Origin of the sequence: Janthinobacterium sp. SUN176, assembly GCF_030587335.1 — a bacterium.
GTDB lineage: Bacteria > Pseudomonadota > Gammaproteobacteria > Burkholderiales > Burkholderiaceae_D > Janthinobacterium > Janthinobacterium kumbetense.
Genome location: NZ_JAPWIA010000004.1, coordinates 1 through 113,050 on the forward strand (window position 1 = coordinate 1; position 113,050 = coordinate 113,050).

Genomic DNA, 113,050 nt, shown 5'->3' on the forward strand with positions numbered 1-113,050 from the left:
CGCTGTTGACGGTGCGTTCCTGATGCCAGTAGAAGACGTGTTCTCGATCTCGGGTCGCGGTACCGTTGTGACCGGTCGTATCGAGCGCGGCATTGTTAAAGTCGGCGAAGAGATCGAAATCGTTGGTATCACCGATACCGTCAAAACGACTTGCACCGGCGTGGAAATGTTCCGCAAACTGCTGGACCAAGGTCAAGCAGGCGACAACGTTGGTCTGCTGCTGCGCGGCACCAAGCGTGAAGACGTGCAACGTGGTCAAGTTCTGGCAAAACCAGGCTCGATCAAGCCGCATGCTCACTTCACCGGCGAGATCTATGTTCTGTCGAAAGACGAAGGCGGCCGTCATACGCCATTCTTCAACAACTATCGTCCACAGTTCTACTTCCGCACGACGGACGTAACCGGTTCGATCGAGTTGCCAGCAGACAAAGAAATGGTCATGCCAGGCGATAACGTGTCGATCACCGTCAAGCTGATCAACCCGATCGCGATGGAAGAAGGTCTGCGCTTCGCTATCCGCGAAGGCGGCCGTACCGTCGGCGCTGGTGTTGTTGCAAAAATCATCGCTTAATTATTAAGCGATAGAAAAGAAGACGCGTCGTCGCCCGGCGCCCTTCTTTTTATTCAACTGCCGGGGTTGGCAAGCATTTTGGTGCTATCATGTCGACCCTGACGGTTGTAGCGTCAGAAATTCCCGTATGACCTCATTGCCGTGCAGACCGCGCGGTTCGTTCTTTTAAGGAAATATCATGTCGGCACCAAACCAAAAAATCCGTATCCGCCTGAAGGCTTTCGATTACAAGCTGATCGACCAGTCCGCTCTGGAAATCGTTGAAACCGCGAAGCGCACCGGCGCTGTCGTCAAAGGCCCAGTACCACTGCCTACCCGTATTCAACGTTTCGATGTGCTGCGTTCCCCGCACGTCAACAAAACTTCGCGCGATCAGTTCGAGATCCGTACGCACCAACGCCTGATGGACATCGTTGACCCAACGGACAAAACCGTTGACGCGCTGATGAAGCTGGACCTGCCAGCTGGTGTTGATGTCGAAATCAAACTGCAATAAGAGTTTTCAGGGCAGCTGACAACACCGTAGCATCAGGTATTGACAGCTGTTCCAGGCCGGCGGGGTGTCCCGCTGCCTGATGATGGGGCCGGGCCTGCTCACGATCGTGAGTGCGCCCGGCCCCATTGCCATTGGCCGGCCTAACGCTGGCGCCACCTGCCTGTGTGTGCAAAATCGCTTTACAGTGCTGCAGCCCGTCGATAAAGTTGCTGCATGCTCAATGCCCTCGATACCCACCTGTTAAATGCGACTCCACGCCAGCGCCTGCGCGGCTGGCCGCGCTTCCTGACCGAATTTCTGTATTTCGGCATCAAGGAGGCGAGGTCGTGCCTGTTCGTGGGGCTGTTTTTTGCTGCCGTGTTCCTGGTGCCGCGCGCCGGCCTGTTCGGCCTGCCGCGCTATGACGTGCTGCTGCTGTTGGCGCTGGCGATCCAGGCCGCAATGGTCTGGAGCGGACTGGAAACGTGGGATGAGCTGAAAGCCATTTGCCTGTTCCATGCGGTGGGCTTTGCGCTGGAAGTATTCAAGGTATCGGGGACGATCCAGTCGTGGAGCTATCCCGACTTTGCCTATACCAAAGTGTTCGGCGTTCCCCTGTTTTCGGGATTCATGTATGCGGCGGTCGGCAGCTACATCATCCAGACCTGGCGCCTGCTCGACATGCGGATTCGCCACCATCCGCCATACTGGATGGCGGTGCTGATCGCTGTGCTGATCTACGCCAACTTCTTTACTCACCATTACATCGGCGACTATCGCTGGTACCTGGCCGCCTGCGCGCTGGGCTTGTATGCGCGCACCACCGTGGTGTTCCGTCCGCTCGACCGCGACCGCAGCATGCCCTTGCTGCTCGGTTTCGTGCTGGTCGGCTTCTTTATCTGGCTGGCTGAAAACATCAGCACTTTCTGGGGCGTGTGGCGCTATCCGAACCAGCTTGGCGCCTGGTCGGTGGTGCATGTCAGCAAATGGAGCTCCTGGTCGCTGCTGGTGGTGATGACGTTCACCATCGTGGCCCACCTCAAGCACATCAAGGCCAGCATCCACGTCGCCCAGCCCTAGGCCGGGCCCGGGAGTTGCTCATTGCAGGCTGGCCGCCACCGCGTCGAAGCGCGCGCCCAATGCGGCCTGCGGACCGCCTTGCAACTGCCTGGCGTACTGGCGCAGCACTTCCGCGGAATACGTGCGCGACGCGGACGACAGCTTCGGCAGCAACGGCAGCACGCGTTCCAGATAGCCTGTGCCTTCCTGCCACTTGCCTTGCGCGGCCAGGGCCGACGCCAGTTCCACCATGCGGCGGCCGACGCGCGCATCGCTGCGTGGCTGCGCCGCTTCTTCCGTGGCCAGGGCTTGCCGGTACAGTTGCTCCGCTTCGGCATTCTTGCCCTGCAAGCGCTTGATGCGGCCCAGGTTGTATTGGCGCTGCGAGAGGATGTCCGCGCTGGCCCCGGCCTGCTCGGCGCTGCGCAGCGCCTGTACGCAAGCCAGTTCCGCTTCGCCAAACTGGCCCTTGAGCTCGGCCGCGTTGCAGGCGTCTTGTTGTGCGTTGGAGGTGGTGATCGTCGCTGGCGCCGCGCAGGCGGCCAGCAGGCTGACGGCACATAGCAGGCTGATGGTATGGTTCTTCATAGTCTCCTCGGACGGGTGTCAAACACGGTGTATCAGTGGAGTCTTGCTGCGATAAATATACTATAAGTTTTTTGGGGAGGGTGGCTTTTTGCCGGCGCGCGGCAAGGCGCGCGATTGACGCCGCTTGCGTGCTTCAGGGATACTCCGGGTCTGTCCACTACTGCGTGCCGCCGCCATGTCCAAGACTGTCCTGATCGTGGAAGATGAACAGGCGATTGCCGACAGCATCGCCTATGCCTTGCGCACGGACGGCTTTGCGCCGCGCCATGTGATGTTGGGCGAGCAAGCCCTGGCCGCGCTGCGTCCAACGCCCGGCGAAGCCGCGCAGATGCCCGTTCTGGTGGTGCTCGACGTGGGCTTGCCCGACATGAGCGGGTTGGAAGTGTGCCGCCGGCTGCGCCAGTTTTCCGAGGTGCCGGTGATCTTCCTGACGGCCCGCAGCGATGAGATCGACCGTATCGTCGGCCTGGAAATCGGCGCCGACGATTACGTCACGAAACCGTTTTCGCCACGCGAACTGGTGGCGCGCATCCGCGTCATCCTGCGCCGCGCAGGTGCCGCGCAAGCTCCCCGCGAGACTGGCATGACGATAGTCGCGCCTGTCGCCGCGCCGGCGCGCTTCGAATTGCGCGCGCTGGAGGCGAAGGTGCTCTTTCACGGCCAGCCGCTGGACCTGACCCGCTATGAATACCTGTTGCTGAAAACCCTGCTTGCGCATCCCGGTCACGTGCTGTCGCGCGCGCAGCTGATGGAGCGCGTGTGGAGCGGGGCGCCGGACACGCTCGAGCGTACCGTCGACGCGCACGTCAAATCGCTGCGCGCCAAGCTGCGCGCCATCGATGCGCAAGTCGACCCCATCCACACCCACCGTGGCCTCGGCTACAGCCTGGCCGGCGCATGAAGATCGGCCTGCGCATCCTGCTCGGCTACTTCCTGATCGTCGGGCTGGCCGCATGGTTCCTGCTGAACGTCTTCATGGAGCAGGTCAAGCCCGGTGTGCGCTCGACCCTGGAAGACACCCTGGTCGATACTTCGCAGCTGCTGGCCAGCCTGGTGGCACCCGACGTAAAGGCGGGCAGGCTGGCGCAGTCGCCCGTGGCAGAACGCATGCAGGATTACGCGCGCCATGGCGTGGACGTCAATATCAACGGTGTGCGCAAGCGCACGCTCGATTACCGCATCACCATCACGGACCGGCATGGCATCGTGCTGTTCGATTCCAGCGGGCGCGACGTGGGCCGCGACTATTCGCGCTGGAATGACGTGTACCTCACCTTGCAGGGCAAGTATGGTGCGCGCAGCACGCGCAGCCGGCCAGACGACGAGATGTCGACGGTCATGCACGTGGCCGCGCCGATTCGCGACGGCAATGAGGTGATCGGCGTGCTGACGGTGGCCAAGCCGAATGCCAGCGTGCAGGCGTTTGTCGAGCGCAGCCAGCGCAAGATATTGCAGCGCGGCGCCGTGCTGTTGCTGCTGTCGCTGCTGATCGGCCTGGCATTCGCCTGGTGGCTGCACCATGCGCTGGGCAAGTTGATGCATTACATCGGCGACGTGGAAGCGGGGCGCAAGGTGGCGCTGCCGGCGTTGGGCCAGAACGAGATCGGCACCCTGGGGCGGGCGCTGGAGGCGATGCGCACACGCCTGGAGGGCAAGGAGTATGTGGAGCAGTTGATGCACACGCTGGCGCATGAATTGAAAAGCCCGATCGCCGCCATCCAGGCCTCTGCCGAGCTGCTGCAGGAAGACATGCCGCCGGCCGAGCGCCGCCAGTTTCTCGCCAGCATCCTGGAGCAGAATGCGCGCCAGCGGCAACTGATCGACAAGCTGCTGGCCCTGGTGCGCGTGGAAAAGCAGCAGCGCCTGGATAACCCTGAGCGCATCGCGCTGGCGCCCCTGCTGGCGCAAGTGGCGCAGGATGCGGCCGCCACCCTGGCGGCGCGCGGCGTGCGTCTGCAGCTGCAGCACGACGAGGCGAGCGTGGCGGGCGACCCCCTGTTGCTGCGCCAGGCGCTGGGCAACCTGCTCGATAACGCGGCCGGCTTCGCCCCGCCCGGCAGCTGCATCGACCTGACGGCGCGGCGCCAGGGCAGCCAGGTGGAAATTGCCGTGCGTGACCGCGGCGCGGGCATCCCCGCATATGCGCTCGAACGCGTCTTCGAGCGCTTCTACTCCTTGCCGCGCCCGAGCGCCGGTAAAAGCACGGGCCTGGGCCTGCCTTTCGTGCGCGAGGTCGCTTCCCTGCATGGCGGCACGGTCGAGGTGCTCAATCATGCGGAAGGCGGTGCCTGCGCGTGCCTGTGTCTGCCGCTGGCTTAGCGCACTATATTTACAGGCTTCACACAGACTGCATCGTCAGCGCATACAGCTTTCCTACACTGGCCGCCTTACTTCAAGGATGCGCCATGCAAAAAACTCTCTTAGTCAAAGCGATGATCGTGTTCGGCCTGATGTTGCTGATCGGCCTGCCTTTGCTGATGATTCAGGAAACGATCAAGGAGCGGATGGAATTCCGCCAGGAAGCCGTCAACAGCATCGCCGCCGATTCGGTGCGCGAACAAACCATCATCGGCCCCATCCTCGTGATTCCCTACACGGAGCAGTACGAAGAGCGCGTGGAAGTGGCCAAGGGTGATGACAAGGAAGCGAAAGCGCCTGCGCGCACGGAGTTGCTGCGCCGCTTGGTGCAGCGTCGCCTGCTCGTGTACCCGAACGATCTGCAGATCAACGGCAACATCGAGACGGACCGCCGTTACCGCGGCATCCACCAGGTGCTGGTCTACAGCGGCCAGCATGCCTTCAAGGGCGACTTCACGGTGCCGGCCAGCAGCCAGTTGCCGCGCAAGTCGCCGGACTCGCGCGTGACCCTGGGTCAGCCTTTCGTCGCCCTTTCCATCGAGGACGTGCGCGGCATCCGCAATATTCCGAAAATCGACTGGGGCGGACAAAAGATCGAGTTCGAGCAGGGTACCGACCTGTTTGCCTTCCGCAGCGGCCTGCATGCGCCGCTGGGCGCCATGCCCCTGGCGGCGCCGCAACAGGTGCGCTTCAGCTTTGACCTGGGCCTCGATGGCATCGAACGCCAGCATTTCGTGCCGGTGGCCAAGAACAGCCAGATCCAGATCAAGTCGAACTGGCCCCATCCGCAGTTTGGCGGGCGCTTCCTGCCGTCGCCGAAGAATCGCCAGATCGATGCCCAGGGTTTCAGTGTGGCGTGGAATATCTCGTCGCTGGCCACCAATGCGCAAACGCAACTGAGCACGATCGAAGGGGAATTCAAGGTGCCCGACAGCGCCCCGCTGGGCCAGATTGACCGCTTCAGCGTGGGCTTCATCGAGCCGGTGAACGTGTATTCGCAGTCGGACCGGGCCACGAAATATGGCTTGCTGTTCGTGGCGCTGACCTTTGCCGCCTTCTTCATCTTTGAAATCCTGAAAAGCCTGCCGATCCACCCGGTGCAATATTTGCTGGTGGGCCTGTCGCTGGTGATCTTCTTCCTGCTGCTGGTGGGCCTGGCCGAGCATATCGCCTTCCTGGCCGCCTATCTGATCGCCAGCGCCGCGTGCATCGCGCTGACCAGCTTCTATCTGGTGCACGTGCTGCACAACGCCTGGCGCGGGATCGGCTTCGGCGTGGCGCTGACCGTGCTGTATGGCGCCCTGTATGGCTTGCTGAGCTCGGAAAACAATGCGCTGGTGATGGGCAGCATCCTGCTGTTCGCCGTGCTGGCCGCCATCATGGTGGCGACGCGCAAGGTGGACTGGTATCAGGTAGGCAGGGGAGGGCAGCAATCGTCAGAGCCTGCTCCAGTGATGCATGAAAAAGATTGCTGATTTGGAAAATAATTGGTTTTAAGTTGGTATTGTTTACGGTAGTCTTTGGTATTGCTTTCCGGGCAGCACGGTATTGTGTGTTGCGGGAGTAATAGCGGGCGGCAGGAAGGATGGCTTGCCGCCACCGGGCAGTTCCTTTCATTCCAACATAACAACCTGGAGACAGCACCATGATCAAGAAACTGGCTTTTTTCCTCTTCGCCTGTGGCCTGAGTGCCGGTTACGCGTATGCCGCGGCGAGTGAGGATGTCTGGCAATGCCGTTCGCGCTGCGACAGCAGCTATGTCGGCTGCACCGGTTCATTGGGCGGTAGCCCGATTTGCCGTGACCTGCTCCAACATTGCCTGGAGCGCTGCAACGGCTAGACCAGCGACTCGCATGACGCATGGGCGCGGACGGGGTACAAGCCTGGCCCGCGCCCTTCTTTTTGTGGCGTCAGGGCGCATGGATGCTCATTTTGACGAGGCGCTGCGACAATTGCGGGAGGTGTTCGACAACTCCTGCAGGGGCGTCGCGCAACACTTTGACATACCTCGTGTTAACTTGTTGCGTCAAGGGTTTTTGTGCTATATACTAGCCGGCTTCGGTATGGATTCGTCTTTTTTGAGTCCTACGTTACTTTGTAGTTAAACAAGCCCCGCCCAATCGCAGGTGGGAATGGAGAAAAAATGAGCCTAGGCCTTCTCGGTCGCAAGGTTGGTATGATGCGCATTTTCACGGATGAAGGGGATTCGATTCCTGTCACCGTGTTGGACGTATCGAACAACCGTGTTGCGCAAATCAAAACCCCTGAAACAGATGGTTACTCCGCTGTTCAGGTCGCATTCGGTCAACGTCGCGCTTCCCGCGTGACCAAAGCTGTTGCTGGTCATCACGCTAAAGCTGGTGTTGAAGCCGGTACTCTGTTGAAAGAGTTCCGCGTTGACGCTGCTAAAGCCGCTGAACTGAAAGCTGGCGATGTTGTCGCTGCTTCCCTGTTCGAAGTCGGTCAAAAGATCGACGTGCAAGGCGTTACCATCGGTAAAGGCTATGCAGGCGTTATCAAACGTTACCACTTCGCTTCTGGCCGTGCAACGCACGGTAACTCGCGTTCGCATAACGTTCCAGGTTCCATCGGTATGGCACAAGATCCAGGTCGCGTTTTCCCTGGTAAGCGCATGACCGGTCATCTGGGTGACGTTAACCGTACGATCCAGAACCTCGTGATCGCCCGTATCGATGCCGACCGTCAGCTGTTGCTGGTCAAAGGCGCGATTCCAGGTGCGAAAAATGGCCAGGTAGTTGTCTCGCCAGCCATCAAAACCAAAGCCAAGAAGGGAGCTTAAACGATGGAACTCAAGCTTCTGAATGCGCAAGGTCAAGCCGCCTCGAACGTTGCTGCAGCCGATACGATTTTCGGCCGTGACTACAATGAAGCGCTGATCCACCAAGTCGTCATCGCTTATCAAGCGAATGCACGTAGTGGTAACCGCAAGCAAAAAGACCGTGAAGAAGTTCACCACACGACGAAAAAGCCATGGCGCCAAAAAGGTACCGGCCGCGCGCGTGCTGGTATGTCGTCGTCGCCACTGTGGCGCGGCGGTGGTCGGATTTTCCCGAACTCGCCTGACGAAAACTTCACCCACAAAGTGAACAAAAAAATGTATCGCGCAGGTATCTGCTCGATCCTGTCGCAGCTGGCTCGCGAAGAGCGCCTGATCGTCATCGACGATCTGACGATCGACGCGCCAAAAACCAAGCTGCTGTCGCAAAAATTGAACGGCCTGGGCTTTGATTCGGTTCTGATCATCACCGACGTTCTGAACGAAAACCTGGAACTGGCATCGCGCAACCTGCCTAACGTACTCGTCGTTGAGCCACGTCACGCAGACCCGATGTCCCTGGTGTTCTACAAGAAGATCCTGGTCACCAAAGCTGCATTGGCCAAGATTGAGGAGATGCTGGCATGAGCGCGATTTTGAAACATAGCGAAGAACGCTTGATGAAGGTGCTGTTGGCGCCCGTGATTTCCGAAAAGGCCACCATGGTCGCGGAAAAGAACGAGCAAATTGTATTCCGCGTACTGCCGGATGCAACCAAGCCTGAAATCAAGGCAGCGGTCGAACTGCTGTTCAAGGTTGAAGTTCTGTCCGTGCAAACTGCAAACCGCGAAGGTAAGCAAAAGCGCACCGGCAAGTTCAACGGTCGTCGTAACCATACCAAGCGTGCTTTCGTGTGCCTGAAGCCTGGCCAGGAAATCAACTTCTCCGAGGAGGCTGCATAATGGCACTCGTTAAGATGAAACCAACCTCGCCAGGCCGTCGCGGCATGGTAAAGGTGGTGAATGCCGACCTGTACAAAGGTCGTCCGTTCGCTGCCCTGGTTGAAAAGAAATCCAAGACCGCTGGTCGTAACAACAACGGTCACATCACCACCCGTCATATCGGTGGTGGTCATAAGCAACACTATCGCTTGATCGACTTCAAGCGCACCAAAGATGGTATTCCAGCGAAAGTGGAACGTATCGAATACGATCCAAACCGCACCGCGAATATCGCTCTGTTGTGCTACGCCGACGGCGAACGTCACTACATCATCGCAACCAAAGGCATGGCCGTTGGCGACAGCGTGATGAACGGTTCGGAAGCACCGATCAAATCGGGTAACTGCTTGCCAATCCGTAACATCCCAGTCGGTACCGTGATGCATTGCGTCGAAATGCTGCCAGGTAAAGGTGCCCAAATGGCACGTACCGCCGGCGCTGGCGTTGTGCTGATGGCACGTGAAGGTACCTACGCTCAAGTGCGTCTGCGCTCGGGTGAGGTACGTCGCGTGCACATCGAGTGCCGTGCAACGGTTGGTGAAGTCGGCAATGCCGAGCACAGCCTGCGTAAAATCGGTAAAGCTGGTGCGATGCGCTGGCGCGGTGTTCGTCCTACCGTTCGCGGTGTGGTCATGAACCCGGTCGATCACCCGCACGGTGGTGGTGAAGGTAAAACAGCAGCTGGTCGTCATCCAGTTTCGCCTTGGGGCCAACAGACTAAGGGTAAGAAGACACGCAGCAACAAGCGTACTACTTCCATGATCGTCTCGCGCCGCGGCAAGAAATAAGGGGTAGCACATGACACGTTCATTGAAAAAAGGGCCGTTCTGTGACGCCCACCTGGTGAAAAAAGTTGAAGCCGCGCAAGCAGCCAAAGACAAAAAGCCAATCAAAACCTGGTCGCGTCGTTCGACAATCATGCCTGACTTCATCGGCCTGACGATCGCGGTGCATAACGGCAAGCTGCACGTGCCGGTTTATGTTTCCGAAAACATGGTTGGTCACAAGCTCGGCGAATTCGCACTGACCCGTACGTTCAAGGGCCATGCAGCTGACAAAAAGGCTAAGAAATAATGGAAACTAAAGCTATCCTCAAAGGTGTGCGCCTGTCGGACCAAAAGGGCCGCCTGGTTGCTGACCTGATCCGTGGCAAGAAAGTTGACGCTGCACTCAACATCTTGCAATTCAGCCCGAAAAAAGGTGCTGCGATCATCAAACGCGTTCTGGAATCCGCTATTGCGAATGCCGAGCACAATGATGGCGCGGACATCGACGAATTGTTCGTGAAAACGATCTACGTCGAAAAGGGCCCCGTCCTGAAGCGCTTCACCGCGCGTGCAAAAGGCCGTGGCGACCGTATTTCGAAACAATCCTGTCACGTTTACGTGACTGTCGGTAACTAAGGAGCCACGATGGGTCAGAAAATTCATCCAACCGGTTTCCGTCTGGCGGTCACCCGTAACTGGGCTTCGCGCTGGTATGCAGGCAACGGTAATTTCGCTGCCATGCTGAACGAAGACTTGAAAGCACGTGCTTACCTGAAAAAGAAACTGAAGAACGCTTCCGTTGGCCGCATCGTTATCGAGCGCCCAGCCAAGAACGCGCGCTTCACGATCTACAGCTCGCGTCCAGGCGTGGTCATTGGTAAAAAAGGCGAAGACATCGAAGTACTGAAGTCCGCGCTGACCAAGATCATGGGCGTACCTGTTCACGTGAACATCGAAGAAATTCGCAAGCCAGAAATCGACTCGCAACTGATCGCCGACTCGATCGCTCAGCAGCTGGAAAAACGGATCATGTTCCGCCGCGCCATGAAGCGTGCAATGCAAAATGCAATGCGCCTGGGTGCTCTCGGTATCAAGATCATGTCGTCCGGCCGTCTGAACGGTATCGAAATCGCACGTAAAGAGTGGTACCGCGAAGGCCGCGTGCCTCTGCATACCCTGCGCGCCGATATCGACTACGGTACCAGCGAAGCGTCGACCACCTACGGCATCATCGGTGTCAAGGTGTGGGTATACAAAGGTGACCGCGCGCCTAACGGCGATGCACCAGTCATCGATACCCCAGCTGACGAGAAGAAAAGCCGCGGCCCACGCCGTGACGATGGCAAGCCAGCTGGCCGTCCACGTCCAGCCGGTGCCGGTGCGAAACCATCCACAGCACCAGGTGCACGTGTGCGTACCGCCGCTAAACCGGCCGCCGCAGCAGCACCAGCTGAGAAAGCAGGAGAATAATCATGCTGCAACCAGCACGCAGAAAGTATCGTAAAGAGCAGAAAGGCCGTAATACCGGTATTTCGCACAGCCGCGGCACCGCCGTGTCGTTTGGCGAATTCGGTCTGAAGGCAGTTGCGCGCGGTCGTATCACTGCGCGTCAAATTGAAGCGGCGCGTCGTGCAATGACGCGTCACATCAAGCGCGGTGGCCGTATCTGGATCCGTATTTTCCCGGACAAACCGATTTCGAACAAACCGGCTGAAGTCCGTATGGGTAACGGTAAAGGTAATCCTGAGTACTACGTCGCTGAAATTCAGCCAGGCAAAGTACTGTATGAAATGGATGGCGTTGATGAAGCGCTGGCACGGGAAGCATTCCGTCTTGCCGCCGCTAAACTGCCACTGGCGACGACGTTTGTCATCCGCCAAGTCGGCCAATAATTGGAGTTGTATATGAAAGCATCTGAACTCCGCGGCAAGGACCAGCCAGCTCTGCAAAAAGAGCTGAATGACCTGTTGAAGGCACAGTTCGGCCTGCGCATGCAAATCGCTACGCAGCAGCTGAGCAACACTTCGCAGCTCAAGAAGGTACGCCGCGATATCGCGCGTGTGAAGACGGTAATGAATCTGAAGGAAGCCAAATGAACGAACCAGTGAAACAGTCGCTCAAGCGCACGCTGATCGGTAAAGTGGTTTCGGACAAGATGGACAAGACCGTTACCGTTCTGATCGAGCGCCACGTAAAACATCCTTTGTATGGCAAGATCATCATGCGTTCGAACAAGTATCACGCGCATGACGAGACCAACCAAGTCAAGGCCGGTGACACGGTCGAGATCCAGGAAGGTCGCCCGATCTCCAAAACGAAGGCATGGACGGTGACACGTGTGGTTCAAGCCGCACCAACCGTTTAAATAAAAACCACCGTTTCGGCGGTGGCTTTTAATTAGTACTTGCAGGCCCGCAAATTGTATGTAATACTTGCGGGCTTCGTTCATGTAACGCCGCAAAGTGTCTGGCCACAGACAGTAGCATTCGCGGTCAGTTGATGTATGAAGGTCATGCACCCAAACAGTGAAGCCCAGCAGGGCGGCTCTGGCGGGACCAAGACTGACCGTGGGTCTACATTGTGTGGATTCTTCGGCTTAAGTTGGGAAAGAGAATACTATGATTCAAACTGAAAGCCGGCTCGAAGTGGCTGACAATACCGGTGCCAAAGAAGTAATGTGCATCAAGGTATTGGGCGGCTCCAAGCGCCGTTATGCTGGCATTGGCGATGTGATCAAGGTAACCGTTAAGGTTGCTGCGCCACGTGGCCGTGTCAAAAAAGGTGAAATTTATAACGCCGTGGTTGTGCGCACCGCTAAAGGTGTTCGCCGCCAAGACGGTTCCCTGGTGAAGTTCGACGGCAACGCCGCCGTTCTGTTGAACGCCAAGCTGGAACCGATCGGTACCCGTATTTTTGGACCTGTCACGCGCGAACTGCGCACTGAGAAGTTCATGAAAATCGTGTCCCTGGCACCGGAAGTCCTGTAAGGAGTCGTAATGGATAAGATTCGTAAAAACGACGAAGTCATCGTTCTGACCGGGAAAGACAAGGGCAAACGTGGTGTGGTACAGCAGCGTATCGATGCTGAACATATCGTGGTTGACGGCATTAACATCGCTAAAAAAGCGACTAAGCCAAACCCGATGACTGGCGTAACTGGTGGTATCGTCGATAAGACCATGCCAATTCACGTGTCCAACGTTGCATTGTTTAATGCAGCGACTGGCAAGGCAGATCGCGTGGGTTTCAAAGAAGTGGACGGCAAGAAAGTTCGCATCTTTAAATCCTCCGGCGAAGTAGTGAAGGCTTAAGAAATCATGGCACGTCTCCAAGAATTCTATAAAGAAAAAGTCGTTGCCGACCTGACCAGCAAGTTTGGTTACAAGTCGGTAATGGAAGTTCCACGCCTGACCAAGATCACCCTGAACATGGGTGTTGGTGAGGCTATCGCGGATAAAAAAGTTCTCGAGCACGCAGTTGCTGACTTGACCAAGATCGCCGGCCAGAAGCCAGTGACCACCAAGTCCCGCAAAGCGATCGCAGGCTTCAAAATCCGTGAAGGTTACCCGATCGGTACGATGGTCACCCTGCGCGGCGCTCGGATGTACGAGTTCCTGGATCGCTTCATTACCGTGGCTCTGCCGCGCGTACGCGATTTCCGTGGTGTGAACGGCCGTGCATTTGATGGTCGTGGCAACTACAACATCGGTGTCAAGGAACAGATCATTTTCCCTGAAATCGAATACGACAAGATTGACGCGTTGCGCGGTATGAATATCAGCATCACGACAACCGCTAAGACCGATGACGAAGCCAAAGCTTTGCTCGCCGCCTTTAAATTCCCTTTCAGGAACTGATCATGGCCAAACTGTCACTGATTAATCGTGAGATCAAGCGTGCTGACCTGGTGGCGAAATTCGCCCCTAAGCGCGAAGCTCTCAAGGCCATCGTCGATGACCAATCGAAATCGGAAGAAGAGCGCTACGAAGCTCGCCTGAAATTGCAGGCGCTGCCACGTAACTCGAACCCGACGCGTCAACGTAACCGTTGCGCCATCACTGGTCGTCCGCGCGGCACATTCCGTAAATTCGGTCTGGGTCGTATCAAGCTCCGTGAATTCGCCATGCGTGGTGAAATTCCGGGTATGACAAAAGCAAGCTGGTAATAGGAGAATATGCAATGAGTATGAGCGATCCTATCGCCGATATGCTGACCCGCATTCGCAATGCACAAGGCGTGCAAAAGACGACCGTGGCCATGCCATCGTCGAAAGTCAAAATTGCGATTGCCAGCGTCCTGAAGGACGAGGGTTACATTGAAGATTTCGCTGTTGCCGAAGCTGGTGGCAAAGCGGAACTGAAAATCGGTTTGAAGTATTATGTTGGCCGTCCCGTCATTGAGCGCTTGGAGCGCGTGTCCCGTCCGGGTCTGCGCGTCTACAAGGGTAAAGACGAGATCCCTGTTGTGATGAATGGCTTGGGTGTGGCGATCGTGTCGACTCCGCAAGGCGTCATGACTGACCGCAAAGCACGCGCTACCGGTGTCGGCGGCGAAGTTATTTGCTACGTGGCTTAAGGAGTTACACATGTCTCGAGTAGCTAAAATGCCTATCGTAGTGCCAGCTGGCGCCGAAGTCGCCATCTCCGCACAAGCGATCACCGTAAAAGGCCCGCTGGGCGTACTTTCCCAGGCCCTCACCGGCCAGGTCAAAGTGGAAAACAATGCAGGAACCCTGAGTTTCGACGTGGCGAACGACAGCCGCGAAGCCAATGCCATGTCCGGCACGCTGCGCGCACTGGTCAACAACATGGTTGTTGGCGTCACCAAGGGTTTCGAGAAAAAGCTGAACCTGGTAGGCGTGGGTTACAAGGCGCAAGCTCAAGGCGACAAGCTGAATCTGTCCCTGGGTTTCTCGCACCCTGTAGTGCATGACATGCCAGCTGGCGTTACCTGCGCAACACCAACCCCGACCGAGATCCTGATTAAAGGTATCGACCGTCAACAGGTTGGCCAGGTAGCCGCTGAAGTTCGTGCTTACCGCGCTCCTGAGCCTTATAAAGGCAAGGGCGTTCGCTATGCGGACGAAGTGGTTAAGCTTAAAGAAACCAAGAAGAAGTAATTAGGGGCTGACGATGGATAAGAAAGAATCACGGCTTCGCCGCGGACGCCAAACCCGCATCAAGATTGCGGAATTGAAAGTAAATCGCTTGTCGGTGCATCGCACCAACCTGCACATTTACGCCAACCTGATCAGCCCGGACGCTAAAGTCCTGGTTTCGGCCTCGACGGCTGAAGCGGAAGTTCGCGCTGAACTGGCAGGCCAATCCGGCAAAGGCGGCAATGCCGCTGCTGCAGCCTTGATCGGCAAGCGCGTCGCTGAAAAAGCGTTGAAAGCAGGGATTACCGAAGTTGCGTTTGACCGCTCCGGTTTCCGTTACCACGGCCGTGTGAAAGCGTTGGCAGAAGCCGCACGCGAAGCCGGTCTGAAGTTCTAAGGATCAATCATGGCAAAAATGCAAGCAAAAATGCAAAGCGACAAGCCGGATGATGGCATGCGCGAAAAAATGATCGCGATCAACCGCGTGACCAAAGTGGTCAAGGGTGGTCGTATCATGGGTTTCGCCGCGCTGACCGTAGTTGGTGATGGCGATGGCCGCGTCGGCATGGGCAAGGGCAAATCGAAAGAAGTGCCAGTTGGCGTGCAGAAGGCAATGGAAGAAGCCCGTCGCAACCTGATCAAAGTACCGCTCAAAAACGGTACCTTACATCACACGGTTGTTGGTCGTCACGGCGCCTCCAAGGTCCTGATGAACCCAGCTAAGCCTGGTACTGGCGTTATCGCTGGTGGCGCAATGCGCGCTATCTTCGAAGTGATGGGCGTGACGGACGTGGTGGCGAAATCCACCGGTTCGAACAACCCATACAACCTGGTACGCGCTACGCTGGACGGCCTGTCGAAAATGAGCACTGCTTCCGATATCGCTGCCAAACGCGGCAAGTCGGTCGAAGACATTCTGGCTTAAGGTGGACAAAATGACAAACACAGTCAAAGTGCAATTGGTCAAGGGCTTGATCGGTACGCGCGAATCGCATCGCGCTACCGTGCGCGGTCTGGGTCTGCGTCGTGTAAATTCGGTTTCCGAATTGCAAGACACCCCATCCGTACGCGGCATGATCAATAAAGTATCGTATCTCGTTAAAGTTGTCGGGTAAGCCTTCGGGCTTACACGAACGGAGCAAATCATGGAATTGAATACTATTGCACCAGCCGAAGGCGCTAAGCACTACAAGCGTCGCGTCGGTCGCGGTATCGGCTCCGGCCTGGGTAAAACCTCGGGTCGTGGTCACAAAGGTCAGAAATCGCGTTCGGGCGGCTTTCATAAAGTCGGTTTCGAAGGCGGTCAGATGCCTCTGCAACGCCGTCTGCCTAAGCGCGGTTTCAAATCGATGCACGCAACCTTCAAAGCTGAAGTGCGCCTGTCCGATCTGAACAACCTGGCTGTTGGCGATGTCGACATTCTGGTCTTGAAGCAAGCTGGCGTTCTGGGCGTGTTGGCCCGTGACGTGCGCGTGATCTTGTCCGGCGAAATCACCAAAGCGGTGAATTTGAAGGGCTTGAAAGTGTCCGCTGGCGCGAAAGCAGCCATCGAAGCAGCCGGCGGCTCGGTAGCCTGAGTTGACCGCTAACAGCTTGATCGGAGCGAAAATTGGCGACTAATCCACAACTTGCTAAAAGTGCAGCGGCCGGTTTCCCTTGGGGACGGCTCTGGTTTTTGCTTGGCGCATTGGTGGTTTATCGTATCGGTGCTCACGTCCCGGTTCCCGGGATTGACCCGACACAATTAGCCTCGCTGTTCAAGGAGCACGAAGGCGGCGTCCTGGGCATGTTCAACATGTTCTCGGGCGGTGCCTTGTCTCGTTTTACAGTGTTTGCGCTGGGTATCATGCCTTATATCTCGGCCTCGATCATCATGCAATTGCTGTCGATCGTGTCACCGCAGATGGAAGCGTTGAAAAAAGAAGGCGAAGCAGGTCGTCGCAAGATCACCCAGTACACCCGGTATTTCACGGTTGCCCTGGCACTGTTCCAAGCGTTAGGCATTGCAGTCGCACTGGAGTCGCAAGCTGGTCTGGTGTTGGAACCTGGTCTTGCATTCCGCTTCGTGACGGTCGTCACTTTGTTGACCGGAACAATGTTTTTGATGTGGTTGGGTGAGCAAATTACCGAGCGTGGCTTGGGGAATGGCATCTCGATCATCATTTTTGCCGGGATTGCAGCAGGTCTGCCGTCGGCGTTGGGTGGCTTGTTCACTCAGGTGTCGAATGGTTCGATCGGCAGCTTCAGCGCGATTTTCATCGTGATCCTGGTAGCACTGGTAACGTACTTCGTCGTATTCGTCGAACGTGGTCAGCGCAAAATATTGGTCAATTACGCGAAGCGCCAGGTAGGCAACAAGATTTATGGCGGTCAAACCAGCCATTTGCCGTTGAAGCTGAACATGGCCGGCGTGATCCCGCCGATCTTTGCTTCTTCGATCATCTTGTTCCCGGCCACTATCGTGGACTGGTTTTCAAAGGGCGCCGACAATGCTAACCCTGCGGTGCGGTTCTTGAAAGATTTGGCAGCATCGATGGGGCCTGGTGAGCCTATCCATGCGCTGTTGTACGCAGTGGCGATCGTGTTTTTCTGTTTCTTCTATACAGCGCTGGTCTTTAACAGCAAGGAAACAGCGGATAACTTGAAGAAAAGCGGTGCGTTCATTCCCGGGATCCGTCCAGGCGAACAGACAGCCCGTTACATCGACAAGATCCTGACACGCTTGACACTTGCCGGCGCAGTCTACATCACCCTGGTGTGTTTATTGCCGGAATTTATGCAAGCCCAGTGGAAAGTACCATTCTATTTCGGCGGTACTTCTTTATTGATTATTGTAGTTGTCACCATGGATTTCATGGCGCAAGTACAGAACTACGTGATGTCGCAGCAATATGATTCACTGCTGCGCAAAGCAAATTTCAAGGGCGGAATTCCGACGCGTTAAGCGCGGTAAACATACCGAATGGCAAAAGACGACGTCATACAGATGCAGGGCGAGATTCTTGAGAATCTCCCAAATGCAACATTTCGAGTGAAGCTGGAGAACGGACACGTGGTGCTCGGGCATATTTCAGGTAAAATGCGGATGAACTATATTCGCATTCTCCCTGGAGACAAGGTGACGGTGGAGTTAACGCCGTACGACCTGAGCCGAGCCCGCATTGTGTTCCGTACCAAGTAACACACTGAATCAAACCAAAGAAGCGAAAGAAAGAGCCCAAAAATGAAAGTTCTCGCATCAGTCAAGCGGATCTGCCGCAACTGCAAGATCATCAAGCGCAAAGGCGTAGTCCGCGTTATCTGCGTGGAACCACGTCACAAGCAGCGTCAAGGTTAATCGAGGAATAACAAATGGCACGTATTGCAGGGGTTAATATCCCAAATCATCAGCATACCGTTATCGGCCTGACGGCCATCTACGGTGTGGGCCGTCCACGCGCAGAGAAAATCTGTGCATCGACCGGTGTAGCAACCAACAAAAAGATCAAAGATCTGGATGACAGCGAACTGGAAAAGCTGCGCGATGAAGTAGGTAAATTCATCGTCGAAGGCGATCTGCGTCGTGAACTGTCCATGAACATCAAGCGTTTGATGGATCTGGGTTGCTACCGCGGCATGCGTCATCGTAAGGGTCTGCCTTGCCGTGGCCAGCGTACGCGTACGAACGCACGTACCCGCAAGGGACCGCGTAAAGCCGCTCAATCGCTGAAAAAATAATCCGCTAGGGAATAATTATGGCTAAGTCGCAAAATAACGCCGCATCAGCACGCGTGCGTAAAAAAGTTAAAAAGAACGTCGCTGAAGGCATCGCGCATGTCCACGCTTCGTTCAATAACACCATCATTACCATCACCGATCGTCAAGGCAATGCCTTGTCGTGGGCTACCTCCGGCGGTGCAGGCTTCAAGGGTTCGCGTAAATCGACCCCATTCGCAGCGCAGGTCGCCGCGGAAGCCGCTGGTAAAGTGGCTGTTGAGTGTGGTGTGAAGAACCTGGAAGTACGTATCAAGGGCCCAGGTCCTGGTCGTGAGTCCGCCGTTCGCGCGCTGAACAACCTGGGCATCAAGATCACCGAGATCCAGGACGTGACGCCGGTACCGCACAACGGTTGCCGTCCACCGAAACGTCGTCGTATCTAAGATAGTGTTGCAGAGGGCGCTTCGGCGCCAGCTGCTTTGCTGTCTGTTGTAACTCAGTACAGTTGTGTGAAAACGCTGGAGCAGGGAGCCGGAAACGGTTATACTGCCCGGCTGTTCTTGCCTGTCAAATCCTGTTTGACGGGTTTTTCGTTTTCAGCCACCGTCTGATTGAAACCAAATCAGACTAGCGCCTAACCGCATCAGTGTGTTTGATCATGCATGTGGCTGGGGCGTTATCATTTAAAAAAAGGAAGTATCGTGGCACGTTATATCGGACCTAAAGCAAAACTTTCCCGCCGTGAAGGTACAGACCTGTTCCTGAAGAGCGCACGTCGCTCGCTGGACAGCAAGTGCAAACTGGACGTCAAGCCAGGCCAGCACGGTGTCAAATCCGGCGCCCGCACCTCGGACTACGGTAACCAACTGCGCGAAAAGCAAAAAGTCAAGCGCATGTACGGCGTGCTGGAACGTCAATTCCGCCGCTACTTCGCTGAAGCAGACCGTCGTAAAGGCAACACCGGCGAAACGCTGTTGAAGTTGCTGGAAACGCGTCTGGACAACGTTTGCTACCGCATGGGCTTTGGCTCGACCCGCGCTGAAGCGCGTCAATTGGTCAGCCACAAAGCGTTCACCGTGAACGGTATCGTTGTGAACATCGCTTCGTACGCAGTCAAAGTTGGCGACATCGTTGCTGTTCGTGAAAAATCGAAAAAGCAAGTGCGTATCGTTGAAGCACTGTCGCTGGCTGAACAAGTTGGTATGCCTAGCTGGGTTTCGGTTGATGCCAAGAAAATGGAAGGCACCTTCAAGTCCCTGCCAGAGCGTAACGAAATCGCTAACGACGTCAACGAATCGCTGATCGTCGAGCTGTACTCGCGTTAATAGTAGTTAGCAAGACTCCCGCCCACTCACTTTCTTGAGTGGGCGTTTTACTAATGCCATCAGCCTTATCGGTGTAATGAGCCGAGGGTATTGAAAAGGACATTTCATGCAAAACAGTTTGTTGAAGCCACGTATTATCGATGTTGAAGCTCTCGGTGCAGGTCACGCCAAGGTCGTGATGGAACCGTTCGAGCGCGGCTATGGCCACACATTGGGTAACGCGTTGCGCCGCGTTCTGCTGTCGTCGATGGTAGGCTACGCGCCGACCGAAGTGACGATCGCTGGCGTCGTCCACGAATATTCCTCCCTCGATGGCGTGCAAGAAGACGTCGTCGATCTGTTGCTGAACTTGAAGGGTGTGGTTTTCAAAGTCCACAACCGCGATTCGGTAACCCTGACCCTGAAAAAAGAAGGCGAAGGCGCCATCCTGGCCTCCGACATCGACCTGCCGCATGACGTCGAACTGATCAACCCTGACCACGTGATCGCCCACCTGACCGCTGGTGGCAAGCTGGACATGCAGATCAAGGTTGAAAAAGGCCGCGGCTACGTTCCTGGTAACGTGCGTCGCCTGTCGGAAGACACGAACAAGACCATCGGCCGCATCATCCTGGATGCGTCGTTCTCGCCAGTGCGCCGTGTATCGTACTTCGTTGAATCGGCCCGCGTTGAACAGCGTACCGACCTGGATAAGCTGATCATCAACATCGAAACCAACGGCGTGATCTCGCCGGAAGAAGCGATCCGCCAGTCGGCCCGCGTCCTGGTGGACCAGTTGAATGTGTTCGCTGCCCTGGAAGGCACGGAAGCCGCCGCCGAAGCGCCATCGCGCGCTCCGCTGGTCGATCCTATCCTGTTGCGTCCAGTCGACGACCTGGAGTTGACCGTGCGTTCGGCGAACTGCCTGAAAGCGGAAAACATCTACTACATCGGCGACCTGATCCAACGTTCGGAAAACGAACTGCTGAAAACGCCAAACCTGGGCCGCAAGTCCCTGAATGAAATCAAGGAAGTGCTGGCATCGCGCGGCTTGACCTTGGGCATGAAGCTGGAAAACTGGCCGCCTGCCGGCCTGGAAAAGTAATACGTAGTTGTAGCAAACTGCCTGGGACAGGTGTCCCAGGCTTTTATTTTGTAGCACCAAACCGGCCCGCGATGAAGCTTCCGCCTCATTGATCGAAGAGCTGGAATTTAAACACTCACCGAAAGGATTTATCATGCGTCACGGTCACGGCCTCCGTAAACTGAATCGTACCTCGTCCCACCGTCTGGCAATGCTGCGCAACATGACAGTATCGCTGCTGCGTCACGAAGCGATCAAAACCACCCTGCCAAAAGCAAAAGAACTGCGCCGCGTTGTCGAGCCAATTCTGACCCTGGGCAAAACCGACTCCCTGGCAAACAAGCGTCTGGCCTTCAACCGCCTGCGCGACCGTGAAATGGTCGTCAAACTGTTCGCTGAACTGGGCCCACGTTTCGCCAACCGTAACGGTGGTTATGTGCGTATCCTGAAAATGGGTTTCCGCGTCGGCGATAACGCTCCTATGGCGTTCGTTGAACTGATGGATCGTCCAGATACGACCGAAGCAGTTGAAGTTGCTGGCGAGTAATCCCAGTAATTGCATCTGAGAAAGCCAGGCCTAGCCTGGCTTTTTTGTTTTCTGCTGCAGCTATCCTTGCTGCGGTGTACTATTCTTCTTTCGCGCCGGCCCGGCACAAGCGCTGCCCGCTCCGCGCGACTCTTGTCGAATGGCACAGCTGATGCCGCAGAAAAAGGTTGTTCATGTCCCGTTTCCCTTCCAGCGCCACCGCGCGCGCCGCTCCCCTACATCAACTGCTGATCTGGCTTGCCACCTGTCTGCTGCTGGCCATGGCCGTCTTTGGCGCCAATCAGGCCCGTGCCGACGATGAATTCCTCGATCCCGAGCTGGCGTTTAAATTTTCCGCGCGCATGCAGGACCCGTCCACCATTGCCGTCACCTATGTGATTGCCGATGGCTACTATATGTACCACGAGCGCTTCAAGTTCGAAGCCGTGGGCGCCAAGCTGGGTACGCCAGTTTATCCGAAGGGCAAGGTCAAGTTCGACGACACTTTCCAGAAGAACGTGGAAACCTTCCGCCAGACCCTCACCATCACCATTCCCGTGGAAGCGGCCGGCGCGTTCACCCTGAAGGCGACGGGCCAGGGCTGCTCGGACAAGGGCCTGTGCTATGCGCCGCAGGATGCCACGGCCCAGCTGGTAGGCGGTGGCGGCGGCCAGAGCATGGCGCCGGGCGGCTTGCCGTCGAAGTTCGCCTTGCCGGCCGCGCCGGCAGTCGACACGGCCGCCGTCAACGGCCCGCAGGCGCAGGCGTCGCCCGGCGTGTCCGTCATGAGCATTCCCCAGGCCAATATCACCAGCACGCCCGAGCCGGTAGCGGCAGCGCCCGTGGCGGCCAGCCCTGCGCCCGCGCAAAGCGAGATGGGCAAGATCGAAGCGGCCCTGAAGGGCGGCAAGCTGCTCGTCATCGTGCCCCTGTTCATGCTGCTGGGCCTGGGCCTGGCATTTACGCCGTGCGTGTTGCCGATGGTGCCGATTTTGTCGTCGATCATCATCGGCGATGGCGCCAAGGTCAGTCGTTCGCGCGGCTTGCTGCTGTCGCTGACGTACGCGTTGGGCATGGCCATCGTCTACACGGCGCTGGGCGTGGCGGCCGGCCTGGCAGGCGAAGGCCTGGCGGCCCAGCTGCAAAATCCGTGGGTGCTGGGCTTCTTTGCCCTGCTGATGGCAGGCCTGGCGCTGTCGATGTTCGGCTTGTATGAGCTGCAAGTGCCGGCTTTCCTGCAAGGCAAGCTGACGTCCGTGTCGAACCAGCAATCGTCGGGCCGCCTGGCGGGCGTGTTCGTCATGGGCGCCATTTCCGCCCTGATCGTGGGGCCCTGCGTGGCCGCGCCGCTGGCCGGCGCCTTGCTGTACATCAGCCAGACGCGCGACGTCGTCATCGGCGGCAGCGCCTTGTTTGCCATGGCGGTGGGCATGAGCGTACCTCTGCTGTTGGTTGGCGTGTCGGCCGGTACCCTGCTGCCCCGTGCAGGCGCCTGGATGGACGCTGTCAAGCGCTTCTTTGGCGTACTGCAGCTGGGCGTGGCCTGGTGGCTGGTCTCGCCCGTGCTGCCGGGCGCCGTGCAGATGATGGGCTGGACGGTGCTGTTTGTCGGCTACGGCATGTATTTGCTGGTGGGCAAGAGCGGCGCGAAGAACGCCTGGATCGCCAAGGCCTTCGGCCTCGTGTTTGCCGTGCTGGGCGCGATGCAACTGGTGGGTGTGGCCAGCGGTGGCCGCGATCCGCTGGCGCCGCTGGCCCACCTCGGCGGCGGGCAAGTGCATGCGCAACCGTTTATGCGCGTAAAGACCGTGGCGCAGCTCGATGCGGCGCTGGCCCAGCTCAATGGCAAGCCGGCCCTGCTGGACTTTTATGCGGACTGGTGCGTGTCCTGCATCGAAATGGAAAAGCTGACCTTCGTCGATCCCGTCGTGCGCGAGAAGATGGGGCAAGCCGTGCTGCTGCAAGTGGACGTGACGGCCAATGATGCGGACGACAAGGCCATGCTGAAACGTTTTCAGCTGTTCGGCCCGCCTGGCATCATCATGTTCAACCCGCAAGGGCAGGAAATCGCCCAATCGCGCGTGATCGGTTTCCAGAACGCCGCCACCTTCCTGACCTCGTTGCGCAAGCTCGACGGGCAGTAAGCGGTCACTTGTCTCGCCAATAAGAAAAAGCCTGCATTGCAGGCTTTTTCTGTGTTTACACCCGCTACAACTTAGCCGGCTTTGGGATGCTGCTGCATGTCGTCGTGAGCGCCACGGTGCCCACCGCGGTGGCCGCCGTGCTTGCCGCCAGGCACGCTGTCGTCAAACACTTTCTTTTGCTCCGGGGTCAGCACGGCATAAAAGGTTTTCAGCGAGGCCAGGCGGCTTTCCTGGTTCGCGATGCGCTCCTTCGACATGGCGATCCATTGCTCCATGCGTTCCGGCGCCGACAGCTTGGTCATCGCTTCGCGCTTGGCTTTCCAGTCGCCCATCGGTTTTTTCGGCGCATTGGCGGCCGTGAAAGTGGCCCAGGCCGGTTCCTGCGCGGCCGTCAGCTTCAGTTTGTCGTGCAGGCGGGCCTGGTACTTGGCCATGCGCTCGGCCGGGTTGCCGCCGCGGTGCTGGCCATCGTGTTGCATCTTGGTACTGGCGGCAGGCGCGCTGGCGGCCGCTTCCTGGGCGTGGACGGTCAGCGATGCCGCACCCATGCCGAGTACGCTCATGGCGATGATCAAATTCTTGCGCAAGGTTGTCATTGAGGCGTTCATCTGGATTCCTTTGTAAAAGTGAGGGATGTACATGTTGCTGCACATGAATCCATGTTGGACGCGCCATGTTTCCCCGAAGTGTCCGCTGCCAGACAGTTTGTATCTATATGTTTCTTCGGGTCTCCTATATACAAGACGATACAAATGCGCTGTGCAAGGCTGGGGGAAGTGGGGATAATTCGTACCATGGAACCCACTTCTACAATTCTCATCGTCGACGATGACCGCGATATCCGCAGCTTGCTGGCGGACTACCTGGAAACGAACGCCTACCGCACCCTGGGCGCGGCAGATGGCACGGCCATGTGGAAAATCCTCGACGAAACGCGGCCCGACTTGATCGTGCTCGACTTGAACTTGCCCGGCGACGATGGCCTGACCCTGTGCCGCAAGCTGCGCGCCCAATCGACGGTGCCGGTGATCATGTTGACGGCGCGCAATGAACCGCTGGACCGCATCCTGGGCCTGGAAATGGGCGCCGACGATTACTTGCCGAAACCGTTCGAACCGCGTGAATTGCTGGCGCGCATACGCAGCGTGTTGCGCCGCAGCCATGCCATGCCGTCGAACGTGCCATCGGACAAGGCGCAGCAAATCCGCTTTTCCGGCTGGACCCTGGACTTGACGGCGCGCCACCTGCTCAATCCCAGCGGCCTCGTGATCATGCTGTCGGGCGCGGAGTTCCGCTTGCTGCGCGTGTTCCTGGAACACCCGAACCGCGTGCTCAACCGCGACCAGCTGCTGAACCTGACGCAGGGCCGCGACGCCGACCCGTTCGACCGCTCGATCGATATCCAGATCAGCCGCCTGCGGCAAAAGCTCGGTGAAGATGCCCGCTTGCCGCAAATCATCAAGACCGTGCGCAACGGCGGCTACGTGCTGGCCGGCCAGGTCAATGTGGAGCCGCACGCGTGAAGGCCTTCCTCGGGTCGATGACGGGCCGCGTCTTCATGTTCTTGCTGATCGGCATCGTCGCGTCGGCCGCGCTGACGCAGTGGCTGGCCGTGGGCGAACGTCAGCGCGCCATCGAGCAATACCGCGACTACCACGCCGTCGAGCGGGCCGAGCAGCTGGTGATGGCGGCCGACGTGGTGCCGCTGGCCTCGCGCGCCGCCTACCTGAAAGTGGCCAACAAAGGCAGCGTGCGCCTGGAACTGCGTCCCGAAACGGAACATACGCCCGGCGCGCCGACGGAGTTTTCCACCGCCCTGCAAGCCAAGCTGGGCGAAGGTTTCAAGGTCAGCGCGCTGGCCGAACGCCCGGCCGCCTGCGTCAAACCGCGCCAGACGCCGGGCATGTTTGCCGCCAAGCCATGGGGCGGCACGTGCGAAAACCTCGACGTGCGCATGCAGGATGGCCACGTGCTGCGCCTGATGGTCTTGCCGCCGCGCCAGCAGCCGCCGTTCAATGAACACAACGACTGGATGACCTTGCTGCCTTTCCTGATCAGCATCGCCATCCTCGCCTACCTGGTCACGCGCATGACCATGCGCCCGCTCAAGCAGCTGGCGCAGGCGGCGAAAGACCTGGGCAACGACATCAACCATCCGCCGCTGACCCTGTCGGGCGCCAGCGAGATCCGCCAGGCCAGCGCCGCCTTCAATGCCATGCAGGCGCGCATCCGCCAGCATATTTCCCAGCGGACACAGATGCTGGCTGCCATCACGCACGACTTGCAGACGCCGCTGACGCGCTTGCGTTTGCGCCTGGAAAAAGTGGCCGATACGGAATTGTATGACCGCCTGGTGGGCGATTTGTCGGCCATGCAGAGCATGGTCAAGGAAGGGCTGGACCTGGCCCGCTCGATGGATAGCACGGAAGCGATGCAGGCGCTCGACCTCGATTCCCTGTTGGATAGCGTCTGTTCCGACGCGGCTGATGCCGGCCAGAAAGTCACCCTGAATGGGCAGGCAGGCATGGCCTTGATGGCGCGCCCGATCGCCATGCGGCGCTGCCTGGTGAACTTGATCGACAATGCCGTCAAATATGGCTTGTACGCGCAGGTTGCCGTCGAGCGCATCCCGGGTGCCGCGCGCATCCGCATCCGCGACGGGGGGCCAGGCATTGCGCCAGATCAATTGGCTAAAGTGTTCGAACCGTTTTACCGCATCGAGACTTCGCGTTCGCGCGAATCGGGCGGCACGGGCCTGGGCCTGACCATCGCGCGCAATATCGCCGAACAGCATGGCGCCACGGTTTCACTGCTCAATCATGTCGACGGTGGACTGGAAGTCACCCTCATCGTGCCTGAGTATTACGCAGGAAAGTGAGCATTTCCGTGCGACAATATTGTGCTTTATGCCCCCTGGCAACTACCTTCAACCAGCAGCCCTGCGCTGCGACAGCGTGACAGAACAATGAAAAAGACTAGTCTGGCAATCCTCGTGGGTGCGGCCCTGTGTATCGGCGGCGGCATCTGGTATTTCAATCATCAGCCCGGCGCGGCGAGCGGTGGGCAGGATGGTAAAGGGGGCAAGGGCGGACAGGCGCCGACGACGGTGAGCGTGGTCGTTCCGGTGCGCCAGGACGTGCCGATGGTGCTGCAAGCCAATGGCAGCGTGATGCCGATCAGCAGCGTTGACTTGCACCCGCAGACGACCAGCACGATTACCAAGGTGCATATCCGCGAAGGCCAGTTCGTCAAGCAGGGCGAGCTGATGTTCACTCTCGATGCGCGCAGCGAACACGCGAATGTCGACAAGGCGCAGGCGCAGGTCTTGCGCGACCGCGCCTCGGTGCAGGACTTCGAGCGCCAGCTCAAGCGCAGCCAGGATTTGCTGAGCAAGAACTTTATTGCCCAGGGCGCCGTCGATACCCTGCAAAGCCAGCTCGACGCGGCACGCGCCTTGCTGGCTGCCGACCAGGCCGCCTTGCGCGCCGCCCAGGTCGATTCCAGCTACACCGTCCTGCGCGCGCCGCAGGCGGGCAGGGTAGGGGCCATCAATGTCTATGCGGGCAGCCTGGTGCAGCCGACCACGTCGCTCACCAGCATCACCCAGCTCGACCCGATCGACGTGTCGTTCACCTTGCCGGAAAGCAGCTTGTCCGGCTTGCTGGCGGCGCAAAAGGCGGGCGAGGTGCCCGTCACGGCGCTGTTGTCCGATGCGGGCGGCAAGCAGCTCGACGGCAAATTGAACTTTATCGACAATGCCGTCGATTCCGCCACCGGCGTGATCCGGATCAAGGCCCGTTTCAATAATGGCGGCACCGATTTGTGGCCAGGCCAGTACGTGAATACGCAGCTGACCGTGCGCACCCTCAAGGATGCGCTGGTGATCCCGCAAAACGCCATCATCACGAGTACTTCCGGCACCTTTGTGTACTCGATGGAGGCGGACAGTACGGCCAAGATGCGCAAGATTACCCGCGTGTACGCGTTCGGGCCGAGCGCCGTCGTCACGGGCCTGGCAGGCGATGAAAAAGTCATCGTCGATGGCAAGCAGAACTTGCGTCCAGGCAGCAAGGTGCGCCTGGCGGAAAAACACAAGGCCGCCGATGGCGCCGCCGCACCGCAGGGCAAGCCAGCATGAACCTGTCCGAACTGAGCATCCGCCGCCCCGTCATGGTGGTGCTGCTGTCCCTCTCCATCATCCTGGCCGGCGTGCTGGCCTACCTGCAAATTCCCGTGGCGGCCTTGCCGAGCTACAACACGCCCGTCATCAACGTCAGTGCCGACCTGGCCGGTGCCAGCCCGGAAACCATGGCCTCGTCGGTGGCCTTGCCACTGGAAAAACAATTTTCCACCATTTCCGGCCTTAGCCTGATCACGTCCACGAGCACGCTGGGCAATACCTCGCTGACCCTGGAATTTGACGCCAGCATCAATGTCAACGAGGCGGCCGTCGACGTGCAAGCCGCGCTGCTGCGGGCGCAGCGCCAGTTGCCGACGGAAATGACGGATTTACCATCCTACCGCAAGGTCAATCCGGCCGATGCGCCGGTGCTGTTCATCCAGATGACGTCGCCATCGCTGAACTTGTCGGATCTCAATGATTATGCGGAAAACCTGATCGCCCCGAGCCTGTCGACCCTGCCTGGCGTGGCCCAGGTGATCGTGAATGGCCAGAAGCGCTTTGCCGTGCGCGTGCGCGCCCGTGCCGACCTGATGAATGCGCGCAACCTGACGATGGACGAGCTGGCCACCGCCTTGCGCACGTCGAACACGAATTCCCCGCTGGGCATCCTTGACGGCCCGAGCCAGACCCTGACCATCCAGGGCAATCCGCAAATGATGAAAGCGGCTGATTTTGCCGAATTGATCGTCGCCAGCCGCAATGGCCAGCCCGTGCGCCTGAAAGACGTGGCCGAGGTGGAAGACAGCTTTCAATCGATCAAGGCCGTCGGCAGTTTCAACGGCGAGCGCTCGATCAGCCTGATGGTGCAGCGCCAACCGGATGCCAACACGGTGCAAGTGGTCGATGGCGTGCGCCGTTTGTTGCCTGGGTTCAAGGAACAATTGCCGCAATCGATACAGATCAGCCTGGTTAACGACCGTTCGCTGTCGATACGCGAAGCCATCCACGACGTCAATTTGACCTTGGCCCTGACGGTGGTGCTGGTGGTGCTGGTGATTTTCCTGTTTCTGCACCGCGCGGCCGCCACCTTCATTCCTGCCGTCACCATGCCGATTTCCCTGCTGGGCGCCCTGGCTCTGCTGTACTGGCTCGGCTATAGCCTCGACAACGTCTCGCTGCTGGGCATTACCCTGGCCGTCGGCTTGGTCGTCGACGATGCCATCGTGGTGCTGGAAAACATCGTGCGGCATATCGAGATGGGCAAGAAACCGATACGCGCGGCCCTGGAAGGGGCGAAAGAGATGGGCTTTACCATCATCTCGATTTCCGTCTCGCTGGTGGCCGTGTTCATCCCCATCTTCTTCATGCCGGGCGTGATCGGCTTGCTGTTCCATGAGTTCGCCGTTGTCGTCTCGCTGGCCGTGCTGGTGTCCGCCATCGTCTCGCTGACCCTGGTGCCGATGCTGGCCAGCCGCTTCCTGCCGGCCGATTCGCGCGAGCACAATGACAGCGACCCCAGCCATGGCGAAAAAACCTTCATCGGCCGCCATTTCGAAGCGGGTTTCACGAAATTGCGCAATGGTTATGTGCACCTGCTCGACAAGGCCCTGGCGCACCGCAATGTGGTGCTGTTCGTTGCCGTGTGTACCTTTGCGCTGACGGTGCTGTTGTACGCCACGATACCGAAAGGTTTCTTCCCGGAAGAAGATCTGGGCCAGATCCAGGTCAATACGGAAGCGTCGGAAGACATTTCCTCGGCGGCACTGCAGGATTTGCAAGCCCGCGTGGCGGCCGTGCTCAAGGCGGACCCCAGCGTGCAGGATGTGACCTCGTTCGTCGGCGGCGGCAATACGGGACGCATGTTCATGGTCTTGAAACCGCGCAACGAGAGGCCGAAAATGCCCGTGGTGCTGGAAAACCTGCGCCGCGCGACGAGCACCGTGCCCGGCATGGCCGTGTATTTCCGCCCCGTGCAAAACTTGCAGTTGGGCGGACGCCAGAGCAAGAGCCGCTACCAGTACACCTTGCAAAGCGTCAGTCCCGACGCCTTGAATGATTGGGCGGAAAAGTTTATTGCTGGCATGCGCACGGATCCGGCCTTCCGCGACGTTACCAGCGATTCCCAGATCAAGGGCTTGCAGGCGTCGCTCAGGATCGACCGCGACAAGGCCAATTTGCTGGGCGTGCAAATGTCCGACATCCGCACGGCCCTGTACAGCGCCTTTGGCGAGCGGCAAGTGTCGACCATCTACTCGTCGGCAGCCAGCTATTACGTGATCCTGGAGGCGGCCACGGCAGACCGCCAGTACGACGATGCGCTCACGCGCGTGTCCGTGCGCAGCAAGACGGGCGAACTGGTGAAACTGTCGAGTATTGCCTACGTGGAACGCACGATCGGGCCCACGTCCGTGAATCACCAGGGGCAGTTGCAGGCTGTTACCATCGCCTTCAATCTGGCGCCGGATGTGCCGCTGGGCATCGCCACGGGCAAGATCGACGCGATGGCCAAGGACATGAGCTTGCCGGCCTCCATCATCACGCGCTACGGCGGCGACGCGGCCGTGTTCCAGAGCTCGCAGTCCAGCCAGATCATCCTCATCATTGCCGCGCTGGCCGTGATCTACGTGCTGCTCGGTGTGTTGTATGAAAGCTATATCCACCCGCTGACCATCCTGGCCGGCTTGCCATCGGCAGCCGTGGGGGCGCTGCTGACCCTGCGCCTGTTCGGCATGGACCTGACCATGATCGCCATCATCGGCATTTTGATGCTGATCGGCATCGTCAAGAAAAACGCCATCATGATGATCGACTTCGCCCTGCATGCGCAGCGCAACGACGGGCTGGCGCCGGCGGAGGCCATCCGCCAGGCCTGCATCCTGCGTTTCCGCCCCATCATGATGACGTCGGCGGCGGCCTTGATGGGCGCCTTACCGATCGCCCTGGGCCTGGGCGCCGGCGCCGAGCTGCGCCAGCCGCTGGGCCTGGCGGTGGTCGGCGGCTTGCTCTTTTCACAAGTGATTACCCTGTTCATCACCCCCGTGATCTATCTGTTCCTGGACAAGTACAGCGGCACGGGACCGTTGACGGACGAGCAATTGGTGGCGCTCGACAACAAGGCCTGATCCGCCATACGGCCAGCACCGGCGCCCCGTTCCTGAGTGAATGCGGCGCCGGTTTTGTATGGGCCGTGATACATACGGTAACAACCGTCAAGGGACGGCTAGGGTACGCTGATACCGCTGCAAGGAAAGTCGCTATCCTGTACGCTTCGGGTTGGAAATGCCGAGGAAGTGTTCCCAAAAGCAAGGGACTCTGGCACTATGGCTGCCCTGTAAGATTACTTTTGTCGCTACACAGAAAGCACGATTCATTTTGCATGACACGACCCATTTGATGGCTGCCGATTCCGATGTTTGCCCCACCTGCGGGCAAGTCATCCAGCCACCACCGGCCTACGGGTCCAAGACCAGCACCATGCGCAAGGTGGCGCTCGGCGTGTCCGTCTTGCTGCACGTGCTGCTGGCGGCGTATGTCCTGTTGCGTAGCGACAAGATCGAAAAAATCCCGCCGCCGAAGAAGGAAAGCGCGATGGTCTACATTGCGCCGCTGAAAGACAAGCCGCAACCGAAGCCGCAACCGAAACCCACGCCGAAACCGAAGGACACGAAAGTGGCCAAGGTCAAACCACCACCGGCGCCGAGCAAGCGCGTGGTCACGAAAGACGTGCCGCGCGACAAGCCGAAACTGGAAACCTTCACGCCGCCGCTGGTGTCGAAAGTGCCGTTGCCGCCGCCGCCCGCTGAAGACATGAGTTCGATGATCGAGCAGCGCCGCAAGCAGCGTCAGGCGCAAAATCCCGCGCCGCCGGCCGAGGAAAGCGAAAACGACCGCGCCATGCGCGTGGCCAAGGCGAATATCGCCGGCGCCCAGGGACGCAATTCCGGCAGCGACCGCGAGGATTCGGGCGGCGTGTTTTCCATCGTCAACCAGACCTCGTTCAGCGCGGAAGTCAAGTTCAAGGGCTGGAACGGCAACTTCAAGCGCAACTGGCTGAAGCAGGAAAAAGTGGAGCTGGGCAATGAGCCCGATATCGAAACGGCCATCCTGAAGAAGATGATCCAGCTGATCCGTGCCGAAAAACCGGGCGACTTCGTGTGGGAATCGCGTCGCCTGGGGCGTAACGTCAACCTCAGCGCCCGCGTGGAAGACACGGCCGAGCTGATGGCTTTCCTGCGCCAGGAATTCTTTTCCGAGAAACGGCCAGGGCCGGGACGGCGCTAGGCGCCCGTCAAACTGACGGCAATAAAAAAGGCTGCACCGTGTGAACGGGCAGCCTTTTTTTACGCAGCGTTGATCTCGATCAAGCCGGTTTGTCCGATTCCGGCTCGACGTCGTCTTCCATGTCGATCAATTCGACCATCTGGGCCGCGCCGTCTTCGCTGATGCCGGCCAGTTCCATGATCTTGTCGTTGGCTTCGTCGATGCCGACTCTTTTCAAAGCCGAGAACAGTTGCACGGTGAACGGGAAGCCGACGCCGTCTTCATCCACATAGCTGTCGAGCTTGGCTTTCGCCTGGCGCAAGGCATTCACGGATTCATTACGGTTCAGCTTATCGACCTTGGTCAGGATGCAGTGGATCGGTTTGCCCGTCGGGGCGAACCATTCCAGCATTTGAATGTCCAGGTCGGTGAACGGGCGGCGCGAATCCATGATCAGGATCAAACCCGCCAATTGCTCGCGGCGCTGCACGTAGTCGCCCAGCAGGCGCTGCCAGTGCAATTTGGCCGAGCCCGATACTTCCGCGTAGCCGTAGCCCGGCAAGTCGACCAGCAGGCATTCGATCTCTTCGACGATGGTGGCATCCTTGCGGTGCTGCGCCACGTGGGCGCCGCCGATGGAGAAGTAGTTGATGTGCTGGGTACGGCCAGGTGTCTTGGAGGCGAACGCCAAGCCTTTCTGATTACACAAGATGTTGATGGCGGTCGATTTACCGGCATTGGAGCGGCCGGCAAAGGCGATTTCCGGCACCGTGGTATCGGGCAGGTCACGCAATTGGTTGACGGTCGTAAAGAAGCGGGCTTGCCAGAGTTTTGACATGGGAGTAGTAAAGCAACAAAAGGGAGCGATAAGGGAGCGATAACGCCAAGAAGCTATTGTACAATAAGGGGTTGTTTATTGTTGCCGGCGTAGCAGCGATGCGGCTTGCGGCCCTGAAAATAAAGCAAAAATCCACAGGGCGCGGCAATGTCCACCACTAATTTCTCACTGTCTCAGGGTGCCTGAATGAATCGTGCGTTTTCACCGTTTATCAAATCCATGCTGCTCGCATTGCTGGCTGTATCGGCAACTGCCTCCGCGGTCGAAGCAGCGAAACCGGCCGTCAAGGCCGACGCCGCCAAGGGCGCCACCCTGTACGCCGATGGCGATGCGGCGCGCGGCTTGCCTGCCTGCGTCTCCTGCCATGGCGCGGCCGGCAATTCGACCATCACGGTCAATCCGAAACTGGCCGGTCAGCACGAAAGCTATATCTACAAGCAATTGGTCGACTTCACCACGCCGGAACGCAGCCAGCCCGTCATGACGACGTACGCGAAGATGCTCAGCGACGCCGACAAGAAGAATATCGCCGCCTACCTGGGCGCGCAGCTGTCCAAGCCGGGCGCCGCGAAAAACAAGGATACGATCGACCTGGGCAAGAAAATCTACCGTGGTGGCATTGCTTCCAAGCAAGTTGCCGCCTGCGCCAGCTGTCATGGCGCGACGGGCAATGGCATTCCCGTCCAGTACCCGCGCATCGCCGGCCAGCACCAGGATTACACGGTGGCCCAGCTGACCATGTTCCGCAGCACCAAGGCCGATGCCCGCAAGAACAGCGCGCAAATGCACACCATCGCCGCCCGCATGTCGGATGACGAGATCGCCGCCGTTGCCGATTACATCGCCGGCCTGAAGTAAGTTTTCATAGTGGCAAGAGATTGCCAGGCGCACCAGCGCGCATGAACGAGGGCGGCCGTCTCAACAGGCTGCCCTTTTTTATGGCAGGGGCCAAACAGGAGTATGCTGCCGCCTTGCGCGGAGAAACTATCAGCTCCATGCCACATTTTCTTGAAGATTGCATATCCCGTATGAGTATCCACGTATGAGCACAGGCACGACCGGAATCGAGTTAAAGACCCAACGCCGCAGCCTGGCTGAATTCGTCGAGCTGGTCTCGTCGATGCGCTTTGCCATCAGCCTGCTGACCCTGATCGCCGTCGCCTCCATCATCGGCACCGTGCTCAAGCAAAACGAGCCCATGCCCAATTATGTCAACCAGTTCGGGCCGTTCTGGTTCACCGTTTTCGACAAGCTGAGCCTGTATTCCGTGTATTCGGCCTGGTGGTTCCTCGTGATCATGGGTTTCCTCGTCGCCTCGACCTCGCTGTGCATCGTGCGCAATGCGCCGAAGATGCTCAAGGACATGCGCAGCTGGCGCGACAATGTGCGCGAGCAATCGCTGCGCAATTTCCACCACAAGCTGGAATGGCAGGCGCCGCTGCCGCGCGCCGTGCTGGCGCAGCAGATGGTGATGCGCCTGAAAGACGCCGGCTACGGTGCCAAGGTGGTCGAGAAGGACAACGCCACCCTGGTGGCCGCCAAGCGGGGCGCCGCCAATAAATGGGGCTATATCTTTGCCCACGGCGCCATCGTCATCATCTGTGTGGGCGGCTTGCTCGACTCGGAAATGCCGATCCGCGTACAGCAATGGTTCTTTGGCAAGACGCCGTTTGCCGGCAGCGGCGTGATCGCCGACATCCCCGCCCAGCACCGCCTGAGCCTGTCGAACCCCACTTTCCGCGGCAATACCATGATCCCGGAAGGCTCGTCGAGCAACACGGCCATCATTCCCCAGGCCGATGGCGTGCTGATCCAGGATTTGCCCATCACGATCTTGTTGAAGAAATTCCACATCGATTTTTACAGCACGGGCATGCCGAAGCTGTTTGCCAGCGACGTGGTCGTCACCGACCATGCGACGGGGGAAAGTTTCCCAGCAACCATCAAAGTCAACCAGCCTCTGCTTTACAAGGGCCTGGCCCTGTACCAGTCCAGCTTTGAGGATGGTGGCAGCAAGCTCAAGTTGACGGGTTATCCGATGACGGGCAAGACGACGAAACGCTTCGATATCGGCGGCGAAGTGGGCGGCAGCACGCCGCTCGAGCGCAGCGATGGCAATTCCTACACGGTGGAATGGTCGGGTTTCCGTCCCTTCAACGTGGAAAACCTCAGCGCGGGCCAGGATGTGCGCGCCGTCAACAAGGCGGAAAGTTTTAACGATAAATTCGCCGTCGGCCTGGACAAGCGCCTCGGTTCGGCCGCGAAGAACGCGAACAACAAGGATCTCAAGAACGTGGGCCCCTCGGTGCAATACAAATTGCGCGACAAGACGGGCCAGGCGCGCGAGTACCAGAACTATATGCAGCCGGTCGCCGTGGATGGCACGACGGTGTTCCTGGCCGGCATGCGCGTCAACCCCAGCGACCCGTTCAGCTATCTGCGCATTCCCGCCGATGACAATTACAGCGTGAACGAATGGATGCGCTTGCGTGCCGCGCTGCAAGATCCCGCGCTGCGCCAGCAAGCCGCCACGCGCTATGCGGCGCGCGCCATGCCGCAGGCGGGCGCGGAAGCCTTGCGCAGCCAGTTGCAGGAATCGGCGGCGAAGAGCCTGGGCATCTTTGCCGGCAATGGACAAGAGGGCGGTTTCCTCGCCATTTCACGTTTCCTGGAGAAAATTCCTGCCGCCGAGCAAGAAAAAGCGGCCGATATCTTCATGAAGATCTTGAATGGCAGCCTGTGGGACTTGTGGCAGGCGGCGCGCGCCCAGGATGGCTTGAAGGCTATCGAGGCCGATGACAAGCACGGCCGCTTCCTGCAGCTGGCCACGAATGCGCTGTCCGACAGCTTCTTCTATGGCGCGCCCGTGTATCTGCAACTCGACGACTTTACGGAAATCAAGGCGTCCGTGCTGCAAGTGACGCGGTCGCCGGGCAAGAGCGTCGTCTACCTCGGTTGCCTGTTCCTCGTGATCGGCGTATTTTCCATGTTTTATATCCGCGAGCGCCGCCTGTGGGTGTGGATCAAGGATGGCGAGGGCGGCAGCGAGGCCTTGATGGCCATGAGCACGCAACGCAAGACCCTGGATTTTGAAAAAGAATTTGAGAACTTGAAGGCAAAGCTGCCGCAATCGGCGTAAGCTGCGCTGTGTCCGGGACGCTTGCGCGTCGCCGGGAATGGAGAAAATGATGGAATTGGCAAACAAGCAAATATATACGCAGGAACCAGGATTTTTCAAGCGCCTGAGCCTGATCGATTGGCTGTACGGCGCCGGCTTGCTGGCAGCCTCCCTGTTCGGCCTGATGCGCTTTGGCGCCTTCATGGATATCTATGAAAAAGCCATCTTGCTGGCCGCGGCGCCCACGTTCGCGTGGCTGGGCTGGTACTGGAAGCCCGTGCGCTGGCTGATCCCCGTGGCAGCCGTGCTGTCGCTGTTCGCCATCGAGCTGTACGCCGGCCACCTGGAGATGGCGAATCAGAAATTCTTCCTGAAATACATTTTGTCGAGCCAGTCCGCCATCCTGTGGATGGGCACCCTGTTCGTGCTGTCGACCCTGTTCTACTGGATCGGCCTGGTGGCGCGCTCGGAATTCGGCTCGTCCGTCGGCTCCCTGCTGTGCTGGGCCGGCGTGGTGCTGGGTCTGACGGGCATGCTGGTGCGCTGGTACGAGTCTTACCTGATCGGCGCCGACGTGGGCCATATTCCCGTGTCGAACCTGTATGAAGTGTTCATCCTGTTTTCCTTGATCACGGCCATGTTCTACCTGTATTACGAGCAGCATTACGCGACGCGCCAGCTGGGCGCCTTCGTCATGCTGGTCATTTCGGCGGCCGTCGTGTTCCTGATGTGGTACACGGTCACGCGCGACGCGGCCGAAATCCAGCCGCTGGTGCCGGCCCTGCAAAGCTGGTGGATGAAGATCCACGTGCCGGCCAATTTCATCGGCTACGGCACCTTCGCCCTGTCGGCCATGGTGGCGGCGGCTTACCTGCTCAAATCGAGCGGCTACCTGGTCGACCGCCTGCCGTCGCTGGAAGTGCTCGACGACGTCATGTACAAGGCCATTTCCGTGGGCTTCGCTTTCTTCACGGTAGCGACCATCCTGGGCGCCCTGTGGGCGGCCGAAGCATGGGGCGGCTACTGGTCGTGGGACCCGAAAGAAACGTGGGCGCTGATCGTCTGGCTCAACTATGCAGCCTGGCTGCACATGCGCCTGATGACAGGCTTGCGCGGCCGCGTCGCCTCGTGGTGGGCGCTGGTGGGCTTGCTGGTGACGACCTTTGCGTTTTTGGGGGTCAACATGTTCCTTTCCGGTTTGCATTCTTACGGCAAGCTTTAATTGTTTTTTGCATGACAGAAGCGTCATGAACGGCCCGGGAAAACTGGTGTAAGGTACAAATAATCACCTTTTCCCGGAGCCGCCATGTTGATCAAGCGCAGTCCCAACGGCATTGAGTTGCCGTATTCTTCCGAAATCACGCCGCGCGCCGTGTTTGAATCGCGCCGCAGTTTCATCAAGCAAGTGGCGCTGGGCACGATGTCCAGCGCGGCCTTGCTGGAAATGGCCAGCCGCGAAGCCTTCGCGCAGGGCACCAATCCCAAGCTGGCTGCCAAACTGAATCCCGCCTATTCGGCGCTGGAAAAACAGACGGCCTATAAAGACGCCACCAGCTACAACAATTTCTACGAATTCGGCACGGACAAGAGCGATCCGGCGCAAAACGCGGGCACTCTGCGCCCGCGTCCGTGGACGGTCAGCATCGAAGGCGAAGTCAAGAAACCCATGACCCTGGACCTGGACGCGCTGCTGAAGCTGGCGCCGGTGGAAGAGCGCGTCTACCGGCTGCGCTGCGTGGAAGGCTGGTCGATGGTCATTCCGTGGGTCGGTTATTCCTTCTCGGAAATCATCAAGAAGGTCGAACCGACGGGCAATGCCAAGTATGTGGAATTCATCACCCTGGCCGACAAGAAACAGATGCCGGGCGTGGGCAGCCGCGTGCTGCAATGGCCGTATACGGAAGGTTTGCGCATCGATGAAGCGAACCATCCGCTGGCGCTGTTGACCCTGGGCATGTATGGCGAAACCTTGCCGAACCAGAATGGCGCGCCCGTGCGCATGGTATTGCCGTGGAAATATGGTTTCAAGTCTGCCAAATCCATCGTCAAGATCCGTTTCGTCAAGGAACAGCCGCGCACGTCCTGGAACCTGTCGGCGCCGTCCGAATACGGTTTTTACTCGAATGTGAACCCGAACGTCGATCATCCGCGCTGGTCGCAGGCTTCCGAGCGGCGCATCGGCGAAGACGGTTTCCTCACGCGCAAGCGCAAGACCCTGATGTTCAATGGTTATAACGATGTGGCCTCGCTGTACGCGGGCATGGACCTGAAGAAGTTCTTTTAAGGAAATACTATGGCCATCAACCCCACGAGCAAACAGCTGTCGCTGCTGAAAAGCCTGATCTTCTTGCTGGCGCTGCTGCCGTTTGCCCGCATGGTCTGGCTGACGTACACGGGGCAACTGGTGGAGCCGCTGGAATTCATCACGCGCGGCACGGGCGACTGGACCCTGTATTTCCTGTGCATCAGTCTGGCGGTCACGCCCTTGCGGCGCTTCACGCAATGGAATTGGCTGATCAAGCTGCGGCGCATGCTGGGCCTGTTCGCGTTTTTCTACGCGACACTGCACTTCACCACTTTTTTATGGTTCGATCACTTTTTTGATGTACAGGAAATGTGGAAGGATGTGCTCAAGCGGCCGTTCATCACCGTGGGTTTTATCGCTTTCGTACTGCTGATCCCGCTGGCCGTGACGAGCACGAACGGCATGGTGAAACGCCTGGGGGGCAAGCGCTGGCAGTGGCTGCACCGCTTGATCTACATCATCGCGCCGCTGGGCATCCTGCACTTCTGGTGGATGAAGGCGGGCAAGCACAATTTCGCGCAACCGATACTGTTCGGCTCCATCGTCGCGCTACTGCTGCTAATTCGCGTGTATTTCGCCTGGAGCAAGCGAGAAAAGAGCGCCAGGGCGGCCAAGGCAGCCACCCCGGTGCGTGCCGTTTAGGTGGCTGGCACGATGATCGGTGGCGGCGGCACGGGCGCCGGTTCGACCGGGCCTTTGGCTGGCGCCCCCTTGGCCGCTGGCGGTTTGGGCAGGTACAGGGGACCGGGCTGGCCGCAGCCGGCCAGGACGCTAGAAACCACAATGGCGGTGCCGATATAAAACGCTGAGGATGACTTCACGATTAGAATCACGGTTTGATTAAGATATTTGGAGTGTAGCATGAGCGAATCGGAATTCCTGGCCCTGGCCGAAGCCACCCTGACCCAGATCGAGGCGGCGCTGGACCGGCTGAACGATGAAGACGTGCTCGACGTCGAATGCAGCCGCAGCGGCAATGTGCTGGAAATCGAATTCATCGATAACGGCACGAAAATCATCGTCAACAGCCAGGCCCCCATGCGCGAGATGTGGGTGGCGGCCCGTTCCGGCGGTTTCCACTACAAGCGCGTGGACGACGAATGGCGCAACACGCGCGACGGCTCGGAACTGTTTGCGGCCCTGTCGGCCATGGCCAGCGAGCAGGCAGGCACGGCAGTCGTATTGAAGTAATTGTCTTAGCCGTGCGTCATAAAAAAGGCAGCCTCTTCAGGCTGCCCTTTTTGCATCAAACGATCTTAAAACAGTTCGTTCTTGACGGCTTCTTTCGCCTTTTCTTCCTCCGGCGTGCCGCGCGCCGCGCCTTCCAGGCTGCCTACGCCCGTGCCCGGCGGATTTTCCGCATAGTAATATTCGTCGCCCACGTGGATCAGGCCTTCCGGCACGGCGCGTTCCTCGACGGGAATGCTTTTCAGGGCTTTCGCCATGTAGCTGATCCAGATCGGCAAGGCCAGGCCGCCACCCGTTTCCCGGTTGCCCAGGTTGCGCGGCTGGTCGTAGCCGATCCAGGCGATGCCCACCAGCTTGGCCTGGTAGCCGGCGAACCAGGCGTCGATGGAATCGTTGGTCGTGCCCGTCTTGCCGGCCAGGTCGGGGCGCTTCAAGGCCATGGCTTTATTGGCCGTGCCGAAGCGCACGACGTCGTTGAGCATGCTGTTCATCATGAAGGCATTGCGCTCGTCGATGACGCGGTTGGCTTCCTCGCCCGCCAGGTCCGGCTTGGCTTGCGACAAGACATTGCCGTCGCTATCGGTCACCTTGGCGATCAGGTACGGGTTGATCTTGTAGCCGCCATTGGCGAACACGGCATACGCGCCCGCCATCTGCAGCGGCGTCACGTTGCCAGCGCCCAGGGCCAGGGTCAGGTAGGGCGGGTTCTTGTCCGCGTCAAAGCCGAAGCGCGTCGCGTATTCCTGGCCATACTTGGCGCCGATCTTGTGCAGGATGCGGATGGAAATCATGTTCTTCGATTTCATCAGACCCTTGCGCATGGTCATCGGACCATCGTATTTGCTGTCGTAGTTCTTCGGTTCCCACGCCTGGCCGCCCGTCTGGCCCGCGTCGAATGAAATCGGCGCATCGTTGATGATGGTCGCCGGCGACAGGCCCCGTTCCAGCGACGCGGAGTAGATGAAGGGCTTGAAGGCCGAACCGGGCTGGCGCCACGCCTGCGTGACGTGGTTGAACTTGTTGCGGTTGTAATCGAAGCCGCCCACCATGGCGCGGATGGCGCCGTCCGTGGTGCTGGCCGAGACGAACGCCGATTGCACTTCCGGCATCTGCGTCAAGACCCAGGTGTTGCCTTCCTGCATGACGCGGATCACGGCGCCGCGCTTGATGCGGCGGTTCGGCGCCGCTTTTTCCGACAGCCAGGCCGCGCCGAACGTCAGGCCGGGGCCGGTAATCGTGATTTCCTCGCCGGCCGAGGTGACGGCCTGCAACGATTTGGGCGACGCTTGCAGCACCATGGCGGCGATGATGTCGTCGCTGTCCGGATGGTCGGCGAGTTCCGTCTCGATCGCGTCATCGGCTTCGGCCTTGGTTTTTGGAATCTCGATATACGCTTCCGGGCCGCGGTAGCCGTGGCGTTTCTCGTAATCCATCACGCCCTTGCGCAAGGCGATGTAGGCGGCGTCCTGGTCGGCCTTGGTGATGGTGGTGTAGACGTTCAGGCCGCGCGTATAGGTATCTTCCTTGAATTGCTCGTAGACCAGCTGGCGCGCCATTTCCGACACATATTCCGCATGCACGCCAAAGGCGCTGCTGTCGGTTTTCACTTTCAGCTCTTCATTTTTCGCTTCTTCGTACTGCGCCGGCGTGATGTAGCCCAGCTGGGCCATGCGTTGCAGGATGTATTGCTGGCGCATGCGCGCGCGTTTCGGATTGACGACGGGGTTGTAGGCCGACGGCGCCTTCGGCAAGCCGGCCAGCATGGCCGCTTCCGCCACGGTGAGATCCTGGATGTTCTTGCCGAAATAGATTTGCGCGGCCGAGGCGAAGCCGTAGGCACGCTGTCCCAGATAAATCTGGTTCATATACACCTCGAGGATCTGGTCCTTGCTGAGGTTTTTCTCGATCTTCCAGGCCAGCAAGACTTCATACGCCTTGCGTTTCAGGGTCTGTTCGCTGGACAGGAAGAAATTGCGCGCCACCTGCTGCGTGATGGTCGAGGCGCCTTGCTTGGCACCGCCCGTCAGGTTGTGCAGGGCCGCACGCGTGATGCCCAGGTAATCGACGCCGCCATGTTCATAGAAGCGGTCATCCTCGATGGCCAGCACGGCTTTCTTCATGACATCGGGAATATCCTTGATGTGCACCATGTTGCGCCGTTCCTCGCCGAACTCGCCGATCAGCACACTGTCGGACGTGAACACGCGCAGCGGCATCTTTGGCTTGTAATCGGTCAAGGTATCGAGCGCCGGCAGGTTCGGATACGCCATGGCCAGGCCAAAGACCACCAGCAAGACGCCGACGATGCCCAGGCCCAGCAGCGATACCAGGGCCATCAGCAGGAAACGTTTGGGTTTGCTGCCCTTGGTGGGCGGCTTTGAGCCAGCGGGGCCAGCGGATTTTGAAGATGTCATGCGTCGTATGTCTTTCGGTTAATTATGCCGGCCAATTATAAGCGAGCTTGCCGGGGTGGCAGCGCGCCGTGGCGCTGGCCGGGGGGAGTGTTGAAACTTGCCGATACTCTATATAAGCGTGTATTGGCCCGCTGGCAACCAGGATTTGGTAACAATTATTCTGCGCCAGATCACGGCCCGGCCAGATAGGCGTCGCGCGCCGCAGACTCCGGCCTGAAATCCATTTACAAGCCGGCGCCGCCGGGACTAGGCTGTCGGATGGCAGGAACTCTCCCACGCTGACGTTTCTCTATGAAAAACATGTCCATCAGCAATTTTCTTGGCATCGGCTTGCTGGGCGTCGACATCGCGGACGATGCCGTGCGCGTGGTCGAGTTGAGGCGCCGGCGGGGAAGACTGTCGTGCCGGCATTGCGGCGCCGCCGCGCTGACGCCCGGCGTGATACTGGAAGGCAATGTCGAGGACACGGAGGGCCTGGCCGATGCCTTGCGCCAGGCCCACCGCGACAGTGGCAGCGCCTGCACGCGGGTGGCGCTGGCCATGCCGGCCACGGCCCTGATCACGCATGCGATCCGCCTGCCCGCCGGATTGCCGGAGGAACAGCTGGAAATCCTCGTGGAACTGGAAGCGGCCCAATACATGCCGTTTGCGCTGGAAGACGCCAGCCTGGATTTTTTCATACTCGGCCCCGCGCCGCCGCTGGCTGGCGCAACAGGCAAGGAGGTCGACGTGCTGCTGGTGGCGGCGCGGCGCGCCAGCGTACAGCGCCGTCTCGATGCGGCCACGGCGGCGGGCTTGCAGGCCGTCGTCATGGATAGCGAGGCAATGGCCATGCAGGCGGCGCTCGCGCAGGGTGGCTGGCAAGCCCTGCCAGACGGTGGCGTGGCCTACCAGCTGGCCTGGGGCCTGGCCCTGCACAGGTACGCCCGATGACGGTCCGGGCGCAAGTGCAGCGCATCAACCTGTTGCCGTATCGCCCCGCGGCACGGCGCAGGCGTATTCAGTTGCTGCTGTGGCAACTGGCGGGCGGGGCGCTGCTGGGACTGCTGCTGGCCGTGGCGACGGGCGCCTGGCTGCGGTACCAGCTCGACGCGCAACTGCGCCGCCAGGAGGGCTGGCGTAGTGCCATGCAGCAAGTCGATGCCGTGCTTGTCGTTGGCCAGCGGGTGCAGGGCGAGACGGCCGCGCTGCTGCTGCGCCAGCAAGCCATGGCCAGTTTGCAACAGCAACGCAATGCCTGGGTGCGCATGCTGGACGCGCTGGCCCGGGCGATGCCGGCTGGCGTGGCCTTGCATAGTGTGCGCCAGGAAACGGCGATGGTGCGCTTGCAGGGGCAGGCTGCGTCGCAGGACAAGGTCGCGGCATTGCTGCTGGGGCTAGAACAGGCGGCGCCCTGGTCCCGGCCGGAATTGGTGGAAGTGCGCGGCGCGGCCGATGGCGCCGTGGAATGGACGGTACGGCTGGCTTTGGCACCCTAGTCCTGGAGGTTGATCATGCTGAGCTTGAAGATCGCGTCGCTGTGGCCGCTACCCGCGCGCCTCGCTTGCGCCGCCCTGGCCGCGACGCTGGCGGCAGCCCTGCTGCACCTTGCGTGGCTGGATGGACTGTTTGCGGCCATGCAGGCGGGGCAAGACGAGGAGGTCCGCTTGCGTGCCGCGTATCTGTCGGCGCAAGCCAGGGCGCAGCAGTTGCCGCATTGGCGCACACAGCAGCGTCAGGCCGGCGCCGAGCTGGCCATGTTGGAACAGCAGCTGCCCGACCAGCAGGCGATGGCGCTGCTGTTGACGCAGATCAATGCCGCAGGCCAGTCGCGCGGCCTGCAATTTTCCCTGTTCAAGCCCGGTGCGGCCCAGCCGCAAGCGCCGTATGTCGCCTTGCCGATCGCCATACAGTTGCGCGGCGGCTACCACGCCATGGCCGCGCTGCTGGCGGACCTGGCGCGCCTGCCGCGCATCGTCACGGTGCATGGGCTGGCCTTGACCCTCGGCAAGGATCGTCTGCTGACCCTCGATGCCGTGCTGCACGCGTATCGCTTGCCTGCAGCGGGGGAGCGGGCCCCGCAAGAGGCCTTGGCGCCCAAGGCGGGCGCAGCCGCTGCGGCATGGCGTCCGCTTGCCGCTGTCGCGCCGCAGCCGTATGAGGCCGCCGCCCTGGGCGATCCTTTTGGCGCCTTGCCGTCGGCCGGCGCGCCGGGGCAGCGGGGCGCCGTGGCGGGGCCCGACCCGCGGCGCGTGCGCGAACCGCTGGAAAGCGTGGCCTTGCCGGCCATCAGCATGGTCGGCAGCGTGCAACAGGACGGACGCCTGAGCGCACTGCTGCTGGCGGGCCAGCGCGTGTACCGGGTGGCGGTGGGCCAGTATCTGGGGCTAGACCACGGCGTGGTGACGGATATCAGTGAACAGGCGCTGCAGTACCGTGAACTGCTGCGCGAGGCGGATGGTCCCTGGCGCGAGCGGCGCGGCAGCCTGGCCTTGCAGGCGGCGGGGGCGGCTGCGAAGGCCAGCCTGCCCGAGGCGGCGCCATGAGGCCGCGCCGCGTGCTGCTGGCCGCCATGCTGTGTCTGCATGCCAGCAGCCTTGCCCAGGAAACCGTGGTGCACGTGTCGGCGCCGCGTTTATATGCTGGCGAGAAAATCTCCGTCGACTTCCAGAACGTGGGCGTGCGCGCGGCCCTGCACATCCTGGCCGATGCGTCGGGGCAAAATATCGTCGCCAGCGACAGTGTGGCGGGCAACGTGACCTTGCGCCTGCGCGACTTGCCGTGGGACCAGGCGCTCGACGTGCTGCTGCAGGCGAAAGGACTGGACATGCGGCGCAATGGCAACGTGCTGTGGATCGCGCCGCGCGAGGAAATGCTGGCGCGCGAAAAGCTGGAGCTCGAAACGCGCGCGCAGATCGCGGAACTGGAACCCTTGCAGTCAGCCATCTTCCAGCTCAATTACCAGAAGGCCGAAGCGTTCCGCACGGTGTTCGCCCTGGACGCGGGAGAAGGGCGCAGCCGCCTGCTGTCGCGCCGTGGCAGCGTGCTGATCGAGCCGCGCACGAATCAGCTGTTCGTCACCGACGTGCCGGCGCGCCTGGAGCAGATCCGTCAACTGATCGCCAAGACAGATATTGCCACGCGGCAGGTGATGATCGAGGCGCGCATCGTCGAGGCGAATGACAGTTTCAGCCGCAACCTGGGCGCGCGCCTGGGTTTTACGGACCAGCGCCTGGCGGCTGGCCAGGTGCCCGGATTTTCCCTGAGCGGCAGCGGGCGCCGCGCGGCCATCGGCGGCAGTTACCAGGGCGTGGGCGAGGCGACGGGGCAAACGGTGGCCGGCGCCGGCGCCTTCGTGCCGAACACGCAATTTGTCAACTTGCCGGCCGCCAGTATCAATGGCTTGCAGCCGGCCAGTTTCGCCCTGAGCCTGTTTTCGGCGGCCGCCAACCGTTTTCTGAACCTGGAATTGTCCGCGCTGGAAGCGGACGGCAGGGGCAAGATCATTTCCAGCCCCCGCGTGGTGACGGCCGACAAGGTGCTGGCGCTGATCGAGCAGGGCATCGAACTGCCGTACCAGGTGGCCACCAGCAGCGGCGCCACCTCGATCACCTTCCGCAAGGCGAATCTGCGCCTGGAAGTGACGCCGCAGATCACGCCGGACGGCAACGTGGTGCTGGAAGTGGATGTCAACAAGGATAGCGTGGGCCAGGAAACCCGCTCCGGCTTCGCTATCGACACCAAGCACGTGCGCACGCAAGTGATGGTGGAAGATGGCGGCACGGTGGTACTGGGCGGCATTTATCAGCAATCCGAGCGGGGCACGGACAGCAAGGTGCCGCTGCTGGGCGACATCCCCGTACTTGGTGTTTTTTTCCGCAGCACGGGCCGCAGTCAAGAAAAAACCGAACTGATGGTGTTTATTACGCCGAAAATAGTGGCAGATCGGCCAGCAACACGTTAATGTCACATCTTTACGTTTAAGTAACAATGCAAACGAAAGCGGACTGATGGCGACTATGCGGAATGTATCTTGGAGCAACACTTATTGGAGTCGGGTATCGAATTGGCTGGTCTTGCTGGCGCTGGGCGCCTTGCTGGCCGCCTGTGGCGGCGGTGGCGGCGATCCGACCATCGATGGCGGCAGCAGTGGCGGCACGACGGGCGGCGTGGCCGCGACGGTCACGGTAAGCCTGTTGAACGCCGCTGGCCAGCCCAGCAATGCATTGAGCAGCACGACGCCGCTGACGGCCAAGGCGCTCGTCAACGATAAAAATGGCGTTCCTGTCAGCAATGCCGTGGTCACGTTTTCAGCCGATGCCACGCTGGTATCGTTGTCGTCAACCAACGGCACGGCGCTGACCGACGCCAAGGGCTATGCCAGCATCACCGTCTCGGCCTTGAATGCGACGGTCACCGGTGCCGGCAAGCTGACGGCCACTGTTGCGGCAGGCACCGCCACGGTAAGCGGCGAGGCGAGCTATGACATCAAGGCGGCCCAGGCATCGGGCGCCAAAATGACGCTAGCGCTGCTTAACGGCGGCAGCGCCAGTAACGCGCTGTCGAGCGCCGCGCCGCTGACGGCCAAGGCGTTGGTGACCGATTTGAACGGAAAACCGATCAGCGACGTGTTGGTGGCATTCTCGACTGACAATACCATGGCAGTGATGTCACCATCGGTAGGGACGGCACTGACCGATGCGACAGGTACGGCCAGCGTCACGCTGCGTCCTTTCAGTCTGTCGGCCAGCGGCGCCGCCACGTTGCGGGCGACCACGACGGTCAATGGTGCCGTTGCCAGCAGCCAGATCAATTATGTGCTGGGAGCCACCGACCTGAGTGCGGAGAACATGCGGTTTTCGCCCGCCAGCATCCCGGCCTATGGCACCACCAACGTCACGGTTGATGTCATGGCTGGCAGCAGCCTGTACACGGGATCAGGCCAGACGGTAAATTTCAGTTCGACTTGCGTGCAGGCCGGCAAGGCTAGCGTGACCAGTGGCGTGCCTGTCGTCAATGGCAAGGCCACAGCTGTTTTCCGCGACCTGGGTTGCAATGACTACGATATGGTCAATGCCACAGTGGCGGGCAGCGCTTCCATGTATCACGCGACGCTGCCGATCGGCCGCGTCGCGCCGGCATCGGTACAATTTTCCAGCGTCAGTCCGGTAGGCAAATCGATCGTGATTCAAGGGCAGGGCGGCATAGCGCGCACGGAAATGGCTACGCTCACTTTCCGCGTATTCGATACTTTCAACAAACCGCTGGTCGGCCAGGAAGTGACGTTTTCGTTGTTGAACGGCCCTGGCATGACGCTCAATAAAGTGAAAGACACCACGGATGCCAATGGTGACGTCATCACCACCGTGAGTTCCGGCACCACCCCGACCACCTTCCGCGTCAAGGCCAGCCTGGCCTCTGGCATTTCCACCTTGTCCGATTCCATCCTGGTAACGACGGGTTTGCCTGTGCAAACGGCGTTTTCGCTCAGCTCTGTCAAGTCCAGCGTGGAAGGCTGGTCGTATGACAGCCCCGTAGGCACCCCTGCCACGACCGTCACTATCTTGCTGGCAGACCAAGCGGGCAACCCTGTTCCTGACGGCACGCCGGTGGCATTTCAGAGCAATTTGGGCGCCATCGGCTCGTCCAGCATGGGCGGCTGCACCACCATGAACGGCGGCTGCTCGGTCGACTTCCGCAGCCAGAACCCGCGTGTGGCCACCAATCCACCTGTCACGCCCTGCAATGATGTCAGCAATGGCGGCACGGCCGACAGCCTGTGGCCCGGTCTTGCCACCATCTGCGCCAGCACTTCGGACGGCAGCAAGACGTTGTTCGCGAAGATCGCCATCTTCCTGAGCGGCAGCCGTCCCGAAAATGTCACGCTGTTCGATCAGTCGGCCCAGGTCAGCCTGGATCGCAGCACCTATGATCTTGGGAGCGTTTCAGCCGCTGCAGTGCGTCAATTCAGCTTGAGATTCAGCGATTTGCATCAAAACCCCATGCCTTCCGGGACCACGGTCGCGATCACGAATATGATCAATGGCGTTGGATCCATCACTCCGGACAGCATACAAAATATCTATCCGCACAACACGCTTGGCGTGGATGACCGTACCGGAGGCAACATTCAAGGTAACCAGGGAGGCCGGCATGCCGTTACAATTAACAGCCTGACGCCGACAAATTGTGTAGCGAATGTGGTCAGCACGTTTAATGTAACAGTGACGACGCCGCTGGGTAACGCCACCAGTTACCCGTTTAGACTGACATTCTCCTGTCCTTGACGTAAGGGGAAACGGGCGCCGTAGAGGCGGTGCCTGCTTATTTTCTGATTGATATAAAAAGTGTCCGAAATTTCCAACAGTAATATCTTTCTTGTCGGCCTCATGGGCGCAGGCAAAACCACGATCGGGCGCATTTTGGCCCGCAAGCTGGGCTTGCGCTTTGTCGATTCCGACCACGAAATCGAGGCACGCACGGGAGCGACCATCCCGTGGATCTTTGAAATCGAGGGCGAGGCCAGCTTTCGCCGGCGCGAGGCCGAGGTCATCCGCGACCTGAGCGCCCAGGAAGGCATCGTCATGGCCACCGGCGGCGGGGCCATCCTCAACGCCGACAGCCGCGCCTACCTGAAGGAACGGGGCACGGTCGTCTACCTGCGTGCCAGTGTCAGCAACATCCTCGCGCGCACCAGCCACGACAAGAACCGCCCGCTGCTGCAGACGGCCGACCCGCGCCGCAAGCTGGAAGAATTGACGTCCCAGCGCGAGCCCCATTACATGGAAGTGGCCGACATTGTGATCGACACGGGCCGTCCTAACGTACAATCGATGGTTCAGACCATCCTGATGCAGCTGGCCAGCCTCGAATGCGAGGCCTCGCCCAACTGCGTCATTCATGCAGAGCCTTCGATGAACGAGCAATCTAAAATGTTGTTGAGCGTAGACCTCGACGAGCGCAGTTATCCGATCGCCATCGGTCCCGGCCTGCTGGCCGACGCCGACGCGCTGCTGCGCCATATCAGCGGCCACAAGGTGGCCATCGTCACCAATACCACCGTCGCCCCCCTGTACCTGGGCCGCCTGCAGGCGGCGCTGGCCAGCGATGGCCGCGAGGTGATCAGCATCGTCCTGCCGGACGGCGAAGAATATAAAAACTGGGCCAGCCTGATGCAGATCTTCGACGCGCTGCTGGCCAACAAGTGCGACCGCAAGACCACCCTGGTGGCCCTGGGCGGCGGCGTGATCGGCGACCTTACCGGCTACGCGGCGGCCAGCTACATGCGCGGCATCGGCTTCGTGCAGGTGCCCACCACCCTGCTGGCGCAGGTCGATTCCTCCGTCGGCGGCAAGACGGGCATCAACCACCCGCTGGGCAAGAACATGATCGGCGCCTTCTACCAGCCGCGCGCCGTGATCGCCGACACGTCGACCCTGGAAACCCTGCCAGCGCGCGAGCTGTCGGCCGGCCTGGCCGAAGTGATCAAGCATGGCGCCATCATCGATGCCGCGTTTTTCGACTGGATCGAGGCGAACATGGCCAAGCTGATGGCGCGCGACAAGGGCGCCCTGGCCTATGCCATCGCCCGCTCGTGCGAGATCAAGGCCGACGTGGTGCGCCAGGACGAGCGCGAAGGCGGCTTGCGCGCCATCCTGAATTTCGGCCACACCTTCGGCCACGCCATCGAGGCGGGCCTGGGTTACGGCCACTGGCTGCACGGCGAAGCCGTCGGCTGCGGCATGGTGATGGCGGCCGACCTGTCCTGCCGCATGGGCTATATCGACCAGGCGGCCGTGGAGCGCGTGCGCGCGCTGGTGGCCGCCGCCGGCCTGCCGGTGAAGGCGCCGGACCTCGGTGTCGAGCGCTGGCTGGAGCTGATGGAAGTGGACAAGAAGAACGAGGGCGGCGCCATCAAGTTCATCCTGTTGAAACCCCTGGGCAGCCCGAACATCACGTCCGCGCCGCACGAACTGGTGCTGGCTACCCTGGCCGCCGGAGTGCAATAACATGCTGCCCGAAGACTTCCTTGCTCCGTACGCGGCCCATTCGGCACAGGGGCAGGGACGTCGCTTTGCCGAGGCGCCGCACGCCTCGCGCAGCCAGTTCCAGCGCGACCGCGACCGCATCATCCATTCCTCTGCCTTCCGCCGCCTCGAGTACAAGACCCAGGTGTTCCTCAATCACGAGGGAGATTTGTTCCGCACCCGCCTGACGCACAGCCTGGAAGTGGCGCAGGTGGGCCGCTCCATCGCGCGCAACCTGCGCCTGAACGAAGACCTGGTGGAAGCCATTGCGCTCGCGCATGACCTGGGCCACACGCCGTTCGGCCACGTGGGCCAGGACGTGCTCAACGAATGCATGCAGGCGCACGGCGGCTTCGAGCACAACCTGCAAAGCCTGCGCGTGGTCGACACGTTGGAAGAGCACTACGGCGCCTTCGATGGCTTGAACCTGATGTTCGAGACGCGAGAAGGCATCCTGAAACACTGCTCGCTGGCGCATGCGCGCGAACTGGGCCCTGTGGCCCAGCGCTTCATCGATCGCACGCAACCGACCCTGGAAGCGCAGCTGACCAACCTGGCCGATGAAATCGCCTACAACAGCCACGATATCGACGACGGCCTGCGTTCCGGCCTGATTACCATCGCCCAGCTGGAAGAGGTGGAATTCTTCGGCCGCCTGTGGCGCGACGTGCAGCAGGCGTTTCCCGGCCTGTCGGGCCGGCGCGCCATCTACGAAACCCTGCGCCGCCTGATCACGGCCCTGGCCGACGATCTGATCGTCACGTCGACTTCCCTGATTGCGGACGCCGCTCCGCGCGACGTCAGCGAAGTGCGCGCCAGTCCCCCGCTGATCCGTTTTTCGGACGCCATGCGCAAGGATGCGACGGAGCTCAAGCGGTTCCTGCGCGCGAACCTGTACCGCCACTACCAGGTCAACCGCATGCGCGTGAAGGCGAGCCGCATCGTGCGCGAACTGTACGACAGCTTCATGGCCGAACCGGCCCTGCTGCCGCCCGACTATCAACTCAGGGATGGCGACGTCACGCAGCAGGCGCGCAAGATCGCCGACTACATCGCCGGCATGACGGACCGCTACGCGATTCGTGAGCACCGCAGGCTGTATTCGCTCGACGAGTTGTAAGCGCATTACCCCCATTCCTCTCCTCTGTCAATTGGCATGATCATCTAGGTCCCCACCCGATCATCCCAATACCCCCGTAGCGCCTTCTTTTCTATCATGGCAGCAAGTCAACAAGGGCTTGCCGCCCATAGTCAAGGAGAGTGTCATGATTGAATCGCGCCGCAGTTTCTTGCGCGCCTTGCCAGCCGTAACCATCGGGGCGGCCATCGCGCCGCTGCCAGGCAAGGCGGCCACCAAGGGCGAAGGCGGCCAGCGTTGGGCGATGGTGGTCGATGTGCAGAAATGCATCGGCTGCCAGGCTTGCACGGTCTCCTGCATCATGGAAAACGCCGTGCCGGAAAACAGCTTCCGCACCGTCGTCTCGACCTATGAAGTCAAGGAAGAGAACCGCTGCGGCACCTACATGCTGCCGCGCCTGTGCAACCACTGCGCCAATCCCCCCTGCATTCCCGTCTGTCCCGTCGGCGCCACGTTCCAGCGCAAGGATGGCGTCGTCGTCGTCGATGGCGACCGCTGCGTGGGCTGCGCCTACTGCGTGCAAGCCTGCCCGTATGACGCGCGCTTCATCAACCACGAAACGGGCAAGGCCGACAAATGCACGTTCTGCGCGCACCGGGTCGATGAAGGCTTGCTGCCTGCCTGCGTGGAAACCTGCGTGGGCGGCGCGCGTATCTTCGGCGACCTGAATGACCCGGACAGCGTGGTGCACCAGCTGCTGACCGAGAACAAGGTGAAGGTGCTGAAACCCGAGCAGGGCACCCAGCCCCACGTGTTTTACCTGGGACTGGACACGCGCTTCGCCGGCCACGTCGAGGGCGAAGCGACTCTTTGGCAACCGAGCAAACACGGGAAATAAACCATGGACAGCCACATCACCGAAATTCTCAACGTCACGCGCGAAGCGGCATGGCTGCCGTGGGCGGTGCAGTATTTTTTCCTCATCGGCCTCAGTTATGGCAGTTTCATGCTGACGCTGCCGTACTTCGTCTTTGGCCGCAAGGCGTATGAACGCCTGGGACGCATCGCGCTGCTGGCATCCCTCGTCTGCGGCATGACGGCGCCCGTGGCGCTGCTGGCCGATTTGCACGGGCCGGGCCGCTTCTACCATTTCTATATTTACTTCCAGCCGCAGTCGTGGATGTCGTGGGGCTCGTTCTTCATCCCCCTGTATCTGGGCTGTTTGATGCTGTACGCGTGGCTGGCGCTGCGCGTGGACTTCGCCACACGGGGACAGGGCCAGGACCGCCTGGCCTTCGCCTACCGCTTGCTGGGGCGCGGCGGCGCCGCTTCCTTGCGGGCCATTCGCGTCGCCGCCGCCTTCACCTTGTTGGCCGCCTTCGTCGTGGGTCTGTACACGGGCATGGAAGTGATGGTGGTGCGTGCCCGTCCCCTGTGGTTCACGCCTTTCCTGCCGGCGCAATTTGCCGCCACGGCCTTTGTCGGGGCCGTGGGCCTGGCGCTGCTGTTCAACCGCTTCCTGCCGGGCCGCGACAAGGCGCTGGAAGTATCGCTGAACCGCGCGCTGGCCCTGTCGCTGGCGCTGGTGCTGGCGCTGGGCGGCGGCTGGCTGTTCGTCAGTCTTTCCGGCGTGAGCGCCAGCCACAGCATGGCCTTTACGCAGGTGGCGGGCATGCCGCAATGGCAGTTCACGGCCGTATGGGCCGTGCTGTCGGCCATCGTGCCGATGGCGCTGGCCATCTGGCGTCCGGCCACGAGTGGCCTGGCCAATGGCCTGATCGCGCTGCATAGCGCCTGGATGATGCGCTGGACGATTTTTATCGGCGGCCAGACGATTCCGAAGACGGGTGCAGGCCTGTACGACTACCACCTGCCGATGGGGAACGATGGCTTGCTGGGCATTATTGGCACGGCCGGCCTGTGGATCGCGCTGCTGTTGCTGATGCTGGAATTTTTGCCATGGGCGGGCCGCGTCGTCGCTGGTCGCAGCCGTCCCGCCATGGCCACGCACTGAGGAGTCAAAAATGAACGATCAAATACACCACAACGCACACAACGACGTCCCTGAAGATGAAAACGAAAAACGCCGCAAGCTGTTGCGCTACGGCGCCATTGGCGGCGGCCTGGCCGCGTTTGCCGCCAGCTTTTCCACCACGGCCGGCCGCATGGTCGACCATGCGCTGGGCAAGGATAAACCCGTGCAGAAACTGCATGGCAATTCCCTGCCGCCCGAGTTTTCCGTCGATACGGCCACGGGCAAGCTAACGGTCAATCCCGACCAGCAAGTGAGCTACACCATGTGCATGGGCTGCACTACGTTTTGCGGCGTGCGCGTGCGCCAGGATAAAAAAAGCGGCAAGGTGCTGCGCGTGGCGGGCAATCCCTACAGCCCCCTGTCGGCCGACCCGGCGCTGCCGTATCAAACCTCGATCCGCGACAGCTTTGTGTCGCTGTCGCGCTTCCAGGAAAAGGGGCTGAAGGGCCGTTCGACGGCTTGCGGCCGCGGCAACGGCGTGCTGGAACAGATGGAGTCGCCGTTCCGCGTGCTGGCGCCCATGAAGCGTGTGGGACCGCGCGGCGGCGGCCAGTGGGAACCGATCGCCTTCGACCAGTTGGTGAAGGAAGTGACGGAAGGCGGCGACCTGTTTGGCGAAGGCCACGTGCAGGGACTGCGCGCCTTGCGCGAGCTGGAAAAGCCGATCGATCCGGCGCAGCCGGAACTGGGCCCGCAAGTGAACCAGGTGGGCCTGATGTGCAGTACCGACGATGGCCGCCTGGCGTTCGGCACGCGCTTTTTCAAGCAGTCGTACGGCAGTTTGAACCTGGTCAACCACGGTTCGTATTGCGGCGGCGCCTACCGCAGCGGCTCGGGTGCCATGTTCGGCGACATGAAGAAGATGCCGCACGCGAAAGTGGACCTGGAAAATACGGAATTCTGCATTTTCGTCGGCACGGCGCCGGGCAATGCGGGCAACCCGTTCAAGCGCCAGGGCACCCTGATCGCGAAAGCAAGGTCGGGCAAGCGCGAATTCAGTTACGTCGTTGTCGACCCCGTGCTGACAAACGCGGACAGCCTTGCCGCGGGCGACCGCAGCCGCTGGGTACCGATCAAGCCGGGTACGGATGGTGCGCTGGCCATGGCCATGATCCGCTGGATCATCGAACACGAACGCTATGACCGCAACTTCCTCGTGCAGCCGAACCTGAAGGTGGCGGAAGCGGCGGGCGAAGCCGCCTGGTGCAATGCCACGCATTTGATCATCAACGAGAAGGGCCATCCGCGCGATGGCCGCTACCTGCGCGCGTCGGATATGGGCGCGGTGGAGTTGTCGGAAGAAGAGCGCTACAAGGATGGCGACGCCTTTTGCGTGATCGACGCCGCCACGCAAGCGATCGTGCCACACAATGCCGCCAAGGGTGAGGCGCGCCTGTTCTTCGACGGCCCGCTGGACGTGGCGGGTGCACCACTGCACCTGAAGACGGCCATGACGATGCTCAACGAGGAAGCGCAGCGCCACAGCATGGATGAATACGCGGCGGCCTGCGGCATTTCACGCGACATCATCGAAGGGCTGGCGCAGGAACTCACCAGCCATGGCAAGCGCGCCGCCGTCAATGCGCACGGCGGCATGATGTCGGGTGCGGGATTCTATAACGCGTATGCGCTGGTCATGCTCAATACCCTGATCGGTAACCTGAATCGCAAGGGCGGCACCCTGGTCAACGGCGGCAGCTTCAAGGATGCGGGACCCGGTCCGCGCTATAACCTCGAGAGTTTCGACGGCGAGATCAAGGCGGCCGGCATGCCGATCGGGCGCAATGTGCCGTATGAAAAAACCTCGGAATTCAAGCTGAAGAAAGAAGCGGGCAAGGCGTATCCGGCGAAGGCGCCGTGGTATCCGAATGCGCCCGCGCTGGCCACCGAGTGGCTGACCAGCGCCATGAACGGCTACCCGTATACCCTGAAGGCGCTGATTCTGTGGAGCTGCAATCCCGTCTACGGCATCACGGGCTTGCGCGCGCAGATCGGCAAAGAGCTGGCCGATCCGAAGAAGATTCCCCTGATCGTCGCCATCGACCCCTTCATCAATGAAAGCTCGGCGTTTGCCGACTACCTGTTGCCCGACACCTTGCTGTACGAAAGCTGGGGCTGGGCTGGCGCCTGGGGCGGCATGCCCGTCAAAATGAGCACGGCGCGCTGGCCCGTGGTCGAACCGCGCGTGCAAAAGACGCCGGACGGCCAGACCATCTGCATGGAATCGTTCTTCATCGCGCTGGCGAAAACGATGGACTTGCCCGGTTTCGGTCCGGAGGCCTTGCAGGACATGGATGGCCAGCGCTTCCCCCTGCAGCGCGCGGAAGACTGGTATCTGCGCGGCGGCGCCAACATCGCCTGGCAGGGCAAGACGGCCGTGCCGGAGGCCAGCGACGACGATATCGATTTATCCGGCGTGGGCCGCATCCGCCCCGAACTGGAGCGCACCTTGAAGCCGGAAGAGTGGCGCAAGGTGGCCTTCATGCTGGCGCGGGGAGGGCGCTACCAGAGCTATGGCGAAATGTTCGGCCTGCGCCTGCCGCCACCGGCGAATCCCAAGGCGCCGGCAGCGCCTGCACCCGTGATCGACGAGACGCCGTATCCGCAGGACTGGTCCACGCACCGCTATCTGAAACCGATGATGCTGTACAACGAAGGCCTGGGCGTGAGCAAGAACAGCTTGAGCGGCAAGCGATTCCCCGGCACGCCCGCGTGGCGAGTGGCGGCGTTTGCCGACGGTACGCCCGTGCGCAAGACCTATCCGGCCAGCGAGTGGCCGTTCGAGTTGATCAGCTTTAAATCGGCGCTGCAGAACTCCTACAGCATCGGTGCGCGGCGCTTGCGCGGCATCCATCCGGACAACCCGGTCGCCGTGCATCCCGACGATGCGGCGCGCTTGAAGCTGGTAAATGGCGATGCCATTTACCTGGAAACGCCGGGCGGCAGGGCCAGGGCCACGGTGATGCTGCGCCATGGCGTGCAGCAGGGCGTGATCGCCGTCGAACACGGTTTCGGCCACAAGGAGCACGGTGCGCGCGCCCACCGTATCGGCAAGCTGCGCCAGCCAGATGAACCGGCCATCGGCGCCGGCATCAACCTGAATGACCTGGGATTGACGGACCCGAGCCGCGGCGACAAGAACGTGTTTGTCGATCCCGTCTCGGGCACGTCGGTGCGGCAGGGGCTGCCGGCGCGCATCGTGCGGGCTTAACGAACGCTCAACAAAACCGTAGCGAGCGGAAGGGAGGTGCGGTCGAGAAGCGTAGCTGTGCGAATGCACAGTGAGCATCGCAGGCCGCAAATCACGACGCGCAGTAGGTTGGGTTGGGTGTTCTAGATTTCGCCGCCGGCCATTAGCAGCCGGGCTACCTCGGCTGCTGAATGCAGGCCCAGTTTTTCCATCGTGTTATGGCGGTGCACCTGCACTGTCTTGTCGCTGATGCCCAGCTCGCGGGCGATGACTTTCGAGGCTTTGCCTTCGGCCATCAGCAACGCCACTTCGCGCTCGCGCGCGGTGAGCCTGGCCAGCGCCGATTGCGCCGTATTCGCGCTGGCGGCGCTGCGGCTTTCTTCCACGCTGCGGGCCACGGCCCGGCTGACGGCGTCCAGCAGCACCTGGTCCTTGCACGGTTTTTCCAAAAAATCGCAGGCGCCCGCCTTCATCGTCTGCACGGCCATGGCCAGGTCGCCGTGACCGCTGAGGAAAATCACGGGCAGGGAGATGGCGTGGCCGGTCCTGTTGTTCAACTCCTGTTGCAGTTCCAGTCCGCTCATCAAAGGCATGCGCACGTCGAGCAGCAGGCAGCCCGGCACATGGCCAGCGTAGCGCTGCAGGAAGTCGCGCGCCGACTCGAACGTCTCGACCTTCCAGCCGGCCGAATCGAACAGATAGGCCAGCGAGCGGCGCATGGCGGCGTCGTCGTCGACGACAAAGATGATCGCATCGCTTTCATTCATGGTGTTTCCTTGTTGGCTCCCAGGCCAGTATCTTCGGGCAGGCGGAACCAGACCGTCAAGCCTGGTGCATCGGCGTTGGCGTGCGCCGACAGGCTGCCGCCGAACGATTCGATGATGCTTTTGCTGAGCGACATGCCCAGGCCCAGGCCTTCGGCCTTGGTGGTAAAGAAGGGTTCGAACAGGCGCGCCATCTGCGCCGCTTCCAGGCCGCAGCCGGCGTCGCGCACGGCCACCGTGCAGGCGCCGTTTTCGCGGTGCAGCAGCACGCCGATGGGGTGCTGCGGATTGCCGTTTTCCAGCTGCGCATCGAGCGCATTTTTCAGTAAATTGAGCAGCACCTGCTGCACTTGCTGCGGGTCGGCCAGCACGCGCGGTGCCGCGCTGACCGCCTCGTGGCGCCAGCTGATATTGGCTTGCGGATGGGCTGCGCGGAACAGGGCCACGGCTTGCTCCACGGCGTCGGCCAGGGCGAAGGCCGTGCTGTGCGCGGGACGCTTTTGCGCCATCGCGCGAATGTGACGGATGATGGCGCCCGCGCGTTCGCTTTGCGTGGCGATTTCCTGCGCGCCGTCGAGCAGGGGCGCCGCATCGAGCCGACCCGCCGTGATGCGGCGCGCCATGCCGCGCGCGAAATTGCCGATGGCGGCTAGCGGCTGGTTCAATTCATGCGCGATGGCGCTGGCCATTTCGCCCAGAATCGCCAGGCGCGCCGTGTGGTCTAGCGTGGCCTGGCGCTGGCGCGCCTGCTCTTCCAGCGCGCGCTGCTGGTGCTGGGCGGCGCGCAATTGCTCCGTGCGCCGGCTGACCAGGTATTCCACGCGCACCGTGTGCACGGCCCAGGCGATGAGCAAGGCCAGCACCAGCAGCATCCAGCCCCAGTAGCGGCGCAACGCCGTCTCGAACGTCAGCTTGTCCAGATAGGCGTAGGGACCGATGCGCAGGTCGCGGAACAGCTCATCGACGATTTGGTAATCGCTGGGTACCGTCCAGCTGTAGCCTTCGTCGGTGCGCGGCATGGCTAGCAGGGCTTGCGCCACTTTTTTTGCCAGCGCGGGCGGCGTCTGTCGCAGGGCCACGAAGGGCCAGTCCGGATACAGCCGCGACGAGCTGGCGCAGCGAAAACCGGGAATCGGGCGCGTGGTGATCACGCGCAGTTCCTCGGCGCGCACTTCGCCGCGCGCGACCATCTGTTCGAGCAGGCAGGTGCGCACGATGCCCGCATCCATGCGCCCCGCACGCACGGCGTCGATGATCTGCTGCGACGGAAAACCGCTATAGCGCAGGCTGGCAAAATCATGCGCGGGATCGATGCCCGCTTCGCGCAGTTCGCGCGCGGCGATCTGGTAGCCGCCAAAAGCGTCGGGTGCCACGGCCATCACGTTCTTGCCAGCCAGGTCGGCCAGGTCATGTAGCGGCGACGCGCTGCGCACGACGATGGCCGAGCCGATGGCCTGGCGCGGCGACTCCGTCCATGGCGATTCCAGGGTGGCGATACGGCTGGCGCCATCGCTGTGCTCGAGCGCCACGTAATGGCCGCTGCTGGTGATGGCAAAGGCGATCGATTGCGACTGCACGGCGCGCGTCAGGCCCGCCTGGTCGTAGTCGGCCAGGATGAAACGGATGCCGGGAATGCTCGCTTGCAGGTGGCGCGTCACGTACGACCAGTCCTGCTGCACGGCGTCGCCGCCCTTGTAGGCCAGTACGCCAATTCTTACCTCGGGCAGGTCGTTCGCCGCGTGGGCGCCGTGCAGACACAGCGCCGCCAGCGCGAGCAGTAAAAAATGCCGCACTAGAACATGCTGCGTTGCGCCGCGCGCGCATCGCCGAACAGGTCCAGCAGCAGTTTCTTGATGGGGGCGGGCAGCGGCGCGTCCGCGATTTTCGCGCCGTCATACCAGACGTGCGTCGCTTCCCCGGCCAGCGCCAGGCGGCGCGCCAGGGTGATGCGGCAGGGAACGATGTGCAGTTTGTAGTGGGTAAACACGTGCACGATGGGCAGCAGCCGTTCCTGCGTTTCGATTGCGCCAAACGGCGCCACGGCGCGCGTCAGCGCATCCTGATCGATGTCGCGCGGACAGTCCTCGCCGGCCAGCACGTGGCCATCGAGTTCCGGCAGCGACAGCAAGCCGCCCCAGATGCCGGAACCGGGACGCTGTTCCAGCAGCACCTGGCCATCGTCGATGATGACCAGCATGACGGCGTGTTTTTCGGGGCTGGTTTTCTTCGGTTTGCGCACCGGCAGATCCTTGGTGCGGCCCGTAGCGTAGGCCACGCAGCGCGGCTGCAGCGGGCAGCGGCCGCAATCGGGGCTGCTGCGCGTGCACAGGGTGGCGCCGAAGTCCATCAAGCCCTGCGTGTAGGCTTCGATACCTGTCTCCGGCAGCAGCGCTTCGGCACGGCGCCACATGGCTTCCTCGACCCGTTTTTCGCCGGGATAGGCATCGATGCCGAAGGTGCGCGCGAAGACGCGTTTGACGTTGCCGTCCATGATGGCTGCGCGTGTGCCGCTGGAGAACGCGGAGATGGCGGCCGCCGTCGAGCGGCCGATGCCGGGCAGGTCGGCCAGCAAGGCCGGGTCGCTGGGGAAGACGCCGTCGTATTCGGCCACCACGCGCTGCGCGCACTTGTGCAGGTTGCGCGCCCGCGTGTAGTAACCGAGGCCGCTCCACTGCGCCATCACGTCTTCCACCGGGGCGCTGGCCAGATCGCGCAGGGTAGGGAAGCGTTCGAGGAAGCGCGCATAGTAGCCGAGTACCGCGGTGACCTGCGTTTGCTGCAGCATGATTTCGGACAGCCAGATCAGGTAGGCGTCGCGCGTGTTTTGCCACGGCAGCGCATGGCGGCCATGCTGCTTTTGCCAGGCGATGACGGTGGCGGAAAAAGTCGGGTCGATATAATTTTCAGACGCGTTTTCAAACTGAGTTGCGCCCGTGGCGGGCGAGAGCGGATGCAGCAGACGTTTCATGCAGGGTTCCAGTATCTTGTGGCGTGTTGTTGCGTGTTTTATGTGGCGCTGGCCGTGCGCAAGGCAGCGAGCAATTGCGCCAGCTGCGCCTTGTCGCGTTCGAGCGCCGCCAGGCTTGCTTCGAAGCCGGCGATTTTCTGTTCCAGGCTGCCCGTGGCGTCGTGGATGCGCTGGATCGAGGCAAAGCGCAGTTTCAGCTGTTCCTTGTACTCGACGATCTGCGCTTCGAGGGGCGCCATGATGACTTTCAGCCAGGCACTGGCGTCGTCGTTGGCGTTGGTGAAGCTGCGGCGCACGCGTGAGGCGATGGTGTCGAAGAATTTCTCCATCAGCACGACCCGGCTGGTGGTGAGCAGGGTGGCCGTGCCGAACTGCTTGTGATACACGGCTTCGATATCGGCGATCTCCTGGCGGTAGCGGGCCAGGGAAAACGGCATCGGCAAGGCCAGCGCCAGGCCATGTTCGGTGGCGAATTTGCGGTACATCACGTTCATCATTTCCGTGATCTCGGCCGTCTTGCCTTCCGAGCGATCCAGGTTCCGGGTGATGCGCTCGAAATACTGGCGCACGGCTTCGCGCAGGCCCGTGAAAAAGCGGCTGCGCTGCATGGCGGCGCGCACGCCATCGATATCGTCGCGCACGATGTCCATGCCCAGGCTCGTATAGAGTTCCGTCGACAGGCGGGTAAATACGGCGCGCGTGGCCTGCAGCTTGAACAGGCTGCTGTCGAATTCCTTCTTCTCGATATCGACGCGGCGCATCATGTGCGCGATCACGCTCTGGTTCTTGCCGCGCAGGCTGTGCAGCTCGTGCAGCTGCTCGGCGATGCCGCGCGCGCGCGCCGCCGCCTGCACCTGCTGCGCCGCCTCGATGGCGTCCAGGTCGAACGCCAGCTGGCGCCGGATGATGTCCTTGCGCGCGGGGATCAGCTCCTCGAACAGGGCCGTCTCCAGCGGCAGCAAACGGCTCTTTTCCAGCAGCGCCGCATCGTGGTTGATCTTGCCCACCAGGGCCTTTTGCGCCGAGACGGGAAACACCTGGCCTGGGTCCAGTGTCAGCAGATGCGCCACGCTGGCCTGCTGGCGTTCGATGGCTTGCGCCACCTCGGCATCGCCGCGCAATTCGTCCCACATGCTGTCGATCTTGTTGAGCACCACCAGGCGCCCCGCGCCGGCGCCGATATGGTTGCGCCACACTTCGATATCGCTGCGCGTGACGCCCGTGTCGGCCGCCAGGATGAACAGCACCGCGTGCGCATTCGGGATCAGGTTCAGGGTCAGTTCCGGTTCCGTGCCGATGGCGTTCAGGCCGGGCGTGTCGAGAATCACCAGGCCCTGTTTCAGCAGCGGATGGGGGAAGTTGATGATGGCGTGGCGCCACATGGAAATTTCCACCTGGCCGTCCTCGTCGAGCATGGCGGGGGCGTCCGCATCGTCGGCGTCGTACAGGCCGTAGCGCGCCGCTTCTTCCACGCTGACTTTCTTCGTCAGGCTGACCTGGCGGATGGCTTCCTGCATGTCGCCACCCGCCTCGATATTCAGGGGCAGGACGGTCCAGGCGGCGGGCAGGTCGCGGTAGTCGCTGGTCGACAGGTTCTGGGCGCGCGTCTCGATGGGCAGCAGCCGGATCGATGGCGGCCAGGCCGCGTCGTACAGCAGCTCGGTGGGGCACATGGTGGTGCGGCCCGCGCCCGAGGGCAGGATGCGCTGGCCATAGCCGGCAAAGAAGATGGCGTTGATCAGCTCGGATTTGCCGCGCGAGAATTCCGCCACGAAGGCGACGGACAGGCGGTCGTCAGTCAGGCGGGAGCCACAGCGCGCCAGGCGCAGCGCGGAGGCGCCGTCGACCAGGCCCGCCGCGCTGGCGGCTTGCCGGTATGCCTGCAAGGCGGCCTGCACGTCCTGCCGCCATGCGCTGTATTGTTCCAAGTCTCTGACCATCTGGCTCCCTCTGTGAGTGTGGCTACTTTTGGCAATTCACGCAGTAAAACGTGGAACGCTGTCCCTGCACGATTTGCCGTATCGGCGCGCCGCACACGCGGCATGGCTTGCCCGCGCGGTTGTACGTGAAATACGTCTGCTGGAAGTAGCCGGACTGGCCATTGACGCCGATGAAGTCGCGCAGGGTGCTGCCGCCCTGCACGATGGCTTCGGCCAGCACGTCGCGGATCGATTGCGCCAGTTTCTCATAGCGGGCCAGGCCGATGCGCCGGGCTGGCGTCTTCGGGTTGATCCCCGCGCGGAACAGGCTTTCGGAGCAATAGATATTGCCCACGCCGACGACGATGTCGCCCGCCATCAGCACCTGCTTGATGTTGGTGCCCTTGTTGCGCGTTTTCTCGAACAGCAGCTGGCCAGTGAAGCCGCCTTCCAGCGGTTCCGTGCCCAGACCGCGCAGCAGCGCGTGGCCATCCAGCGGGCCGTCGGCCTCGTCATGCCACAGCACGGCGCCGAAGCGGCGCGGATCCGTCATGCGCAGCACCTGGCTGCTGCCGTCCGCGTCTTCCACGACGAGGTCGAAATGGTCGTGCTTTTGCGCCTCCGTCCCAGTGGGCAGCACGCGCAAATGGCCCGACATGCCCAGGTGGATGATCAGGGTGCCGTGGCGGAAGTGGATCAGCAGGTATTTGCCGCGCCGCCCCGTCAGGCCGATGGTTTGCCCCGACAATTGTTCGCCCAGGGCCGGGGGGAAGGGCCAGCGCAGGCCGTCGCGGCGCAGCACGACGGCACGCACGGCGCGCCCTTCGATGTGGGGCGCGACACCGCGCCGTGTGACTTCGACTTCTGGCAATTCTGGCATAGGGCTCGAATGGTGGAAAACCGGGTAAAAAACAGGCGGGTCGCCGGCCGATGGCTGGCCCGGGCACGCTACGCCGCCACGACGTATATATTTCGTTACATACGTGAAGTACGCGATAGCCGCGTTGGGCGTAGAATCAAACTTTGCCGTTTAGCCAGGATCAGCCTTTGAAAAACGCTTTCGCCATTGTAACCTTGTCCGCCCTGATGGCCACGCATGCCATGGCACAGACGCCTGTTGCCCCTGCCGATGGGGCGGCCAGCCCCGCTGCGGCCGCCGCGCCGCAAGCGGCCGGTACTGAGTCCGACGATGACGCCAAGGGCGAGAAGCTGCCCAAGGTCGAGTTAAGCAGCGATTTGCTGTACAAGCTGACCAAGGCTGAAATGGAATTCAAGAGCGGCCAGTGGCAAGGGCCGTACGTGACGATGATGGTGGCGGCGCAGCAGACGCGTGATCCGCGCCTGGCGCGCCGCGCCTCCGAAATGGCACTGGCCGCCAAGCAAGGCGGCGAAGCGCTGGCGGCCATCCGCCTGTGGCGCGAGCTGGCGCCCGAATCGGATGAGGCGACCCAGTTCTTCCTCGGCTTCGTCGTCTTGACGGACAAGATCGAAGAAGCGGAACCGATTTTTGCCGAGCGCCTGGCCAATGCACCGCCGGGTGCGCGCGGCGTGGCCCTGTTCCAGATGCAGCAAATCCTGTCGCGTTCGAATGACAAGCTGTATGCCTATTCGATGGTGACGCGCCTGGTGCAGCCCTACCTGGACATGTTCGAAGCCCACCTGGTGCTGGCGCAGGGCGCCTTGTCGATCGGCGAGCGTGAACGCGCCATCGGCGAAGCGAACAAGGCGTTGGCGATCAAGCCGAACTCCGAGCTGGCCGCGCTGACCCTGGCGCAGGTGACGGGCGAACCCGAGGCGGCAGGCAAGGTGCTGGCCGCCTTCCTGCAAAAGAATCCGGACGCTGTCGAGGTGCGCGGCGCGTATGCGCGCCTGCTGGTCGAGCAAAAACAGCTGGAGCCGGCGCGCGACCAATTCCTGCTGCTGCTGAAAAGTCAGCCCGACAACCTGGGCGGCCTGTATGCGCTCGGCATCGTGGCGTTGCAGCTGGAAGATACCAAGGGCGCGGAGCAGTACTTCAAGCGCTTCCTGGCCGTGCTCGACAAATCCCCTGGCGACGCGCGCGATCCGTTCAAGGCCCTGATGATACTGTCGCAGATCGCCGAAACGCGCGGCGACACGGCCGGCGCCATCGCCTGGCTGGACAAGATCGACAACAGTGCGTCCGCCGGTTATGTCGAGGCGCGTTTGCGCCGCGCCCAGCTGATCGCCCGTGGCGGCAATCTCGATGCGGCGCGCAAGGCGCTGACGGAAATCGAAACGGACGATCCGGCAAGCCAGGCGCAGGTGCTGCTGGTCGACGCGCAATTCCTGCGCGATACCGGCTACGTGCAAAGCGCCTATACGGTGCTGGAAAACGCCTTGCTGCGCTTCCCCGATAATCCGGAATTGCTGTACGACTATGCCTTGCTGGCCGAGCGCCTGGATAAACTCGAGCTGATGGAGGCGAGCCTGCGCCGCGTGATGGCGCTGGCGCCTGACAATCAGCACGCGTATAACGCCCTCGGCTACTCGCTGGCCGAACGGGGCATCCGCCTGCCGGAAGCCCATGCACTGATCGAAAAAGCCTTGCAGATGGCGCCGGGCGACCCGTTCATCATGGACAGCATGGGCTGGGTGCAGTTCCGCATGGGTAACCTGGCCGCCGCGGAAAGCGCGCTGCGCCGCGCCTATGCCGTGCGCAGCGACCCGGAAATCGCCGTCCACCTGGGCGAAGTGCTGTGGCAGAAGGGCGACAAGGCCGAAGCGCAAAAGCTGTGGCGCGAGGCGCAAGGCAAGGATCCGAAAAACGATGCGCTGAAAAGCACCCTGGCGCGCTTGAATGTCAGTTTGTGATTGAACCGATTAACTCAACTATGAGAAACCAGCGCCATGGCGCTGGTTTTTCCTTGTGCCCATGTCCAAACCCATGTCCAAACATTTCCTGCCCCTGACTGTCCTGTGCCTGGCCCTCTCGGCCTGCTCGACCCTGACTTCCCCCTTTTCATCCGGCGCCGCGCCATCGGGCAAAGCCGTCGCGCCCTACCGCGAACAGGTGGAGCTGACGGGCCGTTTGAACGTCGTGTACCAGAAGGATGACAAGCCCGAATCGGCCACGGTCAATTTCAACTGGCTGCAGACGGCCGCGCGCACGGATGTGACCCTGTATACGCCCGTCGGCAGCACCCTGGCGACGATCGCCGTCACGCCGCAGCAGGCCGTGTTGACGCAAAGCGGCAAGGCGCCGCGCAGCGCGCCCGACGTCGATACCCTGAGCGCGCAGATGCTGGGGTGGTCCCTGCCCGTGTCGGGCTTGCGTGACTGGCTGCAAGGTTATGCCGTGGGCGCCGATGGCAAGCGCTTCGTCGCGTCACCGGCCAATGACAGCGTGACAACCAAAGACGGCTGGCGCTTGCGCTATGTGTCGTGGCAAGATGCTGCTGAGAATACACCGGGCGCCTTGCCCCAACCGCGGCGTATCGATGCCGAACGCACCACCAGCGCGCAGGCCGATGCCGTGTCGCTGCGCATCGTGCTCGATGCCGCCCCATCCACACCTGCACCATGACATTGACGACCCTGAATCATTGCCCGGCTCCCGCCAAACTGAACTTATTTCTGCACGTTAACGGCCGCCGCGCCGATGGCTACCATCTGCTGCAGACGGTTTTCCAGTTGCTCGACCATGGCGACACCTTGCACTTCGCGCTGCGCGACGACACGCTGATCCGCCGCGTGACGGCGCTGGCCGGCGTGCCGGAAGAGCAGGACTTGATCATCCGCGCCGCGAAACTGCTGCAGGCGGAAGTGCTGCGCCGCACGGGCGCCTTGCCGCGCGGCGTCGATATCGCCATCGACAAGGTGCTGCCCATGGGCGGCGGCCTGGGGGGCGGTTCGTCCGATGCGGCCACGGCCCTGATGGCCTTGAACCGTCTGTGGCAAGCGGGCTTGAGCCGGGAGGAATTGATGGCGCTGGGCTTGCCGCTGGGCGCCGATATCCCATTTTTCATCTTTGGCGAAAACGCCTTTGCCGAAGGCGTGGGCGAGGCCCTGCAGCCCGTCGCCACGCCCGAATGCTGGTATGTGGTGATCGAGCCGGGCGTGCAAGTACCTACCGCCGCAATTTTTTGCGCGGAAGGCTTGACGAGAAATACCGAACCCGTCACAATAGCGGACTTTTCCAGGCACCTCGCAGAAGGAAACGATGCGGGCGGGTTTGGTAAAAATGATTTACAGCAAGTGGCATGCAGTCTTTTCAAGCCGGTAGCAGATGCGGTAGAATGGCTGGGTGCTTACGGTGAGGCCAGGATGACTGGTTCCGGTGCTTGTGTGTTTAGTGCGTTTGGCAGTCAGGAAGAAGCGGATGCGGTGCTCAGCAATGTGCCACCAGTCTGGATCGCCTGGAAGGCAAAAGCGCTGAATCGCCACCCGATGCTCACGGTGTTGTAAAGAGCAAAAAAAGATTTTGCTTAGCGTCAAATAGTCGGTATAATACTGGCCAACATGACGGCAAGCAGTCAGTAACGTAGGGGAATCGCCAAGCTGGTTAAGGCACTGGATTTTGATTCCAGCATGCGAAGGTTCGAATCCTTCTTCCCCTGCCACCATTTCACCGTAGTCTGTCGATGCGAAGTTGGCGTCCAGTACGGGAAAAAGCAGATATGTCGCCACGCGGCATATTCTAAACAATGACTGACCGGGCCTATGCCCGGTTAGTGCTTTTCAAGACTTCTATATCACCTCTTGGGACTCCCATGGCTTACGAAAACCTGATGGTTTTTACCGGCAACGCGAATCCAGCGTTGGCAGAGGGGGTCGCAAAAAACCTCGGCATCCCTCTCGGTAAAGCAAACGTTTCGAAATTCTCCGACGGCGAAGTAATGGTCGAGATTAACGAAAACGTACGCGGCAAGGATGTTTTTGTTTTGCAATCCACCTGTGCTCCAACCAACGACAGCCTGATGGAAATCATGCTGATGGTTGATGCCTTGAAACGTGCTTCCGCTGGCCGCATCACCGCCGCGATTCCTTACTTCGGCTACGCCCGCCAAGACCGTCGTCCACGCTCCGCGCGTGTGGCAATTTCGGCCAAGGTGGTGGCGAACATGCTGGAAGAAGCCGGTGTCGAGCGCGTCCTGATCATGGACTTGCACGCTGACCAGATTCAAGGTTTCTTCGATATCCCAGTCGACAACATCTACGCTTCGCCAATTTTGCTGGGCGACCTGCAAAAGAAAAACTACCAGGATCTGCTGGTGGTGTCGCCGGACGTCGGCGGTGTGGTACGTGCGCGCGCCCTGGCAAAACGCCTGGGCTGCGACCTGGCCATCATCGACAAGCGTCGTCCAAAAGCGAACGTGTCGGAAGTGATGAACATCATCGGTGAAGTCGAAGGCCGCAACTGCGTGATCATGGATGACATGGTCGACACGGCAGGCACCCTGACCAAGGCTGCCGAAGTGCTCAAAGAGCGCGGCGCGAAAAAAGTCGTGGCGTATTGCACGCACGCGGTGCTGTCGGGCCCGGCGATTGACCGTATTTCGGCCTCGCCACTCGATGAGCTGGTCGTGACCGACACGATCCCCCTGTCCGAAGCGGCCCTGGCCTGCGGCAAGATCCGTCAATTGACGTGCGCGCCGCTGCTGGCCGAGACGTTCAAGCGCATCATCAAGGGCGATTCGGTTATTTCCCTCTTTATCGATTAATTCGACAAGAGCAGCAACAGACGTCACCTGCGGCGCGACCGGCTTTTTGCCTGTTGCGCCGTAGTATTTTAGTTTTCGGGGCGCATATGCGCCCATTTTCGAAGATTCCTGGTCGCGGGAATCTTCATAACACAAGGCGCAAGCCTTGTTCTTCTTGGAGTTTCACATGAAAGTTATCGCATTTAAACGCGAATTGCAAGGTTCCGGAGCGAGCCGCCGCCTGCGCATTTCCGGCCAAACCCCTGGTATCGTCTACGGTGGCGCTGAAGCCCCAGTGCTGATCTCGCTGGATCACAACGCCCTGTACCACGCGCTGAAAAAAGAAGTGTTCCACTCGTCGATCCTGGACCTGGAAATCGACGGCGTTTCCCAGCAAGTTCTGTTGCGCGACTTCCAAGTCCACGCATACAAACAACTGGTTCTGCACGCTGACTTCCAACGCGTTGACGCTAAGCAAGCTATCCACGTGAAAGTTGCTCTGCACTTCACGAACGCTGACGTTTCCCCAGCAGTCAAACTGCACGGCGCGACCATCAGCCACGTAGCCAACGAAATCGAAGTTTCGTGCCTGCCAGGCCAACTGCCAGAATTCATCAACGTTGACCTGTCGAACATCGACGTCGGTCACTCGCTGCACGTTGGCGACCTGGTCCTGCCAGCTGGCGTGACCGCTGTCACCCACGGCGCCAACCTGACCATCGCTACCGCTTCGGTACCGGCTGGCCACGTTGCTGCTGAAGCCGCTGCTGCTGAAGTTGTTGCTGACAAGAAGTAATTTTGCCGCCGCAGCAATGCGGTAGTCGCAAGGAAAAACCCGTCCGGTTCGCTCCGGACGGGTTTTTTTCTGCCTGTTTTCACCGATAATACGTTTTTACACTGCAGACACAGCCATGCCCATACGCCTGATCGTCGGCCTCGGCAACCCGGGACCCGAATACGAACAAACCCGTCACAATGCCGGCTTCTGGCTGGTGGACAACCTCGCCAACAGCTTGCCCGGCACGCGCTTGCAGCGCGATTCGCGCTACAACGCCATGCTGGCCAAGACCTCCATCGGCGGCAACGAAGTCTGGCTGCTCGAACCGCTGACCTTCATGAACCGCTCGGGCCAATCCGTGGGCGCGCTGGCGCGTTTCTTCAAGATCGCCGCCGATGAAGTGCTGGTGGTGCACGACGAACTCGATCTGATGCCAGGCATCGCGCGCCTGAAGAAGGGCGGCTCGGCCGGCGGCCATAATGGCTTGAAGGACATCACGGCCGCGCTGGGCACGCAGGATTACTGGCGCTTGCGCCTGGGCATCGGCCATCCGCGCACCCTGAGCCTGCAGCAGCAGGTAGCCGATTTCGTGCTGCACCGCCCGCGCCGCGAAGACCAGGAGCTGATCGAGCAGGCGATCGACAAATCCTTGCAAGTCATGCCGCTGATCGTCGAGGGCAAGTTCGAGGCGGCGACCATGAAGTTGCACACCGCGTAATTATTTCCCCGCCTTGCCGAAGCCGGTCATGATGGTTTTCGCCATCTGCTGCTGGCTGGCCTGGGCGCTGCTGCCTTCACCCGCGTTGGCGGCGATCAGCAAGCCGTCGCCGCTGCCGGGCGCCAGCGCGATCAGCGCGTGCCAGTAGCCGTTCGAGCCCAGGTGGGTCAGCACGCGCTGTGGCGCCTGGGGCGGGAAATGCATCACGCCCCAGCCCAATGCCGCATTCGTGTCGCCCTGCGCCGTATGCAGCAAGACATAGGTTTCCTGTTTCAGCAGCTTGCCCTTGCCTTGTTCGCCCTGCAGTTGATCGAGCGCAAACTTGGCCCAGTCAGCCATGCTCAGGTGGATTTCTCCATCGGGCGCCATCATCAGCGGGTTGCTGGCCATCAAGCCGGCGATCGGCTTGCCTTCCTTGTGGCCCAGGTTTTGTCCGCGCACCGTGGGACCGAACGCGGCCTGCATGCCCAGCGGGCCGAATACTTCCGCCTGCATCAGTTCCTCATAGGTCTTGCCCGTGACCCGCTCCGCAATGGCGGCGGCGATCATGGCGCCGCTGTTCGAATAATGCGATTCGCCGCGCGGTGCGGCCACCGGCGCGTCGGCCAGCGCGCGCTGTGCGTATTCCAGGCGCAGCACGGGCAAGGGGCGCGCATCCGTGTAGGTGGAATTGATCCAGTCCTCGTCCGGATTGGGCGGTAAACCGGCGCGGTGCGCCAGCAAATCCATCAGGTTGACGTCGCGGTACTCGGCGCGCATGCCGGCGCTCAGCGCGGGCAGCATGCTGGACAGCGGCGCATCCCACGACAGCACGCCCCGCTCCACCAGGCGCGCGATCAGGGTCACCGTCATGGCCTTGCCGTCGGAACCGATATTCCACACGTCATCGGCGCGTACGGCGTCATGGCCGTCGTTGGCGCGCACGCCCGCCTGCGCCTGCGCATCGATCTTGCCGTCGCGAATGAGCAGGATGGCCATGGCCGGCACGCTCCTGTCGGCCAGCGCCTGCTGCAGCATGGCGTTCAAGTCATGCGCGCGGGCGGCGCCGCCGAGCAGGAGGGCGGTGCTGCAAACGAGTGAGGCAAGCAGGGTTTTCATGGTGTCTCCAGTCGATAGGATAGGGCGAACATGTTAAAATGGTCGCAAAACATGATTTAATTATTGTTTTACGATAATTTATTCTAACGGCACTTTGTACTTTCGTATACTTTTAAATATGAAAAAAAATCAGTCAGGCCCCGCTGTATTGAGCCGGCGCGTGCGCCATGGCGTGACGACGTTCTTCGTGCTGTACCTGCTGCTGACGGTGCTGGGCTGGCTGGCGCCCGCGCCGGCCGCGCATGGGACATTGGGTGGCGCCGGCATGTACGAGCTGATGCTGCAACTGCAGAACCAGCCATTCGAGCACCTGGCGGCCATGCCGTGGTGGCAGCGGGTACTGGGCCTGGCGCTGGCCTTGCCGGCCTTGCTGGTGCTGGGCGATGCCGTGCGCCAGCTGGCCCGGGTCCTGCGCCAGTTCGAGCAGGGCGTGTACTTTACGCCGCAGGTGGCGGCGCACTTTCGCCGTTTCGCGGGCGGCTTGCTGCTGGGAACGCTGTTGACCCTGCTGGAGCCGACCGTGCGCGGCATGCTGTTCGGCTTGCTGGAAGAGGGCGCGGGCCAGTTGCGCCTGGTGGTCGACGTCACGGGCGGCGACTTGTGGACCTTGCTGCTGTGCTCCGTGTTCTTTGCGCTGGCGCAAATCCTCCATGAAGGCCAGCGCCTGGCCGATGAAAACAGCGGGTTCATCTGATGGGCATCGTCGTGCGCCTCGACCTGGTACTGGCCAGGAAAAAAGTGAAATCGAAGGAATTGGCGGCCTTCATCGGCATCACGGAACAGAATCTGTCCCTCTTGAAATCGGGCAAGGTGCGCGGCGTGCGTTTCGATACCCTGTCGAAAATCTGCGAGATGCTCGAATGCCAGCCCGGCGACATCCTGGAATTCGATGCGTCGCAGCCGGACGACGGGGATGGCGACAGTTAGCGGCACAGAGGGCGGTTTTTTTGAAGAGTAGGGTGCATAGAGGTACAATTGACCCTTACCAGATTTATTACAGCAAGATTATCCAGAAAACGCCTGTACAGGCCGTTTTTGCACCAGCCGCTTGCCGGCAAAATTGATTATTTAAAGGTTTTCCCATGAGTCTCCAATGCGGTATCGTCGGCTTGCCGAACGTCGGCAAGTCCACCCTGTTCAATGCACTGACGAAAGCCGGCATCCCGGCTGAAAACTATCCGTTCTGCACCATCGAGCCGAACGTCGGCGTCGTCGAAGTGCCGGACCCACGCATGGATGCGCTGGCCGCCATCGTCAAGCCGGAACGCATGGTTAACGCCATCGTGGAATTCGTCGACATCGCCGGCCTGGTGGCCGGTGCATCGAAGGGCGAGGGCCTGGGCAACCAGTTCCTGTCGCACATCCGTGAAACGGACGCCATCGTCAACGTCGTGCGCTGCTTCGAAGATGACAACGTCATCCACGTGGCCGGCAAGATCAACCCGCTCGACGATATCGAAGTCATCCAGACCGAACTGGCGCTGGCCGACATGGGCACCGTGGAAAAGGCCATCCACCGCGAAAACAAGAAAGCCCGCTCGGGCGACAAGGATGCGGCCAAGTTGCTGGCCATCATGGAACGCATGATGCCTTACCTGAACGACGCGAAACCCGTGCGCGCGATGGGCCTGGACGCCGATGAAATGGAACTGATCAAGCCGCTGTGCCTGATCACGGCCAAGCCGGCCATGTTCGTGGCCAACGTGTCCGACTCGGGCTTCACGAATAACCCGCTGCTGGACCAGCTGACGGCCTATGCGCAATCGCAAAACGCCCCTATCGTCGCCATCTGCGCGGCGCTGGAAGCGGAAATCGCCGACCTGGACGACGCCGACAAGGGCGCTTTCCTGGCCGACATGGGCATGGAAGAGCCAGGCCTGGACCGTCTGATCCGCGGCGCGTACAAGCTGCTGGGCCTGCAAACCTACTTTACGGCTGGCGTGAAGGAAGTGCGCGCCTGGACCATCCCTGTCGGCGCCACGGCACCGCAGGCGGCCGGCGTGATCCACACCGACTTCGAACGCGGCTTCATCCGCGCGCAAACCATCGCCTATGACGACTTCATCGCCTACAAGGGCGAAGCGGGCGCCAAGGAAGCGGGCAAGATGCGCGCCGAAGGTAAGGAATACGTCGTCAAGGATGGCGACGTGCTGAACTTCCTGTTCAACGTCTAAGGACAGATGCTTGCTGGCGAGCGCCAGCAACATACTGCATTCGTCCATTGCGAAATGCCGCTCAATGCACTTGGGCGGCATTTTTTGTTTGTCTATTTGAAAAGGCCAGCCATGCAGCCGGAGAAACCGCCGCTCGTTTCCATTGTCATGGCCACGTACAACCGGAGCAATATCCTCGGGTACGCTATTCAGTCGGCACTCGCCAGCACCGTGCAGGATTGGGAACTGATTATTGTCGGCGATTGCTGCACCGACGATACCGCCGAGGTGGTCGCCGCGTTCGGCGACGCGCGTATCCGCTTTGTGAATCTGGAAACCAATTACGGCGAACAGACGGGCCCCAACAATGTCGGCGTCAGCCTGGCCCGCGGCACCTATCTGGCATTCCTGAACCACGATGACCTGTGGTTGCCCGATCATTTGCAAAGCAGTATCGAGGTCCTCGAGCGCACCGGGGCCGACCTGGCTTTTGGCCAGGGACTGGTGGTTTTGCCGGTGGGATATCACATGGTGGGGGCGCTGGCGGATGGCGTGCAACCGTACCGTCCGTGGATGGACGTGCCCGCTACCCTGTGGATCATGCGGCGCGAGCTGGCCCTGCAGATCGGGCCATGGCAGCCCTCATGGGAAGTGCGCTGCTGGCCGTCGCAAGCCTGGCTGCACCGCGTGTATCGCGCGGGACGGCCGATGCTGGCCCACTCCCGCATCGGCGCCATCCTGATCCAGTCTGGCAGCCGCAGCAATGCCTACCTGGAGCGGCAACACGCCGAGCATGCGTTCTGGTGGGCGCACATGCAGGATCCGCTGAATATTCTGCAGGCTGTCTCCACGCTGTATGGCAAGGTGGGGCGTGAGCGTCTTATTGCACCGCTACAGTCCGCGATAACGGCCATGAAAGCATTGTCACGCCGTCTTTGCTATATGTTGGGGCTGTGGCCGCCGCATCCCGGCTTCTGGCTCAAATATTGGCGCAAAGGCACATTTTTACGTGAATTACGCCGCCGCCGGGGATTGAAGGACATGTCGCGGCGATAGATAATACGGTTGCAATATATAAGAGCATTTTTATAAAATTCTAGGGGTAGATCTGGTGGCTGAGAAAGATAACTGGTTGTTGGCTGGCGCGAAGCAGGATGGCGTCAGCATTACCAAGGAATGGAAGCCGGCAACGCCTTCCTTGATCGATGGCGTGATCTTTCAGGAAATCAAGCCTGTCTTGACGGCGTACGGCAGCCTGACCGAAATTTTCCGCACCGAATGGGTGCCCGATGCGGCACAGATAGGCCAGATATTCGCCTCGACCCTGGAGCCGGGCGGACTGAGCGCCTGGCATGCGCATGCCATCACGACGGACCGCCTGTTCGTGGCGGCGGGCCAGATGCGCGTGGTGCTGTACGACGCGCGCGAGGAGTCGCCCACCTTTGGCATGCTCAACGAATTCAAGCTGGGAACCAAGCGTCCCGGCCTGCTCGTCGTGCCGCCGCGCGTCTGGCATGGCGTGCAAAATTACTGCAGCACTCTTGCCATCCTCGTCAATGCGGTGGACCATGCGTATCGCTATGATGCGCCGGACCACTGGCGCGTGCCGGCCGATTCGGACACGGTGCCCTATCGTTTTTCCAACGACAGGCATGGCTGAGATGCCCGGCCCGGCTGAACGATGCGCCTGAACCGTCTCGCGGGTTTTTCAGCCGGCCCCATCTTGTCGCTGCTGTGCGGCCTGGCCACCGTGCCTGCCGTGGCCTGGCTGTTTCCACCTGCCGACATCGGCAAGCTGGATTTCTTCATGACCGCATGCACGGTGGCCGGTTTGCTGCTGTCGCTTGGGCTGGATAAGGCTTTCCTGCATGAATACCATTACAGCACCGCGCGTAGCGGCTTGCTGAAAGCGTGCCTGCTGCCGGCCGTGCTGCTCGCGCCCATGGCGCTGGCCGTGATACTCGTGTTTGCCGCGCCGGTAGCGCAACTGTTATTTGATGTGGCGCAACCTGCACTGGCTATCCTGTTCGCTGCCGGCATGCTGAGCGCCCTGGCCAATCGCCTGATCGCGCAACTGTTCCGCATGCAGGAGCGCGCCTGGGTATTCAGCCTGGCGCAGGTATTGCCGAAAATGTCGCTGCTGTTGCTGCTGCCTGTCCTGTGGTGGGATCCGCAGCGCAATTTCGTGCACCTGGCAAGCCTGGTCGTGGCCACTACCTGGCTGGTCACGCTATGGCTGTTGTGGCATGCGCGCGTATCGCTGGCGCAAGCCTGGAACACCGCCGTGGACCGGGTGCTGCTGCGGCGCCTGCTTTCCGAGGCCGCGCCCCTGCTGGTGAGCGGGATTTTTTATATGTTCATGTTGTCGGCCGGTATGGGCTTGCTGCGTTTCTTTGCCGGCTTTGACGAACTCGGCATTTATGCGCTGGCCACGCGCGTGGCCGCCGGCGCCTGGCTGGTGCAATCGATTTTTACGATTGTCTGGATACCGCAAGTACACAAATGGGCCGCGGCCGGCGGTGGCTTGTCGAATATTGCGGCCATTTGCCGCCATGCGCAGGCCATCGTGGTGGTGGGCTTTTGCCTGGCGGGCGCCCTGGCCTGGCTGATCGGCTGGGTCTTGCCTCCCAACTATCATGGCGTCGCGTACATGGCGGTGGCCACGGTTGGCCAGCCGCTGCTGTATGCCCTGGCGGAAGTGACCGGCGTCGGCATCAATCTGGCCCGCCGTCCGGCATTTTCCATCGCCGCCTTTGCGGCCGGCTTGCTGGGCACCTTGCTGGCGGGCGCCGTGCTGGTGCCGCGCCATGGCGCCACGGGCGCCGCCGTGTCTCAACTGCTGGGCTTCCTCGTGTATTTCGTCGTCAAGACGGAGCTGGGCATGCGCGTCTGGCGTCCGCTGCCGCGTCGTTCGCTGTACCTGAGCACCGTCCTGCTGTCGCTGCTGGCGGCGGGCCACGCGTTTTTTGCCCAGCGCCTGGGGGTGCTTGCTCCGCTGGCGTGGGGCGTGCTGCTCGCTGCCGCACTGCATGTCTACCGGCCTTCGCTGTGGGCCGCGTTCAGGCTGTTCAGGCCCGTCCGGCAGCAGGGCTGAGGGCGTTTGCTGCCCGTCGCCGTATTGCGTTTTCCTCGTCACTCGGCGTACAATGAGAATAATTCTCATTTATAATCCGATGCGCCTGTTCTTGCCGGCCGTTGGCGACAGGAAGGGTATCGTGAGCACCGCCGAGTTAGCGCTTCAGCAGCAAGTCAGCAGTCTGTACACCGACCACCATCACTGGCTGCGCGGCTTGCTGCGCCGTAAACTCGGCAATGCCTTCGATGCGGCCGACCTGGCGCACGATGTGTACCTGCACCTGATGAAGACGGGGCGCATGCCGCCGGCCGGGGAGTCGCGCCGTCACCTGACGCAGATCGCCAACGGCATGGTCATCGACCTGTATCGCCGCCGCCAGATCGAGGCCGCCTACCTGGAAGTGCTGGCCCTGGTGCCCGAGGCGCTGGCGCCGTCCGAGGAAGAGCGCGCGCTGGTGATCGAGGCGTTGACGGAAATCGATGCGGTGCTGCACCAGTTGCCCGCCAAGGCGCGCAAGGCCCTGTTGCTGTGCAAACTCGATGGCCTCAGCTATCGCGACATCGCCGCCGAATTGCAGGTGTCCGTCTCGTCCGTCGAAAAATACATCGCCGCCGGTTTGCTGGCCTGCTACCAGGCCATGCACGCGCCGGACGCCTGAGCCATGGAGGTGGTGATTGCGCCCGCCGTCGTGCAGCAGGCTGCCCAGTGGATGGCGCGCCTGTGGTCCGATGACGCCAGCGACGAAGACCGGGCTGCCTGTGCCCGCTGGTGCGCGGCCCATCCGCATCACGCCATCGCCTGGCAGCGTTTGCAAGCGTTCGAGGGCAAACTGCACAGCGTGCCGCGCGATGCGGCCCGGCACGCGCTGCGCGAACCGGCGCCCGCCGCCTACCTGAACCGCCGCCGTGCCCTGAAGCTGCTGGCCGTGCTGCTGCCCGTGGGCGGCATGGCGTACATGCTGCGCGGCACGGATGCCTGGCAAGTGGCCACGGCCGGCCACGGCACGGCCACGGGCGAGGTCCGCGAGATTACCTTGCCTGACGGTACGCGCGTCATGCTCGCTTCCGCTTCCGCCATCGACGTGCGCTTCGACGCCAGCGAGCGCTTGCTGATCCTGCGCAGCGGCGAAATCCTCGTCACCACGGCGCACGATCCCGACCCGGCTCAGCGGCCTTTCCGCGTGCAGGGCCGCCACGGCACGGTGCAGGCGCTGGGCACGCGTTTTACTTTACGGCAAGACGAACACACGTCGCGCGTCGCCGTCTTCGAGGGCGCCGTCGAAATACGCCTCGCGCATGCGCCCGGTCACGCCGTGGGCATCGCCACGGGCTACGGCGCCATCTTCTCGGCCGACATCGTGCAATCGGCCGCCCCCGTGCCGGCCAGCGCGGCGGCCTGGACGAAGGGCGTGCTGGTGGCCGACAACATGCGCCTCGATGAATTGCTTGCGGAACTGGCCCGCTATCGCCCCGGCCTGCTGCGCTGCGACCCGGCCGTGGCCAGCCTGAGCGTCAACGGCGTGTTTTCCCTGCGCGACACGGATCGCGCGCTGCATAACCTGGCGCTGGCCTTGCCCGTGCAAATCCTCGCGCGCACGCGCTACTGGGTGACGGTGCAAGCCATACCCCAGGCCGCTGCCTGACAATTTTTCGGGCCCGATTGAGGGTTTTGCATTCTCGTTCGGGATATAGGGTGAGAGCCACCCTTATTCATTGACCTTATGCACGTTTTTTCCCGTTTTTCCCATGCGTAGCCAACGCCGCCAGCCCGGCCCGATCAGCCGGATACTGCACCCCATCCGCGGACGCCTGATCGCCGCCGCCGTGCTGGCCGGCACGGGGTCCATGCTCACCCTGGTGCCGCTGGCCGGCATCGCGCAGATCGCGCAAATCGCCATGGCCCCCGCGCTGGCGCCGGGCGCTGTGTGGCCGATCATCATCGCCAGCGTCGCCTGCCTGTTCCTCGGCATGGCCCTGATGTCGCTGGGCGAACTGGCCGCGCACCTGGCCGACAACCGCCTCACACATCGATTGCGCCTGCAAGCCATGCAGCGCCTGGGGCAGGTGCCGCTGGGCTGGTTCACCAGCCGGGCCTCTGGCGAGGTCAAGCAGGCGATGCAGGACGACATCAATACCCTGCACAGCCTCACGGCCCACTTCTACACGACGACGGGGCGCGCCGTGGGCGCCATCGCCATCTCCGTCATCTACCTGTTCGCCATGGACTGGCGCCTGGCCCTCATCGCCATCCTGCCGTTTCCCGGCTTCTTCCTGTTCTTCGGCCGCGCCATGAAGGCCAGCGGTGGCAACATGGAACAATTCGTCGCCGGCATGGGGCGCATCAACAATGCCGTGGTGGAATTCGTCAACGGCATTCCCGTGGTCAAGGCGTTCGGCGCCACGGGACGCGCGCACGGCAGCTACCGCACGGCCGTCGATGCGTTTGCCGAGGCGTTTGCCGCGTTTACCCGTCCGCTGGTCGGCTCGATGGCGAATGCCAACGCGCTGATCGCGCCCGTCGCCGTGCTGGGCGTGGTGGTGCTTGCCGGCACGGCCTTCGTGGCCCTGGACTGGATGGCGCCCGTCGATATCCTGCCGTTCGCCCTCGTGGCGCCCGGCATTTCCGCGCCCATGCTGCTGCTGCATTACCTGACGCATGACCTCAACAACGCCACGGGAGCGGCCCAGCGCGTGCAAGCCTTGCTCGATACGCCCGTGCTGGCGCAGCCGGCGCCGGATGAGCAGCAGTTGCCCGACGGCACGGAGATCCGCCTGGAAGGCGTCAGTTATGCCTACGATGGGCACAACAAGGTGTTGTCGGATATCACGCTGACTTTGCAGCCCGGCACGGTGACGGCCATCGTCGGCGCTTCCGGTTCCGGCAAGTCGACCCTGGCGCGGCTGCTGCTGCGCTTTTTCGACCCGACCGAGGGGCGCATCACCCTGGGCGGCGTCGACCTGCGGCACATCGCCACGCCCGAGTTGTACCGGCGCATCGGTTTCGTGCTGCAGGAAGTGCGCCTGATCCACGCCAGCGTGCGCGAGAACATCGCGCTGGGCCGGCCATCGGCCAGCATGCACGAAATCGAACAGGCGGCGCGCCTGGCGAACATCCATGAACGCCTCCTGGACTTGCCGCGCGGCTACGATTCCGTCATCGGCGAGGATGCGCAATTGTCCGGCGGCGAGTTGCAGCGCGTAAGCATCGCCCGTGCCGTGCTGCTCGACCCGTCCGTGCTTGTGCTCGATGAAGCGACGGCCGCGGCCGATGCGGAAAACGAGGTGGCGATCCAGGACGCGCTGTCGCGCTTTGCCCGGGACCGCACCCTGCTCATCATTGCGCACCGGCTCGACACGGTGATGCATGCCGACAACATCGTCGTCGTCGAGAACGGCGCCATCGTCGAACAGGGCAGCCATGCCGGCTTGCTCGCCGACAAGGGCCGCTATGCGCAACTGTGGGCGCTGGGCGGCTATCAGGATTTCCAGGAAGACGCGGTGCTGCCATGCTGAAAACGTTTATTCAACTGCTGGGTGATGACGCGCCCGTGTTCCGCCGCTACTGTGCCATGGCGCTCGCGTATGGCGTGCTCAGCGGATTGACCATCACGGCGCTGGTGCTGGCCCTGGGCCGCCTGCTGGGCGACGACGTGGGCGGCGCGGTCCTGTGGCTGCTGGTGCTGCTGGCCGGGCTGGTTGCCTGCTGGGCCTGGCGGCGCCAGGTAGAAAAGGCCGGCGTGCGCGTGGGAGTGACGGTGCTGCAAGGGGCGCGCCAGCGCCTGGGCGACCACGTGGCGCGCTTGCCCGTCGGCTGGTTCACGCCGGACAACACGGCAAAACTGGGCCACGTCATCACGCAAGGCATGATGAATGTAGCCCAGCTGCCCGCCCACGTGTTGACGCCCGTCATCTGCGGCGCCGTCACGCCCGTCGTGATGGTCGTCGCGTTGTTCGCGCTGCACTGGCAGCTGGGTCTCATCGCGCTGCTGGCGCTGCCCCTGCTGGCCGGCGCCTTGCGGCTCACCGCGCACCTGGGCCAGCGCGCCGACGATGCCTATCACCACCATTTTGCCCAGACCAGCCAGCGCCTCGTTGAGTTTGCGCAAGCGCAATCCGTCTTGCGCGCATTCAATGGCAACGGCAGTGGTGCAGCTGACGGCGGCACGCGTTTCCTGCAGCAAGCGATCGATGCGCAGCGCCACGCGGGCACGCGGCTCATTTACCTGTCTGCGCTGTCGTCCGTGCTCAACGCCTGGACCGTGCAAGCCATCTTTGCCGCCTTGCTGGCCGCCGCCGCGCTGTGGCTTGACAGCCTGGCGGGTGGTGCTGCCGGCGCGGGCGACGCCATCGCCGTCATCGTGGCCTTGCTGCTGGTGGTGCGCTTTGTCGACCCGCTGCAGGAAGTGGCCAGCTATGGCGAAGTGCTGCGCGGCGCGCGCGGTCCGCTCGACGCGGCGCGCGATATTTTCGCCGTGCAGCCGCTGCCGGAAGCAGACAAGCCGCAGGCGCCGCGCGATGGCGCCGTCGAATTGCGCGACGTGGCATTCCGCTATGCACAGGATCAGGCCGACGTCTTGACGGATATCAACCTGCGCATTGCGCCGGGCAGCATGACGGCGCTGATCGGCGCGTCCGGCTCCGGCAAGACGACCCTGGTGCGCCTGATCGCGCGTTTCTTTGACGCCAGCGCAGGTGCGGTGTTGGTGGGCGGCGTCGATGTGCGCGATATGTCCAGCGAGCAATTGGCTGGCCAGATCAGCCAGATATTCCAGGACAGTTATCTGTTCCAGGGCAGCATCGGCGACAACATTCGCATCGGCAAGCCCGGCGCCACCGATGCCGAGGTGCTGGAAGCGGTGCGGCAGGCGGGCGTGGCCGAGATCATCGCCCGCCTGCCGCAGGGACTCGATACCCTGGTCGGCGAGGGCGGCGCGCGCCTGTCCGGCGGCGAACGCCAGCGCATCGCGATTGCCCGCGCCTTGGTCAAGGATGCGCCGATTTTGCTGGTCGATGAGGCGACGGCCGCGCTTGACGCGGAAAACCAGGCCGCCATCGCCGAAGCGCTGGCGCGGCTGCGCGGCAAGCGCACGGTGATCGTCATCGCCCACCAGTTGTCGACGGTGGCCATGGCCGACCAGATCGTCGTGCTGGACGGTGGCACGATCCGCGAGCAGGGCGCGCCAGCCACCTTGCGTGCGCAGCACGGCCTGTACGCGCACTTCCTGGCCCAGCGCCAGGAGGCCAAGGGCTGGCGCATCGCCGCGCCCGCCCGCCAGGCTGGAACGGAGTCCCGCAGTTGACACGCGCGCGTCTGTTCTGCGTCTTCTTCCTGCTGTGCTGCGCGTCCTTGCTGGTGGGCGCCAGGCAGATGGAGTGGGCGCAGTTGTTGTCCTCGTCCGGCGCGCTGTCCGCCGACGCTTGGCTGACCCTGACGGCCAGCCGGCTGCCCCGCCTGGCGGCATTGGTGCTGACGGGCGTGGGCCTGTCCGTGTGCGGCGTCATCCTGCAGCACATCGTGCGCAACAAATTCGTCGAACCGGCCACCTCGGGCGGTCTCGACGCAGCCAAGCTGGGCATCCTCGTGGCGCTCACCGTGGCGCCCGCGGCGGGCACGGCCGGCAAGATGGCGTTCGCGCTGGCCTTCTGCTTTGCCGCCAGCCTCGTGTATGTGGCCCTGATCCGCCGCATCCGCTTCAAGAACACGATACTCGTGCCCGTCATCGGCCTCGTGTATGGCGGCGTGCTGAGCGCCGTGGCCGAGTTTTATGCTTACCGCAACAACATCCTGCAAAGCATGCAGGGCTGGCTGCTGGGCGATTTCTCGAAGATCGTGCAGGGCAACTATGAAATCATTTATCTGATCCTGCCCATCGTTGCCCTCACGTATTTGTATGCGCAGCGCTTTACCGTGCTGGGCATGGGAGAGGGCATGGCCACCAGCCTGGGCTTGAACTATGGGGGCACGGTGGCGCTGGGCCTGATGCTGGTGGCCGTCACGGTGGCGGCCACGGTAATCACGGTGGGGGCGATCCCGTTTGTCGGGCTGGCCATCCCCAACTTGGTGGCCTTGCGCTACGGCGACAAGCTGGACCGTACCCTGCCCATTGTCGCGCTGGGCGGCGCGTCGCTGCTGCTGGCCTGCGACATCGCGGGGCGCTTGCTGATCTATCCATTCGAAGTGCCCATCGGCCTGACGGCAGGGGGCGTGGGGGGCGTGCTGTTCCTCATGTTGATCATCCGGGGGCGGCGATGAGGCGCCGTTTGAACCAGCGCATGCTCTGGTTGGCCGTGTTGGCCCTGGCGCTCGCTTTCCTCTTCATCGGCGCAAATCTGGATTTCGATTACGTCATTCCCAAGCGTATGTCGCGCCTGGCCGCCATCGTCATCGGCGGCGTTTGCGTGGCCGTGTCGTCGATTGTGTTCCAGACCATCGCCGGCAACCGCATCCTGACGCCGGCCGTCATGGGTTACGAAGCCGTGTATTTGCTGCTGCAATCGCTGCTGATCCTCGCGATGGGCATGCACAGCGTCGTGCTGCTGGGGCAGAACGGCAATTTTGTCGTGTCGATCGCACTGATGCTTGCGTATTCCTGGGCCATCCACTATTGGCTGTTTCGTGATGGAAAGAACAACGTGTATTTCCTGTTGCTGCTGGGATTCGTGCTGACGATGGTGATCGGCACATTTACCCAGTTCATCCAGTTGCGCATCAGTCCCGGTGAATTTGCCATCTTGCAAGGATTCAGCCAGGCCTCGTTCAACAAGGCGCAGCCCGTGCAGTTGTTGTACTCGGCCGTGCTGGCGGGCGCCGCTTGCGTGGCGGTGTTGAAAACCTTGCCGGCGCTCGACGTGCTGGCGCTGGGGCGCGAGCAGGCCATCTCGCTCGGTATCGATTACCGGCGCATGGTGCGGCTGCAGCTGGCGCTGATCGCCGTGCTGGTGGCGGTGTCGACGAGCTTGCTGGGACCGACGGCCTTCATGGGCATCTTTGTAGCGAACACCACTTACGCCCTGGCCCGCACGGCGCGCCATCGCGTCACCTTGCCGCTGGGCTGCGCCATCGCCATCGTCATCTTCCTGGCCGCCCAGTTGCTGGTCGAACACGTTTTCAATTACCGGACCACGGTTGGCATCCTCGTCAACCTGGTGTGTGGCGCTTACTTCCTCGCGCTCATGGTCCGCACCCGAGGCACAGCATGATCCACGTCAAACAGATTGAAAAAAGCTACGGCGAAAAGCGCGTGCTGGCCAAGGTCAGCGCGCAGTTTCCCAGGGGAAAAGTGACGTCCTTGATCGGCCCGAACGGCGCCGGCAAGACGACCTTGCTGATGCTCATCGCGCGCCTGCAGGAAGCGCATGGCGGCGAGATTACGATAGACGGGCGCAGCATTGCAGCCATCCAGATCCGGGACTATGCGCGACTCGTGGCCACCCTGCGCCAGTCGCCCGATTTTCACTTGCGCCTGACGGTGGAAGAGCTGGTCGCCTTCGGCCGCTTTCCCTACAGCCGAGGCGCGTTGACAGAGCAGGACCGGCAAGCCATCGATGACGCCATCGCCTTCCTGTCGCTGGAGCATCTGCGCCTGGCGTATGTCGATGAGCTGAGCGGCGGCCAGCGGCAGATGGCCTTCCTGGCCATGACGATCGCCCAGCAGACGGATATTCTGCTGCTCGACGAGCCGCTCAACAACCTCGACATGAAGCATGCCGTGCAAATCATGCGCGCGCTGCGGCGCCTGTGCGACGAGCAGGGCCGCACGGTGATCCTGGTGATCCACGACATCAATTTCGCCGCCAACTATTCGGACCACATCGTCGCCATGCAGGGCGGCGCCGTGCGCTTTTCCGGCCCCGCCCACGAAGTCGTGACGGAAGAGCGCTTGCGCGCGCTGTACGACATCGATTTCCACATCGTGCGCAACGAGCGCGGCTGCGTCTGCAATTACTTTACCCCCACAGGAGCTTGAGATGATCTGGAACAAATCCCGCCGCGCGCTGGCCGTGCTGCTCGCCGCCATGGCCGCCCTGCAAGGCTGCACCGACAAGGCAGCCACGACGCCGTCAGCACCTGCCGCCTCCGCGTCACCGCAGGCGTTTGCGCCCATCACCATCGAGCACAAGCTGGGCACGACGGTGCTCAAGCAGCGCCCACAGAGGGTGGCCGTGCTCGACATGAACGAAGTCGATTTCCTCGACCAGCTGGGCGTGCCCGTGGCCGGCATGGTGAAGGATTACGTGCCGCATTTCCTCACCCGCTACAAGGATGACCAGGGCATCCGCGACCTGGGCGCCATCGTGCAGCCGAATCTCGAGCATATCCACGCGCTCCAGCCCGATTTGATACTGATGACGTCGATCCAGGCCAACCATTACAAGGAACTGAGCCAGATCGCGCCCACCTTGCATTTCGACGTGGATTACCAGAACAGCGAGAGCAAGCACATCGAAGTTGTCAAGCAACACTTGCTGACACTGGGACGCATCTTTGGCAAGGAAGACATTGCCAGCCGGAAAGCCGCGGAGCTCGACGCCAAGGTGGCGGATGCGCGCAAGGTGACGCAGGAGCGTCCCGAGAAGGCGCTCATCGTGCTGCATAACAACGGCGCCTTCAGCTCCTTCGGCGTGCGGTCACGCTACGGTTTTGTGTTCGATGCGCTGGGCGTGAAACCTGCCAGCTCGGCCATCGAGGCGGGCTTGCATGGCCAACCCATTTCCAGTGAGTTCATCCAGCAAGCCAATCCCGACATCATCTATGTGGTGGACCGCACGGCCGTGATGGAACACCGTCCCGTCATGACGGCCGAACAGATGGCCAATCCGCTGTTGCGCCAGACCAATGCCTGGAAGAACGGCCGCGTGGTCTTCGTCGATGCGGATGCCTGGTACATCACGGCGGCCAGCGTGACGTCGCTGAAACGGGTGATCGACGACGTGCTCAAGGGTTATCAGTGAGATAAATTATTTTCGTAATGAGTCGTATTTGCATTGAGGGTTTTGCCTTTTCGTTCGGGAGATAGGGTGAGAACAAGCAATCATCCCTTCTGAAAGGATTTACTTTATGACCCAACGCATGGCAACCCGCCATCTTCCCGCCTTGAACCTGAGTCGTATCGCCACCGCCGTGCAACTGGCGCTCATCACGGGCTTGACCGTGGGGGCGCTGGGCGTGGCGGCCCCGCCAGCGTACGCGCAAACGGGGGCGGGCCAGGCCCGGCAAGCGTTCAGCGTGCCGGCCGGTACGCTGGGCCTGGCGCTCAACACTTTCGCGGCCGAGGCGGGCGTCGAATTGACGGTCGAGGCTAGCTTACTGCAAGGCAAGAACAGCGCCGGCCTGTCCGGCAGCTACAGCGTGCCTGAAGGCTTTTATGAATTGCTGCGCGGCCATGGCTTGCAAGCCGTGCGCGAGGGCAATGGCAGCTACACGGTGCGCCGCGAACCGGCGCACAGCGCCGCCGCCGAAGCCGCCGCCACTATGCCGGCCGTAACGGTGTGGGGCAAGGGCAACAGCGTGACGGATGCCTACGCAGGCGGACAAGTGGCATCCGGCGGCCGCGTGGGATTTCTTGGCGACAAGGATTTCATGGAAACGCCGTTCAACACCATCAGCTATACGGATAAATTCATCGAAGACCGGCAGGCGCGCGACATCACCGACGTGATTTCCGCCGCCGACCCTACCGTCTTCAGCAGCGGCATGACGGGCATCATCGGCGAGAATTACTCGATACGGGGCTTCAGCTCGAATATCGGCGACGTCGCGTTTGGCGGACTGTACGGCATCTCTCCCTACTACCGCACGTCGCCTGAAATGTTTGAGCGCATCGAAGTGCTGAAAGGGCCGTCGGCCTTGCTCAACGGCATGCCACCGGGCGGTTCCGTGGGCGGCAGCATCAACCTCGTGCCCAAGCGCGCGGGCGATGCGCCGCTGGCGCGCGTGACGGCGTCGTACATGTCGGACTCGCAATGGGGAGGGCATATTGATATGGGTCAACGTTTTGGCGAGAATCAACAATTCGGCATCCGGGTCAACGGCGTCTACCGCGACGGCGACGGCGCCATCGACCACCAGAAAAAGAAGACCCGGCTCGTCTCGGTCGGGCTGGACTGGCGTGGCAATGGCGCGCGCCTGTCCGCCGATCTGTATCACAGCGAGGACCGCGCCGACGGCTTGAACCGGGGCGTCAACCTGGCCCCCGGCTTGCCCGTGCCGCGTCCGCCGAAAGCGGAAACCCTGCTCAATCCCAGCTGGGCGTTTTACGACACCAAGGACAAGGGCGCCATGCTGCGCGGCGAACTGGATTTGAACGCGCAAGTGATGGCGTATGCGGCCGTGGGCGCCAGCCGGGCCGACTACCAGTCGACGGGCGCGTATCTGATCCAGGTATTCAACACGGCCGGCGATTACCGCACCAACGTCGCCGACCTGGGCTTCGACGTGGAAAAACAGTCGGCCGAGGCGGGTTTGCGGGGCAAGTTGCGCACGGGCGATATCGGCCATCAATGGGCCGTCAACGCCACGTATTATCACCACACGGACAAGCAGTACGGCCGCAGGAATACCCTGGCGAAAGACTGGATCACGAATATCTACCATCCCGTCTGGGGCCCGGCGACGCGCTTCGACGCGCCGCAAATTTCCAAGGCGGAACTGCGCCTGGCCAGCTTTGGCCTGGTCGATACACTTTCCTTTGCGCAAGACACCGTGCAGCTGACGGTGGGCTTGCGCCGGCAGGAAGTGCTCAGCGATAACTTCAACATCAAGACGGGCGCGCGCACCTCGCGCTATGACGAAAGCGCCACCACGCCCGCCGTCGCCCTGCTGGTCAAGGCCAGCAAGACCATCTCCCTGTACGGCAACTACATCGAAGGCTTGAGCCAGGGCGCCACGGCGCCGTTGACGGCCGCCAACTCGGGCGAGGTCTTTGCGCCGTACAAATCGAAGCAGGCGGAGCTTGGCGTCAAGGTCGACCTGGGCGAGTTCGCGCATACGGTCAGCGTGTATGAAATCAAGCGGCCCAGCAGCTATGTCGACCCCGTCAGCAATATCTTTTCTTTTGGCGGAGAACAACGCAACCGCGGCATCGACTGGGGCTTCTTCGGCTCGCCCCTGCGCGACGTGCGCCTGATGGGCGGCGTGGCGTATGTCGATCCGGTCTTGAGCAAGACGGTGGGCGGCGCCAACCAGGGCAAGCAGGCAACGGGCGTGCCGAAGCTGCAAGCCAAGCTGGGCGTTGAGTGGGATACGCCCGCCATCCCTGGCGTGACCCTGACGGCGAACGCGACGGCGGCATCGAAGCAATACATCAATGCCGACAATTCGATGTCCGTGCCGGGCCGCACCGTGTTTGACCTGGGCGCCCGCTATGCGACGAAGGCGGCGGGTCGGCCCCTGACCGTGCGCGCCAGCGTGACGAACGTCGGCAACAGGGCGTACTGGGCGCTGCCGCAATGGACCAGCCTGGGCCTGGGCGCGCCGCGCACGGTCATGCTGTCGGCCACGACGGAGTTTTAAGCCGTCTAGCCGCTAGTCGTCCGGGCCCCGCGCCAGGCTGCTTGAACGTTGCCACGTCCACATCAGGCCTATCCCCGCCGAGGTGCCGCTGTTCTGGCGCAGCAGGGGACTGGCGCGGTTGGCGGCGCCTGTGTAAGTGTCGTAGCGTACAAAGGCAAAGGCGCGCCAGTCCCGCTGCAGCCGGTAGGAACCGCCCAGGCCCAGCCGCGTGAGCATCAGCCCGCTTTTTGCCGCATACGCGGGGCGCTGGCCGGTGGCAAATGCGGGGCTGACGCCATACAAGTAATCGTTGATGGCGGCATTGCCCAGCACGGCGCCGACGCTGGCATCGACGTGCCAGGCCTGCTGCCCGTCTTGCAGCGCGTAGACGAGGCGCGGCTCGAAGGTGGTGCCCTGGCGGCGCAGGCCGCCGCGCGCTTCGATGACGGCGCGCAAGGGCAGCTCCAGCCCCAGGCGGCTGTGCTGCGTCGGCTCGGCCAGCCTGATTTTCAGGCGCGGGCCAAATTCCACCAGGGTACCCAGGTCCGGCATGCCGCGCCGGGCCGGCACGTCGCTGGACCTGGCCGGCAAGGACAGGGCAAAACCGATATCGAAATCGAATCGCTCCGTATCGAGCAGGCGCGCGCCCACGCCGGAGCGGTCGGCGCGCAAGACTTTCCCGCGATAAATCAGATAGGGCAGGGCCAGGCTGCGCGTCGAGCGTTCGCTGGCGCCCGGATAGGCGGGCGTGACGGTCGTGCCGCCAAACACGCCCGCTTCCCATAAGGGCAGCGGTGCTTCGACGGCGCGCGCCGGCGCCATGGTGGCGCAGAGGGTGGAGGCGGCCAGCAAGGTGCGTGCGATATTCATCGAGCAACTCCGCAAGGTTTGCCCACCGGCAGCGATTCCAGGTCGGCAAAGGCGCCCAGTGCCCACGATTGATGAAACCCCAGTTCATTACGCACGGCCAAGGCTTCCGTCGCCTTGCCCTGGCGTTCATACAGATCGATCAGGGCCTTGTAGCCGAGGGCGCTCGATTGTTTGCTGCTTTTCGCCAGCGCGATGGCCTGGCGGAAATGAAATTCGGCCGCATCGTAGCGGCAGGCCCCGCTGGCGGCGCGTCCCGCCTGGTGGTGCAGCCGTGCCTGCCAAGCGAGATCGCCGTGGCCCAGTTCGACGTTCCCGACGGCGTCCGCGTAGTTGCGCATGGCTTGTGTCCAGTCGCCCTGGCTGGCCGCTTCTCGCCCCCATTGTTCCTGTTGCGCCGCCGTGCGCAGTTCGATTTGCGTGGCGCAGGCATTGAGCGCCATCAAGACGAGCGGCAGGAGGAGGCAAGACCGGATGGGCGGCAGTGTGGACATGGCGCCACTGTAGCGCAAGGGAAGGTGCGCACGTTTGCGCGATACGCATGAATTCGGGATTTGCCCCGGCATGGATGACATATAATTTGCACACGACTTTGTTATTTTTGACAGTACACCTCACGGGAGCACCATGTTTTCACGCAAATTCCATTCTTGTGCACAGCTGATGCTGGCTACCATGCTGATGGGCTTTATCGCCGCTTCCCCCGCGCGCGCGCAGCAGGCGGCCGTCAAATTGCCGAATGTGGTGATCCTGGCTACGGGCGGCACCATCGCCGGCAGCGGCGCCGACAGCACCACCACCGTCGGCTACACCTCGGCCACCGTGGGTGTCGAGCGCCTGATCGCGGCCGTGCCGGAATTGAAGAAAGTGGCAAATGTGAAAGGCGAGCAAGTGTTCCAGATCGCCAGCGAAAGCATGGGCAATAGCCACTGGCTGGCCCTGGCCAAGCGCATCAACGTGCTGCTGGCCTCGAGCGATGTCGATGGCGTGGTCGTCACGCACGGCACCGACACCATCGAGGAAACGGCGTATTTCCTGAACCTGACCGTGAAGAGCCATAAACCGGTGGTGGTGGTGGGCGCCATGCGTCCGTCGACGGCCATCTCGGCTGACGGCCCCATCAACCTGTACAACGCCGTGATGCTGGCGGGCAGCAAGGAAGCCGTGGGCAAGGGGGTCTTGGTGGCCTTGAACGACCAGATCAACGCCGCGCGCGAAGTGACCAAAACCAACACCTCGACCACCGACACCTTCAAGTCGCCGGAACTGGGCATGCTGGGCTACATCCAGGGCAGCAAGGCCTTTTTCTACCGCCAGTCGACGCGCAAGCACACGCTGGAGTCGGAATTTGACATCAGCAAGCTCGATGCCCTGCCGCAAGTGGACATCGTCTATGGCTACGCCAACATGAACCGCGTCGGTATGGACGCGTTCATCGCCGCCGGCGCCAAGGGCATCATCCACGCAGGCGTGGGCGATGGCAGCGTGGCCGCGCAAATGAAGCCGGCCCTGGTGGAAGCGCGCCAGAAGGGCGTGCTGATCGTGCGTTCGAGCCGCGTCGGCCAGGGCATCGTGGCGCGCAATGGCGAAGCCAACGACGATGAACTCGACAGTGTCGTATCCGACACCCTGAACCCGCAAAAAGCCCGCATCCTGCTGATGCTGGCCTTGACCAAAACCAATAGTACGCAAGAAATCCAGCGTATTTTCTACACGTATTGATCGCCGTCACGCCGGCCCGGCCACTGCGGCTGGGCTTGGCGGATTTACGCTTGCCCGCTTTGCTGCCATACTTCGTTTTTGAATAACTTCCTGGCTGAAGCAGCAACACTGTTCCTTCTCCCCTGTCCATGGCTATCCTGTCCGACATCATCCTGTATCCGATCAAATCGTGCGCCGGCATCCATTTGCGTGAGGCGGTCCTGACGCGCTCAGGGCTGATGAGCGAGCACGTGTTCGACCGCGAATGGATGGTGGTGGACGAGCACGGCCGTTTCCTGACGCAGCGCGAACATCCGCGCATGGCGCTGATCGTGCCGTCCATCAAGGCCACCACCCTGGAATTGCGCGCGCCGGGCATGTTGCGGCTGGAAATCGAGCTGGGCTTGCCGCATCCGCAACTGGCGCCCATGCTGGACGTGCAAGTGTGGGACGATGCCGTGCGCGCCTACGATTGCGACGACGTCACGGCCACCTGGTTTTCCAACGCCGTCGGCGTACCGTGCCGCCTGGTGCGCTTTCACCCGGACGTGGTGCGCGCCACCAGCACGAAGTGGACGGACGGCGTGGCCGCCTCGACCATGTTTGCCGATGGCTACCCGGTGCTGATCGCCGGCAGCGCGTCGCTAGCCGACGTCAATGACAAGCTGCGCGCCGCCGGCCGCGAGGCCTTGCCGATGAACCGTTTCCGTCCCAACCTCGTCATCGGCGATATCGGCGCCTTCGAGGAAGACTACGCCGACTTCCTGCAATTCGGCGCAACCGTGTTAAAACCCGTCAAGCCGTGCTCGCGCTGCCCGATTCCGTCGGTGGACCAGGCCACGGGCGTGCCCGGACCGGACCCGCTCGACGTCATGCATGGCTACCGCGCCAAGCCCGAGCTTGACGGCGCCATCTGCTTCGGCATGAACGCCATCGTCACCGAAGGCGGCGATGAGCGTATCGTAGTGGGGCAGGACATCGGTTTCGAACTGGCATTTTAAGCATGGCGCCCGCACAGAAGGGTTTAAGGTTTCTATGAATCAAGCAATACCGCCGGACCCGCGCATTGCCAGCCTCGAAGCCGAAAACCAGGCCTTGCGGGCGCGCATGGCTTTCCTGTTGGAACAGGTCGAGCGCAACCACGACATCATGTGCCGCCACCAGGCGTTTGATCTGGAAATCGTCGGCGCGTCCACGTTTCCCGAGCTGATCGGCACCATTTTCCGCACCTTGCCCGTGATTTCCGACCTCGACGGCGTTACTTTGAGCCTGCTCGACGAGGATGACGATATCGTGCTGGTGATGGAAAAGCTGGGCGTCGATTTCAGCGCCTTCCCGCAGTTGCTGTTCGTGCATGCCGTGGCGGAGCTGGGTTTTGCCCCGTCGGCCCCCGTGGCCGAGGGCGAAGCGGCCTTGCCGCCGCTGCCGCTGCTGGGCGCCTTCGATGTCGCCGTGCATGGCCCGCGTTTCCCTGGCATCGACTCGCCCCTGCGCAGCGTGGCGCTGGTGCCCTTGCTGCGCAACAAGCGCCTGATCGGCAGCCTGAACCTGGCCAGCAGCGACGTGACGCGCTTTACGCCCGTGCTGGGCACGGATTTCATCAAGCACATGGCTTCCATCATCGCCATTTGCCTGGAAAACGTGATCAGCAATGAAATGCTGAAATACATCGGCTTGACCGATTCCTTGACGGGCGTCTACAACCGCCGTTATATCGACCGCCGGCTGCTGGAAGAAATCGCCCGCGCGCGGCGCCAGAATTATTGCATTTCATGCATGTATATCGATATCGACCATTTCAAGCTGGTCAATGACACCTATGGCCACCAGGGCGGCGATGAAGTGCTGCGCGAAGTGGCCACGCGCATCCGCACGGAATTGCGGCGCTCCGATGCGCTGGGCCGCTTCGGCGGCGAGGAATTCGTCGTGCTGCTGATCGACGCTGACCTCGACAGTGCGACGTTCGTTGCCGAACGCATCCGCGCCAGCATCGCCGGCACCATGTTCGACTTGCCGGGCAGCGCGCAAGCGTGGGTCAGTGTCTCGATCGGCGTGGCCAGCCTGGAAGCGGACGCGGCGCTGCTACCGATCGAAACGGTGGCGCAGCAACTGGTGGCGCACGCCGACCAGGCCCTGTACCAGGCCAAGGCCGATGGCCGCAACAAGGTTATCAGCTGGCAGGCACAACCTAGCTAATTATTTCAGTAGCAATGTTTCTGCTTTGGCCACGGCGTCGGCCGTGCCGCGCAGCACCACCACGTCGCCGCTGGCCAGCTGCGTCTCGGGGGTGACGTCGAGGCGGCCGCGGCCGCGGCGGATGGCCGTGACAAACGCGCCGCAGCCGGCCACGTCGATCGCACTCAAGGGCAAGTCCACGCAGTGCGCGCCGTCGCTGACGGTGACCGTATGCAGGCGTTCCAGCTCGGCATCGTCGCCCGCGTCGCTGGAACCGTGGAAATAGCCGCGCAGCGAGGCATAACGCTCCTCGCGCGCGGCCTGCACCCGGTGCACCACGCGGCGCAGGGGCACGCCCATCATGATCAGCGCGTGCGAAGCGAGCATCAGGCTGCCTTCCATCAATTCCGGCACCACTTCGGCCGCGCCCGCCTTCTTCAGCTGGTCGAGGTCGGTATCGTCGTGGCTGCGCACGATGACGGGCAAGGTGGGCGCCATTTCGTTGAGTAAATGCAATAATTTCAGTGCCGAAGGCGTGTTGGCGTACGTGATCACCACGGCGCTGGCCCGGTAGATGCCGGCCGCTACCAGGCTTTCGCGCCGGCCCGCGTCGCCATACGACACGTGGGCGCCGGCCAGCTGCGCTTCCTGTACCCGTTCCGGGTCCAGGTCCAGCGCGTGGTATTCGATCTTTTCTTCCGCCAGCAGGGTGGCCAGGCTTTGCCCGCTGCGTCCGAAGCCGGCAATCAGCACGTGTTTCTGCGACGCCATGGTGCGCGTGGCGATCTTCGTCAACGCCAAGGATTGCATCATCCAGTCGTTGGCCGCCAGTTTCATGACGATGGCGTCGGACTTGGCGATGAGGAAGGGCGCCACCAGCATCGACAGCACCATCGACGCCAGCACCACCTGCACGACGAACGGGTCCATCAGCTTGATGCCGCCGGCCAGGTTCAGCAGCACGAAGCCGAATTCGCCCGCCTGCGCCAGGCCCAGCCCCGTGCGCAAGGCCACGCCGTTGCTGGAGCCGAACAGCCGGGCCAGGCCCGCGATCAGGGCGAATTTCAGCAGCACGGGGCCGCACAGCAAGAGCAGCACGAGCCACCAGTTCTCAAACACCACGCGGATATTAAGCAGCATGCCGACGGTGATGAAGAACAGGCCCAGCAGCACGTCGCGGAAAGGCTTGATATCCTCTTCCACCTGGTGCTTGAATTCCGTCTCGGAAATGAGCATGCCGGCAACAAAGGCCCCCAGGGCCAGCGACAAGCCTGCCCGTTCCGTGATCCACGCCGCCCCCAGGGTAATCAGCAGCAGGTTGAGCATGAACAACTCTTGCGAGCGGCGCTTGGCGACGATGGTCAGCCAGCCGCGCACCATCTTCTGGCCGATGAACAGCAGCAAAATGAGCACGACGAGGGCCTTGCCGCCGGCCCAGGCCAGGGTTTCGGCCAGGTTGTCCGAATCGCGGGTGAGGGCGGGAATCAGGATCAGCAGGGGCACGACGGCCAAGTCCTGGAACAGCAGGATGCCGATGATCTTGCGGCCGTGTTCGCTTTCGAGTTCCAGCCGCTCCGTGAGCATTTTCGAGACGATGGCCGTCGACGACATGGCCAGCGCGCCGCCCAGGGCGAAGGCGGCTTGCCAGCTCAGGTGGATGTAGGCGGACAGGTAACGGGCGACAAACCAGCCGAAGACGACGGTGGCGATGATGGTGGTGACCACCTGCGCCATGCCGAGGCCGAAGACGATGCGCCGCATGGCGAGGAACTTGGGTAGAGAAAATTCTAGCCCGATGGAAAACATCAGGAAGACGACGCCGAACTCGGCCAGGGTGTGGCTGGCCTCGTTTTCCGCCGCCAGGCCCAGTGCGTGGGGGCCGATGACGATGCCGACGGCCAGGTAGCCCAGCATGGGCGGCAAATGCAACATTCTGAAAGCGACCACGCCCAGCACGGCGCTGCCGAGTAACATCAGGGTCAGTTCAAGCGAGGAAAACATGGGTTGCCCGGTACGGTCAATGGAAATCGTTGTTTGTTGTGACTGGCAAGTTTTTTGCTTTCCTAATTCGTTTATACTTTGGGCATGAGTGTAACCCATGAAAAAACAATGCTGAAAGCTTTTGATCGAATTGACATGCAAGCGACGACCGAGCGCGCTGTCGCGCTGGCCCGCACCACCTTGCAGATCGAGTCCGACGCCATCGTTGCGCTGCATGCGCGCCTGGCCACGGACGACAGCGTCGGCCGCGCCGTGGCGATGTTGCTGCAATGCAAGGGACGAGTCGTCGTCTCCGGCATCGGCAAGTCCGGTCACATCGCGCGCAAGATTGCCGCCACCCTCGCTTCCACCGGCACGCCGGCCCTGTTCGTGCATCCGGCCGAAGCGGCCCATGGCGACCTGGGCATGGTCACCTCGGACGATGCTTTTATTGCCATATCGTACTCCGGCGAATCATCGGAACTGATGGCCATCATGCCCGTCGTCAAGCGCATGGGCGGCGTGCTGATTTCCATGACGGGCAAGCCGAATTCGAGCCTGGCCCAGCTGGCCGACGTGCACCTGGATATTTCTGTTGAGAAAGAAGCCTGTCCGCTGAACCTGGCGCCGACGGCCAGCACCACCGTCACCCTGGCCCTGGGCGACGCGATCGCCGTGGCCTTGCTCGACTTGCGCGGCTTCAAGGAAGAAGATTTCGCCCGCTCGCATCCGGGCGGCGCCCTGGGCCGCCGTTTGCTCACGCACGTGCATGACGTCATGCGCAGCGGCGAACGCGTACCCAAGGTGCCCGTGGACGCTTCCTTGCTGCAGGCGCTGGAGGAAATGACGAAGAAAGGCATGGGCATGACGGCCGTCGTCGACGCGGACAACCGCCCCGTGGGCGTGTTTACGGATGGCGATCTGCGCCGCATGTTCGAGCGCGTGCAGGATTTCACGCAAGTGGCGATCCGCGACGTCATGCATGCGCAGCCGCGCAGCATCGCGCCCGAACGCCTGGCCGTCGATGCCGTGGCCGTGATGGAGCAGTTCCGCATCAACCAGATGCTGGTCGTCGATGCCGACGGCAAGCTGGTGGGCGCGCTGCATATCCATGATCTGACGCAAGCGAAGGTGATCTGATGGACAGCGTGGCGGACAACCTGGCGCGGGCGGCCAAGGTCAAACTGATGATCTTTGACGTCGATGGCGTGCTCACCGACGGCAGTCTGCATTTCGGCCCGGACGGCGAGATGATGAAAACGTTTAATGTGTATGATGGCCTGGGCATCAAGCTGCTGCAGGAATCGGGCGTGCAGACGGCCATCATCAGCGCGCGCCGCTCGGCCATCACGGCGCGCCGCGCGCAAGACCTGGGCATTACCCATGTGCACCAGGGCGGTCACGACAAGCTGACGCCGTTTCGTGAATTGCTGGCGCTGACGGGCTTGACGGAAGAGCAATGCGGCTATATCGGCGACGACGTCATCGACGCGCCCATCCTGAAGCGCGTGGGCTTTGCCGTCAGCGTGCCGGGCGGGCGTCCGGAGGCGCAGGGCCTGGCCCACCATGTGACGCAGGCCGGCGGCGGCCGCGGCGCGGTGCGCGAGATCTGCGAATTCCTGCTGCGCGCCCAGGACAACTATGCGCGCGTCATGGCGCCGTTCCTGGAGTGAGGCGCGCCGCCTCGCCAGTGACCTTTGAAAGAGTGAAGCCCTATGCGTAAGCCAGGAGGCGCCCATCGCTGGCGCATGATTTTTACCGTGCTGGGCGCGGTTGTCGTCGCGCTGGGCAGCTTTTGGCTGCTCGAGGTGATGAACAAGAATGGCCAGGACATCACGGCCAGCAAGCATCTGGATGAACCCGACTATTTCATCACCAATTTCAGCATGGTGCGCATGGACTTGACGGGCAAGCCCAGCTATATCGTGTCGGGCACCAAGCTCACGCATTATCCGCTGGACGATTCGTCCGATATCGACCAGCCCTTCGTGCGCAAGCTCACGCCAGGCATGCCGCCGATGAACATGAATGCGGAATTGGCGCATATCGACCAGGACAATACCCGGCTGCAACTGCACCGCAAGGTCGTGATCGACCGCGTGGCCAGTCCGAAGGCGCAGAACCTGACGGTCAAGACGGAAGCGCTGACGGTGTTCCCGGACGAGGAAAGAATGGAAACGGACGTGCCTGTCGATATCCTGACGGGCGCCTCGCGCATCAATGGCGTCGGCATGAAGGCGAATAACGCCACCGGCGTGGTGGAAGTGCAGAATGCGCTGCGCATGGTCCTCCCGCCGAAACCGCGCCCGGCCGCGGCGGCAAAATGACAGAATGAAACAAGGAAACCATACTATGAAGAACATCTTGCTGTTGACCGTATTTTCGCTGGCCATCATGGGCGCGGCGCATGCCGAGAAGGCCGATTCCGAGAAGGAAGCCGTCATCACGGCACGCAGCGGCCACGTCGATGACGTCAAGCAGGTGCGCACCCTGACGGGCGACGTCGTGCTGGTCAAGGGTACCCTGACCATGAAGGCGGGCCGGGCCCTGATCACGGAAGACCCGCAAGGCTACCAGTTCATCACCTTCTGGGCCGATCCCGGCAAGCTTGCGACCTTCCGCCAGAAGCGTGATGGCGCGGGCGACCTGTGGGTCGAAGGCGAAGCGGAGCGCGTGGAATACGACAACAAGACGGAAGTGGTGAAACTGTTTTCCAGAGCCAAGCTGACGCGCCTGGAAGGCGCGAAAGTCACCGATGTGGCCAATGGCGCTTTCATCTCGTATGACAGCCGCAAGGAAGAATTTGCGATGGAAAATTCCAACAGCGGCACCAGCACCGCCGATGGCGGCAGCGTGCGCATGGTGATCCAGCCGAAGACCAAGGCGCCGGCAGCGGAGAAAGCGCCGGCCACGCCCGCGCCAGGAAAGAAATAATGGAAAATACACGTTGCGGCAGCACCCTGATCGTTCGCGGGCTGCAAAAAACCTATGGCAAGCGGCAAGTCGTGCATGATGTTTCGCTGCAAGTCGAATGCGGCGAAGTGGTGGGCTTGCTGGGCCCGAACGGCGCCGGCAAGACCACCTCGTTCTACATGATCGTCGGCCTGGTGCCGTCCGATGGTGGCAGCATCGATATCAGCGGCGTGGATATCTCCAGCCTGCCGATCCACCGCCGTGCGCAGATGGGCCTGTCCTACCTGCCGCAGGAAGCGTCCGTTTTCCGCAAGCTGACGGTGGAAGACAATATCCGCGCCGTGCTGGAAATCCAGACCGTCGAAGGCCGTCCGCTGACGAAGGCCGAGATCGAGGAGCGGCTGGATAAATTGCTGGCCGACTTGCAGATTGAAAAGCTGCGCGAGAACCAGGCGCTGTCCCTGTCCGGTGGCGAACGCCGCCGCGTGGAAATCGCCCGCGCGCTGGCCACCGATCCCCGTTTCGTGCTGCTCGACGAGCCGTTCGCCGGCGTCGATCCGATCGCCGTGATCGAGATCCAGCGCATCGTGCGTTTCTTGAAGGAGCGCAATATCGGCGTGCTGATTACCGATCATAATGTGCGTGAGACGCTGGGTATTTGCGACCGCGCCTACATCATCAACCAGGGCTCGGTGCTGGCGTCGGGACGCCCCGACGACATCATTGCGAACGAGTCGGTACGCCGGGTCTATCTGGGCGAACACTTCCGCATGTAAGCCAATGAAACAATCATTGCAGCTGCGCACTTCGCAGCACCTGGCACTGACGCCGCAGTTGCAGCAATCGATACGCCTGTTGCAATTGTCTACCCTGGAATTGCACCAGGAACTCGAGCAATTGCTGACGGACAATCCCTTGCTCGAACGCCTCGATGATCCGCTCGACCGCTCGCTGCGCCTGCTGTCCGACGGGGCCTTGAGCTCCACGGCCGCACCGGCCGAAGCGCCGCCCCAGCCGCCAGGCCAGGAGGCGCCCGCAGCGCCGGCCGAAGCGGAAGCGTTTGACGGCGAGGGGGGCGACAGCCCGGCCGCCGCGGATGGCGGCGACAGCGACTGGAGTGAGGCGAGCCGGGGCAAGGCGCCCGACGACGAAGATTCGCGTCCGCAATTGGAGGCCCATCACTGCACTCTGCGCGAACACCTGATGGAGCAGATGCGCGTGACGGTGCTCGAATTGCGCGACCGCGCGCTGGTCGAGCTGATCATCGACGCGCTCGACGACAATGGCTACCTGGAAGAGTCGCTCGACGACATCCTGGCGCGCCTGCCGGAAGAGCTGGAAATCGACGCCGACGAGATGCGCACGGCCTTGTCGCTGCTGCAAAGTTTCGATCCGCCGGGCGTGGGCGCGCGCAACGCGTCCGAATGCCTGGCCCTGCAAATCAAGCGCTTGCCACACATCGCCATGGTGACGCGGCGCATGGCCCTCGTCATCGTGGAAAAGCACCTGGCCTGGTTTGCCCAGCGCGATTTCAACAAGCTGAAAAAAGCCCTCGATTGCGACGATGAAGACTTGCGCGAAGCGCAGACGGTGATTCGCCAGTGCAATCCGCATCCGGGCGCCGTGTTCGCCTCGGACGTGTCCGATTACGTGGTGCCCGACGTCGTCGTCAAGCGCGCGCGCAATGGCTGGCAAGTGACCTTGAACAACGACGTCATGCCGCGCCTGCGCGTCAACGCCATGTACGCCAACTTGCTCAAGCAGGGCAAGGGGGAGGGCGCCATGGGCGCACAGTTGCAGGAAGCCAAGTGGCTGATCAAGAATATGCGCCAGCGCTTCGACACGATCCTGCGCGTGGCGCAGGCGATAGTAGAAAGACAAAAGAACTTTTTCTCGCATGGGGCCGTTGCCATGCGCCCCCTTGTGCTCCGTGAAATAGCTGATACACTGGGTTTACACGAGAGTACTATCTCGCGGGTAACAACTCAAAAGTACATGCTGACCCCGCACGGCATGTTCGAGTTGAAATATTTCTTTGGTAGCCACGTCGCCACCGAAGCGGGGGGCGAAGCGTCATCGACGGCGATACGGGCATTGATCGTGCAACTGACAGGAGCAGAAGACCCTAAAAATCCTTTATCCGACAGTAAGATTGCGGACATGCTGGGGGAACAAGGCATGGTGATTGCGCGACGTACTGTTGCCAAATACCGGGAAGCATTAAAAATTCCGCCAGTGAGCCTGCGTAAGTGTTTGTAAGTTTTTTTCGGTTCCTCTGCGGGCCGGATAGGATGGACCGCACGAACCCGATCATCTTTAGGAGTGTGTATGAATCTCACCATCAGCGGACATCATCTCGAAGTGACACCAGCCATCCGTGAATACGTACAAACGAAGCTGGAGCGCGTGAAACGTCATTTCGATCAAGTCATCGATATCGCCGTGATTCTGACCGTGGATAACCTCAAAGAGAAAGAAAAACGTCAAAAGGCTGAAGTCAACCTGCGTTTGAGCGGCAAGACTGTCTATGTGGAAAGCTTGGCGCACGACCTGTACGCCGCGATCGATACGCTGATCGACAAGCTCGATAGGCAAGTGATGAAATACAAAACCAAAGTGCAAGGGCACGGTAAAGAGGCGATCAAGCATCTGCCAGACAACTCCGAGGAAGAAGCCGTCGTCGCCGTCTAAGGCCACCCGCTTCCAGCAGTTGTGATCAACTAAGGGCGCACATTGCGCCCTTTTTTGCGCCCAGCGGAACGCAATGTTCCCCGCGCAGGCATTAGAATATTCGCACTTTCACTTCTTTCCTGCCTGCCATGAGCGACTTCGTCCAGACTTCCATCCGCAACCGCACCGGGCACATCGTGCTCGACCGTCCGAAAGCCTTGAATTCCCTGTCGCTGGAGATGGTGCGCGCCCTGAGCGCGGCCCTGCTGGCCTGGCGCGACGATCCGCAGGTGGACGCCGTCGTGATCCGCTCCAGCAGCGACAAAGCCCTGTGCGCCGGCGGCGACATCCGTTTCTTTTACGATGCGGGTCTGGCCACGCCGCAAGGCGGCAGCGCCCTGCTGGAAGATTTCTTTACGGAAGAATATGCTTTAAATCATTTAATTCATTTCTACCCGAAACCGTATATCGCCGTGATGGATGGCGTGGTGATGGGCGGCGGCATGGGCGTGGCGCAAGCCGGGCCAGGCAACCGCTTGCGCATCGTGACGGGCCGCACGCGCATGGCCATGCCGGAAGTCAATATCGGCCTGTTCCCGGACGTGGGCGGCAGTTATTTCCTGTCCCGCCTGGCCGGCCAGCTGGGCCTGTACCTGGGCTTGACGGGCTTGACGATCAACGCGGCCGACGCCCTGTACACGGGCCTGGCCGATGTCTACCTGCCCGAAGCGCAGATGGGGGCGCTGCTGGACCTGTTTGAATCGACGCCGGGCGAGGCCTTGCCTGTGGCCATCAAGGCGCTGGCGGCGCCATTCCAGGCCGAGGCGGGGGTATCCCCCCTGGCCACGGCGCGCGCGGCGCTGGACCGCCATTTCAGCGCCGGCTCCGTTGCGGCCATCATGGCCTCGCTGGCGCAGGACGACAGTGCGTTCGCCGCCAAGGCGCTGGCGGCCATGCGCTTGCGTTCGCCCTTGATGATGTCGGTGACCCTGGAATTGCTGCAGCGGGGCGCCCACCTGGGCGTGGCCGATTGCCTGCGCCTGGAGCGCACGGTGGTACGCCATAATTTCGAACATGGCGAAGTGCTCGAGGGCGTGCGCGCGCTGGTGGTCGACAAGGACAATGCCCCTCGCTGGAACCCCGCCAGCCTGGACGAAGTCGACGCGGCCATGGTGGCGCGCTTCTTTGCCCCCGTCTGGCCGGCCGCTGCGCATCCGCTGCGCCACCTCGATTAACTAGCTGCGCTCGCGGTGGCGCAGTACCACGCGCTCGTTGGGGCCGAAATATTGCGCCAGCCGCTCCGCCATGTACACGGAGCGGTGCTGGCCGCCCGTGCAACCGAGGGCCACCGTCAGGTAGCTGCGGTTGTCGGACTTGAATGATGGCAACCATTTCTCGATGAAGGCGCGGATGTCGGCCAGCAGTTCCAGCGCGCTGGGCTGCGCGTCGAGGAAGGCGATCACGGGCGCGTCGCGTCCGTCGAGGGGGCGCAAGGCGAGGTCGTAATAGGGATTCGGCAAGGCCCGCACGTCGAAGACGAAATCGGCGTCCAGCGGCACGCCCAGCTTGAAGGCGAACGATTCGAAGAACAGGGTCAGCGGCGCGCGTTCGGAGGCGACGATATCCTTGATCCAGGCACGCAGCTTGTTGGCGCTCAGTTCCGACGTGTCGATCACATGGCCCAGCTGTTCGATGGTCGACAGGCGTTCGCGCTCTTCCGAAATGCACTCGATCAGGGTGCGGCGGCTGGCCGGATTCTGGTTCGGACGCAATTCGTGCGACAGCGGATGGCTGCGCCGCGTTTCCGAGAAGCGCGCCACCAGCGAATGCGTGGTGGCTGTCAGGAACATGACCTTGACGTCGTGCCCCTGGTCGCGCAGCAGGGCCACATTGTGCGGCAGGCTGGTCAGCGACTCGGCGCTGCGCGCATCGACGGCGACGGCCAGTTGCGGTGTACCTTCGTCGAGCAGGGTCTGCACCAGGCTGGGCAGCAAGGCCGGTGGCAGGTTGTCGACACAATAGTAACCGGTATCTTCCAGCACATTGAGCGCGACGGATTTACCGGAGCCGGATATTCCGGTGATAAGGACGATATGCATAACCCGATCATACAATAAAGACCGGCGCTCCGCTCCCAAGGCAACTATCTTTACAAATTATTGCAATTTCGACTGTAGTATTGGTTAAACAAAAGAGGGCGTGCTTCTTGCAACGCTAGTCACCACTCATTGCTAATCTCTGGTGCAGCAGGGAATTCACGCAGCACTGCTGCGTGCCTGCGCAACGGTTCGCCCTTGCAAGGGTGAACTCCTTGGCAACATTAATCGCCACTCATGGCGAGTCGTTGCCGTTCCATGAACTCCTGCAAGGTATCGATGCCGCGCAGTTGCAAAATCGTATTGCGCACGGCCGCTTCCAGCAGCACGGCGATGTTGCGGCCGGCGGCGACGGGGATGACGACCTTGCGCACGGGCAAGCCCAGCACGTCTTCCGTGGGGAACAGGAAAGGCAGGCGCTCGACTTCTTCTTCCAGCGCGTTGCGGCGCACGAGGTGCACGATCAGCTTCAGGCGCATCTTGCGGCGTACGGCCGTTTCGCCAAAGATGGCCTTGATATCGAGCAAGCCCAGTCCCCGCACTTCCAGCAGGTTTTGCAGCAGGGGCGGGCAGCGGCCTTCGATCATGTTGGGCGCGATGCGCGAGAATTCGACGGCGTCGTCGGCCACCAGGCCGTGGCTGCGCGAGATCAGTTCCAGCCCCAGCTCGCTCTTGCCCAGGCCCGAGTCGCCCGTGATCAGCACGCCCACGCCCAGCACGTCCATGAACACGCCATGCATGATGATGCGCTGCGCCAGTTTTTTCGACAGGTAGACGCGCAGGAAGTCGATCACTTGCGCGGCCGGCAGCGGGGTGGAGAACAGGGGAATGTTTTGTTCGTCGCAGATGGCGAGGATGTCGGGCGGCGTTTCCAGTCCTTGGGCGATGATCAGCGCGGGCGGACCGCCGGCGATCAGTTCGCCGATCACGTGGGTGCGCGTGTTGACCTTCAGGCGTTGGTAATAGTTAATTTCCTGGTGGCCGAAGACCTGGATGCGGCCCGGATGGATCAGGTTCAAGTGGCCCACCTGGTCGGCGGCCGACGAGACGTCGCCCGAGATCAGGCGCTCGCCGCCGGGGAAGCCGGCGAACCAGCCCAGTTGCAGACTTTCACGATTATCGTCGTACAGGCGTTGTATCGTCAGCGGCGTTTGCAACATGGCAGTCTTCTTCAGGAGTGGAGGAATACCTGAAGTTTAACCTGCCGCTTGCAGACTGGGTTGCCAATTGACGATGCGCGAATGCACGGATTTCGGTTCCGGATCCGTGGCCAATGCCGTGCGGAAGGCGTCGTCGGAAAACATTTCGGCGATTTCCGACAGGATTTCCAGATGTTGCTGGGTGACATGATCTGGAATCAGCAGGAAAAACAGCAGATTGACGGGCTTGCCATCGGGCGATTCGAATGGAATCGGCTCGGCCAGGCGCACGAAGGCGCCCAGGGGCGCTTTCAAGGTTTTGCTGCCCTTGACCCTGCCATGCGGCACGGCCACGCCATGACCCAGGCCGGTCGAGCCCAGGCGTTCGCGGGCAAACAGATTGTCCGAGACGGTAGAGCGGGCGATGCCGTAATTGTTTTCGAAGATCAGGCCGGCTTGCTCGAAGGCGCGCTTTTTACTGGAGACTTCCAGGTCCAGCAGGACGTTTTCGAGGGATAATATTTTGCTAAGATTAGTCATGACACTCAATGAAATGGTGCAATGCGCAGAGGGCTTGCGAGCCGAATTATAGGCCTGTTTCGGCGGCCTGTAACGCCAATTCTCAACAGTATACGCCCGCTGCGGGCGCAGTGGGCGCTACAGCCCACGTGGTCATCATTTTAGCAAAAAAATAACATCGGCGTGTATCGGCTATTTCTTGATTAAAAACACGCAGTGCGCCGGTTTTTCCGCCGCCGAATGCCGATTTTCCGATTTTTCAGCGTCTTTGACATGCTCTGCGGCACTACTGCAACGTTGTTTTAAAACACAGCCAACATTCCTGTTGGCATGGTTGCGGGGTGTTGTTTGGCGTTACTGGCGCGCATTGCGCAGATTGCCCGGCATCGCCCCGGTGCTGAAGTTGCTGCGCCAGGGATTGATGTCGAGGCCGCCGCGGCGCGTGTAGCGCGCATACACGGACAGTTTTTGAGGCTTGCACTGACGCAAGATATCGACAAAGATGCGCTCTACGCATTGCTCGTGGAATTCGTTGTGTTCGCGGAAACCGATCAGGTAGCGCAACAGACTTTCCTGGTCGATCTGCGGTCCTGCGTACTCGATCTGCACGCTGCCCCAGTCGGGCTGGCCCGTCACCAGGCAATTCGATTTGAGCAAATGCGAGACGAGTTTTTCTTCCACCGGCGCTTCATCGAGCGCCGCCTTCAAGAGCAGCGGCGAGGGCGTGTATTGCGTGATTTCCAGGTCCAGGCGGTCGAGCAGCACGCCGTCGAATTCGCCCATTTTCAGCTTGCCGAAATCGTCCTGCAAGGTCAGTTCCACTTGCACGGGCGCGCCGAAGCCCTTCGATAAGTCCTGCTTGAGCAGGGCCAGCAGCGCATCCGGGCTGTCCAGCCTGGTCTGGTTGAACGAATTTAAATAGAGCTTGAACGACTTCGATTCGATGATGTTCGGCGAATCGGCCGGCGCGCTGACCTTGGCAATCGCCACCTGCGGCTTGCCGCGCTGGTTCAGCCACGACAGCTCATAGGCATTCCAGATATCGAGGCCGAAGAACGGTAATGTACCGCGCAATTCCAGCTCGTCGCGCTTGCCCTGGCGGGGAATGGGAAACAGCAGTTCCGGCGCGTAATCGGTGCGGTAGGCGGAGCTTTTGCCCAGCGGGGATTGTTCGGCGAGGTCGTTGGTGGTGGTCATGGTCGTGTGGCGTGAATTCAGTCAAGCACGCATGGTAGCCTAATTCTCCCGACGGCGAGTAGCCGCCGCCGGGAGGTGATGCTTACCCCAGGAACAGCTTATAGACGGGATTGCTGCTTTCATCCCAGTAACGGTAGCCCAGGGTATCGAGGAAGCGGGCGAATTCTCCCATTTCATCGGGCGGCACTTGCAGGCCGATCAGGATGCGGCCCACGTCGCCGCCCTGGCTGCGGTAGTGACATAGGGAAATATTCCAGTTCGGCGCCATGCTGTCGAGGAAGCGCATCAGGGCGCCCGGGCGCTCCGGGAACTCGAAGCGGTACAGCAACTCGTCCTGCGCCAGCCGGCTCTTGCCGCCCACCAGGTGGCGGATGTGCGACTTGGCCAGCTCGTCGTGGGTCAGGTCCAGGGTCTTGAATTCGTGTTCCTCGAAAGTCTTCGCCAGCACGCTTGATTCATGTCGGTCGGCAATTTGGATGCCGACGAACACGTGCGCGGCCTTTTCATCGCTGATGCGGTAGTTAAATTCCGTCACGTTGCGCGCGCCGATGAGCGAGCAGAAACGCTTGAAACTGCCCCGCTGTTCGCGCATGGTGACGGCAAACACGGCTTCGCGGAATTCGCCCAGTTCGGCCCGTTCCGCGACAAAGCGCAAACGGTCGAAATTCATGTTCGCGCCGCTGGCGATGGTGACCAGGGTTTCATTGTTGACGGGGTGCTTGGTCAGGCTGGCCCGTTCCACATAGGCCTTGGCGCCAGCGATGGCCAGCGCGCCGGACGGCTCCAGGATGCTGCGCGTATCCGTAAACACGTCCTTGATGGCGGCGCAGATGGCGTCCGTGTCGACGGTGATGATTTCATCGACATACGCCTGCACGAGGCGGAAGGTTTCCTCGCCGGCCAGGCGCACGGCCGTGCCGTCGGCAAAGAGGCCCACGTCGTTCAGGGTCACGCGCTCGCCCGCTTTCAGCGAACGGGCCATGGCGTTCGAATCGACGCTTTGCACGCCGATGATCTTGATGTCGGGACGGATCTGTTTCACGTAGGCGGCAATGCCGGCGATCAAGCCGCCGCCGCCGATGGGCGCGAAGATGGCGTGGATGGGGCCGGCGTGCTGGCGCAGGATTTCCATGCCGATCGTGCCCTGGCCGGCGATCACGTCCGGATCGTCGAACGGGTGCACGAAGGTCAGCTTCTGTTCCTTTTCCAGGGTCAGCGCATGGTTGTAGGCATCCGTGTACGACTCGCCGTGCAGGACCACTTCCACGTGCACGCCGCCGCGTCCCTTGACGGCCTCGACTTTCACCAGCGGCGTGGTGGTCGGCATGACGATGACGGCGCGGCAACCCATGCGCGCGGCCGACAGGGCCACGCCCTGGGCGTGGTTGCCGGCCGAGGCGCAAATCACGCCCCGTTTGCGGTCCGCTTCGCTCAGCTTGGACATCTTGTTGTAGGCGCCACGAATCTTGAAACTGAACACGCTTTGCATGTCTTCGCGCTTGAAGTAAATCTGGTTGTTCAGGCGCTGCGACAGGGCAGGGGCCAGTTCCAGCGGCGTTTCGGTAGCGACGTCATAGACGCGGGCGGTCAGGATTTTCTTGAGGTAGTCGATGTTCATAGTCTGCAAGCAAGTGATTCTGGGCCAGAAAGGGTCTGGAGCGTGTCGGGCGATAGCGGCGGCGCCGCGGCGGATAGCCTGGCGACAATAATGCTCTGTGGAACTGCGGGCGGGTAGGCCTTTGCCGGCCGGCGCGGATTGTGCGGCGCGCAAGCTGCTCTTCATTATAATGGAGAGCCTTACTGCATCGCGAAGTGTTCCATGATCGAATCCGCAATCGCCTGGCTGCTGCAGCTGATCGCCGCACCGGAAGTCGGGCTGACATCGGTCTTTCTGATCAGCTTTATTTCCGCCACCCTCTTGCCGCTCGGCTCGGAACCGGCCGTGTTTGCCGTCATCAAGGCCAATCCCGCGCTGTTCTGGGCCACCATCGGCGTCGCCACCCTGGGCAACACCCTGGGCGGCGTCGTTGACTACTGGATGGGCTACCGGGCCAAACAGGCGTTTGCCAAGGAACGCGACACGCGCTGGTTCCGCTGGCTGGCCCGCTACGGCGCCAAGACCATGCTGCTGGCCTGGCTGCCCATCGTGGGCGACCCGCTGTGTACCCTGGCCGGATGGCTCAAGCTGCCGTTCTGGCCCAGCGTGGCCTACATGGCCATCGGCAAGTGCGCGCGCTACCTGACCATGACGGGCTTGCTGCTGTATGTGCCCGATGGCGTATGGCACCGGATTGGACAAATGCTGGCGTAAAGTGGGCGCAAACGGGGCGTAATGCAACGCCGTTTTGCCCCATTTTTGGGCAGTTCGATAGTTTGCAGCAGACTCTGATTCTTGGCATTTTTGCGTCAAAAAATGATCAACACTGGTTTTTTATTCATGCAAAATAGGGCTTTTCCGTATTTGCTATGGTGACGGGTGTGGTGCTTAAACCTTGGGCGGCATAAGGCTGTTCCCGCATGGTGCGGCGCAATAAGATAAAATGGGCCTTTAGGGTCCAGTCCACATCGTCACCACACTCCATGAACGCTCCCGCACATATCCAAGCTTTACTGGCAGAAACGCCGAATGGTCCCGCAGCAAGCCGCCTGCGCGAAATCCCGTATAACTACACGTCGTTTTCCGATCGCGAGATCGTCATACGCCTGTTGGGGGAGGACTCCTGGCGCCTGCTCGACGAGCTGCGCGGCGCCCGCCAGACGGGCCGTTCGGCCCGCATGCTGTACGAGGTGCTGGGCGACATCTGGGTCGTGCGCCGCAATCCCTACCTGCAGGATGACTTGCTCGACAATCCGAAGCGCCGCCAGGGCTTGATCGATGCCTTGCATCACCGCCTGGCCGAAGTCGACAAGCGCCGCCTGTCCATCGACGCGGCCGGCGGCGACGTGGCCGCCAGTGGCGAATCGCCCGAAGTGGCGCAAGCGCGCAGCGCCAATGTGGAGCTGCTGCTGAAAGCGGCCAGCAAGGCCGTGGCCGACTTTGGCGACGAATTCCGCAAGACCTACGATTTGCGCAAGCGCACGGTCAAGGTACTGGGACGCTATACGGAAAAGCATAATGTGCGCTTCGACGGCATGACGCGCGTGTCGCACGTGACGGACGCCACCGACTGGCGCGTGGAATACCCGTTCGTCGTGCTCACGCCCGACACGGAAGAGGAAATGGCCGGCCTGGTGAAGGGCTGCATCGAGCTGGGGCTGACCATCATCCCGCGCGGCGGCGGCACCGGCTACACGGGCGGTGCGATTCCCCTGACGCCGATGTCGGCCGTCATCAACACGGAAAAACTCATCACCCTGGGCGCCGTGGAAATGACGGTCTTGCCGGGCCTCACGCACGAATACGCGACCATCAATTCGGGCGCCGGCGTGATCACGAACAAGGTGTCGGAAGCGGCGGAAAAGGCTGGTTTCGTGTTTGCCGTCGACCCGACGTCCGCGCACGCCTCTTGCATCGGCGGCAACGTCGCCATGAATGCGGGCGGCAAGAAAGCCGTGCTGTGGGGCACGGCGCTGGACAACCTGGCCTCGTGGCGCATGGTCGACCCGAACGGCGACTGGCTCGACGTCACGCGCCTCGACCATAACCTGGGCAAGATCCACGATATCGCACTGGCACGTTTCCAGCTGGAATGGCGTCACCCGAGCACGCGCGACGCGACGAAACCAAACGCGCCGTTCAAGACGGAAATCCTGGAAATTCCTGGCCGCAAGTTCCGCAAGGAAGGCCTGGGCAAGGACGTCACCGATAAATTCCTCGCCGGCTTGCCGGGCATCCAGAAGGAAGGCTGCGACGGCCTGATCACGTCGGCGCGCTGGATTCTGCACAAGATGCCGAAGTTCGCCCGCACCGTCTGCCTGGAATTCTTCGGCCAGGCGCGCGACGCGATCCCGTCGATCGTGGAAATCAAGGATTACCTCGACGGCTTGCCGGCGAAAGGCGAGCAATACACGACCATCCGTCTGGCGGGCCTGGAACATCTGGACGAGCGCTACCTGCGCGCCGTCGGCTACGCCACCAAGTCGAAGCGGGGCGTGCTGCCGAAGATGGCCCTGTTCGGCGACATCGTCGGCGACGATGAAAATGCCGTCGCGCAAGCGGCATCGGAAGTGGTGCGTATCGCCAACACCCGCGTGGGCGAAGGCTTTGTGGCCGTCAGCCCGGAAGCACGCAAGAAATTCTGGCTCGACCGTGCTCGCACGGCGGCGATCGCCAAGCACACGAATGCGTTCAAGATCAATGAAGATGTCGTGATCCCGCTCAATCGCATGGGTGAATACACGGATGGTATCGAACGCATCAATATCGAGCTGTCGATCAAGAATAAACTGCAATTGGCCGAGGCCCTCAGCGAATTCTTTGGCAAGGGTAATTTGCCAGTAGGCAAGAGCGACGATGCGTCCGACGACCGGGTCGACGATGCGGAAATGCTGGGCGACCGCGCCGAGCAGGCGCAGCAGCTGTTGGCGCAAGTCACGAGCCGCTGGACCTATCTGCTGGCCCAGCTGGACCGTCCGCTGGCGGACGTGAAGGGCGAATTGGCCGAACTGGGCATGGAGCGCTTGCTGCCCGTGTTCGATGCGCGTCTGGAAACGCAGCCGGACGCCACCCTGTTCGACGTGGTGCAGGATCGCACAGTGCGCATTACCTGGAAGCAAGAGATCCGCGCCCAGCTGCGCCAGATCTTCAACGGCGCCGCGTTCAAGCTGATCCTCGACGAGGCCACCGCCATCCACGCGCGCATCTTGCGTAGCCGCGTGTTCGTCGCGCTGCACATGCATGCGGGCGATGGCAACGTGCACACGAACTTGCCCGTCAACTCGGACAATTACGAAATGCTGCAGGACGCCCACGAAGCCGTGGGCCGTATCATGATTTTGGCCCGCTCGCTCAATGGCGTGATTTCCGGCGAACACGGTATCGGCATCACCAAGCTGGAATTTTTGACGGAAGAAGAGATCGGCGAATTCCGCAGCTACAAGCAGCGCATCGATCCGGAAGGCCGGTTCAACAAAGGTAAATTGCTGAACCTGCCGGGCATGGGCGCGGACTTGCGCAATGCCTACACGCCATCGTTCGGCCTGATGGGGCATGAGTCCTTGATCATGCAGCAAAGCGATATCGGCGCCATCGCCGACAGCGTCAAGGATTGCTTGCGTTGCGGCAAGTGCAAACCCGTGTGCTCGACCCACGTGCCGCGCGCCAATTTGCTGTATTCGCCGCGCGACAAGATATTGGCGACCTCGTCCCTGATCGAAGCCTTCCTGTACGAAGAACAGACGCGCCGCGGTATTTCCATCAAGCATTGGGAAGAGTTCGAGGACGTGGCCGACCACTGCACGGTCTGCCATAAATGCGTGACGCCTTGCCCGGTGAATATCGACTTTGGCGATGTGTCGATGAACATGCGCAATTTGCTGCGCAAGATGGACAAGAAGAGCTTCAATCCGGGCACCAAGGCCACGATGATGTTCCTCAACGCTACCGATCCCGTGACCATCAACGCCACGCGCAAGGTCATGATCGGCTGGGGTTACAAGGCGCAGCGCCTGGGCCATGACTTGCTGAAGAAATTTGCCAAGAAGCAAACCAAGGCGCCGCCGCCATCGACAGGCAAGCCGCCCGTCAAGGCGCAGGTGATTCATTTTATTAACAAAAAGATGCCGGGCAACCTGCCGAAGAAATCGGCACGCGCGCTGCTCGATATCGAAGACGATAAAGTCATCCCGATCATCCGCAATCCGAAGACGACGACGGCCGATACGGAAGCCGTGTTCTACTTCCCTGGTTGCGGTTCGGAACGTTTGTTCTCGCAAGTGGGCCTGGCTACGCAAGCGATGCTGTGGGAAGTGGGTGTGCAGACGGTCTTGCCGCCGGGCTATTTGTGCTGCGGTTATCCGCAGCGCGGTGCGGGCGAGTTCGACAAGGCCGAGAAGATGATGACGGACAACCGCGTCCTGTTCCACCGCATGGCCAACACGCTCAATTACCTGGACATCAAGACGGTGCTCGTGTCGTGCGGCACGTGCTACGACCAGCTGGCCACGTACCAGTTTGAAAAGATTTTCCCTGGCTGCCGCATCATGGATATCCATGAGTATTTGTTGGAGAAAAACGTCAAGCTGGAAGGCGTCAACGGCACGCGCTATATGTACCACGAGCCATGCCACAATCCGATGAAGCTGCAGGAATCGGGCAAGACCATCAATTCCCTGATCAGCACGGTAGACAACGTGAAGATCGAGAAGAATGACCGTTGCTGCGGCGAATCGGGGTCGCTGGCCGTCACGCGCCCGGACATTTCCACGCAAGTGCGTTTCCGCAAGGAAGAAGAGATGGTCAAGGGCGCCGACAAGCTGCGCGGCGACGGTTTCACGGGCGACGTCAAAATCCTCACCAGCTGCCCGTCGTGCCTGCAAGGCTTGTCGCGCTACAATGACGATTCGGGCACGACGGCCGACTACATCGTCGTCGAGATCGCCAAACACTTGCTGGGAGAGAACTGGATGCCGGATTACGTGAAACGCGCCAATGACGGCGGCATCGAACGGGTGCTCGTGTGATGTCTACGAGTTGCGATCTGTGCAACTTGCTGGACGGCTACGCCAACAAGCAGGGTCTGGAGACCTTGCTGTGGCGCAGCGAGCGCTTGTCCGTCGTGGCTGTCGACGATCCTGCCTATCCCGGCTTTTGCCGTGTGATCTGGAACAAACACGTGAAGGAAATGACGGACTTGACGCCCGGCGAGCGCAATTACGTGATGGAAGTCGTGTGGCAAGTCGAACTGGCCGTGCGGGAAGTGATGCAGCCGGAAAAGGTGAATGTCGCCAGTTTCGGCAACATGACGCCGCACGTGCACTGGCACGTGATTCCCCGCTACCGCGACGACGCGCATTTCCCGAACCCCAGCTGGGCGGTGATCCAGCGCGAAACGGCGCCCGAGGTGCTGGCCGCGCGCCGCGCCCTGCTGCCGGCCTTGCGCGGCGCCATCCTTCAACGTTTATCCGCATAAAGTATTGTCATGACTGAAAAAGCAGCAACACCCCAACCCACCGGCTTGACCGTGCACAACCAGTCGCGCGTGCTCGACGTGGCGTTCGACGACGGCAGCGAATTTGCCTTGCCGTTCGAATACCTGCGCGTGTACTCGCCGTCGGCCGAAGTGCAGGGCCATGGCAAGGGCCAGGAAACCTTGCAATTAGGTAAGCGTCTGGTCGGCATCACGGGTCTGGAGCCGGTCGGCAACTACGCCGTGCAGCCCACCTTCAGCGATGGCCACAATTCCGGCCTGTATACCTGGGCCTACCTGTACAAGCTGGGCGCGGAGCAAGCGACCCTGTGGCAGGATTACCTGGACCGCCTGGCGGCAGCCGGCTACTCGGGCGACAGCGGCCGCGACGCCAAGGCGGACATGACGGTCAAGCAATCTTCCGGCGGTCATGTTCATGGACCCAGTTGCGGGCACAAACATTAAAACACCTGGAAAACCTACTGCGCGTCGCCATTTGCGGCCGCCGATGCTCACTGTGCTCAAGCACAGTTCCGCTTCTCGGCCACAACTTGCTTCCGCTCGCTACGGTTTTTTAGGTGTTTAGAAAAAATAATGCGGTAATCTTGTCGGATTGCCGCCGCCCCGTTCGTCGTATGGATGCCCGCGCTTGCGGGCATTTTTCTTTTGGAGAAGAGACTATGGAATACATGATCCTGATCTACGCCGACGAGGCGCGCTATGCCGCCATGGAAGAGGGCCAGATGGCCAGCCTGATGGCCGACTTTGCCAGCTATACGCAGGACCTGGAGGCGGCGGGCGTGATGCGCGGCGGCGCCGAGCTGGCGCCTGTGCGCAGCGCCACCAGCGTGCGTGTGCAAAACGGCAAGCCTGTCATCACGGATGGGCCGTTCGCGGAAACCAAGGAGCAGCTGGGCGGCTATTACCTGCTGGACTGCGCCCACCTGGACGAGGCGCTGGCCTGGGCCGGGCGTTGCCCGGCGGCTTCCCTGGGCACCATCGAAGTGCGGCCTGTCACGGCATAAACATGGCCGGCGACGCCATTGCGGCCGTCGAACACGTCTTTCGCCAGGAAAAGGGCAGGGTGCTGGCCGGCCTGATGCGGCGTTTCGGCGACCTGGGCCTGGCGGAAGATGTGTTGCAGGAGGCGTGCCGCAAGGCGCTGGAACTGTGGCCGCAGGCGGGCATCCCGTCCAATCCCGCGGCCTGGCTCAGCTCGGTGGCGCGCAACGCGGGCCTCGATCACGTGCGCCGCGCGGGCAAGAGCGTCAGCGAGGCCGAGGCCGTGCTGTCCTGCCTGCCGGCCGCCATGCTTGATGAAACGCAAGCCATCGAGGACGACCGCCTGCGCCTGCTGTTCATCTGCTGCCATCCCGCGCTGGCGCCCGAGGCGCAGGTGGCGCTGGCCCTGCGCACCCTGTGTGGGCTGTCCACGGGCGAGATCGCGCGCGCCTTCGGCGTGGCGGAAGCGGCCCTGTCGCAGCGGCTATTGCGCGCCAGGCGCAAGATCGCCGAAGCGCGCATCCCTTTCGAGTTGCCGCCGGCCCAGGATTGGCCGCAACGGCTGGCGCAAGTGCTGCACGTGATTTACCTGGTGTTTAGCGAAGGCTATTGCGCCAGCGGCGGCGATAGCTTGCTGCGCGCCGACCTGTGCGCGGAAGCGCTGCGCCTGGGGCGGCTGCTCGACAGCCTGCAGCCCGGCCAGCCGGAAGTACAGGGGCTATTGGCCTTGCTGCTGCTGCAGGCGTCGCGAGGCCCGGCTCGCCTCTCGCCCGCAGGCTGTTTGTTGACCCTGGAAGAGCAGGATCGGCGCCTGTGGCAGGGAGATTTGATCGCCGAGGGGTTGGCCGTGCTGGAACGAGCCTTGCCGGCGCGCGCGCCGGGGCCCTACCAACTGCAGGCAGCCATTGCCGCCTTGCACGCCCAAGCTCCCAGGGCAAGCCAGACGGATTGGCGCCAGATCAGCGCCCTGTATGGTGCCTTGCTGCGGCACAAGCCGGAACCCTTGATCTTGCTCAATGCCGTGATCGCCTGCGCGATGGCGCATGGCGCCGAACACGGCCTGGCGTGGCTCGAACGCCTGGAAGCCGTGCCCAGCCT

At 61.6% G+C, this 113,050-nt stretch carries 113 protein-coding genes, 1 tRNA gene and 1 pseudogene (1 of these 115 cut by a window edge); 96 read left to right on the forward strand and 19 right to left on the reverse strand.

Features of this window, described 5'->3' with window-relative positions:
- The 3 genes from O3299_RS22790 to O3299_RS22800 all read left to right on the forward strand — a co-directional run.
- Positions 1–571: EF-Tu/IF-2/RF-3 family GTPase (locus O3299_RS22790; RefSeq protein WP_305063274.1), on the forward strand; the 571-nt coding region annotated here is incomplete at its 5' end.
- A gap of 178 nt (positions 572–749) precedes the next feature.
- On the forward strand, positions 750–1,067 hold the full coding sequence (gene rpsJ / locus O3299_RS22795; protein WP_010394389.1) for a 30S ribosomal protein S10: 318 nt from the start codon (positions 750–752) through the stop codon (positions 1,065–1,067).
- A 213-nt stretch (positions 1,068–1,280) separates the two neighbouring features.
- Positions 1,281–2,126 (forward strand): DUF817 domain-containing protein, encoded by an 846-nt coding sequence (locus O3299_RS22800; protein WP_099665742.1) that lies wholly within the window; start codon positions 1,281–1,283, stop codon positions 2,124–2,126.
- An 18-nt stretch (positions 2,127–2,144) separates the two neighbouring features.
- Here the strand turns inward: O3299_RS22800 and O3299_RS22805 are convergent, their stop codons facing one another.
- Positions 2,145–2,693: a tetratricopeptide repeat protein gene (locus O3299_RS22805; protein WP_099665741.1), complete on the reverse strand. Its 549-nt coding sequence runs from the start codon at positions 2,691–2,693 to the stop codon at positions 2,145–2,147.
- A 175-nt stretch (positions 2,694–2,868) separates the two neighbouring features.
- Between O3299_RS22805 and creB the strand changes: the two genes are divergently transcribed.
- From creB to dsbD, 33 genes are all read left to right on the forward strand, one after another.
- Positions 2,869–3,594, forward strand: a complete 726-nt coding sequence (gene creB / locus O3299_RS22810; RefSeq protein WP_099665740.1) for a two-component system response regulator CreB — start codon at positions 2,869–2,871, stop codon at positions 3,592–3,594.
- Entirely contained in the window at positions 3,591–5,012 is a 1,422-nt protein-coding gene (gene creC / locus O3299_RS22815) for a two-component system sensor histidine kinase CreC (RefSeq protein WP_099665739.1), read from the forward strand. The genes creB and creC overlap by 4 nt, the downstream gene beginning before the upstream one ends.
- A gap of 86 nt (positions 5,013–5,098) precedes the next feature.
- The gene (gene creD, locus O3299_RS22820; protein ID WP_305053834.1) at positions 5,099–6,526 is read left to right on the forward strand and encodes a cell envelope integrity protein CreD; all 1,428 of its coding nucleotides are present in this window, start codon (positions 5,099–5,101) and stop codon (positions 6,524–6,526) included.
- 170 nt (positions 6,527–6,696) lie between these two features.
- On the forward strand, positions 6,697–6,891 hold the full coding sequence (locus O3299_RS22825) for a hypothetical protein (protein ID WP_077398840.1): 195 nt from the start codon (positions 6,697–6,699) through the stop codon (positions 6,889–6,891).
- A 303-nt stretch (positions 6,892–7,194) separates the two neighbouring features.
- Positions 7,195–7,851 carry a 50S ribosomal protein L3 gene (rplC, locus tag O3299_RS22830; protein WP_010394393.1) on the forward strand — a complete coding sequence of 219 codons (657 nt, stop codon included), beginning with the start codon at positions 7,195–7,197 and terminating at the stop codon, positions 7,849–7,851.
- A gap of 3 nt (positions 7,852–7,854) precedes the next feature.
- Complete coding sequence (rplD, locus tag O3299_RS22835; protein ID WP_034753197.1) at positions 7,855–8,475, forward strand: 50S ribosomal protein L4; 621 nt, start codon at positions 7,855–7,857, stop codon at positions 8,473–8,475.
- Positions 8,472–8,789: a 50S ribosomal protein L23 gene (gene rplW / locus O3299_RS22840; RefSeq protein ID WP_010394398.1), complete on the forward strand. Its 318-nt coding sequence runs from the start codon at positions 8,472–8,474 to the stop codon at positions 8,787–8,789. Before rplD ends, rplW begins: the two co-directional genes overlap by 4 nt.
- Positions 8,789–9,616 carry a 50S ribosomal protein L2 gene (gene rplB / locus O3299_RS22845; protein WP_034753198.1) on the forward strand — a complete coding sequence of 276 codons (828 nt, stop codon included), beginning with the start codon at positions 8,789–8,791 and terminating at the stop codon, positions 9,614–9,616. Before rplW ends, rplB begins: the two co-directional genes overlap by 1 nt.
- Before the next feature lie 10 nt (positions 9,617–9,626).
- Positions 9,627–9,902 carry a 30S ribosomal protein S19 gene (gene rpsS, locus O3299_RS22850; RefSeq protein ID WP_008444295.1) on the forward strand — a complete coding sequence of 92 codons (276 nt, stop codon included), beginning with the start codon at positions 9,627–9,629 and terminating at the stop codon, positions 9,900–9,902.
- The gene (rplV, locus tag O3299_RS22855; RefSeq protein WP_170840583.1) at positions 9,899–10,231 is read left to right on the forward strand and encodes a 50S ribosomal protein L22; all 333 of its coding nucleotides are present in this window, start codon (positions 9,899–9,901) and stop codon (positions 10,229–10,231) included. The genes rpsS and rplV overlap by 4 nt, the downstream gene beginning before the upstream one ends.
- A gap of 9 nt (positions 10,232–10,240) precedes the next feature.
- Positions 10,241–11,065, forward strand: a complete 825-nt coding sequence (gene rpsC / locus O3299_RS22860) for a 30S ribosomal protein S3 (RefSeq protein ID WP_034753199.1) — start codon at positions 10,241–10,243, stop codon at positions 11,063–11,065.
- A gap of 2 nt (positions 11,066–11,067) precedes the next feature.
- The gene (gene rplP / locus O3299_RS22865; RefSeq protein ID WP_034753201.1) at positions 11,068–11,487 is read left to right on the forward strand and encodes a 50S ribosomal protein L16; all 420 of its coding nucleotides are present in this window, start codon (positions 11,068–11,070) and stop codon (positions 11,485–11,487) included.
- Between the two features lie 12 nt (positions 11,488–11,499).
- Positions 11,500–11,691 (forward strand): 50S ribosomal protein L29, encoded by a 192-nt coding sequence (rpmC, locus tag O3299_RS22870; RefSeq protein WP_010394412.1) that lies wholly within the window; start codon positions 11,500–11,502, stop codon positions 11,689–11,691.
- Positions 11,688–11,960 carry a 30S ribosomal protein S17 gene (gene rpsQ / locus O3299_RS22875; RefSeq protein ID WP_010394415.1) on the forward strand — a complete coding sequence of 91 codons (273 nt, stop codon included), beginning with the start codon at positions 11,688–11,690 and terminating at the stop codon, positions 11,958–11,960. Before rpmC ends, rpsQ begins: the two co-directional genes overlap by 4 nt.
- A gap of 253 nt (positions 11,961–12,213) precedes the next feature.
- Positions 12,214–12,582 (forward strand): 50S ribosomal protein L14, encoded by a 369-nt coding sequence (gene rplN / locus O3299_RS22880; protein WP_008444317.1) that lies wholly within the window; start codon positions 12,214–12,216, stop codon positions 12,580–12,582.
- 9 nt (positions 12,583–12,591) lie between these two features.
- Positions 12,592–12,906 carry a 50S ribosomal protein L24 gene (rplX, locus tag O3299_RS22885; protein WP_034753204.1) on the forward strand — a complete coding sequence of 105 codons (315 nt, stop codon included), beginning with the start codon at positions 12,592–12,594 and terminating at the stop codon, positions 12,904–12,906.
- A gap of 6 nt (positions 12,907–12,912) precedes the next feature.
- On the forward strand, positions 12,913–13,452 hold the full coding sequence (rplE, locus tag O3299_RS22890; RefSeq protein ID WP_010394421.1) for a 50S ribosomal protein L5: 540 nt from the start codon (positions 12,913–12,915) through the stop codon (positions 13,450–13,452).
- 2 nt (positions 13,453–13,454) lie between these two features.
- Entirely contained in the window at positions 13,455–13,760 is a 306-nt protein-coding gene (gene rpsN / locus O3299_RS22895; protein ID WP_010394423.1) for a 30S ribosomal protein S14, read from the forward strand.
- A 14-nt stretch (positions 13,761–13,774) separates the two neighbouring features.
- Positions 13,775–14,170 (forward strand): 30S ribosomal protein S8, encoded by a 396-nt coding sequence (rpsH, locus tag O3299_RS22900; protein WP_034753208.1) that lies wholly within the window; start codon positions 13,775–13,777, stop codon positions 14,168–14,170.
- Between the two features lie 10 nt (positions 14,171–14,180).
- Positions 14,181–14,714 carry a 50S ribosomal protein L6 gene (rplF, locus tag O3299_RS22905; RefSeq protein ID WP_034778281.1) on the forward strand — a complete coding sequence of 178 codons (534 nt, stop codon included), beginning with the start codon at positions 14,181–14,183 and terminating at the stop codon, positions 14,712–14,714.
- A gap of 13 nt (positions 14,715–14,727) precedes the next feature.
- Positions 14,728–15,090, forward strand: a complete 363-nt coding sequence (rplR, locus tag O3299_RS22910; RefSeq protein WP_010394431.1) for a 50S ribosomal protein L18 — start codon at positions 14,728–14,730, stop codon at positions 15,088–15,090.
- Between the two features lie 9 nt (positions 15,091–15,099).
- Positions 15,100–15,618 carry a 30S ribosomal protein S5 gene (gene rpsE / locus O3299_RS22915; protein ID WP_010394433.1) on the forward strand — a complete coding sequence of 173 codons (519 nt, stop codon included), beginning with the start codon at positions 15,100–15,102 and terminating at the stop codon, positions 15,616–15,618.
- Between the two features lie 10 nt (positions 15,619–15,628).
- The gene (gene rpmD, locus O3299_RS22920; RefSeq protein WP_010394435.1) at positions 15,629–15,808 is read left to right on the forward strand and encodes a 50S ribosomal protein L30; all 180 of its coding nucleotides are present in this window, start codon (positions 15,629–15,631) and stop codon (positions 15,806–15,808) included.
- 30 nt (positions 15,809–15,838) lie between these two features.
- Positions 15,839–16,270: a 50S ribosomal protein L15 gene (gene rplO / locus O3299_RS22925; protein WP_034753211.1), complete on the forward strand. Its 432-nt coding sequence runs from the start codon at positions 15,839–15,841 to the stop codon at positions 16,268–16,270.
- Between the two features lie 32 nt (positions 16,271–16,302).
- Positions 16,303–17,637: a preprotein translocase subunit SecY gene (secY, locus tag O3299_RS22930; protein WP_010394438.1), complete on the forward strand. Its 1,335-nt coding sequence runs from the start codon at positions 16,303–16,305 to the stop codon at positions 17,635–17,637.
- Between the two features lie 18 nt (positions 17,638–17,655).
- On the forward strand, positions 17,656–17,874 hold the full coding sequence (gene infA / locus O3299_RS22935; protein WP_005663428.1) for a translation initiation factor IF-1: 219 nt from the start codon (positions 17,656–17,658) through the stop codon (positions 17,872–17,874).
- A gap of 42 nt (positions 17,875–17,916) precedes the next feature.
- Positions 17,917–18,030, forward strand: a complete 114-nt coding sequence (gene rpmJ, locus O3299_RS22940; RefSeq protein WP_010394471.1) for a 50S ribosomal protein L36 — start codon at positions 17,917–17,919, stop codon at positions 18,028–18,030.
- Between the two features lie 14 nt (positions 18,031–18,044).
- On the forward strand, positions 18,045–18,410 hold the full coding sequence (gene rpsM, locus O3299_RS22945; protein ID WP_046681666.1) for a 30S ribosomal protein S13: 366 nt from the start codon (positions 18,045–18,047) through the stop codon (positions 18,408–18,410).
- A 17-nt stretch (positions 18,411–18,427) separates the two neighbouring features.
- Positions 18,428–18,832 carry a 30S ribosomal protein S11 gene (gene rpsK, locus O3299_RS22950; protein ID WP_010394475.1) on the forward strand — a complete coding sequence of 135 codons (405 nt, stop codon included), beginning with the start codon at positions 18,428–18,430 and terminating at the stop codon, positions 18,830–18,832.
- A gap of 258 nt (positions 18,833–19,090) precedes the next feature.
- Positions 19,091–19,714, forward strand: coding sequence for a 30S ribosomal protein S4 (gene rpsD / locus O3299_RS22955; RefSeq protein WP_010394478.1), 624 nt, complete (start codon positions 19,091–19,093; stop codon positions 19,712–19,714).
- Between the two features lie 106 nt (positions 19,715–19,820).
- Positions 19,821–20,798: a DNA-directed RNA polymerase subunit alpha gene (gene rpoA / locus O3299_RS22960; protein ID WP_008444343.1), complete on the forward strand. Its 978-nt coding sequence runs from the start codon at positions 19,821–19,823 to the stop codon at positions 20,796–20,798.
- Positions 20,799–20,931: 133 nt separating this feature from the next.
- On the forward strand, positions 20,932–21,324 hold the full coding sequence (rplQ, locus tag O3299_RS22965; protein WP_034753219.1) for a 50S ribosomal protein L17: 393 nt from the start codon (positions 20,932–20,934) through the stop codon (positions 21,322–21,324).
- Positions 21,325–21,497: 173 nt separating this feature from the next.
- Positions 21,498–23,447, forward strand: coding sequence for a protein-disulfide reductase DsbD (gene dsbD, locus O3299_RS22970; protein ID WP_305063275.1), 1,950 nt, complete (start codon positions 21,498–21,500; stop codon positions 23,445–23,447).
- 71 nt (positions 23,448–23,518) lie between these two features.
- Here dsbD and O3299_RS22975 read toward each other — a convergent pair whose 3' ends face one another.
- Positions 23,519–24,055: a Spy/CpxP family protein refolding chaperone gene (locus tag O3299_RS22975; RefSeq protein ID WP_305063276.1), complete on the reverse strand. Its 537-nt coding sequence runs from the start codon at positions 24,053–24,055 to the stop codon at positions 23,519–23,521.
- Positions 24,056–24,241: 186 nt separating this feature from the next.
- Here O3299_RS22975 and O3299_RS22980 point away from each other — a divergent pair, with 186 nt between their 5' ends.
- From O3299_RS22980 to O3299_RS23000, 5 genes are all read left to right on the forward strand, one after another.
- Positions 24,242–24,970, forward strand: a complete 729-nt coding sequence (locus O3299_RS22980; protein WP_034753223.1) for a response regulator — start codon at positions 24,242–24,244, stop codon at positions 24,968–24,970.
- On the forward strand, positions 24,967–26,325 hold the full coding sequence (locus tag O3299_RS22985; protein WP_099665736.1) for an ATP-binding protein: 1,359 nt from the start codon (positions 24,967–24,969) through the stop codon (positions 26,323–26,325). Before O3299_RS22980 ends, O3299_RS22985 begins: the two co-directional genes overlap by 4 nt.
- An 87-nt stretch (positions 26,326–26,412) precedes the next feature.
- Complete coding sequence (locus tag O3299_RS22990; RefSeq protein ID WP_099665735.1) at positions 26,413–27,585, forward strand: efflux RND transporter periplasmic adaptor subunit; 1,173 nt, start codon at positions 26,413–26,415, stop codon at positions 27,583–27,585.
- Positions 27,582–30,692 (forward strand): efflux RND transporter permease subunit, encoded by a 3,111-nt coding sequence (locus O3299_RS22995; RefSeq protein WP_099665734.1) that lies wholly within the window; start codon positions 27,582–27,584, stop codon positions 30,690–30,692. The genes O3299_RS22990 and O3299_RS22995 overlap by 4 nt, the downstream gene beginning before the upstream one ends.
- Before the next feature lie 271 nt (positions 30,693–30,963).
- Positions 30,964–31,851 carry a hypothetical protein gene (locus O3299_RS23000; RefSeq protein ID WP_251349390.1) on the forward strand — a complete coding sequence of 296 codons (888 nt, stop codon included), beginning with the start codon at positions 30,964–30,966 and terminating at the stop codon, positions 31,849–31,851.
- Positions 31,852–31,930: 79 nt separating this feature from the next.
- Here O3299_RS23000 and yihA read toward each other — a convergent pair whose 3' ends face one another.
- A complete protein-coding gene (yihA, locus tag O3299_RS23005) occupies positions 31,931–32,668 on the reverse strand; it encodes a ribosome biogenesis GTP-binding protein YihA/YsxC (RefSeq protein WP_077398853.1) in 738 nt (245 codons plus the stop codon).
- A gap of 186 nt (positions 32,669–32,854) precedes the next feature.
- On the opposite strand from yihA, the gene O3299_RS23010 reads away from it, so the two are divergent.
- From O3299_RS23010 to O3299_RS23030, 5 genes are all read left to right on the forward strand, one after another.
- Positions 32,855–33,526, forward strand: a complete 672-nt coding sequence (locus tag O3299_RS23010) for a cytochrome c (RefSeq protein ID WP_077398855.1) — start codon at positions 32,855–32,857, stop codon at positions 33,524–33,526.
- 184 nt (positions 33,527–33,710) lie between these two features.
- A complete protein-coding gene (locus O3299_RS23015) occupies positions 33,711–35,807 on the forward strand; it encodes a cytochrome c biogenesis protein ResB (RefSeq protein WP_289899523.1) in 2,097 nt (698 codons plus the stop codon).
- A gap of 49 nt (positions 35,808–35,856) precedes the next feature.
- The gene (ccsB, locus tag O3299_RS23020) at positions 35,857–37,008 is read left to right on the forward strand and encodes a c-type cytochrome biogenesis protein CcsB (protein WP_034753239.1); all 1,152 of its coding nucleotides are present in this window, start codon (positions 35,857–35,859) and stop codon (positions 37,006–37,008) included.
- 84 nt (positions 37,009–37,092) lie between these two features.
- A complete protein-coding gene (msrP, locus tag O3299_RS23025) occupies positions 37,093–38,070 on the forward strand; it encodes a protein-methionine-sulfoxide reductase catalytic subunit MsrP (protein ID WP_305063277.1) in 978 nt (325 codons plus the stop codon).
- 9 nt (positions 38,071–38,079) lie between these two features.
- A complete protein-coding gene (locus O3299_RS23030) occupies positions 38,080–38,733 on the forward strand; it encodes a sulfite oxidase heme-binding subunit YedZ (protein ID WP_305053838.1) in 654 nt (217 codons plus the stop codon).
- Here the strand turns inward: O3299_RS23030 and O3299_RS23035 are convergent.
- Positions 38,730–38,912: a lipoprotein gene (locus O3299_RS23035; protein ID WP_305063278.1), complete on the reverse strand. Its 183-nt coding sequence runs from the start codon at positions 38,910–38,912 to the stop codon at positions 38,730–38,732. The genes O3299_RS23030 and O3299_RS23035 overlap by 4 nt on opposite strands.
- A gap of 40 nt (positions 38,913–38,952) precedes the next feature.
- On the opposite strand from O3299_RS23035, the gene cyaY reads away from it, so the two are divergent.
- Positions 38,953–39,282, forward strand: a complete 330-nt coding sequence (cyaY, locus tag O3299_RS23040) for an iron donor protein CyaY (protein ID WP_099665730.1) — start codon at positions 38,953–38,955, stop codon at positions 39,280–39,282.
- Between the two features lie 65 nt (positions 39,283–39,347).
- Here cyaY and O3299_RS23045 read toward each other — a convergent pair whose 3' ends face one another.
- On the reverse strand, positions 39,348–41,693 hold the full coding sequence (locus O3299_RS23045; protein WP_077398866.1) for a penicillin-binding protein 1A: 2,346 nt from the start codon (positions 41,691–41,693) through the stop codon (positions 39,348–39,350).
- 300 nt (positions 41,694–41,993) lie between these two features.
- Between O3299_RS23045 and pilM the strand changes: the two genes are divergently transcribed.
- From pilM to O3299_RS23095, 10 genes and pseudogenes are all read left to right on the forward strand, one after another.
- The gene (gene pilM / locus O3299_RS23050) at positions 41,994–42,626 is read left to right on the forward strand and encodes a pilus assembly protein PilM (protein WP_180278642.1); all 633 of its coding nucleotides are present in this window, start codon (positions 41,994–41,996) and stop codon (positions 42,624–42,626) included.
- A complete protein-coding gene (locus O3299_RS23055) occupies positions 42,623–43,171 on the forward strand; it encodes a PilN domain-containing protein (protein WP_305063279.1) in 549 nt (182 codons plus the stop codon). Before pilM ends, O3299_RS23055 begins: the two co-directional genes overlap by 4 nt.
- 15 nt (positions 43,172–43,186) lie before the next feature.
- Positions 43,187–44,218 (forward strand): pilus assembly protein PilP, encoded by a 1,032-nt coding sequence (locus tag O3299_RS23060; RefSeq protein WP_305063280.1) that lies wholly within the window; start codon positions 43,187–43,189, stop codon positions 44,216–44,218.
- A 92-nt stretch (positions 44,219–44,310) separates the two neighbouring features.
- Positions 44,311–45,636, forward strand: a pseudogene (locus tag O3299_RS23065) (type IV pilus secretin PilQ); the annotation flags it as partial.
- A gap of 112 nt (positions 45,637–45,748) precedes the next feature.
- Positions 45,749–47,959, forward strand: a complete 2,211-nt coding sequence (locus tag O3299_RS23070; protein WP_305063281.1) for a hypothetical protein — start codon at positions 45,749–45,751, stop codon at positions 47,957–47,959.
- 102 nt (positions 47,960–48,061) lie between these two features.
- On the forward strand, positions 48,062–49,681 hold the full coding sequence (gene aroKB, locus O3299_RS23075; RefSeq protein ID WP_251349708.1) for a bifunctional shikimate kinase/3-dehydroquinate synthase AroKB: 1,620 nt from the start codon (positions 48,062–48,064) through the stop codon (positions 49,679–49,681).
- A 1-nt stretch (position 49,682) separates the two neighbouring features.
- Positions 49,683–50,819 carry a deoxyguanosinetriphosphate triphosphohydrolase gene (locus O3299_RS23080; protein ID WP_251349381.1) on the forward strand — a complete coding sequence of 379 codons (1,137 nt, stop codon included), beginning with the start codon at positions 49,683–49,685 and terminating at the stop codon, positions 50,817–50,819.
- Positions 50,820–50,964: 145 nt separating this feature from the next.
- Positions 50,965–51,675 carry a sulfate reduction electron transfer complex DsrMKJOP subunit DsrO gene (gene dsrO, locus O3299_RS23085; RefSeq protein WP_077398882.1) on the forward strand — a complete coding sequence of 237 codons (711 nt, stop codon included), beginning with the start codon at positions 50,965–50,967 and terminating at the stop codon, positions 51,673–51,675.
- 3 nt (positions 51,676–51,678) lie between these two features.
- Positions 51,679–52,791, forward strand: coding sequence for an NrfD/PsrC family molybdoenzyme membrane anchor subunit (nrfD, locus tag O3299_RS23090; protein WP_305063282.1), 1,113 nt, complete (start codon positions 51,679–51,681; stop codon positions 52,789–52,791).
- 10 nt (positions 52,792–52,801) lie between these two features.
- Positions 52,802–56,023 (forward strand): molybdopterin-dependent oxidoreductase, encoded by a 3,222-nt coding sequence (locus O3299_RS23095; protein WP_305063283.1) that lies wholly within the window; start codon positions 52,802–52,804, stop codon positions 56,021–56,023.
- 122 nt (positions 56,024–56,145) lie between these two features.
- Here O3299_RS23095 and O3299_RS23100 read toward each other — a convergent pair whose 3' ends face one another.
- Genes O3299_RS23100 through mutM form a run of 5 tightly spaced genes read right to left on the reverse strand, consistent with a single transcriptional unit; the run spans position 56,146 to position 62,533 of the window.
- Positions 56,146–56,769, reverse strand: coding sequence for a response regulator transcription factor (locus O3299_RS23100; RefSeq protein ID WP_099665719.1), 624 nt, complete (start codon positions 56,767–56,769; stop codon positions 56,146–56,148).
- The gene (locus O3299_RS23105) at positions 56,766–58,559 is read right to left on the reverse strand and encodes a sensor histidine kinase (RefSeq protein ID WP_305063284.1); all 1,794 of its coding nucleotides are present in this window, start codon (positions 58,557–58,559) and stop codon (positions 56,766–56,768) included. Before O3299_RS23105 ends, O3299_RS23100 begins: the two co-directional genes overlap by 4 nt.
- The gene (gene mutY, locus O3299_RS23110) at positions 58,559–59,734 is read right to left on the reverse strand and encodes an A/G-specific adenine glycosylase (RefSeq protein ID WP_305063285.1); all 1,176 of its coding nucleotides are present in this window, start codon (positions 59,732–59,734) and stop codon (positions 58,559–58,561) included. The genes O3299_RS23105 and mutY overlap by 1 nt, the downstream gene beginning before the upstream one ends.
- 38 nt (positions 59,735–59,772) lie before the next feature.
- Complete coding sequence (locus O3299_RS23115; protein WP_305063286.1) at positions 59,773–61,674, reverse strand: dynamin family protein; 1,902 nt, start codon at positions 61,672–61,674, stop codon at positions 59,773–59,775.
- A gap of 22 nt (positions 61,675–61,696) precedes the next feature.
- Positions 61,697–62,533 carry a bifunctional DNA-formamidopyrimidine glycosylase/DNA-(apurinic or apyrimidinic site) lyase gene (gene mutM, locus O3299_RS23120; protein WP_099665715.1) on the reverse strand — a complete coding sequence of 279 codons (837 nt, stop codon included), beginning with the start codon at positions 62,531–62,533 and terminating at the stop codon, positions 61,697–61,699.
- Positions 62,534–62,700: 167 nt separating this feature from the next.
- Here mutM and O3299_RS23125 point away from each other — a divergent pair, with 167 nt between their 5' ends.
- The 7 genes from O3299_RS23125 to pth all read left to right on the forward strand — a co-directional run bounded on the left by O3299_RS23125 (position 62,701) and on the right by pth (position 68,809).
- Positions 62,701–64,485 (forward strand): tetratricopeptide repeat protein, encoded by a 1,785-nt coding sequence (locus O3299_RS23125; RefSeq protein ID WP_305063287.1) that lies wholly within the window; start codon positions 62,701–62,703, stop codon positions 64,483–64,485.
- 73 nt (positions 64,486–64,558) lie between these two features.
- Positions 64,559–65,197, forward strand: coding sequence for an outer membrane lipoprotein LolB (locus O3299_RS23130; RefSeq protein ID WP_099668272.1), 639 nt, complete (start codon positions 64,559–64,561; stop codon positions 65,195–65,197).
- A complete protein-coding gene (gene ispE / locus O3299_RS23135) occupies positions 65,194–66,078 on the forward strand; it encodes a 4-(cytidine 5'-diphospho)-2-C-methyl-D-erythritol kinase (RefSeq protein WP_289899510.1) in 885 nt (294 codons plus the stop codon). Before O3299_RS23130 ends, ispE begins: the two co-directional genes overlap by 4 nt.
- A 78-nt stretch (positions 66,079–66,156) precedes the next feature.
- Positions 66,157–66,233, forward strand: a tRNA-Gln gene (locus tag O3299_RS23140).
- Between the two features lie 150 nt (positions 66,234–66,383).
- Positions 66,384–67,334 (forward strand): ribose-phosphate pyrophosphokinase, encoded by a 951-nt coding sequence (locus tag O3299_RS23145; protein ID WP_034753270.1) that lies wholly within the window; start codon positions 66,384–66,386, stop codon positions 67,332–67,334.
- 166 nt (positions 67,335–67,500) lie between these two features.
- A complete protein-coding gene (locus O3299_RS23150; RefSeq protein WP_077408940.1) occupies positions 67,501–68,109 on the forward strand; it encodes a 50S ribosomal protein L25/general stress protein Ctc in 609 nt (202 codons plus the stop codon).
- A gap of 115 nt (positions 68,110–68,224) precedes the next feature.
- Positions 68,225–68,809, forward strand: a complete 585-nt coding sequence (gene pth, locus O3299_RS23155) for an aminoacyl-tRNA hydrolase (RefSeq protein WP_034778342.1) — start codon at positions 68,225–68,227, stop codon at positions 68,807–68,809.
- Here the strand turns inward: pth and O3299_RS23160 are convergent, their stop codons facing one another.
- Entirely contained in the window at positions 68,810–69,907 is a 1,098-nt protein-coding gene (locus O3299_RS23160) for a serine hydrolase (protein WP_305053853.1), read from the reverse strand.
- A 118-nt stretch (positions 69,908–70,025) separates the two neighbouring features.
- On the opposite strand from O3299_RS23160, the gene O3299_RS23165 reads away from it, so the two are divergent.
- The 15 genes from O3299_RS23165 to O3299_RS23235 all read left to right on the forward strand — a co-directional run bounded on the left by O3299_RS23165 (position 70,026) and on the right by O3299_RS23235 (position 86,647).
- Positions 70,026–70,601: a DUF2975 domain-containing protein gene (locus O3299_RS23165; RefSeq protein ID WP_305063288.1), complete on the forward strand. Its 576-nt coding sequence runs from the start codon at positions 70,026–70,028 to the stop codon at positions 70,599–70,601.
- A complete protein-coding gene (locus O3299_RS23170; RefSeq protein ID WP_034778346.1) occupies positions 70,601–70,834 on the forward strand; it encodes a helix-turn-helix transcriptional regulator in 234 nt (77 codons plus the stop codon). The genes O3299_RS23165 and O3299_RS23170 overlap by 1 nt, the downstream gene beginning before the upstream one ends.
- A 155-nt stretch (positions 70,835–70,989) precedes the next feature.
- Entirely contained in the window at positions 70,990–72,081 is a 1,092-nt protein-coding gene (gene ychF / locus O3299_RS23175; RefSeq protein ID WP_099665709.1) for a redox-regulated ATPase YchF, read from the forward strand.
- A 6-nt stretch (positions 72,082–72,087) separates the two neighbouring features.
- A complete protein-coding gene (locus O3299_RS23180; RefSeq protein ID WP_305063289.1) occupies positions 72,088–73,116 on the forward strand; it encodes a glycosyltransferase family 2 protein in 1,029 nt (342 codons plus the stop codon).
- A 55-nt stretch (positions 73,117–73,171) separates the two neighbouring features.
- Positions 73,172–73,720 (forward strand): dTDP-4-dehydrorhamnose 3,5-epimerase family protein, encoded by a 549-nt coding sequence (locus tag O3299_RS23185; RefSeq protein ID WP_305063290.1) that lies wholly within the window; start codon positions 73,172–73,174, stop codon positions 73,718–73,720.
- A gap of 21 nt (positions 73,721–73,741) precedes the next feature.
- Complete coding sequence (locus O3299_RS23190) at positions 73,742–75,154, forward strand: lipopolysaccharide biosynthesis protein (protein WP_305063291.1); 1,413 nt, start codon at positions 73,742–73,744, stop codon at positions 75,152–75,154.
- A 121-nt stretch (positions 75,155–75,275) separates the two neighbouring features.
- Positions 75,276–75,794: a sigma-70 family RNA polymerase sigma factor gene (locus O3299_RS23195; protein WP_251349364.1), complete on the forward strand. Its 519-nt coding sequence runs from the start codon at positions 75,276–75,278 to the stop codon at positions 75,792–75,794.
- Positions 75,795–75,797: 3 nt separating this feature from the next.
- A complete protein-coding gene (locus tag O3299_RS23200) occupies positions 75,798–76,778 on the forward strand; it encodes a FecR domain-containing protein (RefSeq protein ID WP_305063292.1) in 981 nt (326 codons plus the stop codon).
- Between the two features lie 103 nt (positions 76,779–76,881).
- Positions 76,882–78,648, forward strand: a complete 1,767-nt coding sequence (locus O3299_RS23205) for an ABC transporter ATP-binding protein (RefSeq protein ID WP_305063293.1) — start codon at positions 76,882–76,884, stop codon at positions 78,646–78,648.
- Positions 78,642–80,435, forward strand: coding sequence for an ABC transporter ATP-binding protein (locus O3299_RS23210; RefSeq protein ID WP_305063294.1), 1,794 nt, complete (start codon positions 78,642–78,644; stop codon positions 80,433–80,435). The genes O3299_RS23205 and O3299_RS23210 overlap by 7 nt, the downstream gene beginning before the upstream one ends.
- Positions 80,432–81,388 (forward strand): ABC transporter permease, encoded by a 957-nt coding sequence (locus O3299_RS23215; RefSeq protein WP_305063295.1) that lies wholly within the window; start codon positions 80,432–80,434, stop codon positions 81,386–81,388. The genes O3299_RS23210 and O3299_RS23215 overlap by 4 nt, the downstream gene beginning before the upstream one ends.
- A complete protein-coding gene (locus O3299_RS23220; protein ID WP_305063296.1) occupies positions 81,385–82,335 on the forward strand; it encodes an iron chelate uptake ABC transporter family permease subunit in 951 nt (316 codons plus the stop codon). The genes O3299_RS23215 and O3299_RS23220 overlap by 4 nt, the downstream gene beginning before the upstream one ends.
- Entirely contained in the window at positions 82,332–83,102 is a 771-nt protein-coding gene (locus O3299_RS23225; protein ID WP_099665700.1) for an ABC transporter ATP-binding protein, read from the forward strand. Before O3299_RS23220 ends, O3299_RS23225 begins: the two co-directional genes overlap by 4 nt.
- Position 83,103: 1 nt before the next feature.
- Complete coding sequence (locus tag O3299_RS23230; RefSeq protein WP_099665699.1) at positions 83,104–84,087, forward strand: siderophore ABC transporter substrate-binding protein; 984 nt, start codon at positions 83,104–83,106, stop codon at positions 84,085–84,087.
- A 106-nt stretch (positions 84,088–84,193) separates the two neighbouring features.
- On the forward strand, positions 84,194–86,647 hold the full coding sequence (locus tag O3299_RS23235) for a TonB-dependent receptor (protein WP_305063297.1): 2,454 nt from the start codon (positions 84,194–84,196) through the stop codon (positions 86,645–86,647).
- 12 nt (positions 86,648–86,659) lie between these two features.
- Here O3299_RS23235 and O3299_RS23240 read toward each other — a convergent pair whose 3' ends face one another.
- On the reverse strand, positions 86,660–87,496 hold the full coding sequence (locus O3299_RS23240; protein ID WP_305063298.1) for a MipA/OmpV family protein: 837 nt from the start codon (positions 87,494–87,496) through the stop codon (positions 86,660–86,662).
- The gene (locus O3299_RS23245) at positions 87,493–87,987 is read right to left on the reverse strand and encodes a hypothetical protein (RefSeq protein WP_305063299.1); all 495 of its coding nucleotides are present in this window, start codon (positions 87,985–87,987) and stop codon (positions 87,493–87,495) included. Before O3299_RS23245 ends, O3299_RS23240 begins: the two co-directional genes overlap by 4 nt.
- 133 nt (positions 87,988–88,120) lie before the next feature.
- Here O3299_RS23245 and O3299_RS23250 point away from each other — a divergent pair, with 133 nt between their 5' ends.
- The 3 genes from O3299_RS23250 to O3299_RS23260 all read left to right on the forward strand — a co-directional run bounded on the left by O3299_RS23250 (position 88,121) and on the right by O3299_RS23260 (position 91,390).
- Positions 88,121–89,215 carry a type II asparaginase gene (locus O3299_RS23250; protein ID WP_099665695.1) on the forward strand — a complete coding sequence of 365 codons (1,095 nt, stop codon included), beginning with the start codon at positions 88,121–88,123 and terminating at the stop codon, positions 89,213–89,215.
- 128 nt (positions 89,216–89,343) lie between these two features.
- The gene (locus O3299_RS23255) at positions 89,344–90,195 is read left to right on the forward strand and encodes an MOSC domain-containing protein (RefSeq protein ID WP_305063300.1); all 852 of its coding nucleotides are present in this window, start codon (positions 89,344–89,346) and stop codon (positions 90,193–90,195) included.
- A gap of 34 nt (positions 90,196–90,229) precedes the next feature.
- Positions 90,230–91,390, forward strand: a complete 1,161-nt coding sequence (locus tag O3299_RS23260) for a diguanylate cyclase (protein WP_305063301.1) — start codon at positions 90,230–90,232, stop codon at positions 91,388–91,390.
- On the opposite strand, the gene O3299_RS23265 is transcribed toward O3299_RS23260, so the two are convergent.
- The gene (locus O3299_RS23265; protein ID WP_099665692.1) at positions 91,391–93,370 is read right to left on the reverse strand and encodes a monovalent cation:proton antiporter family protein; all 1,980 of its coding nucleotides are present in this window, start codon (positions 93,368–93,370) and stop codon (positions 91,391–91,393) included.
- An 84-nt stretch (positions 93,371–93,454) separates the two neighbouring features.
- Between O3299_RS23265 and O3299_RS23270 the strand changes: the two genes are divergently transcribed.
- The 8 genes from O3299_RS23270 (at position 93,455) to O3299_RS23305 (ending at position 100,167) form a co-directional block, all read left to right on the forward strand.
- Positions 93,455–94,489 (forward strand): SIS domain-containing protein, encoded by a 1,035-nt coding sequence (locus tag O3299_RS23270; RefSeq protein ID WP_369811625.1) that lies wholly within the window; start codon positions 93,455–93,457, stop codon positions 94,487–94,489.
- Entirely contained in the window at positions 94,489–95,022 is a 534-nt protein-coding gene (locus O3299_RS23275) for an HAD family hydrolase (RefSeq protein ID WP_077398943.1), read from the forward strand. Before O3299_RS23270 ends, O3299_RS23275 begins: the two co-directional genes overlap by 1 nt.
- 42 nt (positions 95,023–95,064) lie before the next feature.
- Positions 95,065–95,676, forward strand: a complete 612-nt coding sequence (gene lptC / locus O3299_RS23280) for an LPS export ABC transporter periplasmic protein LptC (RefSeq protein WP_253192771.1) — start codon at positions 95,065–95,067, stop codon at positions 95,674–95,676.
- A gap of 25 nt (positions 95,677–95,701) precedes the next feature.
- Positions 95,702–96,283: a lipopolysaccharide transport periplasmic protein LptA gene (gene lptA / locus O3299_RS23285; RefSeq protein ID WP_305063302.1), complete on the forward strand. Its 582-nt coding sequence runs from the start codon at positions 95,702–95,704 to the stop codon at positions 96,281–96,283.
- A complete protein-coding gene (gene lptB, locus O3299_RS23290) occupies positions 96,283–97,038 on the forward strand; it encodes an LPS export ABC transporter ATP-binding protein (RefSeq protein WP_077398949.1) in 756 nt (251 codons plus the stop codon). Before lptA ends, lptB begins: the two co-directional genes overlap by 1 nt.
- Before the next feature lie 4 nt (positions 97,039–97,042).
- Positions 97,043–98,521 (forward strand): RNA polymerase factor sigma-54, encoded by a 1,479-nt coding sequence (locus O3299_RS23295; RefSeq protein WP_251349351.1) that lies wholly within the window; start codon positions 97,043–97,045, stop codon positions 98,519–98,521.
- 69 nt (positions 98,522–98,590) lie between these two features.
- Complete coding sequence (gene hpf, locus O3299_RS23300; RefSeq protein ID WP_034778388.1) at positions 98,591–98,953, forward strand: ribosome hibernation-promoting factor, HPF/YfiA family; 363 nt, start codon at positions 98,591–98,593, stop codon at positions 98,951–98,953.
- 128 nt (positions 98,954–99,081) lie between these two features.
- A complete protein-coding gene (locus O3299_RS23305) occupies positions 99,082–100,167 on the forward strand; it encodes an enoyl-CoA hydratase/isomerase family protein (protein ID WP_305063303.1) in 1,086 nt (361 codons plus the stop codon).
- Here the strand turns inward: O3299_RS23305 and rapZ are convergent, their stop codons facing one another.
- The 5 genes from rapZ to ilvA all read right to left on the reverse strand — a co-directional run bounded on the left by rapZ (position 100,168) and on the right by ilvA (position 105,501).
- Positions 100,168–101,031, reverse strand: a complete 864-nt coding sequence (gene rapZ, locus O3299_RS23310) for an RNase adapter RapZ (protein WP_099665687.1) — start codon at positions 101,029–101,031, stop codon at positions 100,168–100,170. It abuts the gene before it with no gap.
- Between the two features lie 221 nt (positions 101,032–101,252).
- Positions 101,253–102,188: an HPr(Ser) kinase/phosphatase gene (gene hprK / locus O3299_RS23315; protein ID WP_034753337.1), complete on the reverse strand. Its 936-nt coding sequence runs from the start codon at positions 102,186–102,188 to the stop codon at positions 101,253–101,255.
- A 36-nt stretch (positions 102,189–102,224) separates the two neighbouring features.
- Entirely contained in the window at positions 102,225–102,707 is a 483-nt protein-coding gene (locus O3299_RS23320) for a PTS sugar transporter subunit IIA (RefSeq protein ID WP_071079718.1), read from the reverse strand.
- Positions 102,708–103,040: 333 nt separating this feature from the next.
- On the reverse strand, positions 103,041–103,883 hold the full coding sequence (gene queF, locus O3299_RS23325; RefSeq protein ID WP_099665686.1) for an NADPH-dependent 7-cyano-7-deazaguanine reductase QueF: 843 nt from the start codon (positions 103,881–103,883) through the stop codon (positions 103,041–103,043).
- 82 nt (positions 103,884–103,965) lie between these two features.
- Positions 103,966–105,501, reverse strand: a complete 1,536-nt coding sequence (gene ilvA / locus O3299_RS23330; RefSeq protein ID WP_099665685.1) for a threonine ammonia-lyase, biosynthetic — start codon at positions 105,499–105,501, stop codon at positions 103,966–103,968.
- Positions 105,502–105,702: 201 nt separating this feature from the next.
- Here ilvA and O3299_RS23335 point away from each other — a divergent pair, with 201 nt between their 5' ends.
- The 6 genes from O3299_RS23335 to O3299_RS23360 form a co-directional block, all read left to right on the forward strand.
- Entirely contained in the window at positions 105,703–106,194 is a 492-nt protein-coding gene (locus tag O3299_RS23335) for a YqaA family protein (protein WP_152256795.1), read from the forward strand.
- Between the two features lie 269 nt (positions 106,195–106,463).
- Entirely contained in the window at positions 106,464–110,504 is a 4,041-nt protein-coding gene (locus O3299_RS23340; protein WP_289912349.1) for a DUF3683 domain-containing protein, read from the forward strand.
- Positions 110,504–110,953 (forward strand): HIT family protein, encoded by a 450-nt coding sequence (locus O3299_RS23345; protein ID WP_305056646.1) that lies wholly within the window; start codon positions 110,504–110,506, stop codon positions 110,951–110,953. Before O3299_RS23340 ends, O3299_RS23345 begins: the two co-directional genes overlap by 1 nt.
- Before the next feature lie 9 nt (positions 110,954–110,962).
- The gene (locus O3299_RS23350; RefSeq protein WP_305063304.1) at positions 110,963–111,415 is read left to right on the forward strand and encodes a DUF971 domain-containing protein; all 453 of its coding nucleotides are present in this window, start codon (positions 110,963–110,965) and stop codon (positions 111,413–111,415) included.
- A 215-nt stretch (positions 111,416–111,630) separates the two neighbouring features.
- Positions 111,631–111,975, forward strand: coding sequence for a YciI family protein (locus O3299_RS23355; RefSeq protein ID WP_305056647.1), 345 nt, complete (start codon positions 111,631–111,633; stop codon positions 111,973–111,975).
- A 2-nt stretch (positions 111,976–111,977) separates the two neighbouring features.
- Positions 111,978–113,050, forward strand: the 5' portion of a protein-coding gene (locus tag O3299_RS23360) for an RNA polymerase sigma factor (RefSeq protein ID WP_305063305.1). It continues 169 nt past the right edge of the window; the window shows 1,073 of its 1,242 coding nt (coding positions 1–1,073); the start codon lies at positions 111,978–111,980; its stop codon lies off the right edge, out of view.

Coding starts and splice junctions, on each gene's coding strand:
- rpsJ (WP_010394389.1), top strand. CDS start 750: ATGTCGGCACCAAACCAAAAAATCCGTATCCGCCTGAAGGCTTTCGAT.
- O3299_RS22800 (WP_099665742.1), top strand. CDS start 1,281: ATGCTCAATGCCCTCGATACCCACCTGTTAAATGCGACTCCACGCCAG.
- O3299_RS22805 (WP_099665741.1), bottom strand. CDS start 2,693: ATGAAGAACCATACCATCAGCCTGCTATGTGCCGTCAGCCTGCTGGCC.
- creB (WP_099665740.1), top strand. CDS start 2,869: ATGTCCAAGACTGTCCTGATCGTGGAAGATGAACAGGCGATTGCCGAC.
- creC (WP_099665739.1), top strand. CDS start 3,591: ATGAAGATCGGCCTGCGCATCCTGCTCGGCTACTTCCTGATCGTCGGG.
- creD (WP_305053834.1), top strand. CDS start 5,099: ATGCAAAAAACTCTCTTAGTCAAAGCGATGATCGTGTTCGGCCTGATG.
- O3299_RS22825 (WP_077398840.1), top strand. CDS start 6,697: ATGATCAAGAAACTGGCTTTTTTCCTCTTCGCCTGTGGCCTGAGTGCC.
- rplC (WP_010394393.1), top strand. CDS start 7,195: ATGAGCCTAGGCCTTCTCGGTCGCAAGGTTGGTATGATGCGCATTTTC.
- rplD (WP_034753197.1), top strand. CDS start 7,855: ATGGAACTCAAGCTTCTGAATGCGCAAGGTCAAGCCGCCTCGAACGTT.
- rplW (WP_010394398.1), top strand. CDS start 8,472: ATGAGCGCGATTTTGAAACATAGCGAAGAACGCTTGATGAAGGTGCTG.
- rplB (WP_034753198.1), top strand. CDS start 8,789: ATGGCACTCGTTAAGATGAAACCAACCTCGCCAGGCCGTCGCGGCATG.
- rpsS (WP_008444295.1), top strand. CDS start 9,627: ATGACACGTTCATTGAAAAAAGGGCCGTTCTGTGACGCCCACCTGGTG.
- rpsC (WP_034753199.1), top strand. CDS start 10,241: ATGGGTCAGAAAATTCATCCAACCGGTTTCCGTCTGGCGGTCACCCGT.
- rplP (WP_034753201.1), top strand. CDS start 11,068: ATGCTGCAACCAGCACGCAGAAAGTATCGTAAAGAGCAGAAAGGCCGT.
- rpmC (WP_010394412.1), top strand. CDS start 11,500: ATGAAAGCATCTGAACTCCGCGGCAAGGACCAGCCAGCTCTGCAAAAA.
- rpsQ (WP_010394415.1), top strand. CDS start 11,688: ATGAACGAACCAGTGAAACAGTCGCTCAAGCGCACGCTGATCGGTAAA.
- rplN (WP_008444317.1), top strand. CDS start 12,214: ATGATTCAAACTGAAAGCCGGCTCGAAGTGGCTGACAATACCGGTGCC.
- rplX (WP_034753204.1), top strand. CDS start 12,592: ATGGATAAGATTCGTAAAAACGACGAAGTCATCGTTCTGACCGGGAAA.
- rplE (WP_010394421.1), top strand. CDS start 12,913: ATGGCACGTCTCCAAGAATTCTATAAAGAAAAAGTCGTTGCCGACCTG.
- rpsN (WP_010394423.1), top strand. CDS start 13,455: ATGGCCAAACTGTCACTGATTAATCGTGAGATCAAGCGTGCTGACCTG.
- rpsH (WP_034753208.1), top strand. CDS start 13,775: ATGAGTATGAGCGATCCTATCGCCGATATGCTGACCCGCATTCGCAAT.
- rplF (WP_034778281.1), top strand. CDS start 14,181: ATGTCTCGAGTAGCTAAAATGCCTATCGTAGTGCCAGCTGGCGCCGAA.
- rplR (WP_010394431.1), top strand. CDS start 14,728: ATGGATAAGAAAGAATCACGGCTTCGCCGCGGACGCCAAACCCGCATC.
- rpsE (WP_010394433.1), top strand. CDS start 15,100: ATGGCAAAAATGCAAGCAAAAATGCAAAGCGACAAGCCGGATGATGGC.
- rpmD (WP_010394435.1), top strand. CDS start 15,629: ATGACAAACACAGTCAAAGTGCAATTGGTCAAGGGCTTGATCGGTACG.
- rplO (WP_034753211.1), top strand. CDS start 15,839: ATGGAATTGAATACTATTGCACCAGCCGAAGGCGCTAAGCACTACAAG.
- infA (WP_005663428.1), top strand. CDS start 17,656: ATGGCAAAAGACGACGTCATACAGATGCAGGGCGAGATTCTTGAGAAT.
- rpmJ (WP_010394471.1), top strand. CDS start 17,917: ATGAAAGTTCTCGCATCAGTCAAGCGGATCTGCCGCAACTGCAAGATC.
- rpsM (WP_046681666.1), top strand. CDS start 18,045: ATGGCACGTATTGCAGGGGTTAATATCCCAAATCATCAGCATACCGTT.
- rpsK (WP_010394475.1), top strand. CDS start 18,428: ATGGCTAAGTCGCAAAATAACGCCGCATCAGCACGCGTGCGTAAAAAA.
- rpoA (WP_008444343.1), top strand. CDS start 19,821: ATGCAAAACAGTTTGTTGAAGCCACGTATTATCGATGTTGAAGCTCTC.
- rplQ (WP_034753219.1), top strand. CDS start 20,932: ATGCGTCACGGTCACGGCCTCCGTAAACTGAATCGTACCTCGTCCCAC.
- dsbD (WP_305063275.1), top strand. CDS start 21,498: ATGTCCCGTTTCCCTTCCAGCGCCACCGCGCGCGCCGCTCCCCTACAT.
- O3299_RS22975 (WP_305063276.1), bottom strand. CDS start 24,055: ATGAACGCCTCAATGACAACCTTGCGCAAGAATTTGATCATCGCCATG.
- O3299_RS22980 (WP_034753223.1), top strand. CDS start 24,242: ATGGAACCCACTTCTACAATTCTCATCGTCGACGATGACCGCGATATC.
- O3299_RS22990 (WP_099665735.1), top strand. CDS start 26,413: ATGAAAAAGACTAGTCTGGCAATCCTCGTGGGTGCGGCCCTGTGTATC.
- O3299_RS22995 (WP_099665734.1), top strand. CDS start 27,582: ATGAACCTGTCCGAACTGAGCATCCGCCGCCCCGTCATGGTGGTGCTG.
- O3299_RS23000 (WP_251349390.1), top strand. CDS start 30,964: ATGGCTGCCGATTCCGATGTTTGCCCCACCTGCGGGCAAGTCATCCAG.
- yihA (WP_077398853.1), bottom strand. CDS start 32,668: ATGTCAAAACTCTGGCAAGCCCGCTTCTTTACGACCGTCAACCAATTG.
- O3299_RS23010 (WP_077398855.1), top strand. CDS start 32,855: ATGAATCGTGCGTTTTCACCGTTTATCAAATCCATGCTGCTCGCATTG.
- O3299_RS23015 (WP_289899523.1), top strand. CDS start 33,711: ATGAGCACAGGCACGACCGGAATCGAGTTAAAGACCCAACGCCGCAGC.
- ccsB (WP_034753239.1), top strand. CDS start 35,857: ATGGAATTGGCAAACAAGCAAATATATACGCAGGAACCAGGATTTTTC.
- msrP (WP_305063277.1), top strand. CDS start 37,093: ATGTTGATCAAGCGCAGTCCCAACGGCATTGAGTTGCCGTATTCTTCC.
- O3299_RS23030 (WP_305053838.1), top strand. CDS start 38,080: ATGGCCATCAACCCCACGAGCAAACAGCTGTCGCTGCTGAAAAGCCTG.
- cyaY (WP_099665730.1), top strand. CDS start 38,953: ATGAGCGAATCGGAATTCCTGGCCCTGGCCGAAGCCACCCTGACCCAG.
- O3299_RS23045 (WP_077398866.1), bottom strand. CDS start 41,693: ATGACATCTTCAAAATCCGCTGGCCCCGCTGGCTCAAAGCCGCCCACC.
- pilM (WP_180278642.1), top strand. CDS start 41,994: ATGTCCATCAGCAATTTTCTTGGCATCGGCTTGCTGGGCGTCGACATC.
- O3299_RS23055 (WP_305063279.1), top strand. CDS start 42,623: ATGACGGTCCGGGCGCAAGTGCAGCGCATCAACCTGTTGCCGTATCGC.
- O3299_RS23060 (WP_305063280.1), top strand. CDS start 43,187: ATGCTGAGCTTGAAGATCGCGTCGCTGTGGCCGCTACCCGCGCGCCTC.
- aroKB (WP_251349708.1), top strand. CDS start 48,062: ATGGGCGCAGGCAAAACCACGATCGGGCGCATTTTGGCCCGCAAGCTG.
- O3299_RS23080 (WP_251349381.1), top strand. CDS start 49,683: ATGCTGCCCGAAGACTTCCTTGCTCCGTACGCGGCCCATTCGGCACAG.
- dsrO (WP_077398882.1), top strand. CDS start 50,965: ATGATTGAATCGCGCCGCAGTTTCTTGCGCGCCTTGCCAGCCGTAACC.
- nrfD (WP_305063282.1), top strand. CDS start 51,679: ATGGACAGCCACATCACCGAAATTCTCAACGTCACGCGCGAAGCGGCA.
- O3299_RS23095 (WP_305063283.1), top strand. CDS start 52,802: ATGAACGATCAAATACACCACAACGCACACAACGACGTCCCTGAAGAT.
- O3299_RS23100 (WP_099665719.1), bottom strand. CDS start 56,769: ATGAATGAAAGCGATGCGATCATCTTTGTCGTCGACGACGACGCCGCC.
- mutY (WP_305063285.1), bottom strand. CDS start 59,734: ATGAAACGTCTGCTGCATCCGCTCTCGCCCGCCACGGGCGCAACTCAG.
- O3299_RS23115 (WP_305063286.1), bottom strand. CDS start 61,674: ATGGTCAGAGACTTGGAACAATACAGCGCATGGCGGCAGGACGTGCAG.
- mutM (WP_099665715.1), bottom strand. CDS start 62,533: ATGCCAGAATTGCCAGAAGTCGAAGTCACACGGCGCGGTGTCGCGCCC.
- O3299_RS23130 (WP_099668272.1), top strand. CDS start 64,559: ATGTCCAAACATTTCCTGCCCCTGACTGTCCTGTGCCTGGCCCTCTCG.
- ispE (WP_289899510.1), top strand. CDS start 65,194: ATGACATTGACGACCCTGAATCATTGCCCGGCTCCCGCCAAACTGAAC.
- O3299_RS23145 (WP_034753270.1), top strand. CDS start 66,384: ATGGCTTACGAAAACCTGATGGTTTTTACCGGCAACGCGAATCCAGCG.
- O3299_RS23150 (WP_077408940.1), top strand. CDS start 67,501: ATGAAAGTTATCGCATTTAAACGCGAATTGCAAGGTTCCGGAGCGAGC.
- pth (WP_034778342.1), top strand. CDS start 68,225: ATGCCCATACGCCTGATCGTCGGCCTCGGCAACCCGGGACCCGAATAC.
- O3299_RS23160 (WP_305053853.1), bottom strand. CDS start 69,907: ATGAAAACCCTGCTTGCCTCACTCGTTTGCAGCACCGCCCTCCTGCTC.
- O3299_RS23165 (WP_305063288.1), top strand. CDS start 70,026: ATGAAAAAAAATCAGTCAGGCCCCGCTGTATTGAGCCGGCGCGTGCGC.
- O3299_RS23170 (WP_034778346.1), top strand. CDS start 70,601: ATGGGCATCGTCGTGCGCCTCGACCTGGTACTGGCCAGGAAAAAAGTG.
- ychF (WP_099665709.1), top strand. CDS start 70,990: ATGAGTCTCCAATGCGGTATCGTCGGCTTGCCGAACGTCGGCAAGTCC.
- O3299_RS23180 (WP_305063289.1), top strand. CDS start 72,088: ATGCTTGCTGGCGAGCGCCAGCAACATACTGCATTCGTCCATTGCGAA.
- O3299_RS23190 (WP_305063291.1), top strand. CDS start 73,742: ATGCGCCTGAACCGTCTCGCGGGTTTTTCAGCCGGCCCCATCTTGTCG.
- O3299_RS23200 (WP_305063292.1), top strand. CDS start 75,798: ATGGAGGTGGTGATTGCGCCCGCCGTCGTGCAGCAGGCTGCCCAGTGG.
- O3299_RS23205 (WP_305063293.1), top strand. CDS start 76,882: ATGCGTAGCCAACGCCGCCAGCCCGGCCCGATCAGCCGGATACTGCAC.
- O3299_RS23210 (WP_305063294.1), top strand. CDS start 78,642: ATGCTGAAAACGTTTATTCAACTGCTGGGTGATGACGCGCCCGTGTTC.
- O3299_RS23220 (WP_305063296.1), top strand. CDS start 81,385: ATGAGGCGCCGTTTGAACCAGCGCATGCTCTGGTTGGCCGTGTTGGCC.
- O3299_RS23225 (WP_099665700.1), top strand. CDS start 82,332: ATGATCCACGTCAAACAGATTGAAAAAAGCTACGGCGAAAAGCGCGTG.
- O3299_RS23230 (WP_099665699.1), top strand. CDS start 83,104: ATGATCTGGAACAAATCCCGCCGCGCGCTGGCCGTGCTGCTCGCCGCC.
- O3299_RS23235 (WP_305063297.1), top strand. CDS start 84,194: ATGACCCAACGCATGGCAACCCGCCATCTTCCCGCCTTGAACCTGAGT.
- O3299_RS23240 (WP_305063298.1), bottom strand. CDS start 87,496: ATGAATATCGCACGCACCTTGCTGGCCGCCTCCACCCTCTGCGCCACC.
- O3299_RS23245 (WP_305063299.1), bottom strand. CDS start 87,987: ATGTCCACACTGCCGCCCATCCGGTCTTGCCTCCTCCTGCCGCTCGTC.
- O3299_RS23250 (WP_099665695.1), top strand. CDS start 88,121: ATGTTTTCACGCAAATTCCATTCTTGTGCACAGCTGATGCTGGCTACC.
- O3299_RS23255 (WP_305063300.1), top strand. CDS start 89,344: ATGGCTATCCTGTCCGACATCATCCTGTATCCGATCAAATCGTGCGCC.
- O3299_RS23260 (WP_305063301.1), top strand. CDS start 90,230: ATGAATCAAGCAATACCGCCGGACCCGCGCATTGCCAGCCTCGAAGCC.
- O3299_RS23265 (WP_099665692.1), bottom strand. CDS start 93,370: ATGTTTTCCTCGCTTGAACTGACCCTGATGTTACTCGGCAGCGCCGTG.
- O3299_RS23270 (WP_369811625.1), top strand. CDS start 93,455: ATGAGTGTAACCCATGAAAAAACAATGCTGAAAGCTTTTGATCGAATT.
- O3299_RS23275 (WP_077398943.1), top strand. CDS start 94,489: ATGGACAGCGTGGCGGACAACCTGGCGCGGGCGGCCAAGGTCAAACTG.
- lptC (WP_253192771.1), top strand. CDS start 95,065: ATGCGTAAGCCAGGAGGCGCCCATCGCTGGCGCATGATTTTTACCGTG.
- lptA (WP_305063302.1), top strand. CDS start 95,702: ATGAAGAACATCTTGCTGTTGACCGTATTTTCGCTGGCCATCATGGGC.
- lptB (WP_077398949.1), top strand. CDS start 96,283: ATGGAAAATACACGTTGCGGCAGCACCCTGATCGTTCGCGGGCTGCAA.
- O3299_RS23295 (WP_251349351.1), top strand. CDS start 97,043: ATGAAACAATCATTGCAGCTGCGCACTTCGCAGCACCTGGCACTGACG.
- hpf (WP_034778388.1), top strand. CDS start 98,591: ATGAATCTCACCATCAGCGGACATCATCTCGAAGTGACACCAGCCATC.
- O3299_RS23305 (WP_305063303.1), top strand. CDS start 99,082: ATGAGCGACTTCGTCCAGACTTCCATCCGCAACCGCACCGGGCACATC.
- rapZ (WP_099665687.1), bottom strand. CDS start 101,031: ATGCATATCGTCCTTATCACCGGAATATCCGGCTCCGGTAAATCCGTC.
- hprK (WP_034753337.1), bottom strand. CDS start 102,188: ATGTTGCAAACGCCGCTGACGATACAACGCCTGTACGACGATAATCGT.
- O3299_RS23320 (WP_071079718.1), bottom strand. CDS start 102,707: ATGACTAATCTTAGCAAAATATTATCCCTCGAAAACGTCCTGCTGGAC.
- queF (WP_099665686.1), bottom strand. CDS start 103,883: ATGACCACCACCAACGACCTCGCCGAACAATCCCCGCTGGGCAAAAGC.
- ilvA (WP_099665685.1), bottom strand. CDS start 105,501: ATGAACATCGACTACCTCAAGAAAATCCTGACCGCCCGCGTCTATGAC.
- O3299_RS23335 (WP_152256795.1), top strand. CDS start 105,703: ATGATCGAATCCGCAATCGCCTGGCTGCTGCAGCTGATCGCCGCACCG.
- O3299_RS23340 (WP_289912349.1), top strand. CDS start 106,464: ATGAACGCTCCCGCACATATCCAAGCTTTACTGGCAGAAACGCCGAAT.
- O3299_RS23345 (WP_305056646.1), top strand. CDS start 110,504: ATGTCTACGAGTTGCGATCTGTGCAACTTGCTGGACGGCTACGCCAAC.
- O3299_RS23350 (WP_305063304.1), top strand. CDS start 110,963: ATGACTGAAAAAGCAGCAACACCCCAACCCACCGGCTTGACCGTGCAC.
- O3299_RS23355 (WP_305056647.1), top strand. CDS start 111,631: ATGGAATACATGATCCTGATCTACGCCGACGAGGCGCGCTATGCCGCC.